The sequence below is a fragment of the Streptomyces sp. NPDC058796 genome (assembly GCF_042745235.1).
Classification (GTDB): Bacteria; Actinomycetota; Actinomycetes; order Streptomycetales; family Streptomycetaceae; genus Streptomyces.
In genome coordinates this window covers 1-100,370 of the sequence record NZ_JBHYOP010000016.1, presented here as the reverse complement: position 1 = coordinate 100,370, position 100,370 = coordinate 1, and the positions used below count along the sequence as shown (strand labels likewise).

At 70.4% G+C, this 100,370-nt stretch carries 66 protein-coding genes and 13 pseudogenes; 33 read left to right on the top strand and 46 right to left on the bottom strand.

Features of this window, described 5'->3' with window-relative positions:
* From ACFW47_RS32045 to ACFW47_RS32015, 7 genes and pseudogenes are all read left to right on the top strand, one after another.
* Positions 1-3,045 (top strand): beta-ketoacyl synthase N-terminal-like domain-containing protein (locus ACFW47_RS32045; RefSeq protein ID WP_386307890.1); only part of this gene is annotated, 3,045 nt, incomplete at its 5' end.
* Positions 3,046-3,057: 12 nt separating this feature from the next.
* Positions 3,058-3,939: an ACP S-malonyltransferase gene (locus tag ACFW47_RS32040; protein WP_386287982.1), complete on the top strand. Its 882-nt coding sequence runs from the start codon at positions 3,058-3,060 to the stop codon at positions 3,937-3,939.
* A 5-nt stretch (positions 3,940-3,944) separates the two neighbouring features.
* Entirely contained in the window at positions 3,945-5,255 is a 1,311-nt protein-coding gene (locus ACFW47_RS32035; protein ID WP_386307888.1) for an FAD-dependent oxidoreductase, read from the top strand.
* 52 nt (positions 5,256-5,307) lie between these two features.
* The gene (locus ACFW47_RS32030) at positions 5,308-12,126 is read left to right on the top strand and encodes an SDR family NAD(P)-dependent oxidoreductase (RefSeq protein ID WP_386307887.1); all 6,819 of its coding nucleotides are present in this window, start codon (positions 5,308-5,310) and stop codon (positions 12,124-12,126) included.
* A gap of 45 nt (positions 12,127-12,171) precedes the next feature.
* Positions 12,172-14,970: an alpha/beta fold hydrolase gene (locus tag ACFW47_RS32025; RefSeq protein ID WP_386307885.1), complete on the top strand. Its 2,799-nt coding sequence runs from the start codon at positions 12,172-12,174 to the stop codon at positions 14,968-14,970.
* A gap of 117 nt (positions 14,971-15,087) precedes the next feature.
* Entirely contained in the window at positions 15,088-15,642 is a 555-nt protein-coding gene (locus tag ACFW47_RS32020) for a hydrolase (protein WP_386287990.1), read from the top strand.
* A gap of 52 nt (positions 15,643-15,694) precedes the next feature.
* Positions 15,695-16,625: pseudogene (locus ACFW47_RS32015) on the top strand (IS701 family transposase); the annotation flags it as partial.
* 111 nt (positions 16,626-16,736) lie between these two features.
* Here ACFW47_RS32015 and ACFW47_RS32010 read toward each other — a convergent pair.
* Positions 16,737-18,320: an acyl-CoA carboxylase subunit beta gene (locus ACFW47_RS32010; RefSeq protein WP_386307883.1), complete on the bottom strand. Its 1,584-nt coding sequence runs from the start codon at positions 18,318-18,320 to the stop codon at positions 16,737-16,739.
* Between the two features lie 119 nt (positions 18,321-18,439).
* Complete coding sequence (locus tag ACFW47_RS32005; protein ID WP_386307881.1) at positions 18,440-18,628, bottom strand: acyl-CoA carboxylase epsilon subunit; 189 nt, start codon at positions 18,626-18,628, stop codon at positions 18,440-18,442.
* Between the two features lie 416 nt (positions 18,629-19,044).
* Between ACFW47_RS32005 and ACFW47_RS32000 the strand changes: the two genes are divergently transcribed.
* Positions 19,045-19,980 carry a ScbA/BarX family gamma-butyrolactone biosynthesis protein gene (locus ACFW47_RS32000; RefSeq protein ID WP_386287998.1) on the top strand — a complete coding sequence of 312 codons (936 nt, stop codon included), beginning with the start codon at positions 19,045-19,047 and terminating at the stop codon, positions 19,978-19,980.
* A gap of 312 nt (positions 19,981-20,292) precedes the next feature.
* On the opposite strand, the gene ACFW47_RS31995 is transcribed toward ACFW47_RS32000, so the two are convergent.
* A complete protein-coding gene (locus ACFW47_RS31995) occupies positions 20,293-21,531 on the bottom strand; it encodes a helix-turn-helix domain-containing protein (RefSeq protein WP_386307879.1) in 1,239 nt (412 codons plus the stop codon).
* Positions 21,532-21,836: 305 nt separating this feature from the next.
* The gene (locus ACFW47_RS31990) at positions 21,837-23,048 is read right to left on the bottom strand and encodes an aminotransferase class V-fold PLP-dependent enzyme (protein WP_386288000.1); all 1,212 of its coding nucleotides are present in this window, start codon (positions 23,046-23,048) and stop codon (positions 21,837-21,839) included.
* Between the two features lie 455 nt (positions 23,049-23,503).
* On the opposite strand from ACFW47_RS31990, the gene ACFW47_RS31985 reads away from it, so the two are divergent.
* Positions 23,504-23,722, top strand: a complete 219-nt coding sequence (locus ACFW47_RS31985; RefSeq protein ID WP_386288002.1) for a hypothetical protein — start codon at positions 23,504-23,506, stop codon at positions 23,720-23,722.
* A 625-nt stretch (positions 23,723-24,347) separates the two neighbouring features.
* Here ACFW47_RS31985 and ACFW47_RS31980 read toward each other — a convergent pair.
* The 11 genes from ACFW47_RS31980 to ACFW47_RS31930 form a co-directional block, all read right to left on the bottom strand.
* A complete protein-coding gene (locus ACFW47_RS31980) occupies positions 24,348-25,043 on the bottom strand; it encodes an acyltransferase domain-containing protein (RefSeq protein WP_386307877.1) in 696 nt (231 codons plus the stop codon).
* 67 nt (positions 25,044-25,110) lie between these two features.
* Positions 25,111-25,932 (bottom strand): BTAD domain-containing putative transcriptional regulator, encoded by an 822-nt coding sequence (locus tag ACFW47_RS31975; protein WP_386307875.1) that lies wholly within the window; start codon positions 25,930-25,932, stop codon positions 25,111-25,113.
* 193 nt (positions 25,933-26,125) lie between these two features.
* Positions 26,126-26,965 carry a 4'-phosphopantetheinyl transferase family protein gene (locus tag ACFW47_RS31970; protein WP_386288008.1) on the bottom strand — a complete coding sequence of 280 codons (840 nt, stop codon included), beginning with the start codon at positions 26,963-26,965 and terminating at the stop codon, positions 26,126-26,128.
* On the bottom strand, positions 26,962-28,821 hold the full coding sequence (locus ACFW47_RS31965; protein WP_386307873.1) for a beta-ketoacyl synthase N-terminal-like domain-containing protein: 1,860 nt from the start codon (positions 28,819-28,821) through the stop codon (positions 26,962-26,964). The genes ACFW47_RS31970 and ACFW47_RS31965 overlap by 4 nt, the downstream gene beginning before the upstream one ends.
* 22 nt (positions 28,822-28,843) lie before the next feature.
* A complete protein-coding gene (locus ACFW47_RS31960; RefSeq protein ID WP_386307872.1) occupies positions 28,844-29,584 on the bottom strand; it encodes an acyl carrier protein in 741 nt (246 codons plus the stop codon).
* A 54-nt stretch (positions 29,585-29,638) separates the two neighbouring features.
* The gene (locus ACFW47_RS31955; protein ID WP_386288014.1) at positions 29,639-30,496 is read right to left on the bottom strand and encodes a BTAD domain-containing putative transcriptional regulator; all 858 of its coding nucleotides are present in this window, start codon (positions 30,494-30,496) and stop codon (positions 29,639-29,641) included.
* Positions 30,497-30,886: 390 nt separating this feature from the next.
* Complete coding sequence (locus ACFW47_RS31950) at positions 30,887-32,926, bottom strand: condensation domain-containing protein (RefSeq protein ID WP_386307870.1); 2,040 nt, start codon at positions 32,924-32,926, stop codon at positions 30,887-30,889.
* 132 nt (positions 32,927-33,058) lie between these two features.
* Entirely contained in the window at positions 33,059-33,916 is an 858-nt protein-coding gene (locus tag ACFW47_RS31945) for a 4'-phosphopantetheinyl transferase family protein (RefSeq protein ID WP_386288018.1), read from the bottom strand.
* On the bottom strand, positions 33,913-35,343 hold the full coding sequence (locus ACFW47_RS31940; protein ID WP_386307869.1) for a hypothetical protein: 1,431 nt from the start codon (positions 35,341-35,343) through the stop codon (positions 33,913-33,915). Before ACFW47_RS31940 ends, ACFW47_RS31945 begins: the two co-directional genes overlap by 4 nt.
* A gap of 20 nt (positions 35,344-35,363) precedes the next feature.
* Positions 35,364-36,308: an SRPBCC family protein gene (locus tag ACFW47_RS31935; protein WP_386307868.1), complete on the bottom strand. Its 945-nt coding sequence runs from the start codon at positions 36,306-36,308 to the stop codon at positions 35,364-35,366.
* Positions 36,309-36,798: 490 nt separating this feature from the next.
* Positions 36,799-37,428: a ScbR family autoregulator-binding transcription factor gene (locus tag ACFW47_RS31930; protein ID WP_386307867.1), complete on the bottom strand. Its 630-nt coding sequence runs from the start codon at positions 37,426-37,428 to the stop codon at positions 36,799-36,801.
* 964 nt (positions 37,429-38,392) lie between these two features.
* On the opposite strand from ACFW47_RS31930, the gene ACFW47_RS31925 reads away from it, so the two are divergent.
* Complete coding sequence (locus ACFW47_RS31925) at positions 38,393-39,037, top strand: ScbR family autoregulator-binding transcription factor (RefSeq protein ID WP_386307865.1); 645 nt, start codon at positions 38,393-38,395, stop codon at positions 39,035-39,037.
* 60 nt (positions 39,038-39,097) lie between these two features.
* Here ACFW47_RS31925 and ACFW47_RS31920 read toward each other — a convergent pair whose 3' ends face one another.
* From ACFW47_RS31920 to ACFW47_RS31895, 6 genes and pseudogenes are all read right to left on the bottom strand, one after another.
* Positions 39,098-40,099 (bottom strand): NAD-dependent epimerase/dehydratase family protein, encoded by a 1,002-nt coding sequence (locus tag ACFW47_RS31920; protein WP_386288025.1) that lies wholly within the window; start codon positions 40,097-40,099, stop codon positions 39,098-39,100.
* Positions 40,100-40,195: 96 nt separating this feature from the next.
* Positions 40,196-40,960 carry an SDR family oxidoreductase gene (locus ACFW47_RS31915; RefSeq protein ID WP_386288027.1) on the bottom strand — a complete coding sequence of 255 codons (765 nt, stop codon included), beginning with the start codon at positions 40,958-40,960 and terminating at the stop codon, positions 40,196-40,198.
* Positions 40,961-41,081: 121 nt separating this feature from the next.
* Positions 41,082-41,483, bottom strand: coding sequence for a DUF6009 family protein (locus ACFW47_RS31910; protein WP_384478010.1), 402 nt, complete (start codon positions 41,481-41,483; stop codon positions 41,082-41,084).
* Positions 41,480-41,644, bottom strand: a pseudogene (locus tag ACFW47_RS31905) (DNA primase); the annotation flags it as partial. The pseudogene ACFW47_RS31905 and the gene ACFW47_RS31910, both read right to left, overlap by 4 nt.
* A 48-nt stretch (positions 41,645-41,692) precedes the next feature.
* Positions 41,693-42,634, bottom strand: a complete 942-nt coding sequence (locus tag ACFW47_RS31900; RefSeq protein WP_386288031.1) for a tetratricopeptide repeat protein — start codon at positions 42,632-42,634, stop codon at positions 41,693-41,695.
* A 470-nt stretch (positions 42,635-43,104) separates the two neighbouring features.
* Positions 43,105-43,503, bottom strand: a pseudogene (locus ACFW47_RS31895) (transposase); the annotation flags it as partial.
* 32 nt (positions 43,504-43,535) lie between these two features.
* Between ACFW47_RS31895 and ACFW47_RS31890 the strand changes: the two are divergent.
* Positions 43,536-44,443, top strand: a protein-coding gene (locus ACFW47_RS31890) for an IS5 family transposase (protein WP_386307864.1) whose coding sequence is annotated in 2 segments (ribosomal slippage) — positions 43,536-43,878 and positions 43,878-44,443 — 909 coding nt in all. Because the reading frame shifts where the segments join, the coding sequence is not laid out codon by codon here.
* A gap of 94 nt (positions 44,444-44,537) precedes the next feature.
* On the opposite strand, the pseudogene ACFW47_RS31885 reads toward ACFW47_RS31890, so the two are convergent.
* The 3 genes and pseudogenes from ACFW47_RS31885 to ACFW47_RS31875 all read right to left on the bottom strand — a co-directional run bounded on the left by ACFW47_RS31885 (position 44,538) and on the right by ACFW47_RS31875 (position 47,649).
* Positions 44,538-45,770, bottom strand: a pseudogene (locus ACFW47_RS31885) (IS701 family transposase).
* A 63-nt stretch (positions 45,771-45,833) separates the two neighbouring features.
* A pseudogene (locus tag ACFW47_RS31880) lies at positions 45,834-46,664 on the bottom strand (IS256 family transposase); the annotation flags it as partial.
* Positions 46,665-47,037: 373 nt separating this feature from the next.
* Positions 47,038-47,649 carry a ScbR family autoregulator-binding transcription factor gene (locus ACFW47_RS31875; protein ID WP_386288033.1) on the bottom strand — a complete coding sequence of 204 codons (612 nt, stop codon included), beginning with the start codon at positions 47,647-47,649 and terminating at the stop codon, positions 47,038-47,040.
* Between the two features lie 405 nt (positions 47,650-48,054).
* Here ACFW47_RS31875 and ACFW47_RS31870 point away from each other — a divergent pair, with 405 nt between their 5' ends.
* Positions 48,055-48,765: an HAD family hydrolase gene (locus ACFW47_RS31870; protein ID WP_386288035.1), complete on the top strand. Its 711-nt coding sequence runs from the start codon at positions 48,055-48,057 to the stop codon at positions 48,763-48,765.
* Between the two features lie 573 nt (positions 48,766-49,338).
* Here the strand turns inward: ACFW47_RS31870 and ACFW47_RS31865 are convergent.
* A complete protein-coding gene (locus tag ACFW47_RS31865) occupies positions 49,339-49,677 on the bottom strand; it encodes a DUF6221 family protein (RefSeq protein WP_386307863.1) in 339 nt (112 codons plus the stop codon).
* Positions 49,670-49,900, bottom strand: coding sequence for a hypothetical protein (locus ACFW47_RS31860; protein ID WP_386288039.1), 231 nt, complete (start codon positions 49,898-49,900; stop codon positions 49,670-49,672). Before ACFW47_RS31860 ends, ACFW47_RS31865 begins: the two co-directional genes overlap by 8 nt.
* A gap of 126 nt (positions 49,901-50,026) precedes the next feature.
* Here ACFW47_RS31860 and ACFW47_RS31855 point away from each other — a divergent pair.
* Positions 50,027-50,293, top strand: a pseudogene (locus tag ACFW47_RS31855) (transposase family protein); the annotation flags it as partial.
* A gap of 2 nt (positions 50,294-50,295) precedes the next feature.
* On the opposite strand, the pseudogene ACFW47_RS31850 reads toward ACFW47_RS31855, so the two are convergent.
* Positions 50,296-51,035, bottom strand: a pseudogene (locus ACFW47_RS31850) (IS5 family transposase); the annotation flags it as partial.
* Positions 51,036-51,123: 88 nt separating this feature from the next.
* On the opposite strand from ACFW47_RS31850, the gene ACFW47_RS31845 reads away from it, so the two are divergent.
* Positions 51,124-52,686 carry an FAD-dependent monooxygenase gene (locus tag ACFW47_RS31845; protein ID WP_386288811.1) on the top strand — a complete coding sequence of 521 codons (1,563 nt, stop codon included), beginning with the start codon at positions 51,124-51,126 and terminating at the stop codon, positions 52,684-52,686.
* Positions 52,687-52,853: 167 nt separating this feature from the next.
* On the opposite strand, the pseudogene ACFW47_RS31840 reads toward ACFW47_RS31845, so the two are convergent.
* Positions 52,854-53,495 (bottom strand): annotated as a pseudogene (locus ACFW47_RS31840) (Tn3 family transposase); the annotation flags it as partial.
* Between the two features lie 493 nt (positions 53,496-53,988).
* Between ACFW47_RS31840 and ACFW47_RS31835 the strand changes: the two are divergent.
* Both ACFW47_RS31835 and ACFW47_RS31830 read left to right on the top strand, forming a co-directional pair.
* A complete protein-coding gene (locus ACFW47_RS31835; RefSeq protein ID WP_386307862.1) occupies positions 53,989-54,825 on the top strand; it encodes a helix-turn-helix domain-containing protein in 837 nt (278 codons plus the stop codon).
* Positions 54,826-54,908: 83 nt separating this feature from the next.
* Positions 54,909-55,376 (top strand): cupin domain-containing protein, encoded by a 468-nt coding sequence (locus ACFW47_RS31830; protein ID WP_386288807.1) that lies wholly within the window; start codon positions 54,909-54,911, stop codon positions 55,374-55,376.
* Between the two features lie 610 nt (positions 55,377-55,986).
* On the opposite strand, the gene ACFW47_RS31825 is transcribed toward ACFW47_RS31830, so the two are convergent.
* Together ACFW47_RS31825 and ACFW47_RS31820 are read right to left on the bottom strand one after the other, a co-directional pair.
* Entirely contained in the window at positions 55,987-56,910 is a 924-nt protein-coding gene (locus tag ACFW47_RS31825) for an NADP-dependent oxidoreductase (protein ID WP_386307861.1), read from the bottom strand.
* Between the two features lie 112 nt (positions 56,911-57,022).
* Positions 57,023-57,412, bottom strand: a complete 390-nt coding sequence (locus ACFW47_RS31820; protein ID WP_386307859.1) for a MerR family transcriptional regulator — start codon at positions 57,410-57,412, stop codon at positions 57,023-57,025.
* A gap of 592 nt (positions 57,413-58,004) precedes the next feature.
* Here ACFW47_RS31820 and ACFW47_RS31815 point away from each other — a divergent pair.
* From ACFW47_RS31815 to ACFW47_RS31795, 5 genes are all read left to right on the top strand, one after another.
* Entirely contained in the window at positions 58,005-58,343 is a 339-nt protein-coding gene (locus ACFW47_RS31815; protein ID WP_386307858.1) for a hypothetical protein, read from the top strand.
* 87 nt (positions 58,344-58,430) lie between these two features.
* Positions 58,431-61,202, top strand: coding sequence for an AAA family ATPase (locus tag ACFW47_RS31810; RefSeq protein ID WP_386307856.1), 2,772 nt, complete (start codon positions 58,431-58,433; stop codon positions 61,200-61,202).
* Between the two features lie 754 nt (positions 61,203-61,956).
* Positions 61,957-62,871, top strand: coding sequence for an MBL fold metallo-hydrolase (locus tag ACFW47_RS31805; protein WP_386307855.1), 915 nt, complete (start codon positions 61,957-61,959; stop codon positions 62,869-62,871).
* A 35-nt stretch (positions 62,872-62,906) separates the two neighbouring features.
* Positions 62,907-64,397, top strand: coding sequence for a carboxylesterase/lipase family protein (locus ACFW47_RS31800; protein WP_386307854.1), 1,491 nt, complete (start codon positions 62,907-62,909; stop codon positions 64,395-64,397).
* A gap of 526 nt (positions 64,398-64,923) precedes the next feature.
* Positions 64,924-65,811, top strand: coding sequence for a septum formation family protein (locus ACFW47_RS31795; RefSeq protein ID WP_386307853.1), 888 nt, complete (start codon positions 64,924-64,926; stop codon positions 65,809-65,811).
* A 643-nt stretch (positions 65,812-66,454) separates the two neighbouring features.
* Here ACFW47_RS31795 and ACFW47_RS31790 read toward each other — a convergent pair.
* Entirely contained in the window at positions 66,455-67,288 is an 834-nt protein-coding gene (locus ACFW47_RS31790; protein ID WP_386307852.1) for an alpha/beta fold hydrolase, read from the bottom strand.
* Positions 67,289-67,361: 73 nt separating this feature from the next.
* Here ACFW47_RS31790 and ACFW47_RS31785 point away from each other — a divergent pair, with 73 nt between their 5' ends.
* Positions 67,362-68,309, top strand: a complete 948-nt coding sequence (locus tag ACFW47_RS31785; protein ID WP_386288788.1) for a LysR family transcriptional regulator — start codon at positions 67,362-67,364, stop codon at positions 68,307-68,309.
* Between the two features lie 41 nt (positions 68,310-68,350).
* Here ACFW47_RS31785 and ACFW47_RS31780 read toward each other — a convergent pair.
* The 5 genes and pseudogenes from ACFW47_RS31780 to ACFW47_RS31760 form a co-directional block, all read right to left on the bottom strand.
* Positions 68,351-68,547 (bottom strand): annotated as a pseudogene (locus ACFW47_RS31780) (calcium-binding protein); the annotation flags it as partial.
* Positions 68,548-68,815: 268 nt separating this feature from the next.
* Positions 68,816-69,970 carry an NAD(P)/FAD-dependent oxidoreductase gene (locus ACFW47_RS31775; RefSeq protein ID WP_386288786.1) on the bottom strand — a complete coding sequence of 385 codons (1,155 nt, stop codon included), beginning with the start codon at positions 69,968-69,970 and terminating at the stop codon, positions 68,816-68,818.
* Positions 69,967-70,212: a helix-turn-helix domain-containing protein gene (locus tag ACFW47_RS31770; protein WP_386288784.1), complete on the bottom strand. Its 246-nt coding sequence runs from the start codon at positions 70,210-70,212 to the stop codon at positions 69,967-69,969. Before ACFW47_RS31770 ends, ACFW47_RS31775 begins: the two co-directional genes overlap by 4 nt.
* Positions 70,212-70,703, bottom strand: coding sequence for a DUF2975 domain-containing protein (locus ACFW47_RS31765; RefSeq protein WP_386288782.1), 492 nt, complete (start codon positions 70,701-70,703; stop codon positions 70,212-70,214). The genes ACFW47_RS31770 and ACFW47_RS31765 overlap by 1 nt, the downstream gene beginning before the upstream one ends.
* A 720-nt stretch (positions 70,704-71,423) precedes the next feature.
* Positions 71,424-71,633 carry a transposase family protein gene (locus ACFW47_RS31760; RefSeq protein WP_386307851.1) on the bottom strand — a complete coding sequence of 70 codons (210 nt, stop codon included), beginning with the start codon at positions 71,631-71,633 and terminating at the stop codon, positions 71,424-71,426.
* Between the two features lie 41 nt (positions 71,634-71,674).
* Between ACFW47_RS31760 and ACFW47_RS31755 the strand changes: the two genes are divergently transcribed.
* Positions 71,675-71,887 carry a hypothetical protein gene (locus ACFW47_RS31755; protein ID WP_386288779.1) on the top strand — a complete coding sequence of 71 codons (213 nt, stop codon included), beginning with the start codon at positions 71,675-71,677 and terminating at the stop codon, positions 71,885-71,887.
* 306 nt (positions 71,888-72,193) lie between these two features.
* The gene (locus ACFW47_RS31750) at positions 72,194-72,826 is read left to right on the top strand and encodes a hypothetical protein (protein WP_386307849.1); all 633 of its coding nucleotides are present in this window, start codon (positions 72,194-72,196) and stop codon (positions 72,824-72,826) included.
* Positions 72,827-72,928: 102 nt separating this feature from the next.
* Here the strand turns inward: ACFW47_RS31750 and ACFW47_RS31745 are convergent.
* Both ACFW47_RS31745 and ACFW47_RS31740 read right to left on the bottom strand, forming a co-directional pair.
* A pseudogene (locus ACFW47_RS31745) lies at positions 72,929-73,679 on the bottom strand (transposase family protein).
* A 112-nt stretch (positions 73,680-73,791) separates the two neighbouring features.
* On the bottom strand, positions 73,792-74,208 hold the full coding sequence (locus ACFW47_RS31740) for a hypothetical protein (protein ID WP_386307848.1): 417 nt from the start codon (positions 74,206-74,208) through the stop codon (positions 73,792-73,794).
* An 806-nt stretch (positions 74,209-75,014) separates the two neighbouring features.
* Between ACFW47_RS31740 and ACFW47_RS31735 the strand changes: the two genes are divergently transcribed.
* A complete protein-coding gene (locus ACFW47_RS31735; RefSeq protein ID WP_386307847.1) occupies positions 75,015-76,475 on the top strand; it encodes a hypothetical protein in 1,461 nt (486 codons plus the stop codon).
* A 242-nt stretch (positions 76,476-76,717) separates the two neighbouring features.
* On the opposite strand, the gene ACFW47_RS31730 is transcribed toward ACFW47_RS31735, so the two are convergent.
* Positions 76,718-77,053, bottom strand: a complete 336-nt coding sequence (locus ACFW47_RS31730; RefSeq protein ID WP_386307910.1) for a hypothetical protein — start codon at positions 77,051-77,053, stop codon at positions 76,718-76,720.
* A gap of 126 nt (positions 77,054-77,179) precedes the next feature.
* Positions 77,180-77,281, bottom strand: a pseudogene (locus ACFW47_RS31725) (IS5/IS1182 family transposase); the annotation flags it as partial.
* Positions 77,282-77,916: 635 nt separating this feature from the next.
* Between ACFW47_RS31725 and ACFW47_RS31720 the strand changes: the two are divergent.
* Both ACFW47_RS31720 and ACFW47_RS31715 read left to right on the top strand, forming a co-directional pair.
* The gene (locus ACFW47_RS31720; protein WP_386307846.1) at positions 77,917-81,525 is read left to right on the top strand and encodes a LamG-like jellyroll fold domain-containing protein; all 3,609 of its coding nucleotides are present in this window, start codon (positions 77,917-77,919) and stop codon (positions 81,523-81,525) included.
* Positions 81,526-81,634: 109 nt separating this feature from the next.
* Positions 81,635-88,093, top strand: coding sequence for an RHS repeat-associated core domain-containing protein (locus ACFW47_RS31715; RefSeq protein WP_386307845.1), 6,459 nt, complete (start codon positions 81,635-81,637; stop codon positions 88,091-88,093).
* A 180-nt stretch (positions 88,094-88,273) separates the two neighbouring features.
* Here ACFW47_RS31715 and ACFW47_RS31710 read toward each other — a convergent pair whose 3' ends face one another.
* Positions 88,274-88,576: a hypothetical protein gene (locus ACFW47_RS31710; RefSeq protein WP_386288769.1), complete on the bottom strand. Its 303-nt coding sequence runs from the start codon at positions 88,574-88,576 to the stop codon at positions 88,274-88,276.
* 283 nt (positions 88,577-88,859) lie between these two features.
* On the opposite strand from ACFW47_RS31710, the pseudogene ACFW47_RS31705 reads away from it, so the two are divergent.
* Positions 88,860-89,146 (top strand): annotated as a pseudogene (locus ACFW47_RS31705) (CbrC family protein); the annotation flags it as partial.
* 5 nt (positions 89,147-89,151) lie between these two features.
* Here ACFW47_RS31705 and ACFW47_RS31700 read toward each other — a convergent pair.
* From ACFW47_RS31700 to manD, 5 genes are all read right to left on the bottom strand, one after another.
* On the bottom strand, positions 89,152-89,439 hold the full coding sequence (locus ACFW47_RS31700) for a transposase (protein WP_386307843.1): 288 nt from the start codon (positions 89,437-89,439) through the stop codon (positions 89,152-89,154).
* 93 nt (positions 89,440-89,532) lie between these two features.
* The gene (locus ACFW47_RS31695) at positions 89,533-90,615 is read right to left on the bottom strand and encodes an L-idonate 5-dehydrogenase (protein WP_386307842.1); all 1,083 of its coding nucleotides are present in this window, start codon (positions 90,613-90,615) and stop codon (positions 89,533-89,535) included.
* Positions 90,612-92,006, bottom strand: a complete 1,395-nt coding sequence (locus ACFW47_RS31690; RefSeq protein WP_386307840.1) for an MFS transporter — start codon at positions 92,004-92,006, stop codon at positions 90,612-90,614. The genes ACFW47_RS31695 and ACFW47_RS31690 overlap by 4 nt, the downstream gene beginning before the upstream one ends.
* Before the next feature lie 90 nt (positions 92,007-92,096).
* A complete protein-coding gene (locus tag ACFW47_RS31685) occupies positions 92,097-93,554 on the bottom strand; it encodes a mannitol dehydrogenase family protein (protein ID WP_386307838.1) in 1,458 nt (485 codons plus the stop codon).
* The gene (manD, locus tag ACFW47_RS31680; protein WP_386288759.1) at positions 93,551-94,771 is read right to left on the bottom strand and encodes a D-mannonate dehydratase ManD; all 1,221 of its coding nucleotides are present in this window, start codon (positions 94,769-94,771) and stop codon (positions 93,551-93,553) included. The genes ACFW47_RS31685 and manD overlap by 4 nt, the downstream gene beginning before the upstream one ends.
* A gap of 78 nt (positions 94,772-94,849) precedes the next feature.
* On the opposite strand from manD, the gene ACFW47_RS31675 reads away from it, so the two are divergent.
* From ACFW47_RS31675 to ACFW47_RS31655, 5 genes and pseudogenes are all read left to right on the top strand, one after another.
* A complete protein-coding gene (locus ACFW47_RS31675; protein ID WP_386288757.1) occupies positions 94,850-95,563 on the top strand; it encodes a GntR family transcriptional regulator in 714 nt (237 codons plus the stop codon).
* A 707-nt stretch (positions 95,564-96,270) separates the two neighbouring features.
* Complete coding sequence (locus tag ACFW47_RS31670; protein ID WP_386307837.1) at positions 96,271-96,528, top strand: hypothetical protein; 258 nt, start codon at positions 96,271-96,273, stop codon at positions 96,526-96,528.
* A 368-nt stretch (positions 96,529-96,896) separates the two neighbouring features.
* Positions 96,897-97,268 (top strand): hypothetical protein, encoded by a 372-nt coding sequence (locus ACFW47_RS31665; RefSeq protein ID WP_386288754.1) that lies wholly within the window; start codon positions 96,897-96,899, stop codon positions 97,266-97,268.
* Positions 97,269-97,723: 455 nt separating this feature from the next.
* A pseudogene (locus tag ACFW47_RS31660) lies at positions 97,724-97,943 on the top strand (alpha/beta hydrolase); the annotation flags it as partial.
* A 456-nt stretch (positions 97,944-98,399) separates the two neighbouring features.
* The gene (locus ACFW47_RS31655) at positions 98,400-100,130 is read left to right on the top strand and encodes a SpoIIE family protein phosphatase (RefSeq protein WP_386307835.1); all 1,731 of its coding nucleotides are present in this window, start codon (positions 98,400-98,402) and stop codon (positions 100,128-100,130) included.
* Positions 100,131-100,370 lie beyond the last annotated feature (240 nt).

The window sequence follows — 100,370 nt, the reverse complement described above, 5'->3', positions numbered from 1 at the left end:
TACCCGACCGTGGCACGGCTGGTGGAGTTCTTGGTCACCGAGCACGCCGACACGGTGACGGAGGCCTTTTCCGCCCCCGTCACCCCGGCCGCCGAGACCACCCAATCCACCGAGTCCACCGAGTCCGCCTCGGCCGCCGAATCCGCTGGGGCACCTGATGTGCGGGGACAGGTGGAGCTGTTCGTCCGCGAGGTGATCGCGGAGACGATGCGGCTGGATGTGGCGGAGGTGGAGCTGGACCGTCCGTTCCGGGACATGGGAATCGATTCGCTGATCTCCATGGAGCTGCTGCGGCCGTTGCGCGAACGGGTGGGGTATGTGCCCGCGACGGTGTGGTTCGAGTACCCGACCGTGGCACGGCTGGTGGAGTTCTTGGTCACCGAGCACGCCGACACGGTGACGGAGGCCTTTTCCGCCCCCGTCACCCCGGCCGCCGAGTCCACCGAGTCCACCGAGTCCACCGAGTCCGCCTCGGCCGCACCGACCGCACCGACCGCACCGACCGCCGAAGTACCCGAGGCGCGGCCGCAGAAGCACCGCACCGAGCGGGCCGAGCGAATCTCCCCGCCCACCGACGGGTTCGTGCCCCGCCCCGACGACATAGCCGTCGTCGGCGTCTCCGCACGGCTGCCGGGGGCCGCCAACGCCCAGGAGTTCTGGGACAACCTGTTCGAGGGCCTGGACTGCACGTCCACCGTGCCGCCGGAGCGCTTCAGCGCGCGCATCGCGGAGGACCCCGACCCCGTCTCGTACACCGAACGCGGCGCCTTCGTCGACGACATCGACGCGTTCGACCACACCTTCTTCAGCATCACGCCCCGCGATGCGGCGCGCATGGACCCCCAGGAGCGCCTCGTCCTGGAGCAGACCTATCTGGCGATCCTGGACTCCGGACACAGCCGCGCCCAGCTCGCCGGCAGCGACACGGGCGTGTTCGTCGGCGTCATGAACGGCGGATACGCCTGGCACACACCCACCGAACCCGGGGCTGAGCCGCCCACCTCTACGTTCTGGTCGATGGCCAACCGCGCCTCGTACCACTTCGACTGGCACGGCCCCAGCATGGCCGTCGACACCGCCTGCTCGGCGTCCCTGACCGCGCTGCACCTCGCCTGCCAGTCCCTGCGCACGGGTGAGTGCGACCGCGCTGTTGTCAACGGCGTCAACCTCATCACGCACCCGCGCCAGTACCAGCTCCTGTGCGGCCTGGAGATGCTGTCGCGCACCGGGCAGTGCCGGCCGTTCGGGGCGGGCGCCGACGGCTTCGTGGACGGCGAGGGCGTCATCAGCCTGGTGCTCAGGCCCGCCGAGGACGCCCTGCACGACGGCGACCGCGTCTACGCGTTCATCAGCGGCTCCGCGGTCAACGCCGGCGGCCGGGCCAACGGGTACACCGCGCCGAACCCCGAGGCCCAGTACGGCCTCGTCACCAAGGCCCTCGCGGCGGCCGGCACCGCCCCCGAGGACGTGGGCTACGTCGAGGCCCACGGCACCGGCACGGCCCTGGGCGACCCCATCGAACTGCGGGCCCTGACCAAGGCGTACGCCGCGGCCGGTACCCAGCGGGTCCGGCTCGGCTCGGTGAAGTCCAACATCGGCCACCTGGAGTCCGCGGCCGGCCTGAGCGGCCTGCTCAAGGCGGTGCTCCAGATGCGCCACGGCTATCTGGTGCCCTCACTGCACACGGAGCGCACCAATCCGCACCTGGACTTCGAGGACACCCCGTTCAAGCTCAGCACCCGGCGCGAGCGGTGGCCCGCGGGCCTTCCCCTGGTGTCCGCCGTCAGTTCCTTCGGCGCGGGCGGCGCCAACGCCCACGTGGTGCTGCGCGGGGTGCCCGAGCAGACGGCGCCCGCCGGCCCGCCACGGCGCGACAGCTACGTCATCCCGCTCTCCCACCACACCGGCACCGGACTGCAGCTGGCCATGGACGAGCTGGCCCAGTGGCTGCGCGGGCGCCGGGTCGACATGGACGCGCTGGCCCACACGCTCGCGTGCCGCCGCGACAGCTTCGCGCACCGCGTGGCGATCGTCTGCCGTGACCAGGACGAACTCCTGCGCGGACTCGAACAGGACTTGGCCCGGCGCTCCGGCCCCCGGATCACGACGGCGGGCGCGGTGGAGGAGCTGTCCGCCCGCACCGCCCAGGACATCGCGGCCCTGTACGAGTCCGGCGGATCCCCGGACTGGGAGAGCTACTACCCGAGGACCAGCCCCGTCGAGCTGCCCGCCTATCCGTTCTTGCGTCACCGCCACTGGATCGAATCCGAGGAATCCGACTTCCACTCCCTGGACTCGCTGGTGTCCGCCCACCGCGTCGACGGCGTGACCATGGCCCCCGGGGCCTGGGCGCTCGCGGTCCTCGCCGAGCGGGCCGAGGGCCGTGCCCTCGGGAGCGTGCTGTGGCAGAAGCCGATCACCGATCCCGACGCCGTCGAGGTCCGGGAGCGCGGCACCGAGCTGTCCCTCGTCGACCGGGCCACCGGCGTCGTGCACTGCACGGCCGAGGTGACGGCACCGGCCGCGGTCGGCAGCCCGCCCGTCCCGCCGGCCGGTGCCCGCAGGCACCACAGGCGGGAGATCTACGACACCTTTCGACGGCTCGGCTACGACTACGGCGAACCGCTGCGCGGCGTGCGCTGGGCCGAGGCAGGGCCCGGCGCGGCACGTGCCTTCCTCCACGTGGACCGCGACTGGGGCTACGGCCTGTCCCCCGCGCTGCTCGACTGCGGGATGCAGCTGTCCATCCTGATGGCCGCCGAAGAGGAACCGGGCGGACCGGTGTTCGTCCCCTACCACCTGGGACGGTTCACCGTGGTCCGGGCCCCGCGGGACGAGGCGGTGTACTGCCACTGCGTGGCCAGGCCCGGCGGCTCCCGGCGGGCCCGTACGTACGACTTCTTCTTCACCGACGAGCACGGTGACGTCCTGGTGGCCCTGGAGGAAGTGGTGTCCATGGCCGTCGAGGGCAGCGCCCCGGCGGTGCGGGAGGCCCCGGCCCCCGCACCCGCCGCCGCGCCATTCACCGTCTTCGAGCTGAACTGACGGGGGGCGACGATGGCCGGCGATGTGCTGATGTTTCCCGGGCAGGGCTCGCAGCGCCTGGGCATGGGCAGGGACGTGTTCGACGCCTATCCCCAGCTGTGCGAGAGGGCCGACGACCTCGTCGGCCACTCCTTGCGCGAGCTGTGCCTGGAGGACCCCCGCGGGCTGCTCAACGAGACCTCGTACACCCAGCAGGCGATCTACTTCGTCAGCTGTCTGATGTACCTGGCCCACACCGAGCAGCACGGGGACGCGCCGGTGCGGTGCGTGACGGGGCACAGCTTGGGGCTGTACCCGGCGCTGTTCGCGGCCGGCGTCTTCGACCTCTTCGAGGGGCTCGAGATCGTCTCGAAGCGCGGCGCCCTCATGCAGGAGGCGCGGGGCGGAGCGATGGTCGCGGTCCTGGGACCGCAGGCGCACGCCATCGACGAAGACCTCGTCCGACTGGAGGTCTTCGACGTGGACGTGGCCAACTACAACAGCCCGGACCAGGTCGTCCTCAGCGCGGCGAAGCCGTGCCTGGAGGAGCTGGTGCCACGCCTCGAAGAGATCGGCCACCGCTGTGTGTGGCTGCCGGTCAGCGGGGCCTTCCACTCCCGGCACATGGAGCAGGCTCGGCGCGCGTTCGCCCTGTTCCTGCGTGATCGGGAGTTCGCGCCGCCCACCAGGACCGTCGTCTCCACGACGAGCGGCCGGACACTGGGTGCCCAACACCTGTTGGAGGAGATGGTCTTCCAGCTGGTGAAGCCGGTGCGGTGGTGGCAGACCGCGACCTATCTGGCCCGTGCGGGGCACAGGACCTTCAAGGAGATCGGTCCCGGCACGGTGCTGACCAAATTGAGCGCACAGATCCTCGGCGACGAATCCGCGCCGCAGGCCGATCCCAGGAAGTGATGACCGTGGAATCAGCAAACAGCAGGGTCGCCGTGATCGGTGGCGGCGGCTCAGGCGCCGTCGCGGCCTGGCAGTTGTCCCAGAAGTACGACGTGACGCTCTTCGAGGCGGGCGAGTACCTGGGCGGGCACGCGTACAGCCACCCGGTCGAGACGGAGCGGGGCACGCTCCACGTGGACATGGGCGTGGAGCACTTCAACGAGAAGCTCTCGCCCAACCTGTTCCGGATACTGACCGACTTCGGCATCGGCACCTACGTCGCCCCGTCCTCGGTGCACGTGGACTTCCCCGGTGACGGGCGGACGTGGAACAACCTCGACTTCCTCGGCTCGCTGCGCGAGGAGCTGCACGAGGAGTTCGACCGGTTCCACCTGGAGATGAACCAGCTTCCCACCTCGGGCGACGACTCGTACAAGACCATGAGCATCGGCGAGTACCTGGACAAGAACGGGTACTCCAAGAGCTTCAAGTACCAGGCGATGAACCCCATCCTGAGCATCTACTCGGGCTGCCACGCGCCGTCGCTCGACTACAACCTCATGTACGTCGCGCTGTCGTTCAGCATGAACCTGCTCTCCTTCTTCGCCCCCGGCTACTGGCGCAAGGCGCAGGGCGGCATCCACAGCTACCTGGCCAGGATCGAGGGCGAGCTGGGCGAGCGCATCCGGCTGAACACGCCCGTCGAGTCCGTCACCCCGACGGACTCGGGCGTGACGGTGGTGGCCGGCGGGCAGGAGCACCGGTTCGACCAGGTCGTGTTCGCCACGCACGCGGACGTGACGCTGTCACTGCTGCGCACGTCCGACCCGCAGTACCGGGAGCTGCTCGGCGACTTCGCGTACGTACCGGTCGAGAGCGTTCTGCACCAGGACGAGAGCTGGCTCAGCACGGTGGGCCGTGACGCCTACTGCCAGTTCCGGATGCCGGACGACTTCACACTCGCCCGCGCGGAGGAGCACTTGGGCAGTCTCACCCGCAACTGCAACGTGCTCCACCCCTACCGCGACGTCGAGTCGCCCATCCTGATCACCTTCGACCCGCAGGAGGAGGTCGACGCCGAGAAGGTCATCGTCCGGCGCAAGTGGAAGCTGCCCCAGCTCCGTCCGGCGGACGTGGGCCGCAAGAAGCAGCTGAGCCGTATCCAGGGGCGCAACAACCTCTGGTTCTGCGGCACCGACACCAGCGTCACCGGGCACGAGGGAGCGATCGTCTCCGGCATGGTGATCGCCGACCGTCTGGGTGTCTCGTTCCCCTACCCGGACGACGCTCCGGCTCTCGGCCAGTTCCGCGGCATCAAGGAATTCATGGGTGTATGAGCCGACGACCGCCCTCCTGTTCGGACCTGACTCTCTCTCACGGGGATGACCCATGGAATCGCTAGCCCCTCGGTACACGGATCTCGCTGCCCCGGACGTACCCGGTGAGCCGGCCGGCACCACTGTGGTGGTCACCGACCGGGAGGACATCGCGGCGGCGGCCCGTTCCCTCGGCGCCGAGTGCTGGTACGCCGACCCCGCCACCCAGGGCGAGGACCGGATCGGGCAGGAACTGCGACGGCACGCCGCCCATGCCACTACCCTGGTGGTGGCGTGGGGCGACGGGCCGGCCGGCGGCACACCCGAGTACGGCCCGGCGGTGCGGTTCGCCCGCGCCGGGCTCGCGCTGCTGCAGGCCGCACGCGCGTCGGGACGCCGCGTCCACCTCGTCACGCTCTCCCGAGCGGCCGACACGCTGCCCGCGCTGCTCGACGGCATGGCCCGGACGGCCGCGCTGGAATGCCCGCTCGTCCACACGGCGGTCGAGTACGACGGTGCCGTCACCGCACAGCGGCTGGGCGCGTGGATCGCGGCCGGTGCCCGCCGCCCGGGGGCCCGGCTGCGGGCCGACGGCGACCGGATCGGGCTCGTCGAGTACACGCCGACGGCACTGGAACCCGTGCGGCCGCATGCGGTGTTCGGCGTCGGTGACCGCGTCGTGGTCATCGGCGGTTCCGGCGGCATCGGTCGCCATCTGTGCCGGTATCTGAGCCGGCACTGCGGCGCCGAGGTGTTCGTCCTGGGCCGCGGCACTCCGGGCCCGCAGGCGCAGGAGGCTTTGAAGGAAGCGGGTGTGCGCAGCTATCTCAGTGCCCCGGCCCACGAGCCCGAGGCCCTGGACGGCGCGCTGCGATACCTTCACGCCCGGTTCGGGCCGATCAAGACGGTGTTCAATCTCGCCGGAGTGCTGGACGACTGCCTGCTGTACAACCTGACGCCCGACCGCCTGGAGAACGTCCTGCGGCCGAAGGTGGCCACCGCCCTCAACCTGGCGGCGCTGACCGGTCCGCACCGTCCCGGTACGGTGGTGCACTTCAGCTCGCTGACGAGCGTCACCGGAAACGTCGGCCAAACGGCCTACGGAGCGGCCAACGCGTTCCTCGACCGGCTGACCGCGAACCGGCCCGACTGGTACAGCGTCAACTGGGGCCTGTGGGACACCGACGGCATGCAGATGCCGGACGACGGCTCGGGGCTGCGGGCGATGTCCCCCGAACGGGCCTGCGACGCACTGCTGTCGGCCCTCGCCACCGGGACGCGTCAGCCGGCCGTCTACGAGGGGGAGACGAGCCTCCACTCCGGCCCTCGCCCCGAGGCCGCGCCCACCGCCGGACCCGCTGTCGTCCCGAGGGCCGCCGCGCAGGGCGCCGACGCGGGCATCGCCGCCGTGGACCTGCCCGCCCGTACCGTCAGGTGGCTGCGGGACCTCGTCGTCCGGCACAGCGGCCTGCGGCACCTGCGCGACGACGACAACCTGCTGGACCAGGGGCTGGACAGCGTCGGCAGCATCCGCATCAGCAGGGACATCGAGACCCGCCTGGGCATGACCGGATCGTCCCGGCTGAGCCGCGCGGTCCTCTTCGAATACCCGACGGTTGCGACGCTCGGGGCGTACCTCGCCGAGAACTTCCGCACCGAGTTGGAAAGCCTCGTCGCCCGGGAGGAGCCGCCGGCCCCGGAGCCCGCCCCGGCCCCGGCCGTCCCCCCCTCGCCCCGACCCGCCTCGACGCAGGGGGAGCCCGCCCGCCCGGCCGCCGAGCCCGAGACCGGGACCGTTCCCCCGGCGGACGCCTATCGCGGCGACGACATCGCCATCATCGGGATGGCGGGGGAGTTCCCCGGCGGCGCCGACACCGAGGCGTTCTGGCAGGCACTGCTCAGGGGCGACGACGCGGTCCGCGTCATACCCGGCGACCGCTGGGACTGGCGCGAGAACCACTCCTTCTCGCCGGACGAACCCGGCACCTCCTACGGCCGCCACGGCGGATTCCTCGACCGGGCCCTGGACTTCGACCCCGTCTTCTTCAACATCGCGCCCCTGGAGGCGCGGTACATGGACCCGCAGGAGCGCCGCTTCCTGCAGTCCGTCTACCACGCCCTGGAGGATTCGGGGCACTTCGCCCGACCGACCGACGACGTGGGTGTCTTCGTCGCCGCCATGTTCGGCCACTACCAGGACCTCACCGCTCCCGACCGAGTGATCGGCAGCTCGTTCGCGGCCCTGGCCAACCGGGTCTCCTACGCCTTCGACCTGCACGGCCCCAGCATCGCCCTGGACACCATGTGCTCCGGCGGGCTCACCGCCCTGCACCTGGCCGTCCGCAGCATCCGTGCCGGGGACTGCGCGCTGGCCGTGGCCGGCGGCGTGAACCTCATGACGCACCCCGGCAAGTACCGTCTGCTGGCTGAGGGCAAGTTCCTCAGCCCCACCGGCCACTGCCAGGCCTTCGGAGTGGAGGCGGACGGCTATGTCCCCGGTGAGGGCACCGTCGCCGTGGTCCTCAAGCAGCTGTCCGACGCGGTGCGCGACGGCGACCGGGTGCACGCCGTCATCCGGGCGACGGCCGTGAACGCCGGAGGCCGCACGGCCGGCTTCACCGTGCCGTCCGAACGCGCCCAGCACCGCGTGATCGCCTCCGCCCTGGCCCAGGCGGACATCGAACCGTCCGCGGTGACCTACGTCGAGGCGCACGGCACGGGCACCCGGCTCGGCGACCCGATCGAGGTGCGCGCGCTGCGCCGGGCTTACGGTGGGCCCGAGCACGGACGCGCCCACCTGGGCTCGGTGAAGAGCAACATCGGGCACCTGGAGTCCGCCGCGGCCATGGCCGGGCTCGTCAAGGTCGTCAAGCAGCTCACCCACCGGACCCTGGCACCCACCCTCCACTGCGCCATCGAGAACCCCGACCTGCACCTCGACGACTCGCGCTTCACCCTGGTCAAGAAGGCACTGCCCTGGACCAAGGGCCCCGAGCCCACCCGCTTCGCCGGACTGAGCGCGTTCGGCGCCGGCGGTTCCAACGGGCACGCGATCATCCAGGAGTTCGTGGCACCGGACCCCGTCCGCCCGGCCCCCGCGTTCCCGTGCTACTTCATCCCGCTCTCCGGGCGGGACGAGGCCGCCGTACGGCGACGCGCGGACGACCTGCTCGGGGCGCTGGAGGACGCGCCCGACACGGCGTCGTATCTGTACGGGCTGAGCTACACCCTGTGCTGCGCCCGCCAGCACCACCGGGTCCGGCGCGGCTACTGGGCCGCGAGCGTGCGGGAGTTGGCCGCCGTGCTCCGCAGCACGGACGCGCCCCAGTCCGCGGCCCCGCCGGCCGACGCCCCCTGGGCTCAGGCGGCAGCGGCGTACCTCGACGGCGAGAACCCCGACTTCGCGGCGCTGTTCCCGGTCCGGATGCTGGTGGACGCCCCGCTCTACCCCTTCGCCGACGAGCGGCACGTGGCCGACACGCTCGACCACACGAACCGGACCTCCCGCGCGGAACTCACCGCACCGGCCTCCCGCACCCCGGCCGCCGACGCCGGCGCACTGCTGCTCACCCCCGTATGGCGCCCGCGACCGGCGGACGGCCCCGCGCGGGAGCCGGTGCCCTGTGTCCTCGTCCTCACCGATCGCGGCCGGGAGCACCGGCTCCCCGACCCACCCGCGGGGACCCGGCTGATCCAGGTGTCCCCCGGCGACGAACTGGAGCACCTCGCCGGTGAACTGGGCTTGGACCACCTGTACTGGGTGGACCTGAGGCGCGAGGTTCCGGTGGAGGCGGAACTGTCCTTCGCCAGGGCTCTGCAGAGATGCCGCACCCCGTCCACTGTCCTCGGCGTGACGCACGAGGACGACCCGGCCGAGGTACGGGCCAGGGCCGGGTTCCTGCACGGCCTCGCGGAGGAGAACCCGCACATCCGCACCGTCCAGGTGCGACGCTCCGGGGACGCGCTCGCGGACGGCTGGGGGCCGCTGCTCGACGAGTTGCGTGCCGCCCGCCTGCCGCTCACCGAGGTCCGGTGGTCGGAGGGGGCGCGCCAGACACGCGAGCTGACGGACCTCGGCCTGGCTGACGGCACCCGGCTGCGCACGAAGGGGACGTACCTTCTGACGGGGGGCCTGGGCAAGGTCGGCCGGGCCGTCGCCGAGCTCCTGACCGAGCGGCACGACGCCACGGTGATCGCTGTCGGCCGCTCCGCGCCGGACGACTCGCAGCGCCGGTGGATCGATTCGCGGCCCGGACTCCACTACGAGCAGGCGGACATCGTCTCCTCGGCCCGGACCCGGGAACTGATCGAGACGATCCGCGAACGCTTCGGCGGCCTCGACGGCGTCATCCACTCCGCGGGCGTCGTCAAGGACGCCCTGGTGCAGAACAAGTCCGCGAAGGACGCGGAGGCGGTGCTCGCCCCGAAGGTACGGGGCACGCTGAACCTGGACCGGTACACCGCCGGGCTGAACCTGGACTTCTTCTGCGTCTTCTCCTCCATCTCCAGCGTCATGGGCAACGCCGGGCAGAGCGACTACATCGCCGCCAACCGCTTCCTCGACGAGTTCGCGGCCGAGCGCGCCCGGCGCGTGGCGGCCGGCAAGCGCAGCGGACTGAGCCTGTCGGTCAACTGGCCGCTGTGGCTGGACGCCGAGGACGAGCGGCGTGAGCAGTACCAGGCACTCGCCACCTTCCTGCGTGACCAGTTCGGGATGGAGCCGCTCTCCTCGCGGCGCGGCGCGGAGCTCTTCCTCGACCTGCTCAACGGCCTGCCGGCCACCTGCCACCAGGTCGTGCCGTGCGTCGGCGACACGGAGCGGATGCGGCAGCGGTTGCTGCCCGCCGCCGCACCGGCCGTGCAGAGCCCAGCCACGGGCGACCCCGGCGTGGCGCTGGAGGAGATCGGCGAGCGGCTCGTGGAGCTGGTGCACCGACAGACCGGCCTGCGACCGGAGGACATCCCCGTCGACCGTACGTGGGGCGATCTCAGCTACGACTCGGTGATGCTCCAGCGCCTTGCCCAGGAGCTGGGCCCGCAGTTCGGTGTGGAGACCCCGCCCAACGCCCTCTTCAAATACAGCAACATCGCCTCGCTGAGCGCCTATCTGAGGGACCGGAGCACACCGGTCCAGGAGCAGCGGGCCACCGTGCCGCGGCCGGCGCCCGCCCCCGCCGAGACGCCGGGCACCGGACGGGGCAAGTACGCCGTGGTCGGCATGAACGGCATCATGCCGGGCGGCGCGGACCTGGCGGACTTCTGGCAGCTGCTCGTCGAGAACGGCAGCGCCATCCGCCCGGTCGACCGCTGGAAGGACCCCGGCAAGCGGTACTTCGCGGGCACCATCGACGCCTTCGACGCGTTCGACCACTCCTTCTTCGGGATCTCCGCCCGCGAGGCGACGCTGATGGACCCCCAGCACCGGATCTTCCTCCAGAGCGCCTACAACGCCCTGCTCGACGCCGGGTACGCGCCCGGGACGCTGCGCGACGTGGGCGTCTTCGCCGGCGTGCAGTTCAGCGAGTACCAGACGGCACTGCAGCACAGCGAGGACCGTGACCACCCCTACACCGTCACGGGCAACGCGCACGCCATGCTCGCCAACCGCGTCTCCCATCTGCTCGATTTCACCGGCCCGAGCCAGACGGTCGACACCGCCTGCTCCAGCGGTCTGGTGGCGCTGAACCGGGGCGTGCTCTCCCTCGCTGCGAGGGAGTGCGACGTCGCTCTCGTGGGTGCCGTCAGTGTGCTCGTCGACCCGGCCGCCACCGACGCGGCGAGCAAACTCGGCGTCCTCTCGCCGGACTTCCGCTGCGCCACCTTCGACAAGGACGCCAACGGCTACGTACGGGCCGAGGGCGTGGGATGTGTGGTGGTCAAGCGCCTCGACGACGCGCGGCGCGACGGCGACACCGTGCTCGCGGTCATCGAGGCGGTGGCCGAGAACCACGACGGCCGCTCCAACTCGCTGACCGCCCCCAACCCCCAGGCGCAGGTCGCCCTGCTGAACAGGGTCTACACACCGGACCTCGCCGCCCGTGTCTCCCACATCGAGGCGCACGGCACCGGCACCCACCTGGGCGACCCGATCGAGATCAGCGCGCTGCGGACCGCGTTCGAGGGGCTGGCCCCCGACCGTGAACCGGGCAGCATCACACTCGGCGCGGTGAAGACCAACGTGGGCCACCTGGAGCCGGCCGCGGGCATGGCCGGGCTGCTCAAGCTGCTGCTGTGCCTGCGCCACCGGCGGCTGCCCGCGAACATCAACTTCAAGGAGCACAACCCGCTGATCGAGCTCGACGGTTCGCCCTTCCGGCTGCTGCTGGAGAACGAGGCGTGGGAGCGGAGCACACCGCTGGTGGCCGGCGTCAGCTCCTTCGGTTTCGGCGGGTCCAACGCGCACGTGGTCCTCGCCGAGGCGCCCGCCGCGCCGCCTGCCCGAAGGGTGTCGCGGCCGCACTGGATCGTCACACTCAGCGCCCGCTCCCGCGCCTCGCTCACGAGGATGCGGGACGGCCTGCTGGAGTGGCTGCAAGGACCCGAGGGCGAGCACGCGGACCTCGCGGACGTCGCCCACACCCTGACGACGGGCCGTGACCACTTCGAGTACCGCATGGCCTGGGTGGTGGCCGACATCGCGCAGCTGCGCCGGCGACTCGGAGAGGCGCGCCCCGACGAGGTGGCCAAGAGCAGGCCCCAGCGGCTGACCACGCACCCGGTGACGCTGCCGGCGGCGACGGACCCCGGCCATCGCGCGGTGCTTGAGGACCTGAGGGACCGCTATGTGGCGGGGGAGGAATTCACATGGGAAACGATGTTCGACGACGGGCAGTTCGGCCGGCTGCACCTGCCCGGCTACGCGTTCGAACAGAACCGGTTCTGGTTCGAGTGACCGGCAACGGAACGGCAACGGCGCGCCACGGAATCGAGGGTGGGCATGGACGAGCTGCTTGAGGACGAGACCCCGGTGGTGGTCGGCATGTCCTGCCGGTTCGCCGGCAGCGACGGCCTGGAGGAGTACTGGGAACGCCTGCGGCTCGGCCGCAGCGCCGTGGGCACCACCGGGCGCTGGGCGGGTGAGGAGGACGGCGCCGCCTTCGTCGGCGCTTTCCTGGACGGGCACCAGGACTTCGACGCGCGGTTCTTCAGGATCTCGCCGAACGAGGCGCAGTGCATGGACCCGCAGCAGCGGATCCTGCTGCAGTCGGTGCAGCACGCCGTCGACGACAGCTATCTGGCGTCCTCGGACCTGCGTGACCTGGACTGCGGCGTGTTCGTGGCCGGGCTGCCCGGCGACTACCGCTCGCTGATGGCGCGACGCGGCGACCTCGTCCATGGAACCCACAGCTTCCTGGGCAACGCGCCCTCGACGCTGTCGGGCCGCATCTCCTACTTCTACGACATCACCGGCCCGTCGATCACGCTGGACAGCGCGTGCTCCTCGTCGCTGGCGGCGCTGCACGAGGCGGTGCTCAACATCCGGGCCGGGCAGTGCCGTGCCGCGGTCGTCGGAGCCGTATCGGTCTTCAGCACCCCCGAGGTGCTGCGCTTCGCACAGCGCTCCCGGATGAGCTCCCCCGAGGGCGCGTCGCTGCCCTTCACCGACGCCGCCGACGGATTCGTCCCGGCCGAGGGAGCGGCCTCGCTCGTCGTCATGCGGTACGACGAGGCCCGCGCCCGGGGGCTGCGGATCTACGGCGCGGTCCAGGCGACCGGCACCAACCACAACGGCACCACCAACGGCCTGATGGCGCCGGGCTCGCAGCCGCAGTCCCGGCTGATCGCCGGGCTCTACGAGCGCGAGCGGATCGACACCTCGCGGATCGCCTATCTGGAGACGCACGGCACCGGGACGCCGCTGGGCGACCCCATCGAGCTGGAGGGCCTGCGCTCCGCCTTCCGCGAGGCCGGCGGTGAAGGCTGCCACCTGGGCGCCGTTAAACCCCTCATCGGGCACACCCTGGTGGCCTCCGGGCTCGCGAGCGTCGTCAAGGCGCTGCTCGCCTTCCACCACGAGACGATCCCGCCGGTGGCCGCCACCGGCGACGCGGTCTCGTACCTCGACGTCGCACCGTTCAAGATCAACCGGGAACCGCTGCCGTGGCCGCGGGACAAGCCGCTGTGCGCCATCAGCGCCTTCGGCTTCACCGGCTCAAACGGGCACGTGGTCCTGCGCAAGCTGCCCAGCGGGCCGACGGGCGAGGACGCGGCGGACCGCGGCCCCGCGCGGGCGCTCCCCTTCTGCCTGTCGGCCGTGTCGCACGGGAGCCTCACGACGCTGGCCGGCCGCACCCGGGCACTGGTCGCCGAGCTGCCCGAGGGCCGGCTCTGGGACCTCTCCCAGCTGCTGCTGCACCGACCGCGCCACCCGCACGAGCAGGTGGTGGTGGCCCGCACCCGGGACGAACTCCTCACCTCGCTCGACGTGTTGGCGCGCCCCGGACAGGGCAGCCAGGCGCCCGGTGCCGAGGACACCGACCGCTGTGAGGCCACTCAGCGCGACCTCGTCGCCCTGTGGAGGGCGCAGGACACCTCCGCCCTCCGCCGGAGGCTGGACGCACCGGCCGACCTGGCACGGATCACGTTGCCCGCCTACCCCTTCGAGAAGCGGCGGCACTGGGTCCTCGATGACGCCCCGGCACCCGAACCCGCCCCAGAACCCGCACCCGAACCGGAAAGGGGGGCGGAACCCGTGGACGACGGCCTTGTCGACCAACTGTGCGCCCGACTGTCGGACCTGCTGGGCTTCGATGAGGGATCGGGCGAGGTCGTGCCCGGCACCAGAATCGTCACGCTCGGCCTGGACTCGCTCTCGGCCGTCCAACTGCTGAGCCCGTACCAGAAGGCCGGAAGCCCCATCAAGGCGCACGACCTCTTCCGCCACGAGACCGTGGCTGAGCTCGCCACCGCCATCGGCGGCACTCCGGCCGGGCCGGAGAAGGAAGCGGGGACGCCCGGTGACGCGGCGGCGGACCCGGCCCAGCGGGCCCGCCCGACCCACCGAGCCGCACCGCTGCTCCAGTGGACCCAGTACGGCGACACGGGGCGGCCCACCTTGCTGCTCCCGCCACTCAACTGTGACCAGCGGGCATGGACCCAGCAGATCCCGGCGCTGCTCAGGGAAGGACGCGAGATCCACGTCCCCACGTATCCGGGGCACTCGCAGACCCCGTTCGACGAGGAGCGCTTCTCCTTCGAGGCGCTCGCGGACGAGGTGGCCGACTTCCTGCGGGACACCGCGGGCGGCCCGGCGGACCTCGTCGGCTGGTCCCTGGGCGGCTGCGTCTCGACCCTGTCCGCCCTGCGACACCCGGAGCGCGTCGCCTCGCTGACCCTCGTCAGCTGCGCGCCCCGCTACGGCGAGGACGCCTTCGATCGGACCCTCGACCTGCGTGAGGAACTGCGCGTGCAGGGGGGCCTGCTGGAAACGGTGTTCGGCGCAGGTGGCAACCTGGCCGAGAGGTTCGGCGCGAGCGCTTCGATGGACATCCTGCGCTGCTACTACGCGGCGCTGACGGACTTCGACGTCGTCGACCGGCTCCCGGACATCACCACGAACTGCCTAGTGGTCCGCGGCCTGGGCGACTGCGTCCTCGACGAGGAAGCGGTCGCGCAGTACGCCAAGGTCCCCGGGGCGCGGGTGAGCGAGTTCGCGGACCACGGGCACTACCTGCCGCTCACCGCTGCGCGGGACTTCAACAGGTCGCTGACGGAGTTCTGGGCCGAGCGCGACTGACGCGCGACGCCTTACGGCACACCGGACACCGGATACCCCAGTCCACCACTCCATCACCTCACCTCTCCATCGCCTCACCACTCCACCACTCCTCACGAAACGGATCGGTTGCGGAACATGCTGGTAAGCGCAGACAAGGCCTCGGTCGTCCTCTTCGACATGCAGCTGGAGCTCGTCCCACTGCTGCTGGAGGGCACCCAACTACTGCACAACACCTGCTGGACGGCGGAGGTGGCGCGGGAGTTCGAGCTCCCGGTGCTGCTCACCGAGCACAAGAAGCTGGGCGGTCTCTCCCTGTCGCTGCACGAGGCGGCCGAGGGCGCGACCCGGCTGGAGAAGGAGCATTTCGACCTGCTGCGCGAGCAGCCCATCGCCGACTACGTGGCGGCCTCCGACCGGGACCAGTACGTGCTGGCCGGTGCGGAGACCCACGTGGTCGTCCTCCAGTCGGCGCTCAGCCTGCTGGAGCAGGGCAAGACGGTGTTCGTGCTGGCCGACACCGTCTCCGCCCGCAACCAGGCGGACCACGAGCTGGGTCTGGACCGGCTGCGCCGGCTCGGGGTGCACCTGATCACGCGGGAGATGTTCTTCTTCGAGCTGATCCGCAACTCCGAGGACGCCCGCTACCTTGACCTGGCCAAGAAGTACCTGGACGGCCGCTACATCCGATAGCAGGGCTCCGTCAGGTCTGTCTCGGGGTCCTGCTCGGGGGCATGCCGAGGGTGTGGACGCACAGGAAGTGAACGGTGCTCGGGCGACGTTGGCGTTGTTCGTGGCTGGCGTGTCCTCGTCTGCGACGCGCAAGGATCAGCGGGCGAAGGGCACCTGCCGTCTGCGTGGCTGTTGCCGGACGGACGGCGGAAGTCGATCCAGTCGATGACGGAACGGCTGCCGGGCGGCAACGAGCAGAACCTGCGGCGGTTCGTGACCCAGCCGACGTGGGATCCGGTGCCTGTGCGGCGGCGGATCGCGGAGCGGATGGTGCCGCAGAGCGGCCCGGATGCCCGGCGGTCGATGACGTGTCCTTCCCAAGGACGGCCGGATGCCGGTGGCGGTCGCCCATCAGTACTGCGGTGCACTGGGCGCACAGGCCAACTGCCAGGTCGCGGTGAGCGTGCACGCGGTCCCCGACACCGCCTCCTGTCCGCTGCAGTGGCGGTTGTTCGTGCGTGAGGAGTGGTCGGACGATGCCGTGCGGCGGCAGAAGGCCGGGACACCGCCAAAGGCCGGGCGCCGGAAGAAGCGGCGCCCGGCCCTGGCCACCCTCGACGAGCTGGCGGGGTGGGGTCCGGGGCCGCCGGTGATGGTGGCCGACGCCGGCTACGGGCAGAACGCCGACTTCCGCGACGGCCTCAACCCGCGGGGCATCGGCTGTGTCGTGGCCATTCGTTCGAACGTGACGGTCCACCCGCACGACGCCCGGCCCACCCGCCCCGGCGTGGTCCGGCAACGGCCGCGGGCCGCAGCCCCGCTACCGCGACAAGCCGTCCTCGCCGGCCGCCATGGCAGCCGGTCATGGACGACAGGCCTTCACCGCAGTGACCTGGTGTGCAGGCTCACGCGGGCCGATGCGCTCGCATTTCCTGGCACTGCGTTTGCGGCCGGCCGGCATCCGAGCTCGCCGTCCGGCCCAGGCCGCCGCCACCGCCGAGCACGGCCACAGCCGCTCGCTCCGCTCGGCCATCATGCCTCCTGGCTCCGGATGCCACCGGCCCGCGAGGGCGGAGCCCGTTTTCCCGACGCTGCTCTGTCGGGCCGGTTTCACGCTACTGCGGTGGGTTGCCGTGCTTGCGGGACGGCAGGTCGGCGTGCTTGGTGCGCAGCATCGTCAGGCAGTCGACGAGGACGACGCGGGTGTCGGCGGGGTCGATGACGTCGTCGACCAGGCCCCGTTCGGCCGCGTAATAGGGGTGCATCAGCTCGGCCTTGTACTCCTTGACCATGCGGGCCCGCATCGCCTCGGGGTCATCCGCCCCCGCGATCTGCCGCCGGAAGATCACGTTGGCCGCGCCCTCCGCGCCCATCACCGCGATCTCGTTGGTGGGCCAGGCGAATGTGAGGTCGGCTCCGATGGACTGCGAGTCCATCACGATGTACGCACCTCCGTATGCTTTGCGCAGGATCAGCGAGATCCTCGGCACCGTCGCGTTGCAGTACGCGTACAGCAGCTTCGCCCCGTGCCGGATGATCCCGCCGTGCTCCTGATCGACACCCGGCAGGAACCCGGGCACGTCCAGTAGCGTCACGATCGGAATATTGAAAGCGTCGCACATCTGCACGAATCGGGCGGCCTTCTCGCTCGCCTCGATGTCCAGCACCCCGGCCAGCGACTGCGGCTGATTCGCCACGATCCCCACCACCCGGCCGTCCAGTCGCGCCAGCGCGCAGATGATGTTGCGCGCCCACCGCTCATGGACCTCGAGGTACTCGCCGTCGTCGACGATCTCCTCGATCACCTTCGCCATGTCGTACGGACGGTTCCCCTCCGTCGGCACGAGGTCCAGCAGCACGTCGCACCGCCGGTCCGCCGGGTCGTCCGACGCCACCACAGGCGGGTCCTCCCGGTTGTTCCGCGGCAGCAACGACAGCAGGTAGCGCACCTCCGCGAAGCACGTCTCCTCGTCGTCATACGCGAAATGACACACACCGCTGGTCCCGGCGTGCACATCCGCACCCCCCAGACCGTTCTGCGTGATCTCTTCACCCGTGACAGCCTTCACCACATCGGGCCCCGTGATGAACATCTGCGACATGTCCCGCACCATGAACACGAAATCGGTGAGGGCGGGACTGTAGGCGGCGCCACCGGCGCATGGCCCCAACATCACGCTGATCTGCGGGATCACTCCCGACGCCTTCGCGTTGCGCTGGAAAATCCCCCCGTACCCGGCCAGCGCCGAGACACCCTCCTGGATACGGGCTCCGGCACCGTCGTTCAACGACACCAGCGGCGCGCCCGCCGCGATCGCCATGTCCATGATCTTGTGGATCTTCGCGGCGTGCGCCTCGCCCAGCGCGCCGCCGAAGATCCGGAAATCGTGCGCATAGACGAAGACCGTACGACCCTCGACCGTCCCCCACCCCGTGATCACACCGTCCGTGTAGGGCCTCTTGGCCTCCAGGCCGAACCCGGCCGCCCGATGCCGCCGCAACTGCTCGACCTCGCGGAACGATCCCTCGTCCAGCAACAGCCCGATCCGCTCCCTGGCCGTCAGCTTGCCCTTCGCGTGCTGCGCCTCGGTCGCCCCGCCACCCGGCCCGCGCAGAGCCCGCTCGCGAAGGGCGCTCAGCTCCGCCACACGTCCGCCCGCCTCGCTCCCCGGCCGTGTCGGCGCCGGGGCAGTCACCATGCCAGCCATATCAGTCCCGTCCCTTCCTGGGACAAGTCCGAAGGAGGGCTCGCCCCGGGGCCACAGAGAGCCATAACAAAACCGTACATGCGGTTTACGATGCGGCAAGCTCCGCCACGTCAGCGCCAGCTACCGGGCGCCGTATAGCTGTTGACCGGCCTCCACCAGCCCAGGCCCGCCGGCGCGGGCGCCTCGGCCGTCATCCGGCCGATCCTGGCGCGTGCGAGCAGCACGGCGGCCACGGCGGCCAGTTCCACCTCGTCGGCCCGGCCGCGCTCCACCCGGAGCACCGCTTCGGTGTTCTCCATCCGACCAACCCCTCCCTCGACTTCAGGACAGCGTCGAACAGCCCGCTAGGAAGTTGCTAAGGAAGCACTCGAGAACCAGAAAGGCCCACCGGAGCCCGGACCGGGGCCGCGCCCGAAGAGGACCTCGCGACAGCGCCCGCCGACCTCCGCCCGCTGGAGCGAGCGACCACGCGGAGAGCGCCCGCATCGGGGCACGAAAGCCGCGGCGGGCAGGGAGGACCCGCCCATTTCCGGAAAGGCCAATTCCGGTCTCTCGTGTCCGGCGGGGCCCTAGAAATAAAACCGGGTGGTATGTATCTTTGCTCGCGATCTCTCGCTCACGTGCCAACCAAACGCGATCCAGGGGGAATCCCGTGTTCACCACAACGCTTCGCAGCGACCACGCGATAGCCGACTCGACACACCGCGGGGGCGGCATGACGGCGCACAAAGGTGCCGGCTCCCTGCTGCGCTATCCGGGCCTGACGACCACCGTGCCCAAGGAGTTCGTACACCGCGCCAGCGTCGCCGAGGTGGTGCTCACGGACTGGGCGCGCCAGGACGATCTCCACTTCACCGTATCGGCGCAGTGGCCGCGCGGACACAGCTTCTTCGCCCATGTCGACGGCTGCCACGACCCACTGATCGCGGCTGAATCGATTCGCCAGATCGGGTCCCTGCTCGCGCACGCGGAGTTCGGCGTGCCGCTCGGCCACCACTTCCTGATGTGGGACCTGTCGGTCGCCGTCCACCCCGCCCACATGTCGGTCGACTGGGCGCCCGCCTCACTGGACATGGAGGTCACCTGCCGGGACGTCAAGAGGCGCGGCGGCGCTCTCGCCGGCCTCCGCTACGACGTCGTGATCCGCCGCGACGGTGAATGTGCCGCCACCGGAAGTGCGGCTTTCACCTGCACCTCCCCCAAGGTCTACGGGCGGCTGCGGGCGGGCCGGCTGACGGGCGAGCGCACACCGCTGGCGCTGACCGCCCCGACGGCGCCGCAGACCGTCGGCCGGGTCTCGCCCACGGACGTCGTCCTGTCGGCCACCGCCGAACAGGACGTGTGGCAGCTGCGCGCGGACACCCGCCACCCCGTGCTCTTCGACCACCCCGTCGACCATGTGCCGGGGATGCTCCTCCTTGAGGCCACCCGGCAGGCGGCGCTCGCCGCAGTGGACCGTCCTCACGCCCTGCCGCTGGCCTTCACCAGCGAGTTCGTCCGGTACGCGGAACTGGACGCCCCCTGCCGGATCGAGGCCCTCCGCCTCCCGCGCACGAGCACGGCCCTCGGCGACCAGGTGCTGGTGACGGGGCGCCAGGAGGACGAGCTCGTCTTCACTTCAACGGTCACCATGTCCGACCCCACCACCTGACCCACCACTCGCCCCCCTGGCGGCCCGGGTGTCCCGGCGCCGGGGCACCCTCGAAGCCGTACTGGAGACCCCGGCCGGGGTTGCCCGGTCGCTGTCGCGCGCACGTCGGGCGGCGGCGTGGGGAGGGCTCGGGCGGCCTCGCGGCGCCGCCGGGCCGCGTCCGGCCGGGACGCCCGGAAGAAGGGCCGTCCGGTGACGGGAAGGCGGCGCCGCGCGGGCGCCGAGCCGGGCCGCGGGTCCGACACCGAGTCCGCCCGGGGGGCCGCCGGCGGCGGACCGTGCGCCGGGGCCGGGCGGTCGCCACCCGGGGATTCAGAGCCCGGACGCGGCGGGGCCCCACTTCGCGGCGGACTCGGCCAGGGACTCGGCGAGGATGCGCCAGATGTCCGCGGCCAGGTCGATGTTGGCGTCGGCCTGGGCCTGTTCAGCCAGGGCGCGCAGACCTTGGACGCTGCTGTGGTCACCGGAGCGGATGCGCAGCTGGTGGCGCAGGATGTCGAGCCGTGTCCGGTCCCGGTAGGTCATCATGGACTGTGCCTGGGCGAGTTCGCCGAGCAGGAGGCGGGCGTCGTCGTACCGGGCGGTGAGGAAGGCGAGGTCGGCCTTGAGCGCGGTCAGCTCCTGGCGCAGGCCGGGCGTCCCGACGAAGGCGAGCGCCGACTCGGCCGCCGCCGCACACCGCTCGGCGGCCTCGGGGTCCGGGGGTCGCTTCTGCAGGTGCAGCCGGCCGGTCGCGGTCCTGAGCCTGAGCCACAGCACGAGGTCCTCACCGCTGTCGAACTTCTCCAGCGCCTCCTCCAGACGAGCCTGCGCGGCGGCGTGGTCGCCCTGCCGGACCAGCACCGCCGCCGCGGTCCACATCGCCTCGGCCCACACCGCGTCCGACCGGCCCGCGACCAACTCGACCAGCTCGTCCGCGTGGGCCCGGGCGTCGGGTATCCGGCCCGCCTCGGCCTCCACGGAGACCAGGGCCAGCAGCACCGCCGCACGGTCGTCCGCCTCCAGGCGGCCGTCCTCCTGGGCGAGACGGTGAGCGGTCGTCGCGGCGTCGCGGGCGTCGGCGATCTCGCCGAGCGAGCGCAGGCAACGGGCGTACCGGGTCAGCCCGCGCACCCGCAGTGCGGTCAGCCCGACCTGGTCGCCGAGCCGTACCAGCTCCTCCAGGTAGCCGCGTTCGCCGGTGTGGTCGCCCTCGACGCGCCGCTGCCGGGCCAGGTGCCACAGAGCCTGCCAGCGCAGCACCGGCGTCTCGTGCCCCTCGGCGGCGAGGGTCTCGCGGAGGGTTTCGATCGCCGCGTCGGAGCCGGTGGAGGTGGCCAGGGTGAGCGCGTGGGCGAGCGAACCGCCCGCGGGTTCCTCGAAGTCCGCCGGTTCCAGGCCGAGCCGTCCGGCGAGGTGGGCGACGGCCCGTTCGGTGGGTTGACGGGCACCGGACTCCAGCCGGGAGAGGTACCCGGTGGACATGCCGTCACCCGTCAGCGCGGTCTGGGACAGCCCGCGCGCCTGGCGCAGTTTCCGGAGACGACGGCCGAAAGCCGGCTGCTGCAGCATGTGACCATCCTTGAGGTCGGGCGGGCGGTGGTGGCCGCGAGGCAGAAGTGGCAAGCCGTCCGAAGCCGCGACGAGCCTAGGGCGCGGGGCAACAGCCGGGCAATGTTTTGCCAGGCGCCCTGGCACGGTCTCGTGCGGACCTCACGTATGTCTCGTGCGCTTCTCGAGCGGCCCCCCGCGCGGTCGGCCGGAGCGTCTCGGCAGACGGAGGAGGCGGCACCGCGGGGCCGGCGTGTCACGGAAGGCCGTGCCGGCACCGGCGAGCGCATTCCCGGCCGCCGGTCCAGCCTCTCGCCCGCCGTGCTTCAGGCCGTGCCGTCCGGCACCGGGTCAGACACCAGCGCCAGGTGCCGGCGCCCTGCCGTACGCCGCTGCGGACGCGGCAGGCGTACCGCCGGAGCCGCGACATCCTCGGCCGCCGGAGCGGACACGGCGCAGAGGCCCGTCGACACCGGAGCGGGCACCGCCCGGACGGCCGTCGACAGGGTGCGGCGCCCCCGCCCGTTCAGAACCTCCCCAAGCGCCTCCGTCAACCGGGCGATGTCCTCGTGCGAGTTGTCGTGGTGGACGGAGACGCGCACGGCCGCCGTGACTCCGCGCCCGGGCAGGTACAGCGGGGTCTCCTGCGCGACGGTCTTGCCGACGGTGACTTTGCGGGCGGCGAGTTCCCGGCGCAGCAGTCCGGCGGGCACCTCGGCGTGCCGGAAGGTGACAATGCCGGACTGGACCCGTCCGGGTGCGATCAGCTCGGCGCCGGGCGTCTCGTCCACGGCGGCGAGCAGTCCAGCGGCGAGGTCGCCGGCAGGAACGGCCGTCCCCGGCTCGGCCAGGGCCGCGTTCAGCGCGACGACGCGCGCGCCCTCCGGCGGGACCAGGGGGGCCACGCCGTACGGGGCCAGTGCCTGCAGCAACTCAGGCGCCGCATAGGCGAACCCGACCGACTCCGGGCCCCGCAGGAAACGCCAGCCGTCCCCGGTGAGCAGCTGGCAGCCGATACGTCCCACGTCCACGGGGAGCTGACCGACTGCGTACGCGACGTCGACGGCGTAGAGACACCGGTACGGGGCGAGGATGCGGCCGATGTCCTCCACCGGGGTGACGATGCCGCAGCCCGCCGGGACGTGTGCCACCGACACCAGGGCGACGTCGTCTTCGATGTGCGCCGCCATCCACTCCAGGTCCAGGTCGCCGTCCGGGCGCAGCGGTACGACCTCCAGCCGGCAACGGACGCGGTCGCGCAGGGCGGACAGGACGGTCAGGTTGGCGACGCCCTCGTAGGGCGTCGTCCAGATCCGGTCGCCCGGACCGAGCGGGAGTCGAGGGACCAGGGCGGCGAACGCGTCCGCCGCGCTCGTGGAGAGAACGGTGGCGCCGGCCGGCGTTCCCAGCAGGTCGGCCAGGCGCTCGTCCAGTGCGCGGCGCACGACGTGATGGACGTGCTCGTCCACCTCGTGCGGACCGTGGAGGTCCTCGTGCCGCGTCCACTCGGTGAGTTCCGCGCGTGCGGCGACCGGCATCCGGCCCAGGCCGGCGGTATTCAGGTGAGCCCTTCGGTCACGGTCACCGTGAGGCATCGCGTTCACTTCCGCCCCCGATCAATGGGCAATTCAGTTCCGGTTGCTTGGCAATAAATTGCCAGCCTTCGGGGCGGGTTGCCAACGCCGACTCCAGCGGCGCTCTAGCTGCGAGGGCCGCCGGCCGGGTGCGGCGAGGGCTTTTCCAGGTGCGTCCCGCAGAGATTTCCCAGTATTGCCAGACCATTTCTCATGCTGCCAAGACTGAGCGTTCCTCCTGTTCAGGCGCGTTTCCCCAGCGACAACAGGGCACCTTCCCCCCTGACGGAGGAGAGCCCCGACGCCCTTCTCGAGCGTGCGTCGACCGGTTCCCGAGCAATTCCCGAGACGTTCTTGCCAATCTCTTTGGCAGAAGGTTGCCATGCATCGAAGACGGAATTGACACCGAGGAGCCAGCCATGAAGCGTATCGCCGCCACCATGATCGCCGCCGCCACCGTGCTCTCCATGGCCGGCATCGCCACCGCGAGCGACATCGGCTGGCCCGTCGCCCCCGAGAGCCCCTCCGCCACCACCGCGAGCGACATCGGCTGGCCCGCTCCCCCCAGCACCGCCACCGCCGCGAGCGACATCGGCTGGCCCGCCGCCCCCGAGAGCCCCTCCGCCGGCATCGCCTGAGCCGTCGTCGGCCCACCGGGCGACCGGACCGCGCCCACCGATACGCCCCCGTCGGCCACCGGCCGTCTACGGGGGTTTCGGTCGTTCCGGAGGCGGTGGCATCCGCGCACGCAGGGCTCTCATCCGTTCCTCGAGCGGTCCTCCAGCAGATCCGGCCACCATTTCCAGGGCCCTACGTCGACAGCGCCTGCGCGCTGTCCTGTTTCCGCCCGGGAGTTGCCCATGAAGCATCCGGTTCCTGCACGGCGCGCCCCCAGGAGCGGATGCGTACCACGGGGGCCGAACCGGGACGTGCTGTCCGACGACGACATCGGCTGGCCCAAGAGGTGACTCATGACCACGGCATTCCCGTCCCGCGCGCACGAGGACCTGCTCGGGCTCGCGGGGGACGACGTACCGCGCTGCGGGGAGGTCTCCGGTGACCGGGGCCACCGCCTCCGTTCCCTCGCTCGCTCGCCGAGTCGGCCCCGGCCGTCCGGTCGGCCCTGACTCTCTCGCGCGTGCGTCCACGCGGATACGCGAGCGCGGCACGCCCCCCGACGGCTGACCGCCGACCGTCCGTGCGGCCCGCCCCCGCAGAGGTGGCCGGGGGAGCGGCCGTCCCCCTGATTCGGTGTCCCCGCTCTCAGGCCGCTTCCAGCACTCGCCGGAGCAAGGCGTGCACCTCGGCGCGGTGGCGGGCCCACCACAGCCCCTCCCAGTCGACGCGCGAACCGGAGAGCTGCAGACGCGCCATGTCGGCCAACAGCACTGGTACCTCGCCGACCGAGCCGGCCGTCTCCGCGTTCTCCTGCGGGCCCGGCCCGCAGGCCAGCACCCGCCGGAAGCCCGCAGCGCGCAGCGCCGACAGGCCCTCCGCGTCGTCGCGTCCGGGGCCGAGGCGGCTCATCACGATGTTCCGCGCGGCCTTCTGCAGGCCCAGGTCTCCCACCACGTGCGCGGCGGCCAGAGCACCGGGGCCGGCTCCTGCCACCGCGCCGATACGCACTCCCCAGTCCTGCCACGTCCGGTACAGCGCCACCTGGTAGGCGAACAGCGCGGCCCGGCCGAAGTCCGTACGGTCGAGCAGCCCGGCGTCGGCGCCGCGCTCGGGCGCGAAGACCGCCGCCGCCAGGGGCAGGGGCAAACGCACGTCGAGCGCCCGGCACCCGGTGTCGAACTCTGCGCGGAAGGCGGGGAACGCTCCGTACAGGGACCGCACCATGGCGGGACGCACCCGCCGTCCGGTGACGAACAGCACCGCCGTCTCGCCCTCGCCCGCCACCAGCACCGGCGTACGCCCTGTGCCGGCCGGCCCGTTCCGGCCGCGGCCTGGGGTCATGGCTCCGCCTCCTCCCGTGCGTCGGCGGCCGGAGGCCGCGGCTGCCGCACCTGGTCCACGGGTCCGCTCAGGCGGCGAACAGGTCGAAGGTGGAGGTGTTGCGCGGCCCCGCCAGGACGTCGAGCTGGGGGTCGACGGACAGCACGGCATGGTGCATGCGCTGCAGTCGCGGGGAGGGCTCGACCCCGAGTTCGTCGATGAGCCGCATCCGCAGTCGGCGGTAGACCTCCAGCGCGGAGGTCTGCCGGCCCGACCGGTACAGCGCCACCATGGCCTGCGCGTGCAGCCCCTCGTGCTGAGGATGACGGGCCGTCAACTCCATGAGTTCTACTGTGAGTTCCGCGTGCCGGCCCAGCCGGAGATCGGCGTCTATGCGCCGCTCGACGGTGACCAGACGGCTCTCCCGCAGCCGCATCACCTCGATGTCGAGCACGGGTCCGACCTTCACATCCACCAGGGGCGCACCGCTCCACAGGTCCAGGGCGGCGCGGAAGCGGGCGGCGGAGACCTCGTTGTCCCCGGCCTCGAAGGCGGTCCGTCCTTCGCGCACCAGCTTCTCGTACTGGTGGACGTCGACGCAGTCGCCGTCGATCTGCAGCAGGTAGCCGCCGTGCCGGGTGGCGAGCACGTCCTTGGCGCCCGCCGGTGACCCGGGCCCCATCGCCGTGCCGAGTCTTCTGCGCAATTGCAGTATGTACGTCTGCAGGGTCGTGAGCGCGCTCGCCGGGGGCGCGGTGCCCCACAACTCCTCCATGAGGGTGGGAATGGGCAGGACTCGTCCCGGGTGCAGCGACAGAAGCGCCAGCACCTGCCGCGGCTTCCCGGCCGTCGGAACGATCGAGTCCCCGTTGACCTCGGCGCTCAACGGACCCAGGATTTGAATCTTCACGGTGTCCTCCGCTCGTCGAGTCCTCTGTCCAGTCCCTTTCCATGGCCAGAAAACTGCGTCATGAGCACGCTAACCGGGTCCGTGCCCCGCAGCGCTTTTCTGCAGTCGCCCTCTAGCCGAGCTCCACGCACGGTGTGGCGCCGAGCAACTGGAACAGCCCGTCCCGGGGCAACGGTCCGTCTCTGTCCGCGTGTCACACGGCCGGGCCCACCGGTTGGGGCAGCGGGAAGTCCTGCAGGGCCGCACGGTTCCACGGGAAGCCGTGATGGAGCTGAAGCACGGCCGGCTGTCCGTCGCCGGCCGGTACCGCGACCGCGACCAGGACGCCGGGCACCGGCTCCAGTTCTACGAAGCGCCACCGCCCGAACCGGTCCTGTGCCGGCGGCCGGAAGGCGGTCACACCTCGGTCGTCGGCCAGGGTGAAGGCGAACTCGTCGAAGGGCAGGCCGAGTCCGAGGCCGAGCGCCTTGGAGTACGCCTCCTTCAGCGTCCACAGCCGCAGCACCCGCCGGTCGCGGAGGTGTCCCGGCGCCGCCTTCGCCACCCATTCCTGCTCCTCGGGTGCGAAGGTGTCCTTGATGGTGTCGATGCCGCGCGTGTCCCGGTCGAGCCCCTCGACATCCACGCCGATACGGTTCCGGCGGACGATACCGAGCAGGTTGTAGCCGCCGGCGTGCGAGAGGTTGAAGTCGAGGTGGCTTCCGCCGCGTGGCAGTCCGCCCGGCACCGGCCGCAGGAAGGGACGCCCGCGCTGCGAGCGCCACATGGCCAGCTCGTCCTCGGCCAGTCCGGCCTCCAGTGCCAGCGCCCGCCGGACGAGGATGTGCGCGACGAGGTACTGCCGCCGGTCCCGCTCGAACAGGAACTTGCCCGCCGTCTGCCGTTCCTGCTCGTCCAGCCAGTGCGCGGCGAGCAAGTCCCTGAGGGCAGGCGCCAGGTCGTCGTTGGGGCACAGCCACAGCTTGACGGGCGCGGCCTGCTCCGGGGGCGGGGCCTTGCCGGGAAAGAGGGTCCCGGTTTCGAGAAGGGTCATGACGTCTTCGGTCCGTCCGTCGTCGGAGGCCCGACCCCCCGCAGCGGCCGGCGCAGCATCGCGGTCGTGGGGAGCGGCAACACCGGCACCGCACCGGCCGTGTCGGCGGCGGTCACGTCCGCCCCGGCCAACCACAGCCGCGCCAGGGCATCGAGCCGACGCCCCCGCCACAGTGCCGCCAGGTACGCACGGGTCTCGGGAAGGCCGTGGGACAGCACGCCGGGCCCTTGGGCGCCGCGCAGATCGGCGTACCGCACACCCCTGCGCGGATCACCGGTCGCGGCGCTGCCCGGATCGTCGGCGAACGCCCTGAGCGCGGCGGCGAGCTCTCCGGTGTCCCGCGCGACGACGGCGAGACGGCAGTCCATCACGGCCCGGCCCGTCCTGAGTTCACGCGCCAGTGCGGCGAGTTCCCGCGCGCCGTCCGGTACGCCGTCCTGAACTCCGTCCGCCGGGAGCGACCGGTCGGCGAACCGCCGGGCCGTGGCGGCGAGGTGCTCCGGTGTCGGCGCGGACAGCAACACCAGCTCCTCGGACGCCGCGGCCGGCCCCGCGGGGCGCTGCCCCGGCCGAAGCCGCGGCGGCTCCTCGAGGAGCACGTGGACGGCCGCGGTGCCGGCCGTCGCGCGCACGGAGACGGCGGCGCGGCGCGGCAGTTCGCGTCCCGACTCGTCGTACGGCTGTACCCACGGCACAGCCGGGGAGCCGCCGGGGGCGGGCAGCGGCGTGCCGTGGCGCAGTTGCAGCACCGCCCGCACCAGGGCGACCAGTCCGGTCACCGCACCGGTGTCGCCTGCCGCCGCGGCCGCGGTGGCCCCGGTCTCCCGCACCGTGACACCGACCGCTTCGCCGTCCGCCGCTTCGACACCCGCCGCGGCCATTGCCCGGCGGGCCAGCCGGGCGTCGGCGGTGGCCGGCGCACGGCGTCCGGTGTGGGCGACAGCTGTCCCCCGGACGACCGCGTGGATGGTGTCGCCGGCGGCCCGGGCGGCAGCGAGCGGTCGGAGCAGTACGGCCCCCACGCCCTCGCCGCTTCCCGCGTGCCGGCGGGAAGGATCGAGCCGCAGGTCGACGGCGCCGACCAGGGCGGCGGCGCACTCCCCGTCGCGTAGGGCGGACAGCGCCTGGTGCAGGGCGACGAGGAAGGAAGCCTCGCCGCTGCCGACGCAGTGGCCGGGCCCCCGTAGGTCCAGCAGGGCGGAGAGACGGGCGGGCAGCCCCGCGCAGCAGCCGGCCGACGGCACGGGAGGCGGACCGGCGGCGGGTGAGGTGTGCGCGACGGGGCCGTGGGCGACGTAGAGGCCGACGCTGCGGGGTTCGCCGTCCGCCGCGGTGAGTGTGCCGAGGCGGGCGCCGGTGCAGCCGGCTGTCTCCAGTGTCTGCCAGACGACTTCGAGCAGGACCCGCTCCTGCGGGTCCATCAGCGCGGCATCCTGCGGCGTCAGCCCGAAGAAGACGGCGTCGAACTCGTCGACGCCCCCGAGGAAACGCCCCGGCCGGCGCTCGTCAGCACCGTCCGGGTCCCTCTCGCCGGCGACCGGCGCCTCCTGCCCGGCGCCGTGTCCGCCCAGCATTGCGGTGCGCCAGAAGGCGTCCAGGCCGTCCGCGTCCGGGAAGCGTCCGTGCACGGCCGAGATGGCGTACCCGTCCGCCGGGGCCGGGAGTCCGCCGCCCGCCGGCGCGGTCGTCAGGGCAGGCGCCGACGGGGGCTGGGACACGGCGGCACGCGACTCGGTCACCGCCGTCGTGAGGGGCGCGTCCCCCGCCGCGGGAGCCGCACCGGTCAAGAGGGCCGCCGCCTGCTCACGGCCCAGGACACCGTTCTTGAAGCGGGTCAGGATGTCCCTGTGGTCCATGGTCTCCACGTGCCGTCCCCGTTCAGGCCGGCCGCGGCGTCAGCAGGGTGACCGCTTCGTCGACCGTGAGCATGTCGTCGCGCACCGCGTCGAGGAGCGCGCCCACCTCGTCCTTGGTGAGGTCGCTCCGCACCGCGTCCGGTGCAAAGCCCGTCCCGGCGAGGCCCCCGGACCCCGCTGCGCCCGGCGCCGTACCGACGATGTACTCGGCCATGGCCGCGAGACTGGGGTGGTCCCGGAGCGTGACGGGCCGCTTGGTGAGGCCGTACGCCCGGTTGACCGCGGCCACGAACTCGGCGGCCAGGACCGAGTCGAGTCCGAGCAGCGGGAAGGCCGTATCCGGGTCGAGTTCGAGGGGGTCGCAGTGGAGCGTCGCCGCCAAGTGACCGCGCAGCTCCTCCAGGACGGCGTCCGCGCCGGGCCCGGCGGAGGCGTCGACGCGGATCTTCGAGGCAGTCGGCACACGGCCCTGCGGCGCTGCCGGGACGCCGGCCGCGGCGATGTGGCGGGCGAGGTCGGCGGGGGCCGGGTGGTCGTAGAGCGCTGCCGCGGTGATGCCGGTGCCGAAGCGGGCGTTGACGGCGGCCACGAGCTCGGCGGCGAAAATGGAGTCGACGCCCAGTGCCTGGAAGCGCTGCCGCGGGTCGATCCGGCCGGGTTCGACGTCCAGCGTGTCCGCCAGCACGGCCGTCAGCCCGGCGAGGACGTCGCCCACGGAACCGTCGGGGTGCGGTGGCGGGGCGGTCTGCGGCTGGCTGGTCAAGGCGTGCGCCTCCTGTTCGATGCCGGTCTCCCGGGAAGGGACGGGTGGTGCGGATCAGCCAGCCGGGGCCAGGCTGTGCTCCGGCGGGGACTGCGGGGAGCGCCCCGGCACCACCGGTACGGGAATACCGTCCTGGGTGGCAGCCAGGATCGCGTGCTGAAGGCGGCGCAGCCGCGGGGAAGGCTCGATCCCGAGATCACGCACGAGCCTGGTGCGCAGCCTCTGGTAGACACCGAGCGCCTCGCCACGGCGGCCCGAGCGATGCAGGGCCACCATGAACTGTGCGTGCAGGTTCTCGTGAGTACTGTAACGGCTCGTCAGCACGGTGAGTTCGGCCAGCAGTTCCCGGTCGCGGCCGAGCCTGAGCCCGGCCTCGATGCGCTGTTCGAGGGCGCACAGGCGGCTCTCGTCGAGCCGTGCGGCCTCCACGGTCAGCTGCGGTCCCTTCGACACGTCCGCGAAGGCCGTTCCGTTCCAGAGCTTCAGCGCGGCGCCCAGCAGACGGGAGGCGCCGGTGAAGTCGCCCGCGTCCATGGCCCGGTAGCCCTGACCGGCCAGCTGATCGAATTCCCGTACGTCGCTGGTGCCGCCGTTGCAGTCCAGCAGGTACCCCCCGGGCAGGGTGATCAGCACGTCCTTGGCGGTACGGGGCTGCTCGCCCTCCCGGGCTGGGCCCTTCACCAGGGCTGCGGCGATGAGTTCGCGCAGTTGCAGGACGTAGGTCTGCAGGGTGGTGCGGGCACTGCGCGGCGGCCGGCCCGACCACAGTTCCTCGACGAGCGAGTCGACCGGGACGATCCGGTCGGCGTGCAGGGCCAGCAGGGCCAGGACCTGGCGGGGCTTCGGCGCGGTGGGGGCGACGGACACCCCGCTCTCCCTCACATCCAGTGCGCCCAGTACGTCGATGTCCACGCCGTCTCCCTCGTTCGCGTGCGCTGCGGGCCCCTCGATTAAAAAACAGCACACGCGGTCTGTCAATAACAAACCGCATGAGCCGTTTTTATGTCCCATGCGAGCATCACTACTGACGCCGGGAGACCTCTATGGCGAGCCCGTTCAAGCAGGATCGCCACCGTTTGCCGCTCCGCCCTCAACGGACTCCCCTTCAAGCGCCTCTCGGGCTCCAGTGAACCAGACCACTCGGACGGTTTATTGGACCTTGAAGAGACCTGATGGCCTGTTATTGGGGGGCAAGCGCCCGTTCGCCGCCCGTGGCCCCACCGCCCGGAGCCCTCCGGTGGCCGCTCGGTCTCCTGCTCTGACCTACACCCACCGCCACGGAAGGCCGCAGCCCGCGCGAGGTCACCCGCTACGCGCGCGGACGGACTCCAGGGCCCGCAGAAGCGCGCGGGCGCTCTCTGCGGCGTCGCCGGTACCCGTCATGATCACGGTCGTCGGCCCGCCCGCCCGGTACGAGGCCTCGCGGGCGATTTCGTAGGCGGACCGGCCGGCGGGCCCGCACCCGCACAGCACCAGCCTGCGTCCGGCGCCCGGCGGTTCCGGCAGACCGGAGGAAGGGGGCACGCCGGCGTCGTCGAGGGACAGGGACACGATGCGTTCCGGACCGTCGTACTCGCTGAGCAGCAGGTCGTAGACGCCGGGCGGCACCCCCGGGACCACGACCAGGCCGATGACGTCCGCCTGCGGTTCCCCGGCGCGCAGCACCGCCAGGGTGCAGCCGCGCGACCCGGGCTCCTGCCGCGTCGACGGCGGTACCCCGCCCACCCGTAGCAGGTCGAGGACCTGGGCCACGGTGACCCGCTCGTCGTGGTGGTCCGGCAGCAGGCGCAGCAGGCGCATGCACTGCGACAGCGTCCAGGAGGCGTCGGTGTCGGACAGGCCGGCCCGGTCGTGGGTGGCGGTCAGCGTCAGCCCGCCCTGGCTGTCGTGCTGCGCGACGAGGGTCACCGGCAGACTCGTGTCGCTGCTCACACTCTGCGGTACGTCCACGAGGATGCCCTGCGCCCGCAGCTCCGTCCGCAACTCCCCGGGCAGTTCGGGCCGGGCGTCGAAGCGGACGAGCGTGTCGGTGAGGCGGTCGCCGGGGGCCCGGCCGCTCCACTCCCGGATCAGGTCGCCGCTGACCCAGGGGTAGGCGCTCAGGTCGAGCGCCTCGTCGCGCACCTGCCGCAGCAGTTCCACCAGGGGGGCGGTGGGGTCGACCGTGACGGTCACCGGCAGCGGGTCCCCCAGCAGCCCGGGCATGTCGGCCGCGCCCCGCAGCATGAGGTCGCGGCCGGAGAGGTGTATGCCGAAGCTCACCGGGGCCGGGCCGGACACCCCCGCCGCCCGGTACAGCAGCAGCACCCACGCCGCGTGCAGGGCGCTGCTCTCGCCGGCGCCCCGGGCCGCGGCCCAGGCGCGCAGACGTGCGGTCTGGCGGGGAAGCAGCCGGCGCTGGATGCGTCCGGAGCCGCTGTCGCGGGCGTGTCCGCCGGGCCGGCCGGGGCTCACCACGGCGTCCGGGGGCGGGGCGGCGGTGATCCAGAACCGCCGTGCGACGTCGGTGTCCTGGCCCCGGAGCCATTCCACGTGGTCGCGGAGGTCGGGCCGCCGTTCGCCGCCCGGTAGGACGCCGTCGGCGAGGTAGGCCCGGTAGAACTGCCGCACCAGCAGCTGGGCGCCGCGCTCGTCGAGCAGGGCCTGGGGGTAGCTCAGCAGGATGCGGGTCGGGGCGCGGCCGGCCGCGCCGTGCTCCGGCGGGCCGTCGAGCAGGGTCACGCGTAGAAGTCCCGGACGGTGCAGGGCGAATCCCCTCACCCGGTCGCGCCGCAGGAGATCGTTCCAGGCCACGGTGGTGTGGCGGTGGTGGACGACCTCGACGGCCGCTCTCTCGTGCAGGACCAGCCGGGGGGCGCCGGCCCAGTCGAAAGAGGCGCGCAGGACGCCCTCGCGATCGGTGACGGACTGCCAGGCCGCGGTGAACCGGCCGACGTCCAGCGGGCCGGTCCAGGTCCAGTGGAGCTGCTCGATGTGGCGGCCGGCCGCGCCGGGCCGGTTCACGGTGGCGAGCAGCAGCTCCCGCTGGTGCCCCGTCACCGGGACGGCGCCCGAGCAGGGGGGCTGCAGCAGGTCGGACAGCAGCTCTGCGGTGACCGGCACCGGTTCCGGGCCCGCCGCCGTGTCGGCCGGGCTCAGCCGCATCAGGTAGCGGCCCGCCTCCTCCTCCAGGGCGACGGAGTACGTGCGGTGCCGGGTGGCGATCCTGGCCGCGACCGCCTCGGCCTGGGCCGTGCCGAGCCGTCCGCACAGCTCGAAGACCAGTGCGTGGCCCGGTACCGCGCCGCCCGGCTCGTGGACCACGGCGAGTACGGGCGCGGTGTGCGCCTCATGGCTGCTCATCCGCTGTCCCGGACGCCTGGACCCACCGTCGCGGTGCGGCGGACCGGCGCCCCCGCCTCCCTCTCGCATCGTTCCCGCACTCCGCCTCCTGCCCTGTGCTTCACGGTCCACGGCGCCCGCACGCCGCCCCGGTCACCACTCCCGTTCATCGCGGACCGGGGCTCCAAGCCCTCGAAACCGTACTGTTCGCGCAGGTGAGGGCCTCGTCCGCGCGAGTTCGCCTGGATCGTCGCGCAAGCGGTCCTCGATCCGGTCGGTGAGCCGGCATGCCTCGCTGACCAGATAGCGGTCCCGGACCAGGCAGGTGGTGAAGGACCATGCGCGGGCGGCGGGCGAGTCGTCGGCGAGCACTGCGCGCCCGTCACCGTCCCAGCGGAAGCCGACGGTGTCGAAACCGCGCCGCATCCCCTGTCCGAGTGCCTTGGTGTACGCCTCCTTCAGCGTCCACAGCCGCAGGAACCGCGCCGCCCTCCGGTCGTCGGGCAGCGCGGCAAGCAGTTCGGCCTCCTCCGGGGTGCACACCTGCTCCCGCATCGCATCGAAGGACACCCGCCGGGTCACGGACTCGGTGTCCACGCCCACCGGTCCGCGGCGGCTCACGGCGACCACGATCAGTTCCTCGGTGTGGGCCAGGCTCAGCCACAGCTCTCCCGCGTAACCGCGCAGCGTGGGCTGCCCGCCGGGCAGGTAGGCGATGTCCAGGGCGGCCGGGGCGGTGCAGAGGACCGCCCCGGCCGTGTGCTTCATGACGACGCGCGACGCCGCGAAGGCGAGGCGCCCGGCCGCAGTGGGGTTCTGCCGGTAGCGCGGCCGGTCCCGGCCGAGCAGGCCGCGCAGCTCCGGGTCGAGCAGGGCCGCGGTCAGCCACTCGCCCCAGGTCGTATGGACGACGGCCCGGCCGCTGGACTCGAACCGGTCGCGCACCTCGTCCCACGGGCCTTCGGGCCCGGCCACGGGCAGTGGCGCCCCGGCGGGCCGTACGCCGGTCATGTCCCGCCCCCGGCCCGCCGCCGGCCTGCCTTTGCCCACAGCAACTCCGTGCCGTACACGTCGCAGTCGACGCCCTGCCGGGTCCGCTCGGCCAGCTCCGCCCACACGTCACCGGCCGGGTCGACGTCGGTTGCGGGCAGCGGGGCGCCGAGCCGCCCGGTGACGCGGACGAGCGCGAGCAGCGCCCAGTGGGGGCCGCCGAGGAAGCCGTCGGCCTCCTGGCCGACCCCCAGCACGGCCGCGGCCAGCAGCAACAGTGCCTGACGGTCGGACAGGCCCCGGGTCACCGGGTCGGCCGGATCGCTGTGACCGGCCGTCGGGTACGGCAGGCGCAGCCTCCGCTGCTCGGTCGCCAGCCGGCGGGCGACGCGGGCCAGCGCGGCGACGGCCGGATCGTCGTCGGGGCGGCCGGCCAGGCGGGCGGCGGCCTCGGGAAGGACCGCCGCGACGGCTGCGGCGGGCATTGCGTCCGCACCGGGGGCCTCGGTGCCCGCCGCAACCGTCGCCCCGAGCCGGAACAGGCGGCGCAGCTGGGGGTGCTCACCGCCCTCGCCCCGGGCGTCGAGGGTCCGGGAGGCGCCTGCGGCCTGATCGGCGAGCGTGGGCAGCGCCTGGATGAGCCGTGCCTGGCGAGCGGCCGTGGCCGCCGCGTCCACCCCGGCCGCAGCGCGGTCCGCAGCCAGCTTGGCGAGGGTCCGGCGTTCGGTGGTGCCCGGCCCGAAGCCGCTTCCGTTCAGGACGAGTTCGAGGTCGTCCAGCGCCTGCCCGACCAGATGGGGCACGACGTATCCGGCCGCGGCGGTCAGGGCCGGTGTCCCGCCCTCGGTCAGGGCCGGGGCCCGCAGGGCCACCGCGGTCAGGCTCTCGCAGGCCAGCAGGTCGGCGAAGACCGCGGCCAGCACGGGCTGCCACTGCCGTACGCCCGGCTCGTGCGCGATAAGACCGTCCACGAGCCGGGCGGTCGTGTGCAGCACACCGCCCGCCGCCGCGATCAGCGCCGCCGGGCCGAGCAACGCTGCCAGGTCACCGTGGCCCCCGGCCGGCTCCGCACCGCCCGCGGCGCCCAGGACGCCGGACAGCGGCCGGACCGCCCAGGCGAAACCGACGCCCAGATCACGGCGGAAGAGCGGGCGCAGCACGCGGACGATCCCGTCGGCGCCGACGCGGCGCACGTCGCCCGGCCCGGGAAGCACAGCGCCGAGCGCGCCCGAGGGGAGCGGGTCCCGCGCGGCGGCCGTCACCGTACGGCCGCGGGGACCGTCGGAGCCAGCCGGATCGCCGAGCAGCACATCCAGCCACCGCGAGCGCAGCACGACGTCGGCGGACAACGGTCCTTCGCCGAGGGGCGGCACACCGGCGCACGGCGGCACCGCGGTGGGTCGCGCGACCTCCTCCGGTGCGAGCGGACCTGGTCGGGTGAGGGTCATCGTCTGCGTCCTCCTCGTCCTCATCGCAACCGGCGTACAGGGCTCTCGGCATGCCACTTGGCCAGGCTCAGCGTCTCCCGGCTCTCCCGCCCCAGCCGTTCGCGCACATGCCGACGGGCGTCCACCGGGAGGGCGCCTGCTCCCAGGGCCGGCTCCACCGCCTCCTCACGAAGCAGCACCCGGTGCGCGCACACCACCGTCAGCCCCGACTCGTCCGGTACGAGGCTCCACTCACCGCTGTGCGCCGCGATCGGCCCGGGCGGGGCCGTGTCCTTGAAGACGATGCGCCCGGCGTGCGGAAGACACAGTCGTACGGTCTCGGAGCCGGCCGTGACACCGTCCTGGGCCGCCGCGCACCTCTCCAGCGCCACAATCTGCGTACCCGGCCGGTCCTCCCGCACCTCGCTGTCGTCGACGTGGGGGAGCAGCTCGGGCCAGTCCGCCGCGCGGTACAGGAAGTCGTAGACGAGTTCGGCGGGGCCGTCGACCCGTACCCGCTCCTCGAAGGCCAGCAGCAGTTCGTCCAGCCTGTCCCACCGCTCGGCCGCCTCCCGCAGCCGGGCCAGCCGGTGGCCCGCGGCGGCACCGTAGCCGTCCGGCCCCGCGGCCGTTCGCGGCGTCTCGTGCCGCAGGGTCACCAGCGACCGTTCGGCGCCGTCGGGTTCGACACTCCACGAGCCGGCGGCCGTGCCACCGGGCCAGGCCCGGTTCTCCTGCACGAAGTCGATGGAACACGCCTGCGGTCTCAATGTGCGCCGCATGCGCGAGGAGTGGACGCGGCCGGCCTCGAACTCCCAGATCGACAGCCTTTCCTCGGCCCCGTCGAAGTCCATGCGCTCAACGTGGACGTACGAGGGCAGGAGCACCGGCCAGCGCGGGGCGTCGGCGAGCATTCCGTAGACAACCCCGGCGGGTGCGGCCACGGAGACGGTGTGCCGGGCGGAGTGCGCTCCCTGGGACGGCATGAGCACCCCTCTCCTCACAGTGCGCACCGTCAGGCTGCCCCGCAAGCCTCGAGCGGCGCTCGAGCCAGGGCGGGGTCGGCCGACCGGGGTGGGGCGGCCTGCGGCGGGCACCGGCGCACCGCGTGTACTGGCCGCGCCGCGCGCTGCGGGGCGGCTCGGCGCCCCAGAGCTCCGCCGTCAGCGTGTCCACGGTCACGACCTGATCGGCATGGAGGGCCGACAGAGCGAGCACTTGACGCGGTTTGGGGCGGTCGGTGTGATCGGGACGCCCCCTCCCGCCCAGCGAATGAGCCAAGTATGCCGATGTCCACGCCATCTCCCCGTCTGCTGCGGGCTTTGTGAAGCGTCGTACCAGGACTCGGAGCGGAAAACAGCATGTGCGGTATTTCAATGCTCGTCATGCACCTCACCGCTCGAGCGACTCTCCAGCCACCGCCAGGATGCGGGCCGCACAGCGAACGCGGGGCGGCCCACCTCGTCCGGCCCGCCCCTAGGGAGGCCCTTCCCCCACGTCGGGGCCCACAACGTCCGGGCGCCCTTCGGGCGCCACCGCCAGACGCGGCAGGACGAAAGCCCAGAACCGCTCCGCTCGGCCGGAAGAGAGCCACTCCTCGTCCCACCCCGCGAGCGCCCCGAAACCGACCGTGGCGGCCACGATCACCGCCGCCGCGTCCTCGGGCGAGACGTCCTGCGCCAGTTCCCCCGCGCCCCTCGCCCGCACGACGAGTTCGCGGGCTGAGGCGTACCACCACTGGAACAGCTCCGCCCCGCCCTTGCGGGAGGGGTCGCCACTCAGCCGGAATCCCGCCCTGACCACGGGGTCGGAGGCCATCGCGAGCATCAGACCGCTGGTGACGTCCACCACCGACTGCAGCGCGCTGCCGGCCTCGGCCCGGCAGCGTTCCGCCAGCTTCTGCGCGGAGACCACGGCCGCGCCCTCCACCTCCCTGGCCAGGGCTTCCTTGCTGGCGAAGTGGAAGTGGAGGGCCCCTGAGCTCACGCCGGCCCGTTCGCAGATCGAGGGCAGGGAGGCCCTGACGTACCCCTCGTCGGCGAAGACCTCGGCCGCCGCGCCGATGAGGGACTGACGCGTGCGCGCCGCCCGTACTTGTATGACCATCACACTTCACCTCCTGGGCCGGCAACCGGTCCGCCGCCGTCGCGAGCACTTCCGTCGCGAACCGCCCATGCCGGCGCATCGACCGAACCCCGCACCCCTATCAGGGAAACAGCATGATAGGTCGGTTTTCAGGCGCGGAGGTACGCCGGCCATGCGATCGGGCCGTCCCTCGAGCCGCCTTCAAGCCTGTAGACGGGCTCCCCGCCCCCTTCGGGCGACGCAGGCCGGCAACTTCCGTCGTCTTCTCGCACCTTCCGGTCCACCCCTGCTCCGTGGAGGGCGCGTACGGCGTCGCCGTACGACCGCACCCGCGCGGCGAAGAGCAAGGGAGCCGCACACCCCTCCGGGCCGACGGTCGGCCTCGGCACCGAAGGACCGCTTGAGGCCCCTCGAGAACCGGCGCCGCCTCCCGGATCACGCGCCCGGGAGCCCGCCCCCGGGTCGAACAACACCGCTGGCCCCCACGACGAGCCGCCGAAGGACCGGAACCCACTGCTCCGGTGCCCTCACGGAACACGAGGAAGCCGTGGAGGTGGCCGGCCGTCAGAACCGTGGCCCGGTGTTCCGGTCCACCGTGACCGTGGCGGCGCCCGTCGTCCGACCCACCGGGGCACCCCCGCACCGCGGTCCACGGCAACCGCCGGACCTCGCCTCCCCGCAGCCGGACTCGACGGCCGAACGCGCGGCCGTGGTCGGCCCGGAAGGCACGGACGACGCCTTCCGGCCGACCCGCGCCCCGCTCAGAACCGGATCGCCGCGCTTCTCCCCCTCCGCTCCCCCTCCTCCCCTCCCCCACGAGCCCCGGTGGCGCCGATCAGCGATATCCCTGGCGGACTTTCCGACCGGGGGTCTTCACTTCCCGGACAACGGCATACCGATGAACGAAGGTCGGGCCTGGTAAAATACGGACTGGATGGTTTGCAAATAGGGCATCCTCGGGCACGTAGATCGACTGGAGGACAGCATGGCTGAACAGGAGCGGGCCATCCGTACACGCAGGACGATCTTGTTGGCCGCGGCCAAGGTCTTCCAGGAACACGGGTACCGGGCGGCGACGATTTCCCAGATCCTCGCGGAAGCCGCCGTCACCAAGGGGGCGCTGTACTTCCACTTCCCCTCGAAGGAGGACCTGGCGCAGGAGGTACTCCTCTCGCAGAACCAGGACTTCTTCGTTCCCGACTGCGTGTCCAAGGTCCAGGAGATCGTGGACATAGTGCTCCTGCACACCTGCCGCCTGCAGAGCGATCCCCTGGTCCAGGCAGCGGTACGACTGGCCGTGGACCAGCTGGCCTACGGCCTCGACCGCAGCAAGTCGTTCGTGAGCTGGGAGGACTTGATTCAGGAGCGGCTGGAGAAGGCCCAGGCACAGGGCGAGCTGCTCCCCCACATCGTGCCGGCCGAGACCGCGGGCGTCCTCGTGGGCGCCTACTCGGGCATCCAGTCCCTGTCCCAGGCGCTCAGCGACCACCGGGATCTCTACACGAGGATCACCGCGATGCTGCGTCATCTGCTGCCCAGCATCGCGGTCCCCTCAGTGCTGGCGTCGGTGGACATGAGCGAGGGCCGCATGCTGAAACTCCACTCCGAGATGACGGCCCGGTCCCGGTAGGACGACAACCGCCCACGCGGCTGCTCGGCCCACCGCGTGGGCACCGGGCCGCCGCGCCGGTCAGGCTCCGCTCGGCACTCCCGGCCGGTCCCGTCCGGCCAGATGGTGTGCGTACCAGTCGGCGGCCTCGGCGAACCGGGCTTCGAAGCCCGGTCCGGGATCCTCGCCGATCCGGGACCAGAGACGATCGCTCCGGTACCAGTGGTCCTGAGTGAGCAAGGCGTACTGGTGGTCGGAGAGTTCGGGTACGGCGTGGGCGACCTGGTTTTGGTGCTCCAGCGGTGCCACGTCCCTGCGGGGCGCGGGGAGGCCGAGGTGACGCTGGAGGGCCGACAAGACCCGGTCCATCGGCACCGGCCGGGGGCAGGCCGCGTGGTACACCGTGGAGCGGTCCGCGGTCCCGAGCGCGCACGCCAGGCCCGCCGCGCCGCGCGCCAGGTCGCTCACCGCGATCATCGAACTGTGCGGCACCGTTCCGGTCGGCCACGCGGGCACCCTGGCGAGAAGGCGGACCAGGGTGGGGATGAACCACTCGTCACCGACGCCGTACACCAGATGCGGACGCAGCACGGTGCCGCCCGCGTCCAGCACGGCCTGTTCAGCCCGCAACCGTGACCTGCTCGCGGCGGACGCCGGATTCGGTGACAGTTCCTGTTCCCCCACCGCGCGATGGGGTCCGGAACCGTAGACGGAGGCCGTGCTGACGTAGACGATGCGCTCGACGCCGGCGCGCCGTGCCTCGTGCAGGAGGGCGAGGGTGCCGCGGTGGTTGACCACCTCGCAGAGGGCGGGGTCACGTCCCACGTAGGCGGCGGTGTGGATCAGGACCTCCACTCCCTCGCACGATCCGCGCAACGTCTCCGGCCGGGCCAGGTCGGCGCGGACGTGGCGCACCGTGCGGTCGAGGAACGGCGGTGTGCGACGTGCCAGGACGCGGATCGCGGGCACGCCCCGAAAGGCGCTGCGGGCGGCCAGCTCCGTGACCACCGCGCTTCCGATGAAACCGCTGCCGCCGGCCACCAGGACGGTGCCCACCGCCGTGCTTGACGGCGAACTCGACACCACGCTCACCTCACTTCGCCGGAACGGGACGCCGAGGCGGGACACCCGTCCGGGGCCGGTGCGGCCCCGTCTTTCGACCGGACACCCAAGACCGCGTCACAGCCGGGAGCCTCCAGAGGCGTCGATGCACTGGCCCGTGATCCACCCCGAGGCGTCGGACGCGAGGAAGGACACGATCTCGGCGATGTCCCCGGGCCTGCCGAGCCGGTTGAAGACGGACCATGAGGCAAGCTGTGCCGCCGCCTTGGGAGTGCTTCGCTTGGCGAGGTTCATGTCCGTCTCGACGAAGCCGGGAGCGACCGCGTTGACGGTGATGCCGCGTTCACCGACTTCCTTGGCCAGAGCGAGCGTGAAGGTGTCCACCGCGCCCTTGCTCATCGAGTAGACGACAGACTCCGGGTAGGCGATCCGGGTGGCCACCGACGAGATGTTGATGATGCGGCCGCCCTCGCGCATCCGCCTGAGCCCCATCTGGGCGACGAACAGCAGGGACCGGGTGTTCACGCTGAACAAGCGGTCGAAAAGTTCGGGTGTCACGTCGTCGATGCGCGCGGACCCGCTCGTTCCGGCGTTGTTCACCAGGATGTCGAGGCCCTGGGCCGCTCCGTGTTCGGCCAGTTTCGCGTCGAAGCGGGCGTAGAGCGTCTGGGCGTCTCCCGGGACACCCAGCTCGGCGCACAGACCGAAGGCTCGTCCGCCGCTGTCCGTGATCGCCGCGAGCGTCTCGGCGACCCCGGTCTCGTCACGGCGGTAGTGAGCGGCGACCAGGGCGCCTTCGCTCGCCAGTCTGAGCGCGATGCTCCTGCCGATGCCGCGACTGGCACCGGTGACCAGAGCCGTTCTGCCCTTGAGCGCGCCCATGCCATGTCCCCCCGTTGAAGCCCGGACTGCCACACCGAGGAATATACCGGGTAGACGGTTCTTCCATAACGTCCTTACGCCTTCCGTCCGGCGAACCCCCCGGCGCCCGCGCACGAGACGACTACAGCGGCGGCGTGTTTCCCGGCTCCCGTGCCGTCGCCGAGGGCGGACCGCCCTCGGACCGCTCGGTCTTGCGCCCCTTGCCACCGGGCGCCAGCGTGCGCGGGTCCACGGCCTCGGCGGGCGCGCCGGTCGCGTGCAGACCCTTCGGGTCAGAGTCTCGGTCGTGCGGCAGCAGCCAGAAGACGCGTCGGCGGAAGGCGCCCGACGTGCGCAAGGGCTTGGCCTCCGGCCCCAGCAGGGCGTGTCCGACCATGCGGCCGTCCCGGTGGTACGGGGGCTTGCCCCGCCGGTTCAGCAGCCGGTCCGGGCTCTGGCGGACGTAGTCGAGACCACCGGTGTCCTCGAGCCAGACGAGGTCGGCCCCGTGTGCGATCTCGTCCTCTTCGATGAGAGCGCTCATGCTGTCTCCTCGTCGGCGACCGGTGCGATGCCCGGGTAGTACTTGCGCTGGTTGGACAGGATCATCTCCTTGGGAGAAGCCAGCCCCACCACTTCTCGCACCCGTGCGGCGAAGGCACGCGACGAGACCGCCGGGGACCTCCCATTCCGGCACCACTGGCGAGGAAGCGACTCGGAGGTAAAGGGCCATCCGCCCACTTCAAACGCCCTCTAGGCCGCCGACAGGCCTGCGGCACGGCGGCGGAAGACATCCGCGGTGCTGAGTTCACCGAGGGTGTCGAGCGTGTGGGCGAAGTCACTCAGGACGCGGGCGAGTTCGACGCGGTCGTCCGAGCGCCGCAGTTCGGTGGCGGCCCGCGAGAGGGTGGGCAGACGCCATTCGGGTTCCTCGGTGGCGGACAAGAGGCGCAGCGCGACGCCGCGTTCACGGGGACCGGGCGCGAGGGAGGAGAGTTCCTCCGTGAGCAGTGCGTGGGCCCGGTCCGGCCGGCCGAGCTGGAGGAAAGCCTGGGCGATGTCGCTGCGCCACGGCAGATGGGGGAGCACTCCGGTGCCGTGCCGCTGTGCCGTCCTGGCAGCACCGGTGAAGGCGGCGAGGGCGTCGTCAGGACGGTGCAGAGCCAGGAGGAGCCGGCCGCGGGCCCGAAGCGCGGGCAGTCCGCACAGGTCGTTCCCGGCCGCGGGCCCGCCGAGATGTGCGGCCGCTTCCTCGCGGCGACCCTGCTCGATGAGCGATTCCGCCAGGAGCGCGGTGCACCAGGGGCCGAGCGTGGCCGACTGGCGGCCGGCCGCGTCCCGTGCGGTGATGGCCTCGTGCTCGGCGGTTCTGAAGTCACCCAGGTGGATCAGGGCCTCCGAGCGCAGCGCGCGGAACGCCGTCGACCAGGCGGAGGCCCCGGCATGGCGCAGCAACTCCTCACACCCGGCCGCAACCTGGTGCGGATGCCCGTCGTGCAGCAGGACACGGGCGGCCCGGAAGACATCCGAGCCGGCCGTGGCCGGTGGGGCGGAACGCAGGAGACGTTCCGCCTGGCCCGGTTCGTACAGCTGGACGCCGGGGTGCACGGCGTACCAGAAGGGCGTTTGTCCTCCGGCCGACGGAAGGGACAGCCCTGCCATCGTGGTCCTTCCGGTCGTGTCGGTGTGCGCCATCGGCCCAGTGAACCGGAGACCGGCGGCGCGGACCACCGGTCTCCAACCGTTCTCCAGCAACTGTCGATGTCGTGCGTGCCGCCGCTGTTCACGCGTCACCGGCCGACGCCGGTCTCCCTGAGAGCTCGCTCCCGAAGAGGTCCCCAACCCGCGCAGACCGGCAGGGAAAGGCCGTCACTGCCGTATCGGTCTCGTCGGCCGCGGCCGACTCGGACCTGATTCGCCGCATCAGTCCAGGCTGGCGGTGCACACCGTGTCGGGGACACTGCAGTATGCATCGCGGCATGCATCGACTCACCCGCCACCGCTGAGTCTTCTCGCCTATCACCTCGTGGCAGGCCAGGCGCCCTGCCCGGACAACCGGCACCGACCACAACACCGCCTGGATCAAGCTCCAAACCCCCGCCCGCCCCGAGGAAGCTGTCTGTGAACGGGGCTGCCAAACGAGCGGTGCAACCAAGGTGGTCGGGTCACTGGCGGGCCACTGAGAGCCGGCCGTCGAAGGTGACGTCGAAGGCGTTCAGCGCGGTCTTCCAGCGCATGGTCCAGCGGGCCTGGCCCTTGCCCGTGGGATCCAGACTCATGATCGCCATGTAGACGCACTTCAGGGCGGCCTGCTCGTCGGGGAAATGACCGCAGGCCGTGACCGCCCGCCGGATACGGGCGTTCACCGACTCGATCGCGTTCGTTGTGCAGACGATCCGGCGGATCTCGGTGTCGAACCGCAGGAACGGGGTGAACTCCTCCCACGCGTTCTCCCACAGCTTCACAATCGCCGGACACTTCCTGCCCCAGGCGTCGGCGAACTCGGCGAACCGCTCCAGAGCCGCCTCCTCGGTCGCCGCCGTGCAGACCGGCCTGAGAAGGCGGGCGAACTAGGCACTGTCTGATAATTGATCTTGTGGTGGGTCGGGGTGAGTTGACGGATGCGGCATGGGAGCGGATAGCGCCCCTGCTGCCTGGTGTTGACGGTCGTGGTCGTCCTTGGCGGGATCACCGGCAGGTGATCAACGGGGTGTTGTGGCGGTTGCGGACCGGTGCTCCGTGGCGTGACCTGCCGGAACGCTACGGGCCGTGGCAGACGGTCTATGAACGGTTCGCCCGCTGGGAGGCGGACGGAACCTGGGCTCGCCTGCTCGAGCAGGCCCAGGTTCGCGACGACTCCGTCGGAGCCGTGGAGTGGACCGTGTCGGTCGACTCCACGATCGGCCGGGTCCATCAGCACGCCGCCGGTGCCCGCAAAAAGGGGCGGCGGGGGACGAACTGGAAGATCCGGCACGCCCGTCGGCCGGCCAGGCGCTGGGCCGGTCCCGCGGCGGGCTGACCACCAAGCTCCACCTCGCCTGCGACGGCCGGGGCCTGCCCCTGGCTGTCGTCGTCACGCCAGGCAACGTCAACGACTCCACCGTCTTCGACACGGTCATGGACGAGCTGAGGGCGCCCCGGACCGGCGCCGGGCGCCCCCGCCTCAGGCCCGATGCGGTCGTCGCGGACAAGGCGTACTCGTCCCGGGCGATCCGCCAGTCCCTGCGACGCAGAGGCATCCGGGCAGTGATCCCTGAGCGGGCGGACCAGAAGGCCAACCGTCTGCGGCGAGGGAAGGCCGGCGGCAGACCCCCGGCCTTCGACCGCGAGCTTTACAAGGCCCGCAACGTGGTCGAACGCTGCTTCGACCGCCTCAAGCAGTTTCGCGCGATCGCCACCCGCTTCGACACACTCGCCACCCGCTACAAGGCCGGAGTCCACCTCGCCGCACTCATCCTCTGGCTCCGCGAACCCAACCAAGATCCTTTGTCAGACAGCCCCTAGTACTCCAGTCAGAAATCGTTGCCTGAGCTGGTTCTTCTTCGGTAGTGGCAGCGGCGGGCTGTGGCTTGGTGTCGTCTGCGCCAGAGGGACCAGTTCAGGGCATGTGCAACGGGTCCGAGGAGGGGTGTGGGGCGGGGCAGCAGAATGTCCATGAGTCGGCGGACTCCTGCCACGGTGAAGTGGATGGTGCTGGTGGGGTCGTTTCTGCGGCCCGCCTTTCAGTGGTCTGGGCTGCGACAGCGGCCAGCAACGCGTGGGCGAGCATGGCCAGGGTGATGTGCCGGTAGCAGCCTGGATAGCGGCGGACTTCGTACTGGTCGAGGCCGCATTCGTTCTTCGCTGCCTGGAAGGCTTCCTCGATCGCCCAGCGCGCCCCGGCGATCCGGACCAGTTCGGCGACAGGGGTGCCGTTCGGTGCATAGGCGAGGTAGTAGGCGATCTCGTCCGGACGGGCCAGGCTGCGGCGGGCCAGCACCCACCGTTGATGGGTGGGCCGGTCACCGTCGAAGACATCGACCACTGGCAGACGGGCGGCTGCCCAGTCGTGCGTACGCGGGCCTTTGGCACCCTCGCCGCAGGAACGTCGTTCCCATGCCTCGCCGGGAGCGTCGGCGATGGCCTGGTCGATACAGCCGAAGGGAGCGTGCAGTTGCTGTGTCTTCGGCACGGCCAGGACGTAGCCGACACCGGCTTCCTCCAGGGTGCGGCGCATGCGCCATTCCTGTCCGTAGGCGCAGTCGCCCATCACCCAGGCGATGGGGAGGGGCGAAGCAAGAGCCCGCAGGCTCATCGCGCGGGCCAGTTCTCCCTTGGTCGCAGCCACGACTGTCAGGAACTTCCGCTGCCCGGCACCGGTCCGTCCCCGCGGTCCAGGACTTCGGCAGATACAGCTCCCGGTCCACCAGCGCTCTGCCCTTGGCCGAGGCATAGGCGGCGAAGACCCCGATCTGGCAGTTCTCGGTGCGGCCGACCGTGCCCGAGTACTGTCGCTACACGCCGGCAGAGTGGTGCCCTTCTTCAAGAAGCCGGTATCGTCCACGATCAGAACCCCGTCCGGGGTGCCGAGCCGCTCAGCCACGTACCGCTGCAGACCGTCCCGGACCGCGCCAGCGCCCCAGGAGGCACCGTCCAGCAGACGCTGGAAGCCGGCAGGTCCGCGGTGACCCGCGTACTCGGCCAGCTGCCAGCCGTTCTCCCGCTCCACCGGAGCCAGCAGACCACGCACGTAGTCCCGCATCCGCCACCGCAGATCCACCCACGAGAACCGGCCCGCCACACAGGCGGAAACCGACCCCAGCTCGCCAGCCCACAGGTCAGCTTCGTCCATCCCCACCGTGCCTGGAACAACGAGGCCGACCAGCTCAGGCAACGATTTCTGACTGGAGTACTAGTCCCAGTCCTGGCGGGCGGCATAGCGGAAAGAGTTCCGCAGCAGGTGCACCACGCAGATCTGCACGATGGTCCGCGGCCAGACGGCCCCCACCGCCTCGGGCAGGCCCTTGAGCCCGTCGCAGACCAGCATCAGCACACCGCCCGCGCCGCGGTTCTTGATCTCGGTCAGGATGTACAGCCAGCGCTTGGCACCCTCACCGCCGTCCCCGGCCCACAACCCCAGGATCTCCCGCCGGCCCTCGGCGGTGACGGCCAGGGCCACACAGACGGGCCGGTCGGCGAACGCACCATCGCGGAACTTCACGCGGACCGCGTCGACAAACACGACCGGACAGACCGGGTCCAGGGGACGGCCCTGCCATCCAGTCATGCCCTCGAGGACCTTGTCGGTAATGGTGGAGACGGTCTGGCGGGAGACCTCGGCCCCATAGACCTCGGCCAGGCGGGCGGCCTGGACCTCACCGGTGGCCAGCCCCTTCACGGCCAGCGAGATGACCATCTCGTCGACCCCGGTCAGGCCCTTCCGCCGCTTCCTGACGATCTTCGGCTCGAACCAGCCGCCCCGGGGCACAACGATCTCCACCGGCCCGACGTCGGTCAACACCGTCTTGGAGCGTCTGCCGTTACGGGAATTGCCACCGTACTTGCCCGCCGGATCGTACTTGCCACAACCGAAGTGGTCGGTGACCTCGCCTTCCAGGACCGACCCCAACAGCCACTTGGCCGCCTGCTGCAACAGCCCGCCCTCGCCATTCAGCAGCAGACCCTCGGCCCGGGCCCGGCTCACCAACTCGTCGACCAGCTGGTCGTCCACGACCTTCGCCAACACAGCCGCTGCCGACTCGACAGCGTCCTACTCAGCCACGTCCTCACTGATCACCCATGCATCCTCCATGATCGGGAAATACACCCAACCATTCACAGTCCCGCGGTTCGCGCACTCTGCGTCAGCCAGGTCTTCGCCGCCCATCCACTCGGTGGATGGTGCGCGCACCGGCGCGACCGGCGCGCGGGGATGAGCCGGCGGTCGCGAGTTGCCGGCGGGGAGACGCCGGTGAACAGCGCGGCGGCGACCCTGGAGAGGCAAGGAGGCGCGGTCGCCAAGTGACGCTGGTGGGCGACTCGCTGGTCGGTGTGCGCGGTGAGAGGCACGGGCGCCGGGTGGTGCCGCCAGACGATCGAGGGCGACGTGCGCGAGTGCGTCACCGGCCTGCCGGCAGGTTCCCGCGGGACGGTTGCGGCCGCAGGGAGGGCAAGGTCAGGTGCCACCAGTCGGTCAGGCGGTCGTCGAGGACGGTCGCACTCTCGAGGGCCTCGGTGAGTGTGCACAGGCCGAAGAACGCGCGCACCAGGGCCCGGGCCGTGCGGGCGGGGCGGACGCGCTCGTTGACTTGCCCTGCCATCCGGGCCTGTGCGAGCAGTCGCGTGGCGGCAGCGGTCCACAGTGCGAAGGGGTCGGGAACGGGAGCTTTGATGATGGTGCGCTCGGCCCACAGGCGGGCACCGGCACGCGTCACGGGATCCCGCGCGAGGGCATGGGCGATTTCATAGCTGAGGGCGACGAGCCGTTCGAGCGGTGGGACCGTTTCGTCTCCGTAGGGTGCAGCGAGCTGAGACCAGGTGGCGAACCGGTCCTCGACGACGGCGACGGCGATGCCCTCCTTGCCGGTGTAGTGGAAGTAGACCGCACCGCTGGTCCGGCCCGACCTTGCGCCTATGTCGTTGACGCTGGTGGCCGCGTATCCCTGTTCAGCGAACAGCTGGGCAGCCGCTTCCACCAGTGATCTGCGGGTTGCCTTCGCCCGTTCCTGCAATGTTCCGTCCGCCCTCGCTCTGTTCTCATGTCGGCCACGAATTTAGTGCGCCAGCGTACGCCCGGAGCTCCAAACAGGCGCTTTCGGGCGGTAATGCGCTGTTCTTTCGAACATGAACGCATGCGAGTGGTATGCGAGTGACAACGGACGCAAGACGCTCCGACCCCACGCGACCAAGAAGACGTGGCAACTGACGCGCGAATACCGGGGGTTGGCGGTCCCAGCGACTGCGCCACAACTGTCGCCGCTACCCGGCCATACGCCTGTTACGGGCGCCCGTCGAGTCACCGAAAAGGGTTATTGCCCGATTTGCCTGGACGGAAATAACGTAGCGGAGGCTATCTTTCCGTTTCCTGTGCATACGGAAATGCCGCATGCGTACATGTCAAGGCATGGGAGGCTCCAGTGACCACCTCGGACCGTGATCAGATCGACTGGTCGCCCGAAGCCGTCGTCTTCGACTGCGACGGCACCCTGATGGACAGCGAACGCCACTGGCAGGAGGCTCGCAGCCGGGCCTTCCGGGAGCACGGACTCCAGCCACCGCCCGGGTTCGCGGAGCAGGCCCTTGGCCTGCACTACGAGGACTGCGGCCGGCTCATGGCGCAGTCCGTGCACAAACCCGAACTGACCGAGGACCTGACAGCCGCACTTCTCGACCACTTCCTGGCACTCGTCACCGACGAACCGGTGACGATGCCAGGCGCGGTCCGGCTCGTACGACTGCTCTCCGACCGGTTACCGCTGGCGGTGGCCAGCAACTGCCCGAGGGTCGTGGTCGAAGGCAGCCTGGAACGGGCCGGGCTGCTCGCCCACTTCCAGCACCTCGTCGTCCCCGACGCCGGGGACCGCGTGCGCCCCAAGCCGCACCCCGACGTGTACGCCGTGGCGGCTCGGCTCTGCGGCGTCCCCCCGCACCGCGCACTGGCGGTGGAGGACTCCCTCACCGGTGTGGAAGCGGCCCGCCGGGCCGGTCTGCGGGTCCTGGGCGTCGGCCCCCGCCCGCCCGGCGACGGCGCCACCCGGACCGACGAGTGGTTGCCCGCGCTCGACGCTCCCGAACTGCTGGCCTGGGCCCACACGCTTGCCAGCCCGCGCGGGCCGCAAGGACCCTGACAGCCCCCCCCAGGTCCGGCAACGCCAAGCGCCCGCACTCCCCGGTGGCCACGCACGGCGGCACGCTGGCGCGGCGGGAAGAACCGGAGGCCAGCCGACGGCAAAGGTCACCGGGCCGGCCGGTCGGAGTAGGAACAGCAGGCGCGGTACAGGGTTAAGCCGAAGTGCCCCAGACAGCCAGCACGCTCCACCGAAAAGCCACGGCTCAGTCGGTCGCTTGGCCAGACGCGGGTCGGCGAGGTCGCGTCGGGCGCAGGCGAGGCGCTGGCAGCGGATGTACGAGGCGACCGTGGCACCGTGTGCGTGATTGAGGAACAGGCGGTGCGGGGTCCGCAGTGACATGTGGTGAGCGGCGGTGACGGTTGCAAGGGGAGCTCGGCGTCGCCCGGATGCCGACGGGTGAATCCGTGGAGCCTCGGGTGGAGACAGGGCACGAGCCCGGGTGCTACCGCCTACGCCGCCACGCTCGCAACAGCCGATACAGGCGGAAGGCCAGCACCGGCAGAACCACGACGCCGACGACAATGCCCACCCAGGACGGAAGACCACCTGAGTCCGGCAGGTAGATCGCGATCACGGACGCCACTCGTCCCGGTAGCCCGGCCGGTGCGCATACGGCTCGGAGAGTAGGCGCAGCACCTTCTCAGTGGTGGCGGGCGTCTCCTTCCGCGCCCATGCCATCAACTTGGTTTTGGCACTGAGCTCATCGAGCACCCGTGTCGGATCATGCTCGGCGAAGTGCTCGCAGACCACACCGCCGAGGCATGAGCCGGTGTACGCGACGGGCCAGTTCTCGCCGCCCCTGGCCGCCACACCGCCCTCGCGGGCATGCCACGGGCCGGGTGTTGCCGCCTCAGCGATCCGCTCGTCCTCTTCCGGTTGGCAGCCGAGCCACTGCACCAGGTCATCCATCTGACGTGCCGCCTTCCGCCATCAGGACGTCCAATCGGCCCCGTAGTCCCTTGACCGCGGCCACGCCGAGGTCCGAGCTCCAGGCGCCGGGCAGTCCAGCTCGTTCCACTCCCTCCATGGCGCCACTGATCACGGCGAGGGTCAGGCCGGCCCACTGATCGCGGCTCAGATAGTCGGGCGGCGGCACGGAGACCGGCGTCGTCTGGTCGGTAGTCTGCGGCATGGCCGCTCCTTCGTCTCGGTGGGCGGCGAGGTCCGTGCGCCTGCCCAGGCTCGCAGGAGAGCTACCCCTTGAGTAGTTGCTTGGTCACCATCAGACTTCTCAGTCACCGAAAAGTGCGGGGCCCACAGCACCCGCTGGCGGAAGCTCGGCTGCTTCGACCAGGCACCGCTCACGCTGGTCCACCTGCGCAAGAACGAGACGTTCGCCCAACTCGGCGCCGGGTTCGCGATATCGCAGGCCACCGCCTGGCGCTGCGTGGACGAGGCCCTGGAAGTGCTGGCTTCCTGGGCCCCGGACTCCCACGAAGCCCTCACTGGCCTTGGTGACGGGGACCACGTCATCGTTGACGGCACACTGATCCCCACCGACCGAGTCCGCGCCCATCAGCCGTACTAAAGCTCGCGGTCGAAGGCCGGGGGTCTGCCGCCGGCCTTCCCTCGCCGCAGACGGTTGGCCTTCTGGTCCGCCCGCTCAGGGATCACTGCCCGGATGCCTCTGCGTCGCAGGGACTGGCGGATCGCCCGGGACGAGTACGCCTTGTCCGCGACGACCGCATCGGGCCTGAGGCGGGGGCGCCCGGCGCCGGTCCGGGGCGCCCTCAGCTCGTCCATGACCGTGTCGAAGACGGTGGAGTCGTTGACGTTGCCTGGCGTGGCGACGACAGCCAGGGGCAGGCCCCGGCCGTCGCAGGCGAGGTGGAGCTTGGTGGTCAGCCCGCCGCGGGACCGGCCCAGCGCCTGGCCGGCCGACGGGCGTGCCGGATCTTCCAGTTCGTCCCCCGCCGCCGCCCCTTTTTGCGGGCACCGGCGGCGTGCTGATGGGCCCGGCCGATCGTGGAGTCGACCGACACGGTCCACTCCACGGCTCCGACGGAGTCGTCGCGAACCTGGGCCTGCTCGAGCAGGCGAGCCCAGGTTCCGTCCGCCTCCCAGCGGGCGAACCGTTCATAGACCGTCTGCCACGGCCCGTAGCGTTCCGGCAGGTCACGCCACGGAGCACCGGTCCGCAACCGCCACAACACCCCGTTGATCACCTGCCGGTGATCCCGCCAAGGACGACCACGACCGTCAACACCAGGCAGCAGGGGCGCTATCCGCTCCCATGCCCCATCCGTCAACTCACCCCGACCCACCACAAGATCAATTATCAGACAGTGCCTAGGCCAGTCGCTTGACACCGCGGCGCCTTTTTGGCCTCTTCGCCCCTCGGTCATAGTCGGCGCCATGGACTATGACGTAGTGGTGGCCGGAGGCGGCCCGGTCGGACTGATGCTGGCCTGCGAGCTCCGGCTCGGAGGCGCGCGGGTGGCTGTCCTGGAGCGCCTCACCGAAGTGGACCCGACGATCAAGGGCGGGGCGATCACCACGCCCAGCGCCGAGGCGCTCTACCGCCGGGGCATGCTGCCCGCGCTGGCCGAGGTGCAGCGGCAGGCGATGGACCGCTTCCAGGCATTCGTGCGCGAGCGGAACGGCGGGGACGGAGGCGGGGCCGCGGGCCAAGAGCTCGGGATCGTCGGGCACTTCGCCGGAATCATGCTGCGCGCCGACCTAGTCGACCGTACGGAGCCGGGCCTGGGAGACGCCGGACCCGCCGCCGAGATCGCTTTCGTGGCGCAGCAGGACATCGAGCGGCTGCTCGGCGAGCGGGCGGACGAGCTCGGCGTCGAAGTGCGCCGGGGAGTGGAACTGACCGGCTTCAACGCGGACGACGGGGCCGTCACCGTGTGGACCAGCCAGGGGGCCATACGCGCCGGCTGGCTCGTGGGCTGCGACGGCGGCCGCAGCGCGGTCCGCAAGGCCGCGGGGTTCGAATTTCCCGGTACGGACCCGGAGATCACCTGTCACCAGGCAGTCGTGGAGATGACCGGCGCCGAGGCCCTGAAGGTCGGCTGGACCGCCACGGACACCGGGGTGTACGCCCACGGGCCGATGCCGGGCCGCGTCGTCACCGTGGAGTTCGAAGGACCGCCGGCCGACCGGGACGCGCCGGTCACCAGTGAGGACCTCCAGGCGCGGCTGCGTCGCGTATCCGGCGTGGACGTCACGATCACCGGGGTGCGGACGGCGACCCGCTTCACCGACCACGCTCGCCAGGTCACCGAGTACCGCAAGGGCCGGGTGCTGCTGGCGGGCGACGCGGCGCACGTGCACTCCGCGTTCGGGAGCCAGGGGCTGAGCCTGGGTATCGGGGACGCGATGAACCTCGGCTGGAAGCTCGCCGCGGTGATCGGCGGCCGGGCGCCGGAGGGGCTGCTGGACACGTACACCTGCGAGCGGCACCCGGTCGGTGCGTGGGTCCTGGACTGGACCCGGTCCCAGGTCGCGGCTATGCGCCCCGACCCGCAGTCCCGGGCCCTGCGCGAGATCGTCAGCGACCTGGCGGGGACGGTCGCGGGCACCACGTACCTCACGGCGCGGCTCAACGGTGGCGGGGTGCGGTACGGTCTGCCGGGCCAGCACCCGCTGACCGGCCGCAGCACCCCGGACCTCGAACTCACCGACGGCAGCCGCCTCGCGGACCACCTCCACAGCGGCCGGGCGCTCCTGCTCGACCTCACCGACGACCCGGAGCTCCGGGCCCTCGCGGCGGGGTACGCCGGCCGCGTCGACACCCTGACGGCCGGCTGCCCGTCCCGCCCGGAACTGGCGGCGGTCCTCATCCGTCCGGACGGCTTCACGGCCTGGGCGGCCGACGCGGGGGCGCAGGCGCCGACGTCGACGGCCGGGCTGGTGGAAGCGCTGGAAGAGTGGTTCGGAGTACCAGAGGGTGCGGTGACGCCGGGCTGATCCGCCGCTCTGCTGACTGACTCGAACCGCGAGCCGATCACACCCGCCGCTGCACATGGCCGCCACGCCCTCCGCCGGTGTACTACTCCCGGCACCCTACGAGCCGGTGACCCGTGCAAACGTCACCACCGGGGCTGTCCCGGCGGTGACGGTCACCCGCGCCGGGGTCACACCTCTTCTGCCGAGTCCGGGTCGCGCAGTGGGCGCAGGCCGCCGGGCAGGTCGGGAAGCCGGAACGAGTACCGGCCGAGCATGTTGGTGTGGTGGCGGGTGCATGAGGAGAGGCGGGCGACGTCTTCGTCGCGGACGTGGAAGCCGTCCGCACGGAGCTGGGTGATGTCGGCGTCCATGTAGCGGGTGTTGAACAGCACGATGGCGTTGAGGAGCAGGCCGGGAGCGCCGGTCTGGTCTTCCACGCCGTCCTGGTAGCGCTGGTAGCGCTGCCCGTTCTTGCCGTGGAAGACCTTGCGTGCGAGCGCGCGGCGGCCTTTCCGGGGTTGGCCTGCACCTTGGTCTGGCGGCGGTAGCCGGGTTCGTCGGCCAGGCGGAGGATGTGGAGAGTTTTGGAGATCCGGCCGCAGTGGGCGATCGCGCCGTCGAGCGGGGTGGGGCGGCCCTCGTACGTCTCCCCAGTGGCGTTCGATGCTTGCGAGGTCGATCCGGCCGTGGGCGGCGTCGGCGAAGGCACCGTAGTCGGCGGTGCGGTCGATGTGCCACATCTTCTGGTCGGGCAGGTCGGCCAGCTGTGGGGCGTAGGTGTATCCGGCGAGGGTGAGCAGCCCGAAGACGATGTCGCTGTAGCTGGCGGTGGCTGAGGGGCGGCCCCTCGACCAGTCGAGCAGTGAAAGTGCTCAAGCAGGCCCGGCTGCTTGTAGAGCCGGGCGGGCTCGGGCGGACCACCTTCTACAGGTGCACGCCCTACCTTGCATTCATCGGTACCGGCTTCGCCCACCGCGAGGCCGTGAAGGACGGGAATCCCCACAGGGAGCTGCTTGTCGCTTCGCCGTAGCTTCGGGAAAACCGGGCCTACGCGAAGACACCGATTCGGCTCCAAGTCGCCGGAGTCGTCGTGCTCCTCTGCGCGCACCCCGTGAGCCGCATCGTCCGACTCGCCATCGACGACGTCATCCGCGACGGCGACACCGTGCTGCTACGGCTCGGGGAGTCACCCTCACCTATACCCGTACCGGTCGCTGACCCAGGGGACCGCGGAAGGCCAACAGCGGGCTGGGCTCCTCAGAGAAGCGGCGACAGTCGATGACGCGAGCCCACCAGTAGACCGCCGGTTCGTACACTGCAAGGGTGGAGGACCATACGGCCACCAGGATCTGTGCACGTCCGGCGCCCGCCTTGCGGCGGTACGTCGGCTCGTACGTCGGTTTCGATCTTCGTGGGTTCCCGGCGGGGGTGCACTGCGGTCCGCCGGGCCGCGTGCTCACTGCGGTGATCAGCCTGTCCGGCCCCTTGAAGGTGGCGGCGGGCGTCGACGACGGGTCACCGGTCACCCGATTCGGCAGCGTGGCCGGCGGTCTGATGCGCCGGTCCGTCGCGATCCATCACGACGGACACCAGGAAGGCGTGCAGGTGTCGCTGACACCGCTCGGGGCCCGGGCCGTCTACGGCATGCCCGCCGCTGATCTCGCCCACCGACTGGTCCCACTCGACGAGCTTCTCGGAGCGATCGGCGTCGAGCTGGTCGACCGGCTCCGCGCGGCGACGACATGGGCCGTGCGGTTCGCCGCGCTGGACGAGTTGCTCCTGCGAGCCGTCGGACGCGGCGCCGGCGGCGACCCCGTGTCCCGGGTGCGCCCCGAGGTGGCCGAGGCCTGGCGCCGCCTCTTGGCCGCGCGGGGCCGCATCCGGGTCGGGGAGGTCGCCGCGGAACTGGGCTGGAGCCGTCGGTACCTCACCGAGCGGTTTCGCGGTGAGGTGGGCCTGTCGCCGAAGACCTTCGCCCGGGTTTTGCGCTTCGAGCACGCGCACGAACTGGCCACCATGCACGACCCGCTTCCGTGGGCCGATGTGGCGACCGTCTCCGGCTACGCCGACCAGGCCCATCTCGTCCGGGACTGGAGCGAGTTCACGGGCCGATCACCGACAGCATGGCGTCGCGGCGAAGTCCTCCTCGGGACTGGGTAGCCGCCGACCGGCCGCCCATCGCATCGGCTTCCGTTCCCTTTCCTTCAAGACCACCCCATTGCAGTCCTGTGACGATCGTCGGCATGAGACTCGTCGATCACGAACCCAACGCCATCGACCTGCGAACCACCCCCGTGCACCTCGGGCTGGGATCGAGAGCGAAACCCGTCGAGGGCTTCGCCTGGGACCCGGAGGTGCTCCGTGCCTACAGCGCCGCGGTCGCGGCGGACGGCGCCGAGGGCCGGATGGTGACCATCTTCGACGGCGACGGCCTCGGCGACCATTGGGAACGCCACCCCGCCGGCGACGAACTGGTCGTCTGCCTCAGCGGATCGGTGACGGTCACCCGCGATGTGGACGGAGTACCCGACCGGGTTGTACTCGGGCCGGGCGAGGCCACCGTCAACCCGGCCGGGACATGGCACGCGGTCGACATGGCGGGACCGGCGTCCATCCTGACCATCACCGCCGGCCTCGACACCGAGCACCGTCCCCGGACCGGACCCCGCCCGGCCGAACACACCGGCACGTCTGGCCCGCGAACACCGTGACGACCCGTGTCGCCTGCCTCGACGACAGCCTGAATACCCGATAGGGCTGCCCTGACATGCGCTCGGCGCGCCGGGGTCGCCCCTTGCCCGCCCGATTAGTGATCACTGATGCGATGTGGGACCGGATCGCGCCCCTGCCGGACTACGCCTGAAACGGCCGGCACTCGGTCAGTGACACCTCCACACGGGCGCGCGCGATACGGCGGTGCCCGTGCCCCGGCCCGCGGTGCGCGGCGACGGCTGGTCGGGCCAGTGCCCTTGCGAGGTCACCGAGGTCTGCAGCCGACGGTGGGGTACCGGCGGCAGACCTCGTGTGCGGTGTTGCGTCCGCGACACTGGCGACCGTGCCGCTGCCGTCGTGGCGGAGAGTGTCGGGCACTGGTCCGCTTCCCCTGCTGCTGGGAGGTGACGGCCGCGGCGCCGCCGCTTGCTTCGGAATGGCGGCGCGCGCACATCAGCCACACGTTGGCCCAGTTGCCGACCTTTTCAAGTTGTTGTCGGGTGGCGGGTCAGCCCGTACAGGTGAACGTGCTCAGTCGATGATGTACTGACCAAGAGCTCTCGTCAGTCCGCAGTGGACGGTGGACAGTGCCGGACGGCCGGGCACTTCTCATGCCACCCTGATGACTACCTTGCCCGAGCTGTGACCGTTCTCGACGGCGGCGAGGGCGGCCGGGGCGTCGGAGAGCGGATGGACCGCGGTGATCACGGGTGCGAGGAGGCCGTCGAGGGCCAGCCGGGCCGACCGCTCCAGGTTCTCGCGGTCGACGCGACGCTCGACGAAACGCCCACCGAGATCAGGCACGGACATGTCACCCACAGCGATGACGTTGCGTGGATCCTGGGCCAGCGGAGCGACCGTTCGCAGCGAGCTGCCTCCGGCCAGGTCGACGATCCCGTCGAATCCGTCCGGAACCAGCTCGCGTGCCGCGGCGGTGACGTCCTCAGCGGTGTAGTCGATGAACCGCACCCCGACGGCCTCGGCGTGCTCGCGTTTGGCGGCACTCCCGGTGCCGATCACCCGCAGCTCGCGCCCGATGGCCAGCCGGGCGACGGCGAGGCCGACCCCGCCCCCGACTCCGTTGACCAGGACCGTGGCACCGGCCGGGAGGCTGAGCTGGTCAAGCACGTCCACCGCGGTCGTCCCGGCTACCGGCAGCGTTGCCGCCACGGTCGCGGACAGACCCTCCGGAATGCGCGCGGTGTTCGGCACGGACAGCACCGTCGTCTCGGCGTAGGTGCCGCCACCGGTGAGTGCGAAGCCGAAGACCGCGTCACCCACCTCGAGCCCGTTGGCGTCCTCCCCCAGGGCGAGAACGGTTCCGGCTGCCTCCATGCCCAGCACGCGGGGAAACGGACGCCCGCTGTCGAGCCCGTTCGCCAGACCCGAGCGCAGAAGGTGGTCGAGGGGATTGACGCCGGCGACGTCCACCTGGATCAGCACCTCGCCGCGACCCGGAACAGGGTCGGGACGATCGAAGAACTCCTGCACCTCGGGCCCGCCACACCTGCCGAAACCCCACGCCTGCCCCATCTTTCGCCGCCTCTCGTACAACCGACCCGGTGCTTCCGGGCGTTGTCGCCATCCTCACCTCTGACATTGATGTGAGGGGCAACCGGCTGAGATGCAGATCACAGCCTCAGGCCTACCGCGCCACCGGTTCCAGAGCCGTGGACAGCTCAGCCCGGTGTCGGCTGTTGGCCCTGATCAGCACGTCGAGTGCATCCCGAGTCTCGATCAGTTGGGCGATCTCGGCGTCGATCCGGTCACGCTCGCGCATCATCGCCGTGAACGTCTCCTCGGCGACGCCCAGGTCATCCGGGACATCCACACACGGCAGCACAGTCGCGATCACCCTGCTGGACATGCCCGCGTCGAACAGCTGTCGGATGAGTGACACGCGGTGGACCGCTGCATCGGAGTAGTGACGCTGCCCCGCGTCGGAGCGTGAGCTGGTCAGCAGGCCCTGATCTTCGTAGTACCGCAGTGAGCGCGGGCTCACGCCCGTGCGCTTGGACAACTCACCTATCCGCATCCCTGAGAGCCTACGCCCGGGTGCTCCAGGTTCAGACCGCCGTCGAGTCATGGACGCTCGCGGACACCCACGACCGCAGGGTCGTCCTCCCGGTCCCGACCAGGCACGTTCGTCTGTAAACGCTTGAGCACCCTTCTCGGTACGCCGACGCTCATGGCCAGCATTCCACCGACCGCTGGCGAGACTGGTGGCAGCCGGTTACGAGCCACCAGCCGGCGCCGCTTGGCATCGCGCTCATCAATCGACTCGGCCATGCAGGAACTGACTTCGGCCTCCAACGAACGGCGGCCAAGAAGCACCTCGGCGACCTGCTGGACGCCGCGCTCGCCCTTCTCGGCCGCGGCACACCCGCAGACGGATACTCCGCCGTGAAGGGCCGAGGCGGTGAAGCTGATCCCTTGGAGTGAACACCGTGGCGATGGGACTTGGTGGTCCAGGGAGGGATGTCCAGGCGGGACGCCGGTCTGCGTACCCGGAGGAGTTCCGGAGGGACGCGTCGCGTTGGATCGCGTGGGCGGCGGCAAGCGCACGTACGCGGCCGTGGCCGCGGAGCTCGGAATCCCCGGGGAGACACTGCGCACAATCGACGGGGTTGAGCCCGCTCTTGGGCCACCACTCCTCCCGCCGATGCGGCCCAGGCGGCAGACCCCCTCAACGCCCCGACGCACGGCTGGCCGACCGCGGCCACGACCACGACCACGACCACGACCACGACCACGACCACGACCACGACGAGTATCGCCGCCTGCTCCGGCGGCGCGGAATCCGTCCCGTGGTCGCGACGAGCGGCGAGCGGCACGGCACTGACTTGGACATCTTCCGCTTCGTGGTCGAGCGCACGATGTCCTGGCTCTACGGCTTCCGCCGCCTACGCATCCGCCGGCAACGACGCGACGACATCCACGAAGCATTCCTCGGACTCGTCGCCTGATCGCCCACCGCCACGTCCGACGTCTTTGTTAATGCCTCTTAGTATCGAAGCAATCTCACTCCTGGAGCATTCGTGAAAAATGGTGGAATGACGCAAGGGAACCAGGGCTCGACACGCGATCTCAAGCTGACCGTGGTGGGCCGGGAAACCGAGACCGCAGAAATCATGCGGCGCGTCGCCACTGACCGGTGTCACAGCGAGGTGTTGATCCTGACGGGCGAACCCGGTGCCGGCAAGAGCGTACTGCTCGACTTCGCGGCCGACCGCGCGCGGCGCGAGGGCAGCCGGGTCCTGCGAGCGGTCGGCAGCGAGTCCGAGGCGCACCTTGGGTTCGCGGGCCTTCATCAGATGCTCCGCTCGGTGCTCGGCGAGCTGGACAGCCTGCCTCCGCGGCAGCACTCCGCGCTCCGGGCGGCCCTGGGTCTGGGCGAATACACAGAGGCCCCTGATGGCATGCTCGTCGGTCTTGCGGTTCTCACCTTGGTGTCGGACCTGGCGGAGCCGGCGCCGCTGCTCGTGGTGATCGATGATGCCCAGTGGATCGACCGCGCGTCGTTGGACGTTCTCTCCTTCGTGGCCCGGCGCATGGACTGTGAACCTGTCACGCTGCTGGTGGGTGTGCGCGCCGCGGCCGTGCTGCCCGGGTTCGACAAGGGATACGAGCGTCTCGACATCGGTCCGTTGAGCGGTGAGGCAGCGAACCAGCTGCTCGACCAACAACCGACACCACCCGTTGGGCGAACTCGGGTGCGAATTCTGCAGGAGGCGGCCGGAAATCCGCTCGCCCTGATCGAACTGGCCCGCGCCGCCGCGACCCGGCAGCTCGATGGCGGCAACGTGGCGGGCCCGCTGCCCGTCACCGACCGATTGGAGCGGATCTTCGCACAGCACGCACAGTTCCTGCCGGAAGTAACTCGCCGACCCCTCCTACTGCTCGCGGCTGCTGATGCGACGGACGCACCGACTGCTTGCCAGGGACTTCCCCAGGCCGGCGACAAGACGTGGGCGCCTGCGGAGCGGGCCGGTCTCGTACGCCAAGACGGTTCCCGGATCTCCTTTCGCCACCCGCTCATCCGCTCGGCCGTCTACCATGCGGCGTCCTTCGAGGAACGCAGGCAAGCGCATCTCGCTCTCGCCGAGCTGCTGAGCGAGGAGCCTGACCGCCGCGCCTGGCACCTCGCCGCCGCGACCACACGTCCCGACGAGGACGTGTCGGCCGCCCTGCGACAGACGGCCGACCGGGCCCGCCGCCGGGGCGGCTATGCGGCCGCTGCCGCCGCTTTGGAGCGCGCCGCGGAGCTGAGCCCGAGCCGCGCGGACCAGGCACGGCTGCTGACCGAGGCCGCCGCCATGGCCGTCTTCACCGGTCAGCTCGGCTGGGTGGACCGCCTGGCCGCTGAGGTTCGGGGGCGCAGTGACAATCCGGCGTTGATCAGCAGGGCATCGCTGGCCACCGGACAGCTCATGACCCTGCGCCGGCACCATGCGGCGGCCTTCGCACTGCTGACGCGCATCGCCGAGGAGGCCGCGGACACCCCGTCGCCCCGCCTGCTGGAGGCGCTCGCCGCGGCGGCGGTGGTCCGCTACTACTCGGGCGAGGAGTCCCAGCAACAGCAAATCGAAATGCTGTTCGCAACTATGCCGGACGCCACCGTCAGGGGCGCCCTGCGCGCCTGGGTGCTGGCCGTCTCCGACCCCTACGGTGCGGGAGCCTCCCTCGTCCCGGCGCTGCCCGGACTGATTGCCGAGGCCAAGGACGACGCCGACAGTCTCACCGCGCTCGCCATCGTGGCGTGGATCTTGGACCAGACCGCCCTGGCTGCCAAAACCTTCGACGAGGCGTTCGACCGGTGGCAGGCCCGTGGCTCGCTGCCGGACGGTCTGGGATGTGCCGTCGGCTGGGCTTATCTGGAGCAGGGCCGCTGGGCTGAGGCCCGTTCGGTGGCCGCTGAGATCTCGGCGGTGGCGTCAGCGGCAGGGCTGGATCACGCCGAGGCGTGTGCGCATGTCCTCGACGCGACGGTGCTCGCGCTGCTCGGCGAGTCGGCCGACGCGCGGCGGGGTGCCGAGCGGGCGTTGGTCCTCGTCAACCCGCTGGAGAGCCGCTCCGTCGCGGTCTTCGCACGCCGAGCCCTGGGCCTGGCGGCAGTGGCCGAGAGCGACTACGACGCCGCGTACGCGCAGTTCCAGTCCGCCTTCACCGACGAGGGCGGTCCGGTCCACTACCACGTCTCCTATACCCTCCTGGCCGAACTCGCCTCGGCGGCCGCCCGCCGAGGCCGACGGGAGGACGCCGCCGAACTGCTGGAGCGATCGGCGCGACGCCTGGGTACGGGCATGTCGGCACGGGTCACCGCACTGCTCGACCGAGGCCGCGCCCTGCTCGCCGAGCCGGAGCACGCAGAACAGTACTTCCAGGCCGCGCTGGCGGATGACACAGGCGAGCAATGGCCGTTCGAGCGGGCACAGACTCGGCTGGACTACGGCGAATGGCTCAGAAGAGAACGTCGCATCGCCGAGGCCCGCCCGCTGCTGATCATGGCACTCGAAACCTTCCAACGACTCGGCGCGCGGCCCTGGATCGAGCGGGCGAAGGCAGAACTCCGAGCTGCCGGCATCAACGCCGGCGGCAGCGTAGCGCCCAGTGCCCTCACCGAACTAAGCCCTCAGCAGCAACAGATCGTTCAACTCGCCGCCCGCGGCCTGACGAACCGCGAGATCGGAGAGAATCTCTTTCTTTCGCCCCGCACGGTCGGCTCCCACCTTTACCGGGTCTTTCCCAAACTCGGCATCACCGCCCGGTCCCAGCTCCGCGATGTCATCGAAGGCACCCTGTCAGGCACCGGCACCCAGATCTGAGACGGCTGCGTCCCGCCGCTGCCACAGTGCCGGCCCGCACGTCGAGGACTGTCCCAAGGCGGGAGCCTTCTCACCTGGGAGCAGTACTCATGACTTGTCGATCGTCTGCGGGAGGGCACGCGAAGGGCGTACCTTGCCCGACGATCACGACGCGGAGCCTGAGCACCGACACCACGACGAGTCTGATACGCGCGGCCCGTTACCTCGGCCGGGCACTGACGTCCTTCCGCAAGGCATGTCTGCCGCTCACCCACCCGCATGGCTCGCTCCGTCCGCAGGCGGCGAGGTCTCCTGCTGCCCAGCCCGGAAACGGGCAGTCCCCTCCTGAGCGAGCTGGTGCCGGCCGGTGACGAACCGCAGCTGTTCCCGCTCGCCCAGAGCCGGATCGACGCACGGCTCCCCCGGTTCTGCGTCCCAATCAGCGCAGGGACGGCTCGGCCCAGGTGCAGTCACGTGACGCATACCGCGTCGCGCCCGGCTGGACGCACCATGGCTGAGCAGGGTCGTCCACGAGCGGACGCGTACCGGGCGGCCCGTTTCCACCGGCGAAGACCCCGCGGTCCGCTGCCCGCAACCAGCCTCGGCTGCGGGACCGCACCGAAGCAGAAGGCGCCGCGACCCGCGGTCACGGCACCACCTGTGCACGGCCCCGGCAGGGGCGCAGCGCCCCGTACCCGTCATGAGCAGGTGCTCATCCGTGTTCAGCCCCTGCCTGCGGCCTGAGCACGCGCGATCGATCGAACTGGAGAGAACCGTGGACACCATCACCCTGGGCGACGTCACCGTGACGCGAGTCCGGGAGTACTACGGCCCCGTCGGCATGACGCCCGAGGCGTTCGTCCCGGACAGCCCGGCCCAGGCCTGGGACACGCACCGTTCCTGGCTGGTTCCGGACTTCCTGGACGCCGGGACCCGTATCGTCAACACCGCGATCCAGACCTGGGTCCTGCGCAGCGAGGGCAGAACCATCCTGGTCGACACCGGCGTCGGCAACTACAAGGACCGGCCGTACGCGCCGGTGTGGAGCCGCCTGGACACCGACTTCCTGGGCAATCTCGCCCGCGCCGGGGTGCACCCCGAGGACGTCGACATCGTGATCAACACCCACCTGCACGTCGACCACGTCGGCTGGAACACCTACCTCGACGGCCGGACCTGGGTACCGACGTTCCCCAACGCCACCTACCTCATGGCGAAGGCCGACTTCGACTACTGGTACCCCGCCAACGAGATCAAGACCCTGCTCGGCCGCGGCAACCAGAACGTTTTCGAAGACAGCGTCGCCCCCGTGCACGAGGCCGGCCTCACCCGGCTGTGGGAGGACAGCCACCGCATCGACTCCAACCTGCGCCTCGATCTCGCACCCGGCCACACCCCCGGATCATCGGTGCTGCGGCTGGAGTCCGGCTCCGACCGCGCTCTGTTCGTCGGAGACCTGATGCACAGCCCGATCCAGATCCACGAGCCCGACGCCAACAGCTGCTTCTGCGAGGACCCCGCAGAAGCACGCGCCACCCGCCACAGGCTCCTGGGCTCGGCGGCCGACAGCAACGCCCTCGTCTTCCCTGCGCACCTCGGCGGCCACGGCGCCGCCGAAGTCGTCCGTGCGGGCGGCAAGTTCGCCGTCAAGGGCTGGGCGCCCTTCTCCCCGTACACAGAGCAGGTCTGAGGCCCGCGGCAGGAAAGACGAGAAGGACACACGAGATGAACCAGCACCCCGACCCCGTCGTGACCATCGCGCAGGGCACCGTTCGCGGCCTGCGCCGGGGCCGCACCCTCACCTTCCAGAACATTCCGTACGCCGCCCCGCCCCGCGGCGCCGACCGGTTCGCCCCGCCGCGCCCGCACGAACCGTGGCAGGGCGTACGGGACGCCACCGTGCCGGGACCCACCGCCCCGCAGGCCGAACGCAGGCTCGGCGACATCGACATGACCCCCTACTTCGGCACCGGCTGGAGCCGTGGCGAGGACTACCTCACCGTCAACGTCTTCACGCCCGCCACCGGGGCCGGCGGCCTGCCGGTCATGGTCTTCGTCCACGGCGGCGGCTTCGTCGCCGGATCGACGCGGGCCACCCTTTACGACGGCTCCGCCTTCGCCCGCGACGGCGTCGTCCTCGTCACCCTCAACTACCGGCTCGGCATCGCCGGGTTCCTCGACCTCCCCGGGGCGTCCGCCAACCGCGGCCTGCTCGACGTCGTCGCCGCACTGCGCTGGGTGCGGGAGAACGTCGCCGCCTTCGGCGGCGACCCGCACAACGTCACCCTCTTCGGCCAGTCGGCCGGGGCGACCGTCGTCGGCGGCGTCCTCGCCACCCCCGAGGCAGCCGGGCTGTTACGCCGCGCGATCGTGCAGAGCGGCAGCGGCCTGGGCGCGTTCACGCCCGAGCAGGCCGCCCGCGTCACCAGCGCCGCGGGCGCTGCCCTGGGCATCGAGCCCTTGGTCGACGCCTTCGCCGGAATCCCCGACGAGCGGCTCGTCGAGGCGGCCGGCCATCTCGCGGGCATCGATCTGCGGACCGGGACCCACGGCGATCCGCTGATCGGCCTCAGCCCCTTCAGTCTGGTCCTGGACACCCAGCCCGCCGTATCGGTCGCCGCCGGCATCGGCGCCCACGTCGACCTGCTCCTCGGCACCAACACCGAGGAGGGGAACCTCTATCTGGTCCCGGTGGGCAAGTACGCCGCCTCGACCGCCGCCGACGTCGACGAGACCGCCGCACGCTCGCACCCGGACCCCGGGCGGCTCGTCGAGACCTACCGCGGCTCACGCCCCGGGGCGTCCCTCGCTGAACTGCGCTCCGCCATCATGGCCGACGCCCTGTTCGGAGTGGGCAGCCGCGCTCTGGCCGATGCCCATGCCGCCCATCCGCGGTCCGCAACCTACGCCTACGAGTTCGCCTGGCGCTCGCACGCCCTGGGCGGAGAACTCGGCGCCACCCACGGGGTCGAACTGCCCTTCGTCTTCGACCTCGCCGACCGGGCCGAACTCATCGGCCCCAACGCCCTGCTCGGCCCCGACCAGGCCCCCGCCGCCCTCGCCACCCGCGTCCACAGGACCTGGGTCCGGTTCGCCCGGACCGGCGACCCCGGCTGGGATCCGTACGACACCGGCCGCCGCGCCACCATGCGCATCGACACGGAGTGGACCCAGGTCGACGACCCCCGCGGCCAGGAACGACAGGCCTGGACCTGAACCCCCGACCAGCTGCCCGCGTCCTTCAAGGACACACCATGACCAGAACCGTCCCCGCCCCGCACCTTCGCCGAGTTCGTCCAGGACCACGCATTCCAGTGGGTGAACGTCGGGACACAGTGAGACCGTCAGACCGTCCTTACGGGCCAGAGGCGGAGCTGAGGGTCCTCCGCGTCCCATCCCCGGAAGCCGTCGCCGCGGTACGCGAGGGTCGGCTCCGCTGCCTCCCGTGCCCTGCACGCACCATGACCGCCCCCTGCTGAGTCCTGCCCACCGGACGCGCACTCGGCGCGAGTGCAAGGCGGACGTACCGCTCGCCCACATGTGCCCGGCCGGCGGTTCCGGTTGCCGGCGGTACCGGTTGCCGCCGACTCCGTGCCGGTACAACCCTCACGGCCCGTTGCGAGTCTGAGAAGCCGCGATGAGGTGAGGGCCTGCCCTCGAGCCACCGGTCCACGACCCGGCACAGAGATGGCATACGATCCGCATGCCCCTCATAAAGATCCAGTAAGAGGATGTACACGTCATGACTGCCCGTGCCCCCTATCGTTCCCTTCGCGGTATACCCGCCGTTGCCGCCCTGCTCGCGATCGGCGCGGTGGGGTGCTCGGACGTCACCGACGCCGTCGACAGCGCCAAGGACGGCGCGAAGAAGGTGGCCCGCCAGCGCTCGGTGTTCTCGCTGGACACCGGCGACTGCTACAACCCGTCCGGCAAGGCCGAGGGGACGGCGTACACCGTCGAGATCGTGCCCTGCGACGAGGCGCACCAAGGCCAGGTCGTCGGCGAGTTCTCGATCGACGAGGGCAAGGAGTACCCCGGCGACGACGGGGTCTCGGCGATCGCGGACACCCGCTGCCCGGTAGAGGCGCAGAAGTACGCCCCGGACACCTGGGCGCTCCCCGAGGGCGCCGAGCTCTTCTACTACACCCCGACCGCGGAGAGCTGGGCAACGGGCGACCGCTTGGTGAGCTGCGCCTACACCGCCGAGAAGGGCGCGCTGAGCGGCACGCTGGACACCGCGAAGTCCCTCAAGCCCGAGCAGCTCACGTACCTCAAGGGGTCGAACGCGGTCTACGAGGCCCTGTGGGCGAACCAGTCCGAGAAGGACACCGTCGAGGCCGACCTGCCCGGTTACAAGGCGCAGGCCAAGGCCGTCGCGGCCGCTCTCCAGGCCCACGTCGAGGGCCTGAACGGCATCGACGGCGCCGAGGTCGGCACGCTCCGTTCGACGCTGGAGAAGGCGGCCGGCGACTGGGAGAAGGCTGCGGACGCCGCCGACGCCGACGCGTTCTACGCCGCCTACGACCCGGCGTTCACCGGCATCGACCCGAACAAGTCGGTCGCCGCCCGCAAGGAGCTGGGCCTGGCCACCACCGTCCCGGCCGACGAGGCCGAGGTCTGGGCGGGCTGACACACCTGAGGGGCGGGCACCGGTCGGCCGGTGCCCGCCCCCTCCTGACGGGGGCGGGACGGGGCCGGGGCCGGCTCTCGTGGAGATCCTCCTTCAGGGCGTCGACGCCTGCCTCGCGCAGCCTGTCGGTGTACTGCCCACCCTCGTCGCACGGGCACCGCGTCGCGACGGTTGTACACGCACGACCATCGAGCGGGGTGCAGGCCGGGAGGGCGTGCCGTGGGCGACCCGGTGGCCGCCCGTACGGCACCCGCACCCGGCCGTGCCGGCCTGCGAGAGGTGACCGGTGCGCGAGAGGCGGTGTACCGCGTTCCGGGTGAGCAGGTCACCGCGACCGTGGACGTCGGTCCTTGGATGAAACAGAAAATCTCTGCCGTACTGGCGCACCGCTCCGAGGTGGAGCGGGTAGCCCCGCCGGGGTGATCGCCGGGTTTCCGCCGGATGCAAGGGAGCCGCTGCTCGCCATGGAATGGTTCGTCCGCCACGACTTCACCGCCGCCGCAGCGCCCCGGACGGAACTCACCGCCCGACCGGGCGGTACAGCCAGGCAACACCCGGCGCAGACGATGCGCGAACTCGTCGGGGCTTCCTCCTGCGTCCGGGCTCGGAGCGGAATCCGTCGTGGCCACTCGGGAAGAGCGGGTCAGGAACGCCGCGTCAGGAAGGGCACCACAGCGTCCAGGAACTCCGTGTGCGCTTCGACGTTCGCCATGTGCACTGTGGGCAGGAGGATGAACCGCGCGCCGGGGACTGTGGCGGCGAGTTCCTTTCCGTGGCCGGCGGACGTGACGGTGTCGTGCTCCCCGGCGATGACCAGCGTCGGGCTCGCGATGAGCGTGGCCGTGCGGCGCAGGTCGTAGTCGCGCACTGCGGCCCAGCTCCCGGCCACACCCTCGCGCCGCGTCGCGAGCAGGGTGCGGCGAAAGCCTTCGACGACCTCGTCGTCGCCTCGCAGCATGTGGGCCGGGAACCAATTGCGCAGGAACCTCTCCGCGGTGACCTGCATGTCGGGGGCTTCGAGCAGTTCGGCGATCGGTCGGTCCCACTGATTCGCCGGGCCGAGGTTCGCGGCGGTGTTGGAGAGGACCAGCCGGCCGACCCGCTCCGGAACGTGGATCGCCAGCCACTGCGCGACGATTCCGCCCAGGGACAAGCCGAGCACGTGCACCCGCCGCAGGCGCAGGGCGTCCAGCAGCTCCACCACGTCACGCCCCAGCCGGTCCAGGGAATACGGGCCTGTCGGGACGTCGGATGCGCCGTGACCGCGTGCGTCGTAACGCAGCAGCCGGAAGTGCTCGGTGAGAGCCGGCACCTGACCGTCCCACATGTGGAGGTCGGTGCCGATGGAGTTGGAGAGCAGCAGCACCGGCTTGTCCTCGTCGCCGTCGAAGCGGTAGGCGATGCGAACGCCGTCGCCGGTGGTGACGGCGGTACGGGTCTGGGAGGTCATTGTCAGCTCCAGTGATCCAGCGGCCATGCACTCACCCTAGGAACACCGCCTGCAGAGTTCTATTACAAAGACTGGAAGGACTTTGTAGGCTGCTTGGACAATGTCGGACTTCACGCTCCACGAATTGCAGTGCTTCGACGCCGTCGTGCTCGGCGGCGGCTTCCAGGCCGCCGCCGAACGCCTGCACCGCTCGCACCCCTCCGTGTTCGCAGCGGTCGCCAAGCTGGAGCGTCAGCTGGGCCTGGCCCTCCTGGATCGCTCGGGCTATCGGGTCCAGCTCACCGAGACGGGGCGCGCCTTCCACCGCAAGGTCCGGTTCCTGCTGCACGAGGCTGAGGAACTGGAAACCTACGCCGCGCAGTTGGCGATGGGTGAAGAGGCCGAACTGCGTGTGGCGCTCGGGGACCTGTGCCCGCTTCCACCGGTGTTGGAGTTGCTCAGCCGATTCTTCGCGCGACACCCGCAGACGCGACTGCACCTGCAGTTCGAGACGGTCACCGGCCCCTGGGAGCGACTGCTGCAGGACGAGGCCGACCTCATCGTGCACCGCGTCCCCAAGAGCGACGTGCGGATGGAGTGGATCGATCTCGGCCGCGTCGCGCTGGTCCCCGTCGTTGCGCCCGGTTTCCTGCCCTTTCCTCCGGACACCGACATCACACCGCAGCGGATGCAGACCTTCACCCAGTGCGTGGTCCGGGACTCGGCGCGGCACCCGTCCGAGCAGGGCCATTTCCTCGTCGAAGGCGCACCCCGTAGCTCCGTCCCGGACCACCTCATGAAGAAGGAACTGATCCTGCACGGCATGGCGTGGGGACACGTGCCGCGGTTCATGATCGAAGCGGAGTTGCGGAACGGAAGCCTGCTCTCCATCGCCGGGCGGCACTTTCCCGGTGTGGTCGAGGAACTCTCGGCAGCTCGCCGGCGCGACCGGCCGCACGGGCCGGTCGCCGACCAGCTGTGGGACTTCCTGGCCCGCCACGCACCGCTCCTGCCGCCGACGCTGGGCCGGGTGCCCGAGGCGACCGAAGCACCGGAACATTACAGCTGACGCCAGCCGTCAGCGTGTACGACGATCCCGCGGACGGCGGGTCAGGCGTCGGCGAGGAGAGAATCACAAGGGCTGCTCGTGCGGCGTCCCGCCGACATGAACGCCAGGAAGTCGCCCCCGAGGGCGCTCCGCCCGTGGGCGCATCGGTGGTGGTCAGGTCGCGGTGGAAGGCAGTGCGGAAGAGGGCCCGGTACTCGTCCGCATCGGTGGTTCCGCTGCCGTCCTCGTCGGTGGCCTCGACGGACTGACGGAGGGATGGAACAGGGGGCAATGTCGCTCTCAACTTCGCTTCGCCGCTCGCGAAGGGCCAGCCCTGGTCACCCGTCACGAGGCCGGCCCCGCACCTACCCCTGGTACCGCGTCAGGGTCTAGAGGTCCTCGGTCTCCTCCCGAACATGCTGAGATGCTGGACCGGCAACTGCACCGCCTGCGGCCGACCACTACCCAACCTGCGAGGCTGTGAAGGCGGCTCTGGCCCATGCGCGACGTGGGTATCGGTCTCGTGATCAACGGGCAGGGGTGGGGAAGGACTTGTCGCCGAAGAGGACCCGGCTCGCCGCGGCCCGGCCGACCGGCGTGCGGAGCAGGGTGAAAGCCGCTTGGGCCACGGTCGGTGTCCGCACCTGGGCCAGTCCTCTGCGCAGGGTCAGCCGGCCTCGGAAAGCGGCGCGCAGAGCGGCTCCGTCGTAGGCGGACAGGGCATCCGGCCGCCTGGTGCGGAGCGCGTGGTCCAGGACTTCGGCTGCGAACTCGGACAGTCGCAGACACGGATCCAGGCCACCGGCGGTGAGGGGGGAGACCGCGCCGGCCGCGTCCCCCACCAGGAGGCCGTCAGGGCAGCCGATCCGGCGCAGCACGCCCCCGACGGGAATCGGGCCGCCGCGCCGCTCCACCGCTTCCGGACGGTCCTCGGCGGCCAGCCCGGGCGCTGACGCGCTGAACCGCTGCAGTGCTCGGCGGAGTCCGCCCGGGAAGCGGTCCGCATAGCCGGCGACCCCGACATGCGCGTGCTGCCCGTCGTTGACCACCCAAGCCAGGTAGCCGGGAGCGAGCGTGGGGTCGAGCACGCAGTGGAAGGTGGGTGGCTCGTCGTGTCCGGCAAGCTCGAAGACCTCCTCGGCTCCGACCAGCAGGTGCTGGTTGCGGTCAAGGGCCAGGTCGCGCGCGACGCTGGAGCGGGCTCCGTCGGCACCGACGACGAACCGCGCTCGGACGGACGTCGGCCCGTCACGACCGAGCAGGTGGAACGTGTCGCCCTGGCGTCCGGCGTAGCGCGTGCCCAGGACGATCCGCACGCCGGCAGTCGTCGCGGTGGCCGCCGTCGCCGTGTAAAGAGGTGCCATGTCTCCTACGCGGTATTCGTCGCGGCCGCTGACCAGGGTGACCGGGCGGCGCAGGTCGGGCGGGTAGAGGACGACCCGTCGGATCGGCGGGCCGAGGTGTTCGGGAGGCAACGGGAAGTCGTCGAGCGTCTTCCGCACGAAGATTCCCGTGGTGCGGACCGCGGCCGCGAGGCTGTTTCGCCGGTCGATCAGGAGGACGTCGTGGCCCTGCCGTGCGAGGAGAGTGGCGGTGTGGAGGCCGGCCAGCCCGGCGCCGACGACGAGGACGTCGGTACAGGCCATGGGCCCGAGGCAGTTGGTGTCGGTCGGCGTCATCACAGGAGACGCCCTGCGGCTGTGGCCTCGACCGTCAGGCTTTCGGCCTCCCAGCGCAGCAGGTCTCCGGGCTGGCAGTCCAGGGCCTCGCAGAGCGCGGCCAGCGTGGTGAACCGGACCGCCTTGGCACGGCCGTTCTTGAGGACCGCCAGGTTGGCGGGGGTGATGCCGACGCGTTCGGCGAGTTCACCGACGGACATCTTGCGCCTGGCCAGCAACACGTCGATGTCGACGACGATCGGCATCAGATCACCCCCGCCAGCTCGGCCTGCATCCGGGTCGCCTCGACCTCGCGGGCGACCGCCTGGGCGAGCAGCATCCGCAGCACCAGCACGATCAGGGCGACCGCGAAGACCGCCAAGGAAACGCCGCCGAGCAACAGGACGACGCCCGGGGCCACGGCCTCGCCCGGCGCCAGAACGATGCCCAGCGCGAAGACCAGGAGCGCTGCGGCGGTGAAGGCGCCGATCACGATGTGCACGTACCGGAAGGCGCCGTCGGAGAACACGTTCCCGCGTCGCACCATGTTCACCAGCCGCCATACGCAGACCAGGACGGTCTGGGCCGTGCCGATACCCAGGACCACGATCAGCAGGATCGGAACGCGCCGGTCCGCGAGCGCACCGCCCTCCATGTCGTCGGCCAGCAGCGCGACCATCACGGTCTGCACGGACAGCGAACCGGCGAGCAGCACCACGAGCACGGTACGCAGCGCCAGCACGGTGATCTTTCCCATCAATACCCCTTCGATCGAAACGCAATGGGAATCTATCGAGATTCGATAGGAGAGGCAAGATGGCGGCCCCTCGTCCGGGCCGGACCCCGTGGCGGCCCAGGCCGCGGAACAGGAAGCACCGAAGAACGTTCATCCGTACCCGGCTGTGCACGTTCACGTGTACGCCGACATGTGCGACCCATGTGGCGCTACTTAAGGGACTGCAGGCCCCATGTGCCCGCGTCGGGACTGCGCCGGTGGAAGACGTTCGGCTGAACCGGGTCGCGGGTCGCGGTCGCGGGTCGCCAGCAGAATGTCTCCCTGATCGAGCACAACGGTCTGCTCGACTCGTGTGAGGGTGACGCCGGCTCTCGGTGTTCACCTCTACCGTGCCGACGTCAGGTCTGCGGTCTGCTGACGGGAGAGCAGGCCGACGACGGACCGTGTCACTCATGTGCTCGCGGCGGCCGAGGTGGTGGGCCAGGGCTCGCCAGTTCCTCAGGTGTGCGATGCCGTGCTCGACCCGGATACCGCGTGCGGAGTGCGCCCTGCACTGTCGCTCGTGCATCTCCTCGTACCAGTGCGGGGCGTTCTTCTTCAACTTGCGGTGCGGTGGTGTCACCACCCGTCCCCCGGTCTGCGCTCCCAGACCTGGTAGCCGGCATCGGCGAGAATCTCCACCGCGGGCCCGGCGGCCAGGAGCTCGACCAGCCATAACTGACGGGCGTGGGTGATGTCCGCTCAGCTTGCGGGCCGTCCTGGGCTGCACCACAGCACGCGGCCCTCACCGTCTGTGACCATCATGGACTTGACGGCGTTCTGCTTGTTCTTGCCGGAGATGAACTTGTCGCGGTCCTTGCGCCCGGCGGCGGGCCGACGGACCCGGGTTTCGGTGCCGTCGACGATGCCGGTCGTCCGGCTCGCGCCGAGGGGGTCGACGACGTCGACCAAATGATCGCAGCGCAGCAGGCCGGCACGTCGTGGGTCACCCCGTGCCGGAGATGGACGAGCGTGTCCAGCAGCCGGTCGACGAACACCAGCCGGTGCTTGGCACCGGCACCCACTGCCCGCTTCCGCAGTCGGGCGGCAAGCCGCGCCTGGTGACACTCCTCTCACGACGGGCCTGTCTCCTCAACGAGTTCAGCCATCAATCTCACAGTCAGACCCATGATCCGCCGATTACTGATGATCACCGCACGCGTTGAGGTCCTCACTACCTGACCATGATCGACCACCCAGGCTCGACGTCTCACCACCTGCCGTGCATGAGCTCGTTAGCTCCCGGACTCGTCGTTCGGTCCCGTGTGCCCGTCTTGATGGGGCCTCACTGGCGAGAGGGCCGACAGCGGGCGGGGGCACGGAACGACAGCTCGCCCCGCACCAGGGCCCGTGCGGGGCGGGTCAGTGAGCCTCTTCAGCGACGTCACCTGATCGTGGCGCTATAGGCGCATGAGCGGTTCGCAGCGGAAATCCCGTGACCTGCGAGGACGGGTCGTGGCACAGTCACCCGCATGTCCAACGACGTCGCCTACCCCGTCTTCCGTACTTCCGACCTCGGCCTAGCTCTCAGCACCGCGCGCCGTCTGATGGAGTTCGGCCGCCGCGAGGACTCTCGGGTCACCGTGTATGCCGAGCTCTGCTCTCTTGCCGAGGTGCAGCGGGTGGCGAGGGAGCTGCCCCAAGGGCAGTACGCGGGGGATTTTGACTATCGAGAGGTCGACGGAGTGCCACGGGAGCAGTGGCCCCCGCTGGTGGCCGGCCTCGCAGGGTCTGATCTGCCGACCGATCCGGCGGCGTACGATGGACGGCTGCCGGTGACGTGCGAGCTCGACTACCTGCCGATCGGAAGAATTGAGGACGCCTTCGCAGCGGCGATCGGCCCGAGCAGGGGCTGGATCAACTGGGAGTGGCTGTGCTGGCCTGATGCGCCTGAGCTGGACTTTTTTGGCGAGCGAAAGCATGCCGAGGTGTCGCTCCTGTTCAACACACGCACCCGCGAGCTCGATGAGCCTGCCGACGATCACACCGTCCTGCTTCACGTCCGTAGCGTCAGCATTGACGGCCGCCAGGTGAGGGAGCCGTACGCACACTGGCTTGCCGAGCAGGTGGGACTCACTGTCATAGGACCCGGAGAGCTGTGGTGAGTCCGAGCGCTGTGACTGACCGGACCAGCCAGCGGCAGCGCTCGGTCACGTTTCGCCCCTCCCCATGGCCTTCTCGATCTTCGCGTTGTTCATTGAGCTTCGTCAGCGGTGCCGCTCCAGAGTGAGGACGGCTTTGGCGATTGACGTCATGCGGTTCGGACTGCATCGGGCGTGACGGAAGATCCGCCAGCACTTCAGGCGGGCGACACCGCGTTCAACCGGAGCCCTGGTGCAAGACAGTGCCCGGTTGAGGGTTCTGGTCGGTCGGAGTGAGGTCGTGGTGCGGCCGACGCTTGATGCGCGTGGTGACCCAGGGTCCGCCGCCCTGGTAAGCCAGGTCGGCCAGGATCGGGACGCCCTGGCGCTCGCAGATCCGGATGATCCGGTGTGTGCGAGCGGCGGTCAGGTCGTGGCTGCGTCCTGGCAGGGCCGGCGAGAGCCACAGCAGTTGGCCGGACGGATCGGTCACGACCTGGACGTTCACCCCGTGGCGGCGGTGCTTGGCGGAGTAGTCGGCCCGGCCGTCGCCGACGCGGTCGCATTCGGCGAGAGTGCCGTCCAGCAGGACGAAGTCCGGACCGCTTTCCCGCAGCACCTTCAGCAGGCCGGGTGCCCGTTCGGCCAGCAGATCGATGACCGCGGTGGTGTAGGCGTGGGCGGTGGACTCGCTGATGCGGAATCCTGCGGCAATCTTGGCCAGGGTGGTGTGCTCGCGCAGGTACACCAGCGCCACCATCGCGCGCTGGGATGGGCGCAGCTTGCACCGCCGGTCGCCCTCACGGGTGACGATGAGCATCGTCACCCACTCTACGAGCGCATGCGGCAGGTCGAGGCTGGCAGGATAGATGACCAACAAGGCCCCAAGACAGATCGGTTGAGACGTCAGACATCTCAATCAACAGCCCGAGGGCCTCGCCTGTTACGCCTCGCAGCCGTCACCCGATCAGGGGCCAGCCCGAAGAAGCTCAGTGTTCCTGGTCCGACTCCTGGCCATTGGTCCGGGAGTTGAGGGATGGTGCGACGCGTCGGATATGCAAGGTGACTGTTCCCCACAGCCACAGCATGGCGAAGGGCAGCATGCCCACAGTGACTCCGACCGCGCTGCGTATGCGTGCATCAGCCTTTTCGGCGCAGTCGGCGGCAGTGGCAGGCAGAGGCCGCCATTCGTCTTGGGGGGTCTCGACGAAGGACGATTGACGGAACAGCGCAGGTGCCCCGCATGACAGGCCCTCAATGGTGCGCCGGCCCTCCAGTCCCTCGTGCGAGGCCGGGACAAAGGCCAGCCCCAGGGCCCACAGCAGACCGATTACCGCGAGACAGCCGGTCAAGCCCGTGGCCCGCTCGGCGAGCGTGCGTTGCTGCGGTATTCCCCCCATCGGCATCGCCGATCCACCCCCAGGTTCTCCAGTACGGTCGGTGCCCGGCACAAGTATCACACCGGACGGCCAGTTCTGACGTCCGTGGCGAGGTGTCGCCACCCGCTACGAGAAGACCGCGACCATCTCCCTGGCCGGACTCCACATCGCGGGCGTCTTCCTCTGGTCAGCGCGGTGATCCAAACGAAACTGCCTGTGTCAACGACACGGCCGATCAGGAAAACACGCCATCACAGCCCGCACATGACCAACCCTTACTAGGATTTGGGTGGGCCGGTGTCATGCTGTGGTGCTGAGCGGGCAGGGATCTCAAAGTGGCAAGTACGCAAGTGCCTGTGCGGCTGAGTCGGGTGGGTACCCGGTCCGGCGTCAAGTCGGCGCTCCCGATGGCCGGCGGGCTTGTTGACGAGGCGTCTGGTGCTGTTGAGCGGAAGTACTGCCGGGTGCGGTGATCTTCCGCTTCGACGTGTGCCGTCCCGCCGCGGCTTGGTGGCGTGACGGAACTGCGGAGACGATGAGGGGGAGCGGTGGAAGGAAGGTCCGACGCGCGCGTCGAACTATCAAGGCACGTGTTTGACGGCGTGGAAAGGCTGGGATGGGAGTACATTCACCCGGCTCTTCGCCCCCACCCAGATCACGACAAACCACCGGTATGGCATGACCCTCCCATACCCGCATATCGAGGAGGCGCACTCCCCCCGCTCTTGGGATGTGTCTTCAGTGGGATGCTTGTTGCGGGAGCTCTATTCGCGGTATTGGGAAGCCCTTTTGTTGCTGCCGTGGCCTGGATCCCTGCCGTGATAATCCTCATCATGCGCGTCGCTCCCTATCTTGCACACAAGTGGAAGGCATCGGTTGCGAAGCAGGAACGGGAAGAACTCAGATCGGCTCACGAAGCCGCGTTCGAGCGTTGGAAGAGGGATGTCCTCGCGCACGACGCCGCGGAGCGGCGGCGGGCCGACGAGGCGTTGCGGTGGTTTCCGGTTCACCTCGTGTCCCGCCCGCGTCGGGTCGATGTCTATGGCGGCACGGCGGATGGGTGGGCGGCTCTCCTGGCGACTCTGGGAGGGTCTCTCCTCGCCAACGGAAAGGGACTGTGGCTCCTCGACCTCAGTCATCAGACGGTGGGGCGAGAGCTGGCGGCCTTGGCGGATGTACAACGGGTGCCGGTGGCGCGGGTAGAGCTGCCCTCCCGCCTCGTGCCTCCTGACCTGTCGTGGGGACTGACCGCGGAGGAACTGGCCGAGGTGCTGGCGGAGGCCCTGTCCACGCTGCGACCGGAGGGGGCCGACGTCGACTTGCGCGCGACGGACGCCGGCATCCTGCACTCCGTGCTCGAGCGGCTGGACGCGCCGGTCACCTACGGCCGGATCGCTTCCGGACTGGAGGTCCTCCTGCGCGTCCACGAATCCGACCACGCACCGGAACCACTGACGCCCAGTGAGCTGGACAGGCTCACCACGGCCATTGACGTTGTCGGGCAGAGCGAGCGGATCCAGAACGAGCTGCGTTTCCTGTATGACGTGATTCGTTTGCTGGCCCGCGCCCAGCAGAACCCCATTGCCGTTCCCGCCCCGGACCAATGGCTGGTCCCCGGGCAGTTGACCATCCTCTCCACGCACGATGTGACCGAGCGTCGCAAGGACGTCATGGACCGCGTCGTCTTCTTCCTGGTCCTGCATCAGCTTCGCCGAGGCCGGGTCCCCGCAAACGCCGGCACCTTGGTGATCGCCGGCGCGGAGCACTTGGGACGTCCCGCTCTGGAGGCCATGGCTCGCCAGGCGCGCATCGCGGGCGTCCGACTCATGCTTCTCATGACACATGTGCGTGAGGACATCCGACCGCTTCTGGGCGGTCAGGACAGCGCGACGGTCCTCATGAGACTGGGGAACGCCGAGGAAGCCAAAGCCGCTGCCGAATTCATCGGACAGGGACACAGATTCGTGATGAACCAGCTGACACGGCAGGTCGGCGAATCACACTCCACGGGGCGGTCCCACAGCTACGGCGGAGGTGACAGCGAGACGGGCGGATGGTCGACTAGCTGGCAAAACTCCGTCAACAGTTCGACCGACAAGTCCGTGACGCGCGGCGAGACAGTATCTCGCGTCTACGAATTCACGGTGGAGCCGGCCCAAATCCAATCACTGCCGCCCACCGGACTCATTTTGATCGAGACAAGTCCGCAAAGCCGCCGCGTCGTGTTCGGCGACTGCAACCCTGCCATCACCCTCCTACCCCACGTGGCCGATGCGCCACGGCTACCCGAGTAGGGAGGCGATCGCTGCGATGGACCTCAGCGAGCCCCGCACCTCTTCCAGCAAGGCACAGGCACCGATGATCTGAGAGGACTTACGGCTTACCGGCTGCTGGATATCCCCCAGCAGGCTCCCGAAGACCAAGGTCCGGCCCGTACGCCGGCGGAGTTGTTCGCCGCACTCGCCGCCGCACGGGCCGAGTTCAACAATCCAGTAGCCCGACCAACCCGTTACGCGGCAGGCGAGCAAGCTGTCTCTCAGCCTTCAAGGGGTTCGACTGGGCCAGCTGTCCGGGCGACTGAATCCTTGCGTGCCGAGAGCAGGAACAGGACCGTAGCGGCAGCGATGAAGCCGAAACCGACGGTCATGCAGACCATGACCGTCTCGAATGAGGCATCGGCGATCCGGGGGACGCCGTTGACGAGCATGAGGGCGTAGATACTCAGAATGCCGTAGGCGCGAAGCCGCACCCCGGCCTGTCGCTTGCGCAACCACGGCGGTGTCCACCCCGCCAGTATCGCCACCGGCACAGGCAGCAGGAGCGCCGTGGACACCGCCAGCATTATCCCGTGGTACAGCGGATTGCCGTTCACCCGGCCCCCTTCGTAGACAATCGCCAGCCTACGGAGGGTTGGCGAGGCCGTCCACGCCGAACGCCGGTGCCCGCTGCCCCGGCGTGATGAGCAGGGCCAACGGGGGGGGGCAGTGGCCCTGCGCGGCGCAAGGTGGATTTCGGTGGTGAGTCCCCCGCGGGAGCGACCGAGAGCCTCGCCTGGCCCACCGCCTCCTCCAGCGGGGCCCGCAGAGTGATGTGCTCGCACAGGCGGCCAGGGAAGGCGTCAGTTCCCGGCCCAGGGGGCAAGGCTCGACGATTTCGTAGTCGCCGGCGAGCACGAAGGTGCAGTCGATCGTGCCGAAGTGGAAGCGGCAGTTGATGCCGCAAGGGGAACGGCGCGCCGCTGGAGGGCGACAGGGTGCCGAGCGCCTCCCCGTCGGCCGGCCCCACGCTTCCCGCGCTGGGGCTGGGACTCCGCCGTCTCTCATTGCGGACGACCGACAGCGTGACCCGGCCCGGTCGATGAGGGGGCGTCCCGCAGAACGCATACGGCCTTGGGAGGAGTGGCCGGGCACGGCAGGGCGGAGTAAGGGTGAGTCGTGTCGTTGATCTTGGCGTGTCGGCATGGATGCGAAAGTGTGTCGCCTTGCCGTACAACCCTGCTTAAACGTCGGGTTCCTCACATGGCCTTCCAGAACTTGGCGTGTTGTTGTCCGTTTCCTTCCTGTTGACCTGTCGCTCTGGTGGGGCGTTAGTTACTCCTGGCTACTTTGTGAATCTTGTGGGCGGGGTGTGGCAAGGATGTGGACTCGGTTGCCAGGTGGGCGAGAAGTGCTGCCCGCACCGAAGGTCCGGGCTGGGAGGCCTGGCAGAAGACGTGACCGCAGGGCCGCCGCGGGCATGACCGCGGTCGTGTGTGCGGCGGTGGTCGCGGCTCTCGTTCCTGGCCCGGTGGCTTCCGCGGTCGGTGACGATGCGGCCGATGTGCCGTTGTCGGAGGGGCACAAGGCCCTCCAGGCGGCCCAGCAATCCGGCCAGCGGGTGGAGGTGACCACGGAGCGCGGGGAGCGGACCACGGTCTTCGCCAACCCGGACGGTTCGACGTTCACGCTGGAGGAGTCGTCGGTGCCGGTGCGGGTGGCGAAGCCCGGTGGCGGCTGGCAGGCACCCGATCCCACGCTGGAGACGCGGTCCGATGGCTCGGTGGGGCCGAAGGCGGCCTCTGCGGACATGTCCTTCTCCGGTGGTGGAGACACGTCGCTGGCGCGGATCGAGGAGCAGGGCCGGTGGCTGGAACTTGACTGGCCGGGTTCCCTCCCCGAGCCTCAGCTGGACGGCTCCAGCGCCCTGTACCCCGAGGTGCTGCCGGGCGTCGATCTGAAGGTGACCGCGACGGTCGAGAGCTTCCAGCAGGTTCTGGTTGTGAAGACGCCCGAGGCAGCCGGGAGCGAAGAGCTGAGCGAGCTCACCTTCGGCCTCAAGTCTGACGGCCTGGACGTGGTGGAGGGCGCCGCCGGCAATCTCGCCGCGCTGGACGACGACGGACAGGCCGTGTTCAGGGCGCCGCCGGCGCAGATGTGGGACTCGGCGGGCCAGGGTACTCCGGAGCCGAAGACGCAGCTCCTGCGGGTGGATGCGGAGCAGCCCGAGCCCGCGGATCCGGCGGAGAGTGCGGCCTCGGGCACGGGCTTGGAGCCGGGGCAGGGCGACACGGTCGCCCGCATGGACGTCCAGGTGACCGAGGACGCGCTGACGGTTGTGCCGGACGCGCAGATGCTGGCCGGCACGGACGCGTCGGCCTTTCCGTTGTTCATCGATCCCACCATCACCTGGGGCGAGTCGGAGCGGACGCTGCTGCGCAGCGACGGCTACGAGTCCTACGGCTGGGGCAACGGCAGCGACAACCTTGGTAAGGGAGCCGGCAAGTGCGGCTCCTGGAGCGGCTACTACTGCGGGCCGGGGTACGTACAGCGGCTGTACTTCGAGTTCTCGCCGGCCAGTTTGAAGGGCAAGAAGGTCCTGGACGCCACGTTCCGGGTGACTGAGCCGTGGGCGTTCCAGTGCAGCCCCCGTTGGGTGGACCTGGTCCGCACGAACAACATCTCCTCCTCCACCACCTGGTCCTCACGGCCCAAGGAACTGGACTGGATGGGCGACCGGTACGTGTCTGCCGGCCGTGGCTCCCTGTGCGACCCGGACTCGCCGGACGCCCCGATCGAGTTCAACGACAATCCGGAGGAGACCAACGAGAACCTCACCCCGACCGTGCAGAACTTCGCGGCGGGCAAGTTCTCGCGGCTCACACTCGAGATCCGCGCCCACGACGAGTCGGACACCTCGGCGTGGAAGCGGTTCCGCAACGACGCGGTACTCGCCGTGGACTTCGTGGGGCTTCCGGACAAGCCGACCGGTGTCGCGCTGATGACCGGCTCCGGCGCTGTCTGCGAGCGGTCGGAAGCTGATCCAGCGGTTGTCTCGGACCCGACCCCGACGCTGCGGGCGTACGCCCAGACCAAGGCCGGGGGCGAGAAGGAGGCGCAGCTGCGGGTCTACTTCGACCTCGATCACAAGAACGCGGACGGCACGTGGACGGACACCACTCCCGGCAACGGATCGGTCCGGCCCTCGTCCGGATACATCGCGGACGGCAAGTCCGTCACCCTCACCTGGTCGACGCTGACCGACGGCAAGTTGTACCGCTACCAGGCGTGGACGCACTCGTTCTACAACGCCGGTAAGAGCCATCTGTCGAGCAGCACCTCCGGCTGGTGCTACTTCAAGGTGGATTCCACCGCGCCCAAGGCACCCAAGGTCACCGTCGGGGAACCGTACAGCGTGTGCACGGCCACCGCATGTGCTCCGGGCGGCGGGCCCAACCAGCCCGCGACCCTCTCCTTCGCCGCCGCGACCGGGGACGCGAACAACGTCTCCTACCAGTACAAGCTGTCTTCGGATGACATCTGGTCGAGTGAACTCAAGGGCGCCTCGGTTACGCAGAAGGTCACGCCGGAACGTTCCGGCACCTACAGCGTGTATGTCCGGGCGAAGGACGACGTCGGCCGCTGGGGCGCGCAGAATGTCGTCGACTTCCTGGTGGCTGCGGGCGAGGGGCCCATCGGGCGGTGGCACTTCGACGAGGCGAGCGGAGCCGCCGTGGACGCCGCGACGGCGGACGGAAAGGACGACGCGGCCCTGGGAGGGAGCGCGGTTCGTGATGACCGCGGGCGTCGTGGGCTGATCACCCATGACGCCGAAGGACAGCCGCTGGAGACAGCGATCACGGACAAGGGGCTGTCCCTCGACGGCAGTACCGGGTACGCCGCCACCGGTGGGCCGGTGCTGGAGACCCGGTCGGCCTACACGCTGTCCGCTTGGGTTCGGGCGGACAGCCTGGACAGCAAGGCGGCCGTGCTGTCGTCAAGGGACGGTGTGAGCAGTCCCTTCATCTTCTACTACGACCCCGGATACAAGACCTGGTTCTTCGGTGTACGCAAGGCCGGTGAAAAGGACTGGTACTTCGGCAGGTCAGCGGTCTATCCGGCGCAGGCCGGCGTATGGACACATCTGGCGGGCACGTACGACCCGGCGAAGAAGGAACTCAACTTCTACGTCGACGGCCGCAGACAAGGCGGCACCATAACAGTCGAGGGCTCCTGGCCGTCGACCGCACCGTTGGACTTCGGTCGTCACCAACTCAGCAGCGGCCCGGCATTCTACTTCCCGGGCTCGATCGACGAAGTCGCGGTGTGGCAGCGCGTGCTGACCTCGCAGGAGATCGCCGACGAAGCCCAACTGCTGACCTCGGAGGGCTTCGCGGGCGCCGAGCTGGTCGCCGACTGGTCGGCCGCGCGCGGAAGCGGTTCCACGATCACCGACACCACCTCCGGTTACGGCAAGACCCTCACGCTCGAGGGAGGCGCGTCGACCGACGGGGAATCGATCGTCCTGGACGGGGTCGACGACGCCGCCACCACAGCCGGGCCGCTGGTGTATGACCACAGCTCCTTCACCGTGTCGACCTCGGTCCAGCTCGACGGGGCCAAACTGCTGGCCAAGGACATCGGCTACACCGGCCAGGTCCTGGGGCAACGCACGGCTGACGGCTCCGCATGGGGCTTCTGGTTCGAACTGACCGGCAAGGACACCTACCTCGACGACAACCGGGAAGAACACACGGTCCCGGTCGGCAAGTGGCACTTCGGCCGGCTCAAGGCCGACGGCACCTTCTCCTCGGTGGTGTCCGACGATGTCGCAGCCATCGACAGCCCGGTGCGCCTGACCGGCATCTACAACTCGTTGAACGGAACGATCAGCCTCTACCTCAGCCACGTCCAGAACGGCGGAACCCAGGCGTACACGATTGCGCTGGGCAGCGGGGACTTCGCCGTCGGCAAGGGATTCACCGGCGGCGCGTGGAAGCACTACCTGCCGGCACGCATCAACGAGGTCCGGCTGTGGGCGGGTGCGATGGCCAGCAGCGATCAGATCGACCACCGCATCGGCGACTGACCACCGCATGCCGGGTGTGGCGCCGGCCAGGCCGGCGCCACACCCGACGCTCCAGCACACCACTTGCCGACCCAGACGACGCCGGAGAGCGCAGGCGGAACGGATAAACATGGCTATTGGCATAGGCACGACAAAGAGACGGGATCGGCGCAGAGGACGCGGTGCAACCGTGGCGGCCGTCCTGGCACTGGCACTCGCCGTCCCCACCGGGCTGGCCCCCGTTGCGCAGGCCGCTGAGGGCGGGCTCGGCCGACCGGATCTTCCTAGTCAGCGAGTGAGCAAGGTCAAGGAGACCGAAGGCCCGGGAGCTCGGAAGGCCCGCGCGAAGGTCGCTCAGGGCAAGAAGGCGGACGCTGAGCGCGCTCGACGGTCGAAGGACGAGCAGCGGGCGGCGGCCTGGCCGCAAGGGGGCGAGGCGATCGTCGAACTCGGTGCCGGCAAGCACGGCAGGGCCAACCCGGGCGGCCTCCCCGTCACCGTCAGCCCGTCCGGAGGCAAGAACAGCGCCGCGTCCGGCACCGAAGCCCGTATCCATGTCCTTGGCCAGCAAGCCGCCGAGAAGGCCGGCATTACTGGCGTACTGCTGACCGCCGAAGCCGACGAGGCGGGGCGGGCCCAGCTCAGCATCGACTACAGCAGCTTCGCCTCTGCGGTCGGCGGCGACTGGGCCGACCGGCTGCACCTTGTCCGCCTTCCCGGCTGTGTGCTGGACACGCCGGACAAGGCGGCGTGCCGTACCACCACTCCGTTGACGTCGGACAACGACCGCGCTCAGCAGACCCTCACGGCCGCTGTCCAGCTGGCCGAGACCGACGCCGGTCCTTCGGCTCAGCTGGCGCGGGCGGCGGCCTCCACGCAGACCGCGGTGTTCGCGGTGACCGCCACCGCGTCGGGAGCGGGCGCGTCCCCGTCCGGCGCCGGCGACTACTCGGCCACCGAGCTCTCGGAGTCCTCGTCCTGGGAGGCAGGGGACAACTCCGGTTCGTTCACCTGGAACTACGACATCAGCATGCCGCCCGCGGCGGCCGGGCCGACACCGGAGCTGGCCCTGTCGTACGACTCGGGCAGCGTCGACGGCCGCACCGCCACCACCAACAACCAGGGCAGCGCGGTCGGTGAGGGCTTCAGCGTGACCGAGTCCTACATCGAGCGGTCCTACGGCTCCTGCGACGACGACGGCCACGACAAGGCCAACGACCGATGCTGGAAGTACGACAACGCCCAGCTGGTCCTGAACGGCAAGGCCACCCGCCTGGTGAAGTCGGGCGACGCGGAGAGCACCTGGCGGCTGGCGAACGACGACGCCTCCACGGTGACCCGCTCCACCGGCGCCGACAACGGTGACGACAACGGCGAGTACTGGACCGTCATCACCGGCGACGGCACCAGGTACGTCTTCGGCAAGAACAAGCTCGACGGCGCCGGCAGCCAGCGCACGAACTCGACGTGGACGGTGCCGGTCTTCGGCGACGACTCCGGTGAGCCCGGCTACAGCAGCGGCGACTCCTTCGGCGACCGGGCGCTGACCCAGGCCTGGCGGTGGAACCTCGACTATGTCGAGGACACCCACGGCAACGCCTCCACCTACTGGTACGCCAAGGAGACCAACCACTACAAGAAGAACAAGGCAGCCACCGCCAACGCCTCCTACACCCGCGGCGGCTACCTGAAGGAGATCAAGTACGGGCTGCGCAAGGGCGCGCTGTTCACCGACGACGCCGATGCCAAGGTCACCTTCAGCCACGCCGAGCGGTGCACCGCGTCCGACTGCTCGTCGCTGACCAAGGACACGGCCAAGAACTGGCCCGACGTCCCCTTCGACGCCATCTGCACCGACGGCGACGACGACTGCCTGGGCACCGGCCCGTCGTTCTTCTCCCGCAAGCGCCTGACCGGCATCGACACCTTCTCCTACAACGCCGCCGGCGGCGACTACGACCCGGTCGACTCCTGGGACTTCACGCAGGAGTACCTGGACGGCGGAGACATCGGTGACACCTCCGACCATGTCCTCACTCTGAAGTCGATCAAACGGACCGGCAAGGCCGGCGGCACCGCCATCCCGCTCGCCCCGGTGTCGTTCACCTATCAGTGGCGCGAGAACCGGGTGGACGGCACCGATGACATCCTGCCGCTGACCCGGCCCCGCATCGCCACGGTCACCTCGGAGACCGGATCGATCACCACGGTGACCTTGTCCTCGCCGGAGTGCACGCGCAGCGAGGTACAGGGCGCCGCCGAAGACGCCAACACCCGCTCCTGCTTCCCGCAGTACTGGAACATCAACGGGGCCGAGGACGCGTCGGTGGACTGGTTCCACAAGTACCGGGTGGAAGCCGTCGTCGTCTCGGACCCGGCGGGCAACAACGACGCCGTCGAATACGCCTACGACTACAGCGGCGCCGCCTGGCACCACAGCGACAACCCCTTCACCCCGAAGGACGAACGCACCTGGTCCGACTGGCGCGGCTACCGCCAGGTCACCGTCCACACCGGCGCCAAGGAAACCACCCGCTCCAAGACTGTCTCCCTCTACATGCAGGGCATGCACGGCGACAAGCGGAAGGACGGCACCACCCGCTCCGTCTCCGTGACCCCGCTCGCCTCCCCGTCCGTCGGCGTCGCAAGCATCACCGACAGCGACCAGTTCCAGGGCATTCGGCGCGAGCACGTCACCTACAACGGCTCGACACCGATCACCGTCGAGGTCACCGACCCGTGGTCCAAGGAGACCGCCCGCCAGAGCGCGCCCGGCGCCGCCGACCACGTGGCCCGCTACGTCCGCACCGCCAAGTCCACCAGCTATGAGTACCTGTCCGCCGCCGACGCCTGGCGCTCCCGCTCCGTCGCCACCTCCTACGACGACTACGGCATGCCCGTCACCGTCGGCGACTCCGGCGAGATCGGCAAGGGCGGCGACGAGACCTGCACCCGCACCTGGTACGCGCGCAACGACGCGGCCGGCATCAACGACCTCGTCTCCCGCACCCGCACGGTCGGCCGGTCCTGTTCCATCATCGACACCAGCCTGAGCCTGCCCGCGAACTCCCAGACCCGCGGTGACGTCCTGTCCGACACCGCCACCGTCTACGACAACCCCGACACCGCCACCTGGTCAGCCTCCCAGAAGCCCACCAAGGGCACAGCCACCTGGACCGGCCGCGCCACCGGCTACAACGCCACCGCGGGTCCGGACAAGCTGCGTGCGGCCTCGGGCTGGCAGACCACGTCGACCACCGCCTACGACGCTCTCGGCCGCCCCGTCGGCGTCACCGACGCCGACGGCAACACCACTCACACCCGCTACACCCCCGCCACCGCGGGTCCGCTGACCAAGACGACCGTCACCAACCCCAAGGGCCACGTGACGGACACGTACGTGGACCCCAGGCACGGCCAGGCCGTGCGCGTGTACGACGCGAACGCCAAGAAGACCGAGTCCACCTACGACGCCCTCGGCCGCCTCACCGCGGTCTGGCTGCCCAACCGCAGCAAGGCCGCCGGCTACAGCGCGAACACCACCTTCAAGTACCACCTCGGCAGCAGCGAACCGTCCTGGGTGTCCACCTCCACCCTGAAGAAGGACGGCAAGACCTACAGCACGAGCTACGAGCTGTACGACGCGATGATGCGGCCCCTGCAGACCCAGACCCCCAGCCCGCTCGGCGGCCGGGTACTCACCGACACCCGCTACGACACACGCGGACTGGCCTACGAGGAGTACGCGGACATCTTCGACACCACCTCCGCGCCGAACGGCACCTACACCCGCGCCGAGTACGGCGAGGCCCCTACACAGACCGAGACGGTGTACGACGGCGCGGAGCGCCCGACCACCAGCACTCTGTACGTGTACGGGGTGAAGAAGTGGTCGACCACCACGAGCTATACCGGTGACTCCACCGCCACCACGGCCCTCAGGGGCGGTTCGGCCAGCCGCACCCTCATCGACGCCCGGGGCAGGACCGTGGAAACCCGCGAGTACGCGGGCACGAGCCCCGCCGACCCGCAGTTCGGCGGCGGAACAGGGACAGCCTCGTACACCTCCAGCACCTTCCAGTACACGCTGGACGATCTGAAGACCCGCGTCACCGGGCCCGACGGCGCCCAGTGGACATACGGGTACGACCTGTTCGGCCGCAGGATCAGCGCGGACGACCCCGACAAGGGCCTGACCCGTCTGTCCTACGACCAGCTGGACCGGCTCACCCAGACCACCGACTCCCGCGGCAAGAGCGTCATCACCGCCTACGACGCTCTCGACCGCATCACCGGCACCTGGGCCGGATCGAAGACCGATGCCAACCAACTGACCGCCTTCACCTACGACACCCTCCTCGCGGGACAGCCGGACGCCAGCACCCGCTACGTCGGCGGGAAGAACGGCACGGCCTACACCAAGACCGTCACCGCCTACGACAAGCTCTACCGGCCCACCACCACCGAACTCACCCTGCCGAACTCTGACCCACTGGTCACCGCCGGGGCACCGGCCACCCTGCAGTTCGAGGGCAACTACAACATCGACGGCACCCTGCAGAGCACCAAGGAACCCGCCCTCGGCGGACTGCCCTCCGAGGTCGTCGGCTACCAGTACACCGACACCGGACAGGTCACCTCCATCGTCGGCAAGACCGGCTACCTCCTGGACGCCGACTACTCCGCCCTGGGGCAGGCCCGGCAGCTGACCCTCGGCACCGCCGACACCGAAGAGCACAAGAAGGCGTACGTCACCAATCTCTGGGAGGAAGGCACCAAGCGCCTCCTCGGCAGCCACGTCACCGACCAGACCCACCCCTACAAGCTGCAGAACCTCGCCTACACCTACGACCAGACGGGCAACGTCACCTCCATCGCCGACACCAGTACCCTCGGCGGCACCGCAGCAGCGGAAACCCAGTGCTTCGCCTACGACGGTCACCGGCGCATGACCGAAGCGTGGACGCCCGCCTCCCAGAAGTGCTCCGACACCCGCAGCGCGCACAGCCTGGGTGGAAGAGCCCCGTACTGGACCAGCTACACGTACAACGACGCCGGCCAGCGCACCACGCAGACCGAGCACGCCGCCGGCGGCAACACCACCAGGAACTACTGCTACGAGAAGGAGGGTCAGCCCCACGCCCTGACCGGCACCAGCACGACGGCGGACTGCACCAGCCCCGACCGCGCCTTCACGTTCGACAGCACCGGCAACACCACCGGCCGGCCCGACGGAACCGCCACACAGGACCTCGCATGGTCCGAGGAAGGCAAGCTGACCAGCCTGACCGAGGACGGCAAGACCACCGACTACCTGTACGGGGCCGACGGCACCCTCCTCGTCCGCGACACCGAGGACGGAGAGCGCATCCTCTACGCGGGCGCAACGGAGCTGCACCTGCGCGCCGACGGCACCGCCTGGGCCCAGCGCCGCTACGGCTCCGGCGATGTGACCGTCGCCGTCCGGTCCAACGAGAGCGGCAGCAATGAGCTCAGCTACCTGGTCGATGACCTGCACGGCACGGCCACCCTTGCCATCGACGCCACTGACCAGGCGTACTCCCGGCGCTACATGACCCCGTTCGGCGCCCCCAGAGGCACCGCCACAGGATCGGCGTGGCCTGACGACAAGGGCTTCCTCGGCAAGACCACCGACACCGGCACCGGACTCACCCACGTCGGCGCACGCCAGTACGACCCGGAGATCGGCCAGTTCATCAGCGTCGACCCACTCCTGCAGATCGGCATCGGCCAAACCCTCAACGGCTACAGCTACGCCGTGCAGAACCCGGCAACGACCGCCGACCCCAGCGGGCTCGGCGTCCCCGAATGCAACCAGCCGCAGAAATATGGCATCACGTGCAGGGGCGGCATTCCGGTCAGCACCGGGAAGAAGGCCAGCAGCGGTAGCGAAGGACCGGTCCGCGCCTGCCGCTGCGGAAAGCGCCCCCCGCTCGTGAAGGGCATGAAGCCCACCGGCCTCGGAGGCATCCCGGGCCGCCGCAACATCACCCTGCCCTCCACGCCCGCACCCAAGGGCTGGCTGAGGACCGTCCCGTCCAGCTCCGGAGGCAGCCCAGCCCCCAACCCCGGCCCCAAGCCCAAGCCTGAGGCCAACAAGAGCTGGTTCGGTAAGGTGCTCGACGTTATCGGCGTGGGAACTGAGCCCAACACGTGGGGCGCCTGCATCAGCGTTTCCGGAGGAGCGGTCCTGATGGGGACTCTGGGGGGCTGCGTTATGGTGAGCCGTAACGCTGACGGGGACTGGGATCTCGGCGTGAGTGGTTCTCCGGCGATCTCCGGGGTCGGAGGGGGCCTCTCGGCAGACCTCACGGGACTGACGAGTAACGCGGACTCGCTCGACCAACTCCGAGGCTGGGGCTGGGACAAGGAAGTCTCCGCGCACTACGGGATCGGAGGTCTTGCCAGCCATGAATCCAGTTTCAATCTCGACGGATCATGGGTGAGGAACAGCAAGGGCGAGCCAGTATGGGCCACTGAGGTAGGCGGGGGTCCCGGCGTCGAAGGAGGAGTTGAGACAGGGCTCAACTACACCTGGGGTTGTTCGCTGCGGCTCGGCTGCAGTTGAATCGCATCTCCTTGCCGCTGGCCTGAGAAGCAAGCACTCGGGCCAGCGGCCTCCGATGCAACAGAAATGAGAGGGCTGTTCTCCATGTTTGTCATTCCGCTACTCCTCGGGCTTGCATGCCTCGCCTTCGGACTGGCGCTAGCCACGAACCATCGCGGGTTCCGCGACCGGCTGGCAGCTTCACCCATCAATATCGCGCCAGGAGATACCAAAGTGCCGGGCACCTTCAAAGCTGTCGGCGTAATGGCCTCCATTTTGGGTGTTTTCATGACTCTTTTTGGGATAGTTTTCGCAATCTTCTCCTGATTCAGGTGCAAGCATGAGATTGCTCTCTCTTTCGTTCGGCGGGGTCGCCGTTCTTTTCGGCGCTGGAGTCCTCGTATTCGGCTCTGCCGTTATTTTTAATTGCCGCGGCGCAAGGGACCGACTTTCTGAATCAGTGGCGGCATCCACGGCGAGCAGGAATGGGAGGCCGTCAGTCATCAGACTACTGGGGTGGCTCTGGGTATTCGTTGGACTGCTTGCCATCTTTTTCGGTCTCATGCCCCTGATGTGACTCCGCACCCACGACCACGCCTGGCGCCCGACCGACCACGAAGGCATCACCTTGTTCCACCGCCCAGCCCCGCACGCACCCACCGCCGCCCCAGCTCCCCGGAATGGTCCGCCATCCGGCCGGAGCAGGGCCTCCAAACGCCGACGCTTCGGCAAAGGCTGATGCAAGTCGAGCCACGTATGCCCTGTTTGACAGAATCAAGGCAAGTACTTGAAAACGGCCTGCAGCGCCAGTAAAGCCGCAGGTCATCCTGTCTGCTCCCCGCACCCGCGGGCCTGGGCCCTCGGCCGAGCCCGCCGGCCCCACCCGCTTGATCGACGTCCTGCCCACAGCGCCGACTGCTTCTCTTGGTGCATCGCAGACGGGAGCGCAGCGGAACGCTTCGCGGGTGAATTCACCGACTCCCACGGGCTCGACGGTGTCAGCGAAGACGCATTGCACGAGGTCACCGCCGTACCCCGGGTTTCCACGCCTGGCAGGATCCGCACTGGCTCGTCCACTGTCAGGACGCGGCCGCCTTCGTGGGTGAAGTCGGATACGCAGAGCTGGCGGCCAGACGCCGGCCTCGTTCCAGGCCGCCAGGCCGCCGCGAGCCGAAGCCGAGCTCCTGGAGCAGGTACTCCCACTGGATACCGGTATGCAGGACGAACAGGATCCCGCACGGGACCCGCCGGTCCGGCACCCGCGGTCTGCGCTCGACCCTCTTCGGGCGCGGTTTCGGCAGCAACAGCTCCGTCAACGACCACAGTTCATCCGACACGATCCACGGCCGCGACCGACGGTTCCCCATACCCGGACCTACGAGCAAAAGGGCCGACACTCCCGTGATCAGCAGTTTTGTCGGAGCCAGTAAATCGCAGCCTAGGTAGGTGGGAGCCGGATCTCACCTGTCCGACAGGCGCAGCAGCACCTTGCTGCTCCCGGTGACCGGGTCGGCGGCGACCGACAGTGCCTCGGCCGCCCGGTCCAGCGGAAACCGGTGGGTGATCAGCGGTCTGACGTCCACGCCGTCGCGCAGGGCGAGCAGCGCGTCGTCGATCTCCTCAACGAAGCGGTACGACCCCGTCCAGGTGATCTCGCGGGTGACCAGGTCACCGAGGACGGCGGAGACCGCGCTGCCGGGTAGGTTGCCGACCTGTACGAGGGTGCCGCCGCGGGCGGTAGCCCGCAGGACCGCACCGAGCGCTGCCGGAGCGCCGGACGCCTCGAAGACCACCTCCACGTCCTCGGGCAGCGTCTCGCCATGCGCGAGGTCGCGGGTCTCGTCGGCTCCCATCGCCCTGGCGACGGCGAGCGCGTCCGCCGACAGGTCGGCGGCGACCACGGTTTCCGCGCCGCGGTGCTTGGCGGCGGCCACCACCAGAGAGCCGATCGGTCCGGCACCGTTGACCAGGACGCTCCGGCCTCGCAGGGACGGGGCCCGGCCTACAGCGTGCAGGGCCACAGCCAGCGGCTCCGCCAATGCTCCCTGTTCGGTGTCCACTCCGTCCGGCAACGGCCGTACCTGGTCGGCGTCGACCGTGCGGTACTCGCTGAACCCGCCGTCGGTGTGCGGGGTGAAGGCCGCCGAACCGAAGTAGCGGACGTGGGGATAGAGGTTGGTACGGCCTGCGATCCGCCCGGGCAGTACGCCGTCACCGACCGGTCGGGCCGGGTGGACGGTCACCGGCAGTCCCTCGGCGAGCCCGGTGACGCCGGAGCCGAGAGCGGCAATCCGGCCCGCCACTTCGTGCCCGAGTACCAGCGGGTGGGCGAGTGCGGCCGTGCCGGACGCGCCGTGCCTCCAGTAGGCGATGTCGGACCCGCAGATCCCGCCCCATTCCAGGGCCAGCAGCACCTCGCCGGGTCGGGGTACCGGCAGTGGCCGTTCGTCCACGCGGACGTCGCCGGGGCCGTGCACCACCAGTGCACGCATGGTCCGCTTCCCCGCGGCGGGCGCTCCGCGTCCCTCGGTGGTGGTGGTCATACGGCGTCCTCCAGGCGGACCAGGTCGCGTCCGCGGGTCTCGGGCGCGAGGTACGCGCCGACGAACGTGATCAGTGAGTAGACGATGAGCATGACGGCGATGGGCCACCAGCTCCCGGTGACGGCCGTGAGGGTGGCGGCGAGGACGGGGCCGATTGCGGTGGCGAGGATGCCGCCGATCTCCTTGGCGAGAGCGAGCTGGGTGAACCGGGTGCGGGCCCCGAAGAGCTCGGCCATCGTCACGCTCTCCAGCGAGAACAGCCCGAGCACACCGACGTTGAGGCCAAGCACCATGCCGATCATCACGCCCGGCGTCGTGCCGGAGGTGATCAGCAGCATCACCGGGAAGGCGAGGACCGCGGTCAGCGCGGTGACGACCAGGTAGAGCACGCGGCGGCCGACGCGGTCGCCGAGCAGGCCGATGAACGGCACGGTGGCGAAGCCCACGAGCGAGCCGTACACGATCGCGTCCGTGGGCACGGACCGGTCGACGGCGAGGTTGGTGGCGATGTAGCCGACGAGGAAGGTCTGGATCAGTCCGGAGTTGCCGGCCTGGCCGAAGCGGAGCGCAAGGGCGAGGAAGAACGCCTTGCCCTTGCGCTGCCGTACGCCGGCCGCCAGTACGCTGCCCTGCTGTTCACCCGAGTCGGTGATGGCCGACTCCACCTCGTCGCGGTCCAGCGCCACACCGTCCACGACGTCGGCGCGCTCCTCGAAGACTGGGCTCTCCTTCAGGCCGCGGCGCAGCCAGACGGCGAAGAGCATCATGGCGAAGCTGAGCAGGAACGGCAGCCGCCAGCCCCAGGACAGGAGTTGGTCCTCGGTGAGTACGGCGAGCAGTACGGCCCACAGCCCGGAGGCGGCCAGCGTCCCGGAGTTGGTTCCGAGTGACACCAGCGAAGAGATCAGGCCCCGGCGCTTGGCGGGCGCGTACTCGGCGAGGAGTACCGTCGCACCGGCGATCTCGGCGCCCGCGCCGAAGCCCTGGGCCAACCGCAGCGCGACCAGCAGGATCGGTGCCATGATGCCGATGGTGCCGTAGGTGGGCAGGACGCCGATCAGGGTGGTCGAGGCGCCCATCAGCAGCACGGTGATGTAGAGGACCTTCTTGCGGCCGAGCCGGTCGCCCATGCGTCCGAAGTACACCGCGCCGGCGAGCCTGGCGACATAGCCGACGCCATAGGTGGCCATCGCGGCGATCAGTCCGATCGCGGGGCTGACGTCGGGGAAGAAAAGCTTGTTGAAGACGATCGCGGCGGCCAGCGAGTAGAGCTGGAAGTCCATGAATTCCATGGCCGTGCCCAGCCAGCCCGAGACGGCGGCTCTGGCCAGATCGCCCGTGGTGCGCTCCGCGGGGCGCGTCTGCTCCGCAGCGACGGCGCTGTCCTTCATCGTGAACTCCGTTGTTCGGACGGGAACGGGTGGGTGTGAGGGTGTTGGGGTGCGCGGGGACACGGGGAGGGGTGGGGGCTGCGGGAGGGGTCAGATTTCGACGTGGCCCGCGCGCAGTGCGGGCAGCCGGTCCGCGACGGCGGTGGTGAGGGCCGTGTCGTCGGCGAGGTCCGCCGCGCCTACGGTGCGCAGCAGCGCGCTCACCGTCCCGGCCGGGCGCTGGCCGGTGTTCCAGCAGGAGGCAAGGGCCTCGGTCGCGGGGTCCGACCGGTCGGGAGCACCGGGCCGGGTGCCGTGTGCCCAGGCGGCGAGGGCGAGGGCGAGAACCGGTGTGTCCGTACCGCTCGCGCGCAGCTCGCGCAGGGCGGGCAGCCAGCGCTCGGTGATCTTCAGGGAGGCGTCGGAGCCGATCTGCCGCAACTGGTGGTGCATCGCGGGGTTGCGGAAGCGGACGACGAGGTCACCGGCGTACGCCTCGGGATCGGGTCCTCCGGTCGGCAGGGTCGGCGCGACCTCGGCGCACAGCTCGCGGACGAGCCGTTCGCCCCAATCCGTCACCATGGTGTCGGCGACGGTGGCGTGTCCGGTGGCGAGACCCAGGTGGGCCAGGGCCGAGTGGGAGCCGTTGAGCAGCCGCAACTTGGTGAGCTGGTACGGGCCGACGTCCGGTACGAAGAGGGCACCGTCTCGCTCCCAGGGTGGCCGGACCGCGGCGAAGGAGTCCTCCAGGACCCAGCTCCGGTAGGGCTCGCCGGCCACGGTCAGGCCGTCCTCGAGGCCCAGCGCGGTGCGGGCGGCCGACCGGTCGTCGCCGCCGGTCGCGGGCACGATCCGGTCGACGACGGTCGATGGGAAGGTCACCGCCTCGTCCAGCCGGGCCAGCACGGTCTCGCGGTCCGGCCAGGCCGAGGCGTCGACGAAGTCGCGCACGACGCGGGCCAGTACGGCGCCGTTGCCCGCCATGTTGTCGCAGGAGACGACGGTGACGGGGGCCGCTCCGGACCGCATCCGGGCGGCCAGGCCCGAGGCGAGGCGGCCCACCACGGTGGTGAGCGGCGCGCCCGGCGGGGCGGCCAGATCGGTGGCGACGGGTGTCGCCGCCGTGTCCAGGCCGCCCGACGTCGCCGACCGGTGGTAGCCCTTCTCGGTCACCGTGAGGGTCACCACGCTCACCTCGGGTTCGGTGAGCAGCGCGTCGACAGCCTCTGCGTCGGGGCCCATTGCCAGGGCGCCGATCACAGACCCGACGACGCGACAGGTGTGGCCGTCGGGGCGGCGCTCGACGACCGAGTACAGGCAGTCCTGCTCCCGCAGGGCGCGGACGGTGGCGGTCGAGCGGGGCGCGACGGCGGTGATGCCCCAGGGCTCGCCGGAGACGGCGGCGGCGTTCTGCGTGTACAGGGCCTGGTGAGCCCGGTGGAAGGCGCCGAGCCCGAAGTGCACGACGCGTGGGCGCAGTCCGGCCGGGTCGACGGCGGGCCGGAGGCCGGGCGCCAGTCGCGACAGCGCTCGGCGGTCCAGGCGGGGAAGGGCGGGTGCGGTGCTCACCAGTCGTGCACCGAACCGTCGAGACGGCGCGCCACGGGGAGATAGCGCCGTTGGTAAGGGAAGCGCTCGGCGGCCTTGTCGTCGTACTCCACCCCGAGGCCCGGTTCGTCGGAGGGGTTGAGGTACCCATCGGCGAAGGTGACGCCAGAACGGAACACCTCGGAGGTCTCTTCCGCGTGGCCCATGTACTCCTGGATGCCGAAGTTCGGCACGGTGAGGTCGAGATGCACGGCGGCGGCCATGCTGACGGGTGAGAGGTCGGTGGCGCCGTGCGAGCCGGTGCGGACGTGGTACAGCGCCGCCAGGTCGAAGATCCGCCGCAGGTGGGTGATGCCGCCCGCGTGTGCGACGCTGGTGCGTACGTAGTCGATGAGCTGCCCGGTGATGAGGTGCTGGACGTCCCAGATGGAGTTCATCACCTCGCCAACCGCGATCGGTGTGGTGGTGTGTTCGCGGATGAGTCGGAACGACTCTTGGTTTTCCGCCGGGGTTGGGTCCTCCATCCAGAACAGCCGGCAGCTCTCGACGCTTCGGCCGAAGCGGGCGGCCTCCATCGGCGTCAGCCGGTGGTGCACGTCGTGCAGCAGGTGGAAGCCGAACCCGAACCGCTCCCGGACAGCCTCCAGGTATTCCGGCGCGAAACCGAGGTAGGCCTCAGTGTCCCAGGGCTGCTCCTCGGGCAGGTCGGTTGAAGCCGGCTCGTAGATCTTGCCCTTGCGCACCCCGTATGTGCCGCCGACGGCGGGAACCGCTGCTTGCGCCCGCACCGCCCGGTAACCCAGTGCCAGGTGGTGCTCGACGTCGTCGAGGAGGGAGGGCACATCGGTGCCGCTGGCGTGCGAGTAGACCAGCACACCGTCACGGGAACGGCCGCCGAGGAGCTGGTAGACGGGCAGACCCGCCACCTTGCCCTTGATGTCCCACAGCGCGGTGTCGACGGCAGAGACCGCTGACATCGTCACCGGGCCGCGGCGCCAGTAGGCGCCCTTGTAGAGGTACTGCCACATGTCCTCGATGCGGGCGGGGTCGCGACCGATGAGCAGGGGGGCCACGTGGTCCCGAAGGTAGCTGGCGACGGCCAGCTCCCGCCCATTGAGCGTGGCGTCTCCGAGTCCGGTGACTCCGTCGGTGGTGGTGATGCGCAGCGTGACGAACGTGCGACCAGGGGACGAGACGAGCACCTCAGCCCGCTCGATCTTGCTCACTTGCAGCTCCATCCTGTCGTGCAGTGCTTGTATACAAGCATCTGTCGCACAGAGGGGCAAGACCCTTCGTCCGGTACGTAGGATGTGTGCATGGCTCAATCGAACGGGCGACGGACCAGTCGGCGCGACATCTACCTCAAGCTGCGCCAGATGGTCCTGACCCTGGAACTCGCCCCGGGCGCCGCCCTGTCGGAGAACGAACTGGCCGCCTCACTCGGCGTTAGCCGCACCCCGGTGCGGGAGAGCCTGATCCTCCTCGCCCAAGAGGGACTCGTCCAGGTCTTTCCGAAGATCGGGTCGTTCGTCTCGCGCGTCGACGCCGCCCAGGTCGCCGATGCACAGTTCCTGCGCGAAGCGGTGGAACTCGCCTCCCTCGAGGACCTGCCCGAGCAGCTCGACCCCGAGACGGTCGAGGAACTACGGAACAACCTGCAGCGCCAGCGTCGCACCGGTCTCGACCGCGAGGAGTTCTTCGCTCTGGACGAGGCCTTCCACCGTGATCTGATGCGGCTGAGTGGCCACGGCAACGCCTGGGCCACCGTCGCCGCCGCCAAGGGCCACCTTGACCGGGCCCGCCGCCTCGGCCTGCACGGACACGAGTCCCCGAGCGTCTTCGCCGACCAGCATCACGAGATCTTCGCCGCCATCACCGTCGGCGACATCTCAGGGGCTCGCAGCCACATGCGCGATCACCTTCGCGCCGTCTTCCACGACATCGAGCGCATCCGTAGCCGCTCCCCGGAACTCTTCGCCTCCGACCCCGCGACGGTGCCCGTACGGCGCAGTGTGGTCGTGTGGGAGTGAGGCCCGCCCATCCGGCCGGCCACCACGTCGCATTGACACGCGCCCTCATTGCGATCATGGCCCGCGGGACCGTGACAGCCACGGTGGGAGAGCTGCCGTCCAGGCGAGTGGGTGGGAACGCATACGCAGACTGTGTCAGGTGGCACGCCAAGTCGGCGCGATGACGTCCAGGCTTCCCGCCCACGGCCCGTCACTCGCGAAACCGTGGGCGGGAGCACGTACGCAGGTGCAATTCCCTCTCGTCTCTTCGGATGATCTGCCGCGACGCGGACCCCAGGGCGTGGCTGGTTGGTCAGGCGGTGCGCCGTGGCCGCTCGGTGGGGTGTGGGTGTTGCAGAGCACCGGGCTTGACGCACGTCGAGGACGTGGGCGAGGGTGCGCCAGGTAGTGGCATTGCCGGACGGTTCGGCCGTCCCCTGACTGACGACGAGGGCGGGGACGTTCTCAAGTCAGTGGGCGACGACTGCCTCGATCGGCAGCGCGGCGACCCCGCTTTCGTCTTCCCCGGGTGGCCGGACGAGCGGTTGACGCTGTGACGCGTTCAGTTGCTCATCGCGCACGTGACGGGACTCCGGTTGTCCGTCCGTGGCGTGTGGGAGCTGCTGTGCTCACACGGCTGGTCATGCCGCCAGTCGGCCCGACGGGTCGACGGGTCGACGGGTCGACGAGCGCAACGAGTCGGCAGTCACCTGATGAACCAAGGAGACGTGGCCATCGGCAAAGCCACCGCCGCGGCGCTCGGGGCCTGGCTCGTCTTCGAGGACCAGGCCGTCGTCTCGATGACGTCACACCGCAGCCGCCCGTGGGCTGCTCGCGGGCCCGCTTCCACAGTAGGATTCAACGGCTCACGAGCACGCATCACACTGGCCGCCCTGGCCTGCTACAAGACCGGCGAACGCAGCCGGCTGAGCTGTCGGCCGCGCGTCCAGGGACACCTGCGTGGCGATCACCGCGGCTTCCGCTGACAGGACTACCGCGACCTGATCGTACGGGCCCACCTCCAACTCGGCGGCCCCATCTTGCTGATCTGGGACAACCTGAACGACCACCGCAGCGCGGCCTTACGGCAATGAGCGGCCGGACAGATCTGGCTCACCAGCATCCAGCTGCCCACCGATCGAGCCGGCCTTGACCGAAGGCGCCCCGCACACGGGTGCGGCCGCATCGCGGTCCGCGCCAGGGAAGCCAGTGTGTGCACAGGCGACCTTCGCGGATTGCGGGGGCATAATTCGTCTACGCGGCAGGGGCTGGAGCGGGTACGTTCAGTGGGCAACGCGCGGGACCGAGACCAGGTGTCCGCGGGTCGGTGCGGGCGAGAGGCGGGGTGAGCATCATGTGGACGAAGGTGATACCCGCGGCCCTGGCCGTGCTCGCGTGGCAAGTCGCAGCTATCGCGCTGCTCGTGTTCGGAATCACGCAGCTCGACGACGCCGGCCCTCATGGCTGCGATCCCGCCTTCGAGAAGTGTGTCGTCATGAGCGGTAGCGGCACCCCGCAGGAAGTGGCTGCGGAGCATACCGCCGAAGCCGTCACCGACGCCTGGATCCTCATCCTCATCGGCGGTGCGGGCAGCCTCCTCCTTCCCGCGTCGGCCGTCATCGCGATGATCGGCGGGCGCCGGGAGGGCCGCGAGCGTCTCGCACGCCGCGCACGGCTCGAACGCATCAAGCAGCGACGCAACAGGACAGACAGCACATCGGCGTGAGACCCGGCCTCTTCCCCGAACCCGTGAGGGACCATGCTCGCTCGGGCGCTGTCGGCCTCTGACCGCCCCAAGACTTCTCAGACTCAGGAGGCGGCCTCCGCTCCTCAACCGGGACTGACGGGCCTCAATCTCAGGCGTCTGGTCCGCCACTGGTTCCGGCCGTCCCGGGAGCCGCGCGGGCGGAGCACGGGCGACCTGTCCCCGGTGGCAGAGCACGGCGTGCGTATCGGATCCGGTACGGCCGGCGGCGATCGGCCCAGTGGGCGCGGAAGCTCACGGGCCGGCACTCCGGGATACGCAGGGGCGCATTCTGAGCTGTCGAGCACCGCTGAGTCTGCTGTCTCGTGGAAGTCCCACGAGCGGCAAGGCAGATGACGAGCAGCTCATCCTTGCGCGTCAGGAGAAACGCGTATGTCAACAGCCCGAGAGCAGTCAGCCGGAACCGATGCCCCGCGAACTACGACCGGCGAGGACGTGGCGGCAGCGGTGACGCCGACGGCTACACCCCCGATCTCGAGATCGAAGACCATCAGCGCTTCCATCGAACACGTCGGCGGATCGGCGTCGCTGTCCGGCTCGCCCTCCGGAGCGGCCCTCGCCCTGCGGGCGGCCGCCGCCGGATTGAGCATCGACCGCCTGGCCCTGTACGAGCCGCCGTTCGTAGTCGCCCAAGGAGGGCAAGCCGCTCGGCGCCCGGGAGCGGGAGGGGGGTGACCGCGCGTATCCGAAGAAGACCGCCCCGGAGATCACCGAGCTCATGAAGGCATGAGCCTGTGGTTCGAGCGGTTCGGCGGGGCTCGAAGGCCCGTCCCTGGACCTGCGTGCACAGCCGCGGATCCTGGGAACGTCAGCGACCTCTCCACAGGCCGGGGTTCCGACGGACGTTCCCGGGCTACGTGTGCGTGGGGCCCGCGGACGTGGCCCTCCTCGAACCGGTCGGTAGCCTCGGGACTCGTGCCGGAGATCGATCAGGAAAGGCCCTCGCCGCTGTGCCGACGGGGGCGGCGCATACTGGCTGTGCGGGACGCAGACGTCGGCCCCCGAGCAGCAGCAGTTCGTCATCGCTGTACCCGACCGCCATCGGGTACCTTCTCGGGAAGGTCGAGCGCGTCTGTCCCGACGAGGAGGGCCATGGACGTAACCAGTGCCGGTCCCGGGGATGCTTCCACACCCGGGCACCGACCACGGCCCGACCGCGTGCCCGCCCCGTCCCTGGAGGACGTTCAGGCGGCTGCCCTCACCGTCGACAACGACGGCGTCATCCTCTCCGTCAACGGAGCGGCCGAAAGCCTGCTGCGCCGCGGCCGTGAGGACTTCGTCGGGCAAGACATCCATGACCTGCTGCACCGGGACAGCCACGGAGGCATCCCACCCCGCACGCACTGCCGGTCCGGCAAGGCACTGCGCGACCGGCGAACCGAGCACGGTGACCTGGACTGGTTCGCCCGCGGGGACGGCGTACTCGTCCGGCTGGCCTGGTGCGTCGCACCGTACTCGTCCGGACACCGGAACACGGGCGCTCTGGTCCTGCTGTACGGACGGGAACAGAGCACACCCGAGGAGGACCTCGTCGGGGCCCCGGAGGGCATGACGGAGCTGGACCGCCTGACCCTGCTGGCCGAGACGACGACGCGGCTGACGTCCACCCTGGACACGGACGAGGCCCTGCACCGGCTGGCGGTCCTGACGGTGCCCCGACTCGCGGACTGGGCGGTGATCGATCTGATCGCCGAGCGGGACGAGGTGCGGCGCGCCCTGGTGGTGGAGTACAAGGACGGCACCCTGATCGGACACGAGGACCTGCAGGGGCCCATGCCGCCCGTTCCCGAGGAGTCGCCCATGCCCTTGTCGCGGGCGCTGCGCGGTGCTGCCTCCTCTCTCGCCGGCCCCGCCATCTACCAGGGCCCTCCCGATTCGGGCATTGCGGTGGAACAGCGGCGCCTGTTCGCCGAGACAGGCATACACTCCGCAGTCATCGCGCCCATCCGGGGGCTCCGCGACACCCTTGGGGCGCTGACCCTGGGCCGCTCCCAGCGGCCCGCGCCTTTCACCGCCGCCGACCTCCCGCTGTTGGAGGACATCACCCGGCGTGCGGGGCTGGCGCTCGACAACGCGCGCCTGTACCAGCGCCAGCGCAAGGTCGCCGAGACGATGCAACGGCACCTGTTGCCCCAGCTCCCCACCGTTCCCGGCGTCGACATGGCCGTGCGGTACGTGCCGGCTCCACACGCCTCGTCCGTCGGCGGTGACTGGTACGACGCCTTCGCTCTGACCGACAGTTCGCACGCCCTGGTCATCGGCGACGTCGTCGGGCACGACCTGGACGCCGCGGCAGGGATGGCCCAGGTCCGCAACATGCTCCGCGCCTTCGCCTGGTCCCAGCCCCGGGCCGCGCCCAGCGTCGTCGTCACCCAACTGGACGAAGCCGTGAAGCACATCGCCGAAGTGCCGACGGCAACCATCATCCTCGCCACGCTCGCCCTCGGGCACGACGGGCTGTGGCGACTGCACTGGACCAATGCGGGGCACCCTCCGCCGCTGCTTGTCAGCCACGACGGCCAGGCCAACTACCTCGAAGACGCCCACGGCATCCTCCTGGGGACGGGAGTCAGAAGACCCCGGCCCAACGCGGTCACCGTGCTGCCGCCCCGCACAACGCTCCTTCTCTACACCGACGGCCTGGTCGAGTCCCCGCACCGCTCCATCGACCGCGGACTGGAACGGTTGCGCCGGCACGCGGCATCTCTGGCCCACCGCCCCCTGGGTTCGTTCTGCGACTCGCTGCTGGAGCAGGTCCGCCCCGAGGACAACGACGACGATGTGGCGATGCTGGCGCTGCGAACGCCCGACCGCTCAGAGTGAACACGGGCAGCCTCCGGCCCGACCACGCAACCGCCCCCCGGACCGTGGTGGACCCTGGCTCAGGAAAGAGCTCCGCTTCCGTGCATACGTTCCCGTGCAGGGGGTAGCCGCGGAGACGCCCGACCGTGAGCGGGCAATCAGAACAGGGAGGGCACATCATGGCGACGACGACCGCACAGACCACCGCGCACACCACCACGGGCATGCCGGAGGTCGCGGACCCGTCCAAGGTGGCGCCCA

Bases quoted from the DNA above. Each gene is read 5' to 3' on its own strand.
- ACFW47_RS31965 (WP_386307873.1), bottom strand. From the start codon at position 28,821: ATGGACCACAGGGACATCCTGACCCGCTTCAAGAACGGTGTCCTGGGC.
- ACFW47_RS31695 (WP_386307842.1), bottom strand. From the start codon at position 90,615: ATGACCACCACCACCGAGGGACGCGGAGCGCCCGCCGCGGGGAAGCGG.
- ACFW47_RS32010 (WP_386307883.1), bottom strand. From the start codon at position 18,320: ATGGTGACTGCCCCGGCGCCGACACGGCCGGGGAGCGAGGCGGGCGGA.
- ACFW47_RS31985 (WP_386288002.1), top strand. From the start codon at position 23,504: ATGAAGCGTATCGCCGCCACCATGATCGCCGCCGCCACCGTGCTCTCC.
- ACFW47_RS31825 (WP_386307861.1), bottom strand. From the start codon at position 56,910: ATGGGGCAGGCGTGGGGTTTCGGCAGGTGTGGCGGGCCCGAGGTGCAG.
- ACFW47_RS32020 (WP_386287990.1), top strand. From the start codon at position 15,088: ATGCTGGTAAGCGCAGACAAGGCCTCGGTCGTCCTCTTCGACATGCAG.
- ACFW47_RS31980 (WP_386307877.1), bottom strand. From the start codon at position 25,043: ATGACCCCAGGCCGCGGCCGGAACGGGCCGGCCGGCACAGGGCGTACG.
- ACFW47_RS31715 (WP_386307845.1), top strand. From the start codon at position 81,635: ATGGCTATTGGCATAGGCACGACAAAGAGACGGGATCGGCGCAGAGGA.
- ACFW47_RS31665 (WP_386288754.1), top strand. From the start codon at position 96,897: ATGTGGACGAAGGTGATACCCGCGGCCCTGGCCGTGCTCGCGTGGCAA.
- ACFW47_RS31785 (WP_386288788.1), top strand. From the start codon at position 67,362: ATGTCGGACTTCACGCTCCACGAATTGCAGTGCTTCGACGCCGTCGTG.
- ACFW47_RS32030 (WP_386307887.1), top strand. From the start codon at position 5,308: ATGGAATCGCTAGCCCCTCGGTACACGGATCTCGCTGCCCCGGACGTA.
- ACFW47_RS31690 (WP_386307840.1), bottom strand. From the start codon at position 92,006: ATGAAGGACAGCGCCGTCGCTGCGGAGCAGACGCGCCCCGCGGAGCGC.
- ACFW47_RS31915 (WP_386288027.1), bottom strand. From the start codon at position 40,960: ATGGGCGCGCTCAAGGGCAGAACGGCTCTGGTCACCGGTGCCAGTCGC.
- ACFW47_RS31845 (WP_386288811.1), top strand. From the start codon at position 51,124: ATGGACTATGACGTAGTGGTGGCCGGAGGCGGCCCGGTCGGACTGATG.
- ACFW47_RS31995 (WP_386307879.1), bottom strand. From the start codon at position 21,531: ATGCTGCAGCAGCCGGCTTTCGGCCGTCGTCTCCGGAAACTGCGCCAG.
- ACFW47_RS31810 (WP_386307856.1), top strand. From the start codon at position 58,431: ATGACGCAAGGGAACCAGGGCTCGACACGCGATCTCAAGCTGACCGTG.
- ACFW47_RS31860 (WP_386288039.1), bottom strand. From the start codon at position 49,900: ATGCCGCAGACTACCGACCAGACGACGCCGGTCTCCGTGCCGCCGCCC.
- ACFW47_RS31700 (WP_386307843.1), bottom strand. From the start codon at position 89,439: ATGGGGAACCGTCGGTCGCGGCCGTGGATCGTGTCGGATGAACTGTGG.
- manD (WP_386288759.1), bottom strand. From the start codon at position 94,771: ATGGAGCTGCAAGTGAGCAAGATCGAGCGGGCTGAGGTGCTCGTCTCG.
- ACFW47_RS31675 (WP_386288757.1), top strand. From the start codon at position 94,850: ATGGCTCAATCGAACGGGCGACGGACCAGTCGGCGCGACATCTACCTC.
- ACFW47_RS31750 (WP_386307849.1), top strand. From the start codon at position 72,194: ATGTCCAACGACGTCGCCTACCCCGTCTTCCGTACTTCCGACCTCGGC.
- ACFW47_RS31820 (WP_386307859.1), bottom strand. From the start codon at position 57,412: ATGCGGATAGGTGAGTTGTCCAAGCGCACGGGCGTGAGCCCGCGCTCA.
- ACFW47_RS32025 (WP_386307885.1), top strand. From the start codon at position 12,172: ATGGACGAGCTGCTTGAGGACGAGACCCCGGTGGTGGTCGGCATGTCC.
- ACFW47_RS31865 (WP_386307863.1), bottom strand. From the start codon at position 49,677: ATGGATGACCTGGTGCAGTGGCTCGGCTGCCAACCGGAAGAGGACGAG.
- ACFW47_RS31910 (WP_384478010.1), bottom strand. From the start codon at position 41,483: ATGAGCGCTCTCATCGAAGAGGACGAGATCGCACACGGGGCCGACCTC.
- ACFW47_RS31990 (WP_386288000.1), bottom strand. From the start codon at position 23,048: ATGCCGGTCGCCGCACGCGCGGAACTCACCGAGTGGACGCGGCACGAG.
- ACFW47_RS31765 (WP_386288782.1), bottom strand. From the start codon at position 70,703: ATGGGAAAGATCACCGTGCTGGCGCTGCGTACCGTGCTCGTGGTGCTG.
- ACFW47_RS31790 (WP_386307852.1), bottom strand. From the start codon at position 67,288: ATGGCCGCTGGATCACTGGAGCTGACAATGACCTCCCAGACCCGTACC.
- ACFW47_RS31950 (WP_386307870.1), bottom strand. From the start codon at position 32,926: ATGAGCAGCCATGAGGCGCACACCGCGCCCGTACTCGCCGTGGTCCAC.
- ACFW47_RS31945 (WP_386288018.1), bottom strand. From the start codon at position 33,916: ATGACCGGCGTACGGCCCGCCGGGGCGCCACTGCCCGTGGCCGGGCCC.
- ACFW47_RS31800 (WP_386307854.1), top strand. From the start codon at position 62,907: ATGAACCAGCACCCCGACCCCGTCGTGACCATCGCGCAGGGCACCGTT.
- ACFW47_RS31935 (WP_386307868.1), bottom strand. From the start codon at position 36,308: ATGCCGTCCCAGGGAGCGCACTCCGCCCGGCACACCGTCTCCGTGGCC.
- ACFW47_RS31710 (WP_386288769.1), bottom strand. From the start codon at position 88,576: ATGACTGACGGCCTCCCATTCCTGCTCGCCGTGGATGCCGCCACTGAT.
- ACFW47_RS31720 (WP_386307846.1), top strand. From the start codon at position 77,917: ATGACCGCGGTCGTGTGTGCGGCGGTGGTCGCGGCTCTCGTTCCTGGC.
- ACFW47_RS31900 (WP_386288031.1), bottom strand. From the start codon at position 42,634: ATGGCGCACACCGACACGACCGGAAGGACCACGATGGCAGGGCTGTCC.
- ACFW47_RS31740 (WP_386307848.1), bottom strand. From the start codon at position 74,208: ATGCCGATGGGGGGAATACCGCAGCAACGCACGCTCGCCGAGCGGGCC.
- ACFW47_RS31970 (WP_386288008.1), bottom strand. From the start codon at position 26,965: ATGACCCTTCTCGAAACCGGGACCCTCTTTCCCGGCAAGGCCCCGCCC.
- ACFW47_RS31940 (WP_386307869.1), bottom strand. From the start codon at position 35,343: ATGACCCTCACCCGACCAGGTCCGCTCGCACCGGAGGAGGTCGCGCGA.
- ACFW47_RS31925 (WP_386307865.1), top strand. From the start codon at position 38,393: ATGGCTGAACAGGAGCGGGCCATCCGTACACGCAGGACGATCTTGTTG.
- ACFW47_RS31795 (WP_386307853.1), top strand. From the start codon at position 64,924: ATGACTGCCCGTGCCCCCTATCGTTCCCTTCGCGGTATACCCGCCGTT.
- ACFW47_RS32000 (WP_386287998.1), top strand. From the start codon at position 19,045: ATGACGGCGCACAAAGGTGCCGGCTCCCTGCTGCGCTATCCGGGCCTG.
- ACFW47_RS31930 (WP_386307867.1), bottom strand. From the start codon at position 37,428: ATGGTCATACAAGTACGGGCGGCGCGCACGCGTCAGTCCCTCATCGGC.
- ACFW47_RS32005 (WP_386307881.1), bottom strand. From the start codon at position 18,628: ATGGAGAACACCGAAGCGGTGCTCCGGGTGGAGCGCGGCCGGGCCGAC.
- ACFW47_RS31830 (WP_386288807.1), top strand. From the start codon at position 54,909: ATGAGACTCGTCGATCACGAACCCAACGCCATCGACCTGCGAACCACC.
- ACFW47_RS31735 (WP_386307847.1), top strand. From the start codon at position 75,015: ATGCGCGTCGCTCCCTATCTTGCACACAAGTGGAAGGCATCGGTTGCG.
- ACFW47_RS31770 (WP_386288784.1), bottom strand. From the start codon at position 70,212: ATGCCGATCGTCGTCGACATCGACGTGTTGCTGGCCAGGCGCAAGATG.
- ACFW47_RS32040 (WP_386287982.1), top strand. From the start codon at position 3,058: ATGGCCGGCGATGTGCTGATGTTTCCCGGGCAGGGCTCGCAGCGCCTG.
- ACFW47_RS31655 (WP_386307835.1), top strand. From the start codon at position 98,400: ATGGACGTAACCAGTGCCGGTCCCGGGGATGCTTCCACACCCGGGCAC.